This window comes from Niallia sp. CD-39 (assembly GCF_059874745.1).
Genome location: NZ_JCBCPS010000001.1, coordinates 496,389 through 611,731, shown reverse-complemented (window position 1 = coordinate 611,731; position 115,343 = coordinate 496,389). Strand labels below are relative to the sequence as shown.

123 protein-coding genes, 2 riboswitches and 2 other annotated features (1 of these 127 only partly in view) are annotated in these 115,343 nt (G+C 37.1%); of the genes, 101 read left to right on the top strand and 22 right to left on the bottom strand.

Features of this window, described 5'->3' with window-relative positions; translation table 11 throughout:
- Positions 1–118: 118 nt before the first annotated feature.
- Positions 119–964: a DegV family protein gene (locus AC6F34_RS03090; protein ID WP_500768853.1), complete on the top strand. Its 846-nt coding sequence runs from the start codon at positions 119–121 to the stop codon at positions 962–964.
- 92 nt (positions 965–1,056) lie between these two features.
- On the opposite strand, the gene AC6F34_RS03085 is transcribed toward AC6F34_RS03090, so the two are convergent.
- A complete protein-coding gene (locus tag AC6F34_RS03085; protein ID WP_500768851.1) occupies positions 1,057–1,551 on the bottom strand; it encodes a PCYCGC motif-containing (lipo)protein in 495 nt (164 codons plus the stop codon).
- 230 nt (positions 1,552–1,781) lie between these two features.
- Between AC6F34_RS03085 and AC6F34_RS03080 the strand changes: the two genes are divergently transcribed.
- The 5 genes from AC6F34_RS03080 (at position 1,782) to msrB (ending at position 5,118) form a co-directional block, all read left to right on the top strand.
- The gene (locus AC6F34_RS03080) at positions 1,782–2,366 is read left to right on the top strand and encodes an SCO family protein (protein WP_500768849.1); all 585 of its coding nucleotides are present in this window, start codon (positions 1,782–1,784) and stop codon (positions 2,364–2,366) included.
- 288 nt (positions 2,367–2,654) lie between these two features.
- On the top strand, positions 2,655–3,479 hold the full coding sequence (locus tag AC6F34_RS03075) for an SGNH/GDSL hydrolase family protein (protein ID WP_500768847.1): 825 nt from the start codon (positions 2,655–2,657) through the stop codon (positions 3,477–3,479).
- Positions 3,480–3,490: 11 nt separating this feature from the next.
- The gene (locus AC6F34_RS03070; protein ID WP_500768846.1) at positions 3,491–4,075 is read left to right on the top strand and encodes a YpmS family protein; all 585 of its coding nucleotides are present in this window, start codon (positions 3,491–3,493) and stop codon (positions 4,073–4,075) included.
- Positions 4,076–4,198: 123 nt separating this feature from the next.
- Complete coding sequence (gene msrA, locus AC6F34_RS03065) at positions 4,199–4,684, top strand: peptide-methionine (S)-S-oxide reductase MsrA (RefSeq protein ID WP_500770107.1); 486 nt, start codon at positions 4,199–4,201, stop codon at positions 4,682–4,684.
- Complete coding sequence (gene msrB / locus AC6F34_RS03060; RefSeq protein WP_500768844.1) at positions 4,681–5,118, top strand: peptide-methionine (R)-S-oxide reductase MsrB; 438 nt, start codon at positions 4,681–4,683, stop codon at positions 5,116–5,118. Before msrA ends, msrB begins: the two co-directional genes overlap by 4 nt.
- A 90-nt stretch (positions 5,119–5,208) precedes the next feature.
- Here the strand turns inward: msrB and AC6F34_RS03055 are convergent, their stop codons facing one another.
- A complete protein-coding gene (locus AC6F34_RS03055) occupies positions 5,209–5,907 on the bottom strand; it encodes a YjjG family noncanonical pyrimidine nucleotidase (protein ID WP_500768842.1) in 699 nt (232 codons plus the stop codon).
- A gap of 205 nt (positions 5,908–6,112) precedes the next feature.
- Between AC6F34_RS03055 and AC6F34_RS03050 the strand changes: the two genes are divergently transcribed.
- The 23 genes from AC6F34_RS03050 (at position 6,113) to AC6F34_RS02940 (ending at position 27,997) form a co-directional block, all read left to right on the top strand.
- A complete protein-coding gene (locus AC6F34_RS03050) occupies positions 6,113–6,283 on the top strand; it encodes a YjcZ family sporulation protein (RefSeq protein ID WP_500768840.1) in 171 nt (56 codons plus the stop codon).
- A 190-nt stretch (positions 6,284–6,473) separates the two neighbouring features.
- Positions 6,474–7,943 carry an NAD(P)/FAD-dependent oxidoreductase gene (locus AC6F34_RS03045; RefSeq protein WP_500768838.1) on the top strand — a complete coding sequence of 490 codons (1,470 nt, stop codon included), beginning with the start codon at positions 6,474–6,476 and terminating at the stop codon, positions 7,941–7,943.
- Positions 7,944–8,055: 112 nt separating this feature from the next.
- On the top strand, positions 8,056–9,039 hold the full coding sequence (locus AC6F34_RS03040; protein WP_500768836.1) for a S66 family peptidase: 984 nt from the start codon (positions 8,056–8,058) through the stop codon (positions 9,037–9,039).
- Between the two features lie 279 nt (positions 9,040–9,318).
- Positions 9,319–10,680: an aspartate aminotransferase family protein gene (locus AC6F34_RS03035; protein WP_500768834.1), complete on the top strand. Its 1,362-nt coding sequence runs from the start codon at positions 9,319–9,321 to the stop codon at positions 10,678–10,680.
- The gene (locus AC6F34_RS03030; RefSeq protein ID WP_500768832.1) at positions 10,673–11,371 is read left to right on the top strand and encodes a CoA transferase subunit A; all 699 of its coding nucleotides are present in this window, start codon (positions 10,673–10,675) and stop codon (positions 11,369–11,371) included. The genes AC6F34_RS03035 and AC6F34_RS03030 overlap by 8 nt, the downstream gene beginning before the upstream one ends.
- A complete protein-coding gene (locus tag AC6F34_RS03025; RefSeq protein WP_500768830.1) occupies positions 11,356–12,015 on the top strand; it encodes a 3-oxoacid CoA-transferase subunit B in 660 nt (219 codons plus the stop codon). Before AC6F34_RS03030 ends, AC6F34_RS03025 begins: the two co-directional genes overlap by 16 nt.
- 17 nt (positions 12,016–12,032) lie before the next feature.
- Positions 12,033–13,304, top strand: coding sequence for a peptidase (locus AC6F34_RS03020; protein ID WP_500768828.1), 1,272 nt, complete (start codon positions 12,033–12,035; stop codon positions 13,302–13,304).
- Positions 13,305–13,317: 13 nt separating this feature from the next.
- Positions 13,318–14,739, top strand: coding sequence for an aldehyde dehydrogenase family protein (locus tag AC6F34_RS03015; RefSeq protein ID WP_500768826.1), 1,422 nt, complete (start codon positions 13,318–13,320; stop codon positions 14,737–14,739).
- A gap of 124 nt (positions 14,740–14,863) precedes the next feature.
- On the top strand, positions 14,864–15,715 hold the full coding sequence (gene ablB / locus AC6F34_RS03010; protein WP_500768824.1) for a putative beta-lysine N-acetyltransferase: 852 nt from the start codon (positions 14,864–14,866) through the stop codon (positions 15,713–15,715).
- Between the two features lie 61 nt (positions 15,716–15,776).
- Positions 15,777–17,177 carry a sigma-54 interaction domain-containing protein gene (locus AC6F34_RS03005; protein WP_500768822.1) on the top strand — a complete coding sequence of 467 codons (1,401 nt, stop codon included), beginning with the start codon at positions 15,777–15,779 and terminating at the stop codon, positions 17,175–17,177.
- A gap of 167 nt (positions 17,178–17,344) precedes the next feature.
- A complete protein-coding gene (gene kamA, locus AC6F34_RS03000; protein ID WP_500768820.1) occupies positions 17,345–18,760 on the top strand; it encodes a lysine 2,3-aminomutase in 1,416 nt (471 codons plus the stop codon).
- Positions 18,726–19,058 carry a YokU family protein gene (locus AC6F34_RS02995; RefSeq protein WP_500768818.1) on the top strand — a complete coding sequence of 111 codons (333 nt, stop codon included), beginning with the start codon at positions 18,726–18,728 and terminating at the stop codon, positions 19,056–19,058. Before kamA ends, AC6F34_RS02995 begins: the two co-directional genes overlap by 35 nt.
- Positions 19,059–19,172: 114 nt before the next feature.
- Positions 19,173–19,394, top strand: a complete 222-nt coding sequence (locus AC6F34_RS02990) for a YozE family protein (protein ID WP_500768816.1) — start codon at positions 19,173–19,175, stop codon at positions 19,392–19,394.
- Between the two features lie 105 nt (positions 19,395–19,499).
- Positions 19,500–20,195, top strand: coding sequence for a germination protein YodN (gene yodN / locus AC6F34_RS02985; RefSeq protein ID WP_500768814.1), 696 nt, complete (start codon positions 19,500–19,502; stop codon positions 20,193–20,195).
- A 58-nt stretch (positions 20,196–20,253) separates the two neighbouring features.
- A complete protein-coding gene (locus tag AC6F34_RS02980; protein WP_500768812.1) occupies positions 20,254–20,427 on the top strand; it encodes a YozD family protein in 174 nt (57 codons plus the stop codon).
- A 143-nt stretch (positions 20,428–20,570) separates the two neighbouring features.
- Entirely contained in the window at positions 20,571–20,873 is a 303-nt protein-coding gene (locus tag AC6F34_RS02975; protein ID WP_500768810.1) for a YodL domain-containing protein, read from the top strand.
- Between the two features lie 282 nt (positions 20,874–21,155).
- Complete coding sequence (gene deoD, locus AC6F34_RS02970) at positions 21,156–21,860, top strand: purine-nucleoside phosphorylase (RefSeq protein ID WP_500768808.1); 705 nt, start codon at positions 21,156–21,158, stop codon at positions 21,858–21,860.
- A 351-nt stretch (positions 21,861–22,211) separates the two neighbouring features.
- Entirely contained in the window at positions 22,212–23,051 is an 840-nt protein-coding gene (locus AC6F34_RS02965) for a M15 family metallopeptidase (protein WP_500768806.1), read from the top strand.
- A 121-nt stretch (positions 23,052–23,172) separates the two neighbouring features.
- Positions 23,173–24,645, top strand: a complete 1,473-nt coding sequence (locus AC6F34_RS02960; RefSeq protein WP_500768804.1) for a lmo1851 family serine protease — start codon at positions 23,173–23,175, stop codon at positions 24,643–24,645.
- Positions 24,646–24,785: 140 nt separating this feature from the next.
- Positions 24,786–25,679 carry an LCP family protein gene (locus tag AC6F34_RS02955; RefSeq protein ID WP_500768802.1) on the top strand — a complete coding sequence of 298 codons (894 nt, stop codon included), beginning with the start codon at positions 24,786–24,788 and terminating at the stop codon, positions 25,677–25,679.
- Positions 25,680–25,760: 81 nt separating this feature from the next.
- Positions 25,761–26,150, top strand: coding sequence for a hypothetical protein (locus tag AC6F34_RS02950; protein ID WP_500768800.1), 390 nt, complete (start codon positions 25,761–25,763; stop codon positions 26,148–26,150).
- Position 26,151: 1 nt separating this feature from the next.
- A complete protein-coding gene (locus AC6F34_RS02945) occupies positions 26,152–27,081 on the top strand; it encodes a CobW family GTP-binding protein (protein ID WP_500768798.1) in 930 nt (309 codons plus the stop codon).
- A gap of 109 nt (positions 27,082–27,190) precedes the next feature.
- The gene (locus tag AC6F34_RS02940; protein ID WP_500768796.1) at positions 27,191–27,997 is read left to right on the top strand and encodes a hypothetical protein; all 807 of its coding nucleotides are present in this window, start codon (positions 27,191–27,193) and stop codon (positions 27,995–27,997) included.
- Between the two features lie 41 nt (positions 27,998–28,038).
- Here the strand turns inward: AC6F34_RS02940 and AC6F34_RS02935 are convergent, their stop codons facing one another.
- On the bottom strand, positions 28,039–28,284 hold the full coding sequence (locus AC6F34_RS02935) for a DNA alkylation repair protein (RefSeq protein ID WP_500768794.1): 246 nt from the start codon (positions 28,282–28,284) through the stop codon (positions 28,039–28,041).
- A 243-nt stretch (positions 28,285–28,527) separates the two neighbouring features.
- Between AC6F34_RS02935 and AC6F34_RS02930 the strand changes: the two genes are divergently transcribed.
- The 4 genes from AC6F34_RS02930 to AC6F34_RS02915 all read left to right on the top strand — a co-directional run bounded on the left by AC6F34_RS02930 (position 28,528) and on the right by AC6F34_RS02915 (position 32,747).
- Entirely contained in the window at positions 28,528–29,484 is a 957-nt protein-coding gene (locus AC6F34_RS02930; RefSeq protein WP_500768792.1) for a YncE family protein, read from the top strand.
- Positions 29,485–29,488: 4 nt separating this feature from the next.
- Complete coding sequence (locus tag AC6F34_RS02925; RefSeq protein ID WP_500768790.1) at positions 29,489–30,169, top strand: response regulator transcription factor; 681 nt, start codon at positions 29,489–29,491, stop codon at positions 30,167–30,169.
- Positions 30,166–31,569: a sensor histidine kinase gene (locus tag AC6F34_RS02920; RefSeq protein ID WP_500768788.1), complete on the top strand. Its 1,404-nt coding sequence runs from the start codon at positions 30,166–30,168 to the stop codon at positions 31,567–31,569. Before AC6F34_RS02925 ends, AC6F34_RS02920 begins: the two co-directional genes overlap by 4 nt.
- Before the next feature lie 350 nt (positions 31,570–31,919).
- Entirely contained in the window at positions 31,920–32,747 is an 828-nt protein-coding gene (locus tag AC6F34_RS02915; protein WP_500768786.1) for a CAP domain-containing protein, read from the top strand.
- Positions 32,748–33,017: 270 nt separating this feature from the next.
- Here AC6F34_RS02915 and AC6F34_RS02910 read toward each other — a convergent pair whose 3' ends face one another.
- Positions 33,018–33,506: an Hsp20/alpha crystallin family protein gene (locus tag AC6F34_RS02910; RefSeq protein WP_500768784.1), complete on the bottom strand. Its 489-nt coding sequence runs from the start codon at positions 33,504–33,506 to the stop codon at positions 33,018–33,020.
- A gap of 208 nt (positions 33,507–33,714) precedes the next feature.
- Here AC6F34_RS02910 and AC6F34_RS02905 point away from each other — a divergent pair, with 208 nt between their 5' ends.
- On the top strand, positions 33,715–34,494 hold the full coding sequence (locus AC6F34_RS02905; RefSeq protein ID WP_500768782.1) for an SDR family oxidoreductase: 780 nt from the start codon (positions 33,715–33,717) through the stop codon (positions 34,492–34,494).
- A gap of 67 nt (positions 34,495–34,561) precedes the next feature.
- Complete coding sequence (locus tag AC6F34_RS02900; protein ID WP_500768780.1) at positions 34,562–34,708, top strand: DUF2639 domain-containing protein; 147 nt, start codon at positions 34,562–34,564, stop codon at positions 34,706–34,708.
- A gap of 304 nt (positions 34,709–35,012) precedes the next feature.
- On the opposite strand, the gene AC6F34_RS02895 is transcribed toward AC6F34_RS02900, so the two are convergent.
- A complete protein-coding gene (locus AC6F34_RS02895; protein WP_500768778.1) occupies positions 35,013–35,573 on the bottom strand; it encodes a GNAT family N-acetyltransferase in 561 nt (186 codons plus the stop codon).
- 314 nt (positions 35,574–35,887) lie between these two features.
- Positions 35,888–36,667 (bottom strand): undecaprenyl-diphosphate phosphatase, encoded by a 780-nt coding sequence (locus AC6F34_RS02890; RefSeq protein WP_500770105.1) that lies wholly within the window; start codon positions 36,665–36,667, stop codon positions 35,888–35,890.
- Between the two features lie 225 nt (positions 36,668–36,892).
- Here AC6F34_RS02890 and AC6F34_RS02885 point away from each other — a divergent pair, with 225 nt between their 5' ends.
- Entirely contained in the window at positions 36,893–37,216 is a 324-nt protein-coding gene (locus AC6F34_RS02885) for a DUF4870 domain-containing protein (RefSeq protein WP_500768776.1), read from the top strand.
- Positions 37,217–37,548: 332 nt separating this feature from the next.
- Here AC6F34_RS02885 and AC6F34_RS02880 read toward each other — a convergent pair whose 3' ends face one another.
- Positions 37,549–37,689: a hypothetical protein gene (locus tag AC6F34_RS02880; protein WP_500770175.1), complete on the bottom strand. Its 141-nt coding sequence runs from the start codon at positions 37,687–37,689 to the stop codon at positions 37,549–37,551.
- 469 nt (positions 37,690–38,158) lie between these two features.
- Between AC6F34_RS02880 and AC6F34_RS02875 the strand changes: the two genes are divergently transcribed.
- The 3 genes from AC6F34_RS02875 to AC6F34_RS02865 are packed head-to-tail and all read left to right on the top strand — an operon-like array spanning position 38,159 to position 40,040.
- Positions 38,159–38,359: a PLD nuclease N-terminal domain-containing protein gene (locus AC6F34_RS02875; RefSeq protein WP_500768774.1), complete on the top strand. Its 201-nt coding sequence runs from the start codon at positions 38,159–38,161 to the stop codon at positions 38,357–38,359.
- The gene (locus AC6F34_RS02870; RefSeq protein ID WP_500768772.1) at positions 38,359–39,267 is read left to right on the top strand and encodes an ABC transporter ATP-binding protein; all 909 of its coding nucleotides are present in this window, start codon (positions 38,359–38,361) and stop codon (positions 39,265–39,267) included. The genes AC6F34_RS02875 and AC6F34_RS02870 overlap by 1 nt, the downstream gene beginning before the upstream one ends.
- On the top strand, positions 39,264–40,040 hold the full coding sequence (locus AC6F34_RS02865) for an ABC transporter permease (protein ID WP_500768770.1): 777 nt from the start codon (positions 39,264–39,266) through the stop codon (positions 40,038–40,040). Before AC6F34_RS02870 ends, AC6F34_RS02865 begins: the two co-directional genes overlap by 4 nt.
- A 46-nt stretch (positions 40,041–40,086) precedes the next feature.
- On the opposite strand, the gene AC6F34_RS02860 is transcribed toward AC6F34_RS02865, so the two are convergent.
- On the bottom strand, positions 40,087–40,653 hold the full coding sequence (locus AC6F34_RS02860) for a YdcF family protein (RefSeq protein WP_500768768.1): 567 nt from the start codon (positions 40,651–40,653) through the stop codon (positions 40,087–40,089).
- A 152-nt stretch (positions 40,654–40,805) separates the two neighbouring features.
- Here AC6F34_RS02860 and AC6F34_RS02855 point away from each other — a divergent pair, with 152 nt between their 5' ends.
- Positions 40,806–41,582: a hypothetical protein gene (locus AC6F34_RS02855; RefSeq protein WP_500768766.1), complete on the top strand. Its 777-nt coding sequence runs from the start codon at positions 40,806–40,808 to the stop codon at positions 41,580–41,582.
- Between the two features lie 96 nt (positions 41,583–41,678).
- Positions 41,679–42,257, top strand: coding sequence for a TlpA disulfide reductase family protein (locus AC6F34_RS02850; protein WP_500768764.1), 579 nt, complete (start codon positions 41,679–41,681; stop codon positions 42,255–42,257).
- Positions 42,258–42,509: 252 nt separating this feature from the next.
- On the opposite strand, the gene AC6F34_RS02845 is transcribed toward AC6F34_RS02850, so the two are convergent.
- Positions 42,510–43,322, bottom strand: coding sequence for an EcsC family protein (locus AC6F34_RS02845; RefSeq protein ID WP_500768762.1), 813 nt, complete (start codon positions 43,320–43,322; stop codon positions 42,510–42,512).
- A 165-nt stretch (positions 43,323–43,487) separates the two neighbouring features.
- Between AC6F34_RS02845 and AC6F34_RS02840 the strand changes: the two genes are divergently transcribed.
- The 9 genes from AC6F34_RS02840 (at position 43,488) to AC6F34_RS02800 (ending at position 52,664) form a co-directional block, all read left to right on the top strand.
- A complete protein-coding gene (locus AC6F34_RS02840; RefSeq protein WP_500768760.1) occupies positions 43,488–44,789 on the top strand; it encodes an NCS2 family permease in 1,302 nt (433 codons plus the stop codon).
- A gap of 238 nt (positions 44,790–45,027) precedes the next feature.
- Positions 45,028–45,990 (top strand): diaminopimelate epimerase, encoded by a 963-nt coding sequence (gene dapF / locus AC6F34_RS02835; protein ID WP_500768758.1) that lies wholly within the window; start codon positions 45,028–45,030, stop codon positions 45,988–45,990.
- Between the two features lie 114 nt (positions 45,991–46,104).
- The gene (locus AC6F34_RS02830) at positions 46,105–46,602 is read left to right on the top strand and encodes a DinB family protein (RefSeq protein ID WP_500768756.1); all 498 of its coding nucleotides are present in this window, start codon (positions 46,105–46,107) and stop codon (positions 46,600–46,602) included.
- 327 nt (positions 46,603–46,929) lie between these two features.
- Positions 46,930–47,583, top strand: a complete 654-nt coding sequence (locus AC6F34_RS02825; protein ID WP_500768754.1) for a phosphatase PAP2 family protein — start codon at positions 46,930–46,932, stop codon at positions 47,581–47,583.
- Between the two features lie 812 nt (positions 47,584–48,395).
- Positions 48,396–48,478, top strand: a riboswitch (ZMP/ZTP riboswitch).
- A gap of 41 nt (positions 48,479–48,519) precedes the next feature.
- Positions 48,520–49,380: a bifunctional 5,10-methylenetetrahydrofolate dehydrogenase/5,10-methenyltetrahydrofolate cyclohydrolase gene (locus AC6F34_RS02820; RefSeq protein ID WP_500768752.1), complete on the top strand. Its 861-nt coding sequence runs from the start codon at positions 48,520–48,522 to the stop codon at positions 49,378–49,380.
- Positions 49,381–49,581: 201 nt separating this feature from the next.
- The gene (locus tag AC6F34_RS02815; RefSeq protein ID WP_500768750.1) at positions 49,582–49,782 is read left to right on the top strand and encodes a cold-shock protein; all 201 of its coding nucleotides are present in this window, start codon (positions 49,582–49,584) and stop codon (positions 49,780–49,782) included.
- Positions 49,783–50,383: 601 nt separating this feature from the next.
- On the top strand, positions 50,384–51,814 hold the full coding sequence (gene cshA, locus AC6F34_RS02810; RefSeq protein WP_500768748.1) for a degradosome RNA helicase CshA: 1,431 nt from the start codon (positions 50,384–50,386) through the stop codon (positions 51,812–51,814).
- Between the two features lie 87 nt (positions 51,815–51,901).
- Positions 51,902–52,102, top strand: coding sequence for a cold-shock protein (locus AC6F34_RS02805; RefSeq protein WP_500768746.1), 201 nt, complete (start codon positions 51,902–51,904; stop codon positions 52,100–52,102).
- 166 nt (positions 52,103–52,268) lie between these two features.
- Complete coding sequence (locus AC6F34_RS02800; protein WP_500768744.1) at positions 52,269–52,664, top strand: cytosolic protein; 396 nt, start codon at positions 52,269–52,271, stop codon at positions 52,662–52,664.
- 114 nt (positions 52,665–52,778) lie between these two features.
- Here AC6F34_RS02800 and AC6F34_RS02795 read toward each other — a convergent pair whose 3' ends face one another.
- Complete coding sequence (locus tag AC6F34_RS02795; RefSeq protein ID WP_500768742.1) at positions 52,779–53,066, bottom strand: DUF6509 family protein; 288 nt, start codon at positions 53,064–53,066, stop codon at positions 52,779–52,781.
- Between the two features lie 266 nt (positions 53,067–53,332).
- On the opposite strand from AC6F34_RS02795, the gene AC6F34_RS02790 reads away from it, so the two are divergent.
- Complete coding sequence (locus AC6F34_RS02790; protein WP_500768740.1) at positions 53,333–53,542, top strand: cold-shock protein; 210 nt, start codon at positions 53,333–53,335, stop codon at positions 53,540–53,542.
- A 32-nt stretch (positions 53,543–53,574) separates the two neighbouring features.
- On the opposite strand, the gene AC6F34_RS02785 is transcribed toward AC6F34_RS02790, so the two are convergent.
- Positions 53,575–54,639 (bottom strand): DUF3900 domain-containing protein, encoded by a 1,065-nt coding sequence (locus tag AC6F34_RS02785; RefSeq protein WP_500770103.1) that lies wholly within the window; start codon positions 54,637–54,639, stop codon positions 53,575–53,577.
- 161 nt (positions 54,640–54,800) lie between these two features.
- Between AC6F34_RS02785 and AC6F34_RS02780 the strand changes: the two genes are divergently transcribed.
- The 16 genes from AC6F34_RS02780 to AC6F34_RS02705 all read left to right on the top strand — a co-directional run bounded on the left by AC6F34_RS02780 (position 54,801) and on the right by AC6F34_RS02705 (position 71,930).
- Positions 54,801–55,634 carry a hypothetical protein gene (locus AC6F34_RS02780; RefSeq protein ID WP_500768738.1) on the top strand — a complete coding sequence of 278 codons (834 nt, stop codon included), beginning with the start codon at positions 54,801–54,803 and terminating at the stop codon, positions 55,632–55,634.
- Positions 55,635–55,735: 101 nt separating this feature from the next.
- Positions 55,736–56,080 (top strand): metal-sensitive transcriptional regulator, encoded by a 345-nt coding sequence (locus tag AC6F34_RS02775; RefSeq protein ID WP_500768736.1) that lies wholly within the window; start codon positions 55,736–55,738, stop codon positions 56,078–56,080.
- A gap of 13 nt (positions 56,081–56,093) precedes the next feature.
- Positions 56,094–56,300 carry a copper chaperone CopZ gene (gene copZ, locus AC6F34_RS02770; RefSeq protein WP_500768734.1) on the top strand — a complete coding sequence of 69 codons (207 nt, stop codon included), beginning with the start codon at positions 56,094–56,096 and terminating at the stop codon, positions 56,298–56,300.
- A 104-nt stretch (positions 56,301–56,404) separates the two neighbouring features.
- A complete protein-coding gene (locus tag AC6F34_RS02765; RefSeq protein WP_500768732.1) occupies positions 56,405–58,837 on the top strand; it encodes a heavy metal translocating P-type ATPase in 2,433 nt (810 codons plus the stop codon).
- Positions 58,838–58,917: 80 nt separating this feature from the next.
- Positions 58,918–59,099: riboswitch (cobalamin riboswitch) on the top strand.
- 170 nt (positions 59,100–59,269) lie between these two features.
- A complete protein-coding gene (locus AC6F34_RS02760; protein ID WP_500768730.1) occupies positions 59,270–61,495 on the top strand; it encodes a ribonucleoside-diphosphate reductase subunit alpha in 2,226 nt (741 codons plus the stop codon).
- A gap of 24 nt (positions 61,496–61,519) precedes the next feature.
- Positions 61,520–62,551, top strand: a complete 1,032-nt coding sequence (locus AC6F34_RS02755; protein WP_500768728.1) for a ribonucleotide-diphosphate reductase subunit beta — start codon at positions 61,520–61,522, stop codon at positions 62,549–62,551.
- Positions 62,552–62,709: 158 nt separating this feature from the next.
- On the top strand, positions 62,710–63,384 hold the full coding sequence (locus AC6F34_RS02750; protein ID WP_500768726.1) for a response regulator transcription factor: 675 nt from the start codon (positions 62,710–62,712) through the stop codon (positions 63,382–63,384).
- Positions 63,381–64,757, top strand: coding sequence for a sensor histidine kinase (locus AC6F34_RS02745; RefSeq protein WP_500768724.1), 1,377 nt, complete (start codon positions 63,381–63,383; stop codon positions 64,755–64,757). Before AC6F34_RS02750 ends, AC6F34_RS02745 begins: the two co-directional genes overlap by 4 nt.
- A gap of 106 nt (positions 64,758–64,863) precedes the next feature.
- Positions 64,864–65,247, top strand: coding sequence for a hypothetical protein (locus AC6F34_RS02740; protein ID WP_500768722.1), 384 nt, complete (start codon positions 64,864–64,866; stop codon positions 65,245–65,247).
- Positions 65,248–65,451: 204 nt separating this feature from the next.
- Complete coding sequence (locus AC6F34_RS02735; RefSeq protein ID WP_500768720.1) at positions 65,452–65,673, top strand: hypothetical protein; 222 nt, start codon at positions 65,452–65,454, stop codon at positions 65,671–65,673.
- 135 nt (positions 65,674–65,808) lie between these two features.
- Positions 65,809–66,984, top strand: a complete 1,176-nt coding sequence (locus AC6F34_RS02730; protein WP_500768718.1) for an amino acid deaminase/aldolase — start codon at positions 65,809–65,811, stop codon at positions 66,982–66,984.
- The gene (locus AC6F34_RS02725; protein WP_500768716.1) at positions 66,981–68,330 is read left to right on the top strand and encodes a D-arabinono-1,4-lactone oxidase; all 1,350 of its coding nucleotides are present in this window, start codon (positions 66,981–66,983) and stop codon (positions 68,328–68,330) included. The genes AC6F34_RS02730 and AC6F34_RS02725 overlap by 4 nt, the downstream gene beginning before the upstream one ends.
- Before the next feature lie 159 nt (positions 68,331–68,489).
- Positions 68,490–69,305, top strand: coding sequence for an electron transfer flavoprotein subunit beta/FixA family protein (locus AC6F34_RS02720; protein WP_500768714.1), 816 nt, complete (start codon positions 68,490–68,492; stop codon positions 69,303–69,305).
- Positions 69,306–69,332: 27 nt separating this feature from the next.
- Positions 69,333–70,358 (top strand): electron transfer flavoprotein subunit alpha/FixB family protein, encoded by a 1,026-nt coding sequence (locus AC6F34_RS02715; protein ID WP_500768712.1) that lies wholly within the window; start codon positions 69,333–69,335, stop codon positions 70,356–70,358.
- Complete coding sequence (locus AC6F34_RS02710) at positions 70,351–71,646, top strand: FAD-dependent oxidoreductase (RefSeq protein ID WP_500768710.1); 1,296 nt, start codon at positions 70,351–70,353, stop codon at positions 71,644–71,646. The genes AC6F34_RS02715 and AC6F34_RS02710 overlap by 8 nt, the downstream gene beginning before the upstream one ends.
- Positions 71,646–71,930: a ferredoxin family protein gene (locus AC6F34_RS02705; RefSeq protein WP_500768708.1), complete on the top strand. Its 285-nt coding sequence runs from the start codon at positions 71,646–71,648 to the stop codon at positions 71,928–71,930. Before AC6F34_RS02710 ends, AC6F34_RS02705 begins: the two co-directional genes overlap by 1 nt.
- Positions 71,931–72,289: 359 nt before the next feature.
- On the opposite strand, the gene AC6F34_RS02700 is transcribed toward AC6F34_RS02705, so the two are convergent.
- The gene (locus tag AC6F34_RS02700) at positions 72,290–72,448 is read right to left on the bottom strand and encodes a hypothetical protein (protein WP_500768706.1); all 159 of its coding nucleotides are present in this window, start codon (positions 72,446–72,448) and stop codon (positions 72,290–72,292) included.
- Positions 72,449–72,799: 351 nt separating this feature from the next.
- On the opposite strand from AC6F34_RS02700, the gene AC6F34_RS02695 reads away from it, so the two are divergent.
- Genes AC6F34_RS02695 through AC6F34_RS02685 form a run of 3 tightly spaced genes read left to right on the top strand, consistent with a single transcriptional unit; the run spans position 72,800 to position 75,140 of the window.
- Complete coding sequence (locus tag AC6F34_RS02695; RefSeq protein ID WP_500768704.1) at positions 72,800–73,723, top strand: ABC transporter ATP-binding protein; 924 nt, start codon at positions 72,800–72,802, stop codon at positions 73,721–73,723.
- Positions 73,716–74,690 carry a DUF2705 family protein gene (locus tag AC6F34_RS02690; RefSeq protein ID WP_500768702.1) on the top strand — a complete coding sequence of 325 codons (975 nt, stop codon included), beginning with the start codon at positions 73,716–73,718 and terminating at the stop codon, positions 74,688–74,690. Before AC6F34_RS02695 ends, AC6F34_RS02690 begins: the two co-directional genes overlap by 8 nt.
- A gap of 21 nt (positions 74,691–74,711) precedes the next feature.
- Complete coding sequence (locus AC6F34_RS02685) at positions 74,712–75,140, top strand: DUF4064 domain-containing protein (RefSeq protein WP_500768700.1); 429 nt, start codon at positions 74,712–74,714, stop codon at positions 75,138–75,140.
- A gap of 127 nt (positions 75,141–75,267) precedes the next feature.
- Here the strand turns inward: AC6F34_RS02685 and AC6F34_RS02680 are convergent, their stop codons facing one another.
- The gene (locus tag AC6F34_RS02680; protein WP_500768698.1) at positions 75,268–75,546 is read right to left on the bottom strand and encodes a hypothetical protein; all 279 of its coding nucleotides are present in this window, start codon (positions 75,544–75,546) and stop codon (positions 75,268–75,270) included.
- Between the two features lie 181 nt (positions 75,547–75,727).
- On the opposite strand from AC6F34_RS02680, the gene AC6F34_RS02675 reads away from it, so the two are divergent.
- From AC6F34_RS02675 to AC6F34_RS02660, 4 genes are all read left to right on the top strand, one after another.
- Complete coding sequence (locus tag AC6F34_RS02675; RefSeq protein ID WP_500768696.1) at positions 75,728–76,933, top strand: CaiB/BaiF CoA transferase family protein; 1,206 nt, start codon at positions 75,728–75,730, stop codon at positions 76,931–76,933.
- Between the two features lie 90 nt (positions 76,934–77,023).
- Positions 77,024–77,764 carry a 3-oxoacyl-ACP reductase FabG gene (gene fabG, locus AC6F34_RS02670; RefSeq protein ID WP_500768694.1) on the top strand — a complete coding sequence of 247 codons (741 nt, stop codon included), beginning with the start codon at positions 77,024–77,026 and terminating at the stop codon, positions 77,762–77,764.
- A gap of 17 nt (positions 77,765–77,781) precedes the next feature.
- Positions 77,782–78,723, top strand: a complete 942-nt coding sequence (locus AC6F34_RS02665; RefSeq protein ID WP_500768692.1) for an MBL fold metallo-hydrolase — start codon at positions 77,782–77,784, stop codon at positions 78,721–78,723.
- Positions 78,724–79,039: 316 nt separating this feature from the next.
- Positions 79,040–79,162, top strand: coding sequence for a putative holin-like toxin (locus AC6F34_RS02660; protein WP_500770101.1), 123 nt, complete (start codon positions 79,040–79,042; stop codon positions 79,160–79,162).
- Positions 79,163–79,339: 177 nt separating this feature from the next.
- Here AC6F34_RS02660 and bcbE read toward each other — a convergent pair whose 3' ends face one another.
- Complete coding sequence (gene bcbE / locus AC6F34_RS02655; RefSeq protein ID WP_500768690.1) at positions 79,340–80,584, bottom strand: bacillibactin exporter BcbE; 1,245 nt, start codon at positions 80,582–80,584, stop codon at positions 79,340–79,342.
- A 182-nt stretch (positions 80,585–80,766) separates the two neighbouring features.
- On the opposite strand from bcbE, the gene AC6F34_RS02650 reads away from it, so the two are divergent.
- From AC6F34_RS02650 to AC6F34_RS02610, 9 genes are all read left to right on the top strand, one after another.
- Positions 80,767–81,414: an MOSC domain-containing protein gene (locus tag AC6F34_RS02650; RefSeq protein ID WP_500768688.1), complete on the top strand. Its 648-nt coding sequence runs from the start codon at positions 80,767–80,769 to the stop codon at positions 81,412–81,414.
- A 44-nt stretch (positions 81,415–81,458) separates the two neighbouring features.
- Positions 81,459–81,723, top strand: a binding site (T-box leader).
- Positions 81,724–81,761: 38 nt separating this feature from the next.
- Positions 81,762–82,007: a binding site (T-box leader), on the top strand.
- A gap of 61 nt (positions 82,008–82,068) precedes the next feature.
- The gene (trpE, locus tag AC6F34_RS02645) at positions 82,069–83,463 is read left to right on the top strand and encodes an anthranilate synthase component I (protein ID WP_500768686.1); all 1,395 of its coding nucleotides are present in this window, start codon (positions 82,069–82,071) and stop codon (positions 83,461–83,463) included.
- Entirely contained in the window at positions 83,447–84,076 is a 630-nt protein-coding gene (locus AC6F34_RS02640; protein WP_500768684.1) for an anthranilate synthase component II, read from the top strand. The genes trpE and AC6F34_RS02640 overlap by 17 nt, the downstream gene beginning before the upstream one ends.
- Positions 84,030–85,055: an anthranilate phosphoribosyltransferase gene (gene trpD / locus AC6F34_RS02635; RefSeq protein ID WP_500768682.1), complete on the top strand. Its 1,026-nt coding sequence runs from the start codon at positions 84,030–84,032 to the stop codon at positions 85,053–85,055. The genes AC6F34_RS02640 and trpD overlap by 47 nt, the downstream gene beginning before the upstream one ends.
- On the top strand, positions 85,056–85,847 hold the full coding sequence (locus tag AC6F34_RS02630; RefSeq protein WP_500768680.1) for an indole-3-glycerol phosphate synthase TrpC: 792 nt from the start codon (positions 85,056–85,058) through the stop codon (positions 85,845–85,847).
- On the top strand, positions 85,837–86,469 hold the full coding sequence (locus AC6F34_RS02625; protein ID WP_500770099.1) for a phosphoribosylanthranilate isomerase: 633 nt from the start codon (positions 85,837–85,839) through the stop codon (positions 86,467–86,469). Before AC6F34_RS02630 ends, AC6F34_RS02625 begins: the two co-directional genes overlap by 11 nt.
- Positions 86,456–87,658 (top strand): tryptophan synthase subunit beta, encoded by a 1,203-nt coding sequence (gene trpB, locus AC6F34_RS02620; RefSeq protein WP_500768678.1) that lies wholly within the window; start codon positions 86,456–86,458, stop codon positions 87,656–87,658. The genes AC6F34_RS02625 and trpB overlap by 14 nt, the downstream gene beginning before the upstream one ends.
- A gap of 93 nt (positions 87,659–87,751) precedes the next feature.
- Entirely contained in the window at positions 87,752–88,432 is a 681-nt protein-coding gene (gene trpA, locus AC6F34_RS02615) for a tryptophan synthase subunit alpha (RefSeq protein WP_500768676.1), read from the top strand.
- A 155-nt stretch (positions 88,433–88,587) separates the two neighbouring features.
- Positions 88,588–90,165: a catalase gene (locus AC6F34_RS02610; protein ID WP_500768674.1), complete on the top strand. Its 1,578-nt coding sequence runs from the start codon at positions 88,588–88,590 to the stop codon at positions 90,163–90,165.
- A 348-nt stretch (positions 90,166–90,513) separates the two neighbouring features.
- Here the strand turns inward: AC6F34_RS02610 and AC6F34_RS02605 are convergent, their stop codons facing one another.
- On the bottom strand, positions 90,514–90,975 hold the full coding sequence (locus AC6F34_RS02605) for a DinB family protein (protein WP_500768672.1): 462 nt from the start codon (positions 90,973–90,975) through the stop codon (positions 90,514–90,516).
- Between the two features lie 157 nt (positions 90,976–91,132).
- Here AC6F34_RS02605 and AC6F34_RS02600 point away from each other — a divergent pair, with 157 nt between their 5' ends.
- Positions 91,133–93,265, top strand: coding sequence for a peptidoglycan D,D-transpeptidase FtsI family protein (locus tag AC6F34_RS02600; RefSeq protein WP_500768670.1), 2,133 nt, complete (start codon positions 91,133–91,135; stop codon positions 93,263–93,265).
- A gap of 54 nt (positions 93,266–93,319) precedes the next feature.
- On the opposite strand, the gene AC6F34_RS02595 is transcribed toward AC6F34_RS02600, so the two are convergent.
- The 3 genes from AC6F34_RS02595 to fbpA form a co-directional block, all read right to left on the bottom strand.
- Entirely contained in the window at positions 93,320–93,505 is a 186-nt protein-coding gene (locus AC6F34_RS02595; RefSeq protein WP_500768668.1) for a hypothetical protein, read from the bottom strand.
- Between the two features lie 139 nt (positions 93,506–93,644).
- The gene (gene ykzB, locus AC6F34_RS02590) at positions 93,645–93,782 is read right to left on the bottom strand and encodes a protein YkzB (protein ID WP_500768666.1); all 138 of its coding nucleotides are present in this window, start codon (positions 93,780–93,782) and stop codon (positions 93,645–93,647) included.
- Positions 93,783–93,794: 12 nt separating this feature from the next.
- Positions 93,795–93,944 (bottom strand): Fur-regulated basic protein FbpA, encoded by a 150-nt coding sequence (gene fbpA, locus AC6F34_RS02585; RefSeq protein WP_500768664.1) that lies wholly within the window; start codon positions 93,942–93,944, stop codon positions 93,795–93,797.
- A gap of 178 nt (positions 93,945–94,122) precedes the next feature.
- Between fbpA and AC6F34_RS02580 the strand changes: the two genes are divergently transcribed.
- The 6 genes from AC6F34_RS02580 (at position 94,123) to AC6F34_RS02555 (ending at position 99,314) form a co-directional block, all read left to right on the top strand.
- A complete protein-coding gene (locus tag AC6F34_RS02580; RefSeq protein ID WP_500768662.1) occupies positions 94,123–94,443 on the top strand; it encodes a MerR family transcriptional regulator in 321 nt (106 codons plus the stop codon).
- Positions 94,444–94,661: 218 nt separating this feature from the next.
- The gene (locus AC6F34_RS02575; protein ID WP_500768660.1) at positions 94,662–95,426 is read left to right on the top strand and encodes a threonine/serine exporter family protein; all 765 of its coding nucleotides are present in this window, start codon (positions 94,662–94,664) and stop codon (positions 95,424–95,426) included.
- A gap of 15 nt (positions 95,427–95,441) precedes the next feature.
- Entirely contained in the window at positions 95,442–95,888 is a 447-nt protein-coding gene (locus AC6F34_RS02570) for a threonine/serine exporter family protein (protein ID WP_500768658.1), read from the top strand.
- A gap of 10 nt (positions 95,889–95,898) precedes the next feature.
- Positions 95,899–97,626, top strand: coding sequence for an ABC transporter ATP-binding protein (locus tag AC6F34_RS02565; protein WP_500768655.1), 1,728 nt, complete (start codon positions 95,899–95,901; stop codon positions 97,624–97,626).
- Positions 97,627–97,749: 123 nt separating this feature from the next.
- Positions 97,750–98,625 (top strand): carbon-nitrogen hydrolase family protein, encoded by an 876-nt coding sequence (locus tag AC6F34_RS02560; protein ID WP_500770097.1) that lies wholly within the window; start codon positions 97,750–97,752, stop codon positions 98,623–98,625.
- Between the two features lie 5 nt (positions 98,626–98,630).
- Positions 98,631–99,314, top strand: a complete 684-nt coding sequence (locus tag AC6F34_RS02555) for a GNAT family N-acetyltransferase (RefSeq protein ID WP_500768653.1) — start codon at positions 98,631–98,633, stop codon at positions 99,312–99,314.
- Between the two features lie 61 nt (positions 99,315–99,375).
- On the opposite strand, the gene AC6F34_RS02550 is transcribed toward AC6F34_RS02555, so the two are convergent.
- A complete protein-coding gene (locus AC6F34_RS02550; RefSeq protein WP_500768651.1) occupies positions 99,376–99,963 on the bottom strand; it encodes a hypothetical protein in 588 nt (195 codons plus the stop codon).
- A 398-nt stretch (positions 99,964–100,361) separates the two neighbouring features.
- Here AC6F34_RS02550 and AC6F34_RS02545 point away from each other — a divergent pair, with 398 nt between their 5' ends.
- The gene (locus AC6F34_RS02545) at positions 100,362–101,564 is read left to right on the top strand and encodes a coiled-coil domain-containing protein (RefSeq protein WP_500768649.1); all 1,203 of its coding nucleotides are present in this window, start codon (positions 100,362–100,364) and stop codon (positions 101,562–101,564) included.
- Between the two features lie 81 nt (positions 101,565–101,645).
- Here the strand turns inward: AC6F34_RS02545 and AC6F34_RS02540 are convergent, their stop codons facing one another.
- Entirely contained in the window at positions 101,646–101,855 is a 210-nt protein-coding gene (locus AC6F34_RS02540; protein ID WP_500768647.1) for a hypothetical protein, read from the bottom strand.
- A 235-nt stretch (positions 101,856–102,090) separates the two neighbouring features.
- Here AC6F34_RS02540 and AC6F34_RS02535 point away from each other — a divergent pair, with 235 nt between their 5' ends.
- The 7 genes from AC6F34_RS02535 (at position 102,091) to AC6F34_RS02505 (ending at position 112,266) form a co-directional block, all read left to right on the top strand.
- On the top strand, positions 102,091–103,416 hold the full coding sequence (locus tag AC6F34_RS02535) for an FAD-binding oxidoreductase (RefSeq protein WP_500768645.1): 1,326 nt from the start codon (positions 102,091–102,093) through the stop codon (positions 103,414–103,416).
- On the top strand, positions 103,417–104,784 hold the full coding sequence (locus AC6F34_RS02530) for a (Fe-S)-binding protein (protein ID WP_500768643.1): 1,368 nt from the start codon (positions 103,417–103,419) through the stop codon (positions 104,782–104,784).
- The gene (locus AC6F34_RS02525; RefSeq protein ID WP_500768641.1) at positions 104,774–106,231 is read left to right on the top strand and encodes an FAD-linked oxidase C-terminal domain-containing protein; all 1,458 of its coding nucleotides are present in this window, start codon (positions 104,774–104,776) and stop codon (positions 106,229–106,231) included. Before AC6F34_RS02530 ends, AC6F34_RS02525 begins: the two co-directional genes overlap by 11 nt.
- Before the next feature lie 20 nt (positions 106,232–106,251).
- Positions 106,252–108,432 carry a malate synthase G gene (locus tag AC6F34_RS02520; RefSeq protein WP_500768639.1) on the top strand — a complete coding sequence of 727 codons (2,181 nt, stop codon included), beginning with the start codon at positions 106,252–106,254 and terminating at the stop codon, positions 108,430–108,432.
- A gap of 72 nt (positions 108,433–108,504) precedes the next feature.
- The gene (locus tag AC6F34_RS02515; RefSeq protein ID WP_500768637.1) at positions 108,505–109,284 is read left to right on the top strand and encodes a fumarylacetoacetate hydrolase family protein; all 780 of its coding nucleotides are present in this window, start codon (positions 108,505–108,507) and stop codon (positions 109,282–109,284) included.
- A gap of 40 nt (positions 109,285–109,324) precedes the next feature.
- A complete protein-coding gene (locus tag AC6F34_RS02510; RefSeq protein WP_500768635.1) occupies positions 109,325–110,101 on the top strand; it encodes an IclR family transcriptional regulator in 777 nt (258 codons plus the stop codon).
- 392 nt (positions 110,102–110,493) lie between these two features.
- A complete protein-coding gene (locus tag AC6F34_RS02505; protein WP_500768633.1) occupies positions 110,494–112,266 on the top strand; it encodes an L-lactate permease in 1,773 nt (590 codons plus the stop codon).
- A 55-nt stretch (positions 112,267–112,321) separates the two neighbouring features.
- Here the strand turns inward: AC6F34_RS02505 and AC6F34_RS02500 are convergent, their stop codons facing one another.
- Positions 112,322–112,606: a hypothetical protein gene (locus AC6F34_RS02500; RefSeq protein ID WP_500768631.1), complete on the bottom strand. Its 285-nt coding sequence runs from the start codon at positions 112,604–112,606 to the stop codon at positions 112,322–112,324.
- Between the two features lie 140 nt (positions 112,607–112,746).
- Between AC6F34_RS02500 and AC6F34_RS02495 the strand changes: the two genes are divergently transcribed.
- Entirely contained in the window at positions 112,747–113,451 is a 705-nt protein-coding gene (locus AC6F34_RS02495) for a class I SAM-dependent methyltransferase (RefSeq protein WP_500768629.1), read from the top strand.
- A 129-nt stretch (positions 113,452–113,580) separates the two neighbouring features.
- Positions 113,581–114,348, top strand: coding sequence for a 3-hydroxyacyl-CoA dehydrogenase (locus AC6F34_RS02490; RefSeq protein WP_500768627.1), 768 nt, complete (start codon positions 113,581–113,583; stop codon positions 114,346–114,348).
- On the opposite strand, the gene AC6F34_RS02485 is transcribed toward AC6F34_RS02490, so the two are convergent.
- Positions 114,326–114,898, bottom strand: coding sequence for a hypothetical protein (locus AC6F34_RS02485; protein ID WP_500768625.1), 573 nt, complete (start codon positions 114,896–114,898; stop codon positions 114,326–114,328). The genes AC6F34_RS02490 and AC6F34_RS02485 overlap by 23 nt on opposite strands.
- A gap of 188 nt (positions 114,899–115,086) precedes the next feature.
- On the opposite strand from AC6F34_RS02485, the gene AC6F34_RS02480 reads away from it, so the two are divergent.
- Positions 115,087–115,343, top strand: partial view of an acyl-CoA dehydrogenase family protein gene (locus AC6F34_RS02480; RefSeq protein WP_500768623.1) — the 5' portion only. Its footprint extends 883 nt past the window's final position; the window shows 257 of its 1,140 coding nt (coding positions 1–257); its start codon is at positions 115,087–115,089; its stop codon lies beyond the right edge, outside the window.

Genomic DNA, 115,343 nt, shown 5'->3' with positions numbered 1-115,343 from the left:
TGCTTCTTTTTCTGTAAGGAAGTAGGATCATAGGAGAACGAATACATAATATTTCTTTCAATCAAAATAAGAAAACTGTATAATAAATGAGAATTGTATAAGCAGGGACGTGAAAACCGTGAATAAAGTGAAAATTGTAACTGACTCTACTGTTGATTTAAATGAAGACATCGTAAAAGCATTGAATATTGAGATTGTACCTTTATCGATCCATATTGATGGACAAACTTATCTTGATCGCATAGAGATTTCTCCTAGTGAATTTATTGAAAAGATGAAGAAGTCTAGCGAGTTACCTAAAAGCTCACAGCCTTCTGCTGGTTCTTTCATGGAGCTATATGACAACTTAGCAGATGAAGGGTATGATGTGATTTCCATTCATATGACTGGTGGAATGAGCGGAACTGTCCAATCAGCTGAAAGCGCTGCAGAGATGTCTAAAGCAAATGTAACGGTCATTGACTCTAGATTTATATCAAAAGCATTAGCTTTCCAAGTAGTTGAGGCAGCAAAAATGGCACAGGATGGAGCTTCAGTTGAGGAAATTGTTTCTAAAGTCTATGAAATCAGAAGTAAGAGCAATTTGTTTGTAGTTGTTGATACATTAGAGAATTTAGTTAAAGGTGGACGTATTGGTAAAGGTCGTGCGCTTATTGGGTCTTTATTAAATATTAAGCCCATTGCTTCTTTAGAAGGTGGCGTGTATACACCTGTTGCAAAGGTCCGTAGCCATACACAAGTTGTTAAGTATTTGGCAAAGCAATTTGCAGAAGACGCGAAAGATAAGACGATCAAAGGTGTAGGAATTGTCCATGCTGAAGGTTTCGAAATTGCACAAAAGCTTAAGAATGCAATTGAAGAACTAACAGGTTATCAAGATGTGACAATTGAAGAAACAACCCCAATTATTAGTACACATACAGGGACTGGAGCAATCGGGTTTATGTATTATTTAGATAAATAAGTAAAACGAAGAGCCTTGATCAATTAGATCAGGCTCTTTGTTTTAAAGGTTCACAGAGTAGTAGAGGCATATAGTACGTGCAAAATCACATTCTATACTTCTGGCGTAGGCGTTGGGTTTGGATAGCCAGTTTCGTATTTACCGTCAATGTAGGAACGGATTTCTTGTACGGACTTTCCTTCATTGAACAGGTTAATGCTCTCAGCTGCAGTTTCTAAGCAAATTCCACATTTCGTCCCGTGGCTATCCCATGTAATAGAATCTTTTCCGTCTTGATCATAAACAAAGCAGTCGTAAGTATCTCTATGTCCAATCGCATCTCCACATCCACAATAACAAGGGATTTGTTCAAGTAATTCCTGGTATTGCGGTATCGCATGATAAATGATTTGGATATTTGTTTCTTTATCGTTCAGAAAGCTTGGTAACTCGTTAAATGAAGTTAATGTTTCTCGAATATCTCCATTTTCTAAGTATTGTATATGATCATCATGGTTCTCTTCTGTCTTATTTGTACTTGAGCATGCAGACAATACGATAAAAATAGTAAGCATTAGCATAAAAGAGGCTAGTATTTTTTTGTTCATGTCATCACCTTCAAATGTTTATAGTGAACCCATTTCGATTATAGCAGATGGAGTAGAGTGAATCTTATCGATTCAATAAAAAGATGGTTGAAGAAAACCCGTTGTTAGAAATCTGCCATAATTAATCAATAGACTAATCATTAGTTCACAGGTTTGACATATTCTTTTCTTTCTTCTTTCATCAAGGTTTGCTACAATGAGACTCGAAAATAGAAAAGCAGGTGAAGAAAGTGAAAAAATCGATTTCTATCGTTTTTCTTGTTTTAGTTGCACTAGTATTAACTGCATGTGGTTCAGGTAGCCCTTCATTGCCAGGAGCTTCAAACAACTCAGTGAAAGATTTTTCATACATAAATCAAGATGAAGAACAGGTATCATTAGCTGATTATGAGGGTAAAGTATGGTTAGCAACCTTTATATTTACTAACTGTGAAACGGTTTGTCCGCCTATGACAGCGAATATGAGCAAAATTCAATCGATTGCAAATGAAGAAGGAATAGAGAATATAGAATTTGTATCTTTTAGTGTCGATCCTGAATATGATACACCTGAAGCAATGAAGGAATTTGCGACATTATTTGATGTAGATCATTCAAATTGGAACTTCTTAACGGGCTATACTCAAGAAGAAATTGAAGAATACGTGCCTAAGTCATTTAAACTTTTAGTTAGTAAGCCAAAAAATGATGATCAGGTTATTCACGGTACACAATTTGTATTAGTCAACAAAGATGGTAAGATACAAAAATATTATGATGGTGTTTCTAATACACCATTTGAAGAAATCATTGATGATATAAAAACATTGCAATAGGGCTTATACAGATCTATTGGGAATGTAGACAAAGCCGGAAATCGACTTTGTCTATAAGTTTTTAAGAGGGATTTTCAGTTTCAGGAAGTACTCTGGATGCCTTAAGTAATTTTGACTTGGTGCAGTTACGTCATGTACTCAATAAAATGTAATGTAGACTTTTTTTCTACGTAACGACGTATGCTAGCATTTGAAACATTCCGAATAGACCTTATACAGGTCTATTTTTTTCAACATGTTGTAGTCCGTGATATAATGGGTATACATTAGAATAAGTAGGTGATTCGCTTGAAAAAATTCCTCACCATCATACTTATTAGTGCGGTGTTTATACTTTCTAGTTGTGGATATCAAACAGCAACATTATTAGAATTTGAACTACCTTCAAGGCAAATCCAAACAATAGAGAGAGAAATGGTAGGCAATGATTTCTTTCCAGAACCAGTATCGGTTGTTTCTATTGGTGATTCACTCACTAAAGGTGTAGGAGCAACGATACAGGAGGGTGGTTATATTCCTTATGTGAAGGAATTATTAGAAATGGAAAGAGGCGTGCAAACAGCCGAATTTGCTAACTTTGGTGTGACGGGAAATCGCTCAGATCAATTGTTAAAGAGAATAAATTCTGAAGAGGTACAAGATAAGCTTGCAGACTCGGATATTGTGATCTTAACAATTGGTGGTAATGATATTATGAAGGTTGTTCGTGAAAACTTTATTAATATCCAAGTTTCACATTTTGATCATGCTTTAGAAACATATACGATCAATTTAGAAGAGGTTCTATCTCTAATTAAGGAAGCTAATTCAGAAGCAGAGATTGTGTTAGTTGGCCTTTATAATCCGTTTCTTAAATGGTTTTCTGACATTCCTGAAATGAGTATGATTATGGAAGGTTGGAATGCAAAGAGTGAAGAAATCTTAATGGATTACTCAAACACGTATTTTGTCCAAATAAACGACCTTTTTGAAATCGAGGATGAAAATCTGCTATATACTGATTTTTTCCATCCGAATGATCGTGGGTACGAGCTTATGGGGAATCGAATTTATGATGTGCTTAAAACTCAAGTTCTAGATGAAGTATATGAAGCGAGAGGAAGGGACAACTAGGGGGGATTTACATGAAGAAAAACAAATGGAAAGTGTTGTTTTTTGCATTATTAGTGCTGGTTGCACTTATTCCCATCATTCTTTTTACTTTTGTGATGATTCCTTCTGGAGATCGCGAAGAAAGAGGCATTACTACACTCATTACGCAAGATTACGCGCCATTTCATATTGAAACAAATAAGCAGGACGTTAACAATGTGATTAATCATTATTTAGAAAAGGAAGGCCTTACTGGAGCAATTGAATATGAAATTGTTTTAGATGATGCTGTTAATCTTTATGGATATTTGCCAGTCTTTAATCAAAATATTGAAATGAAAATCTCATTTGAGCCTACAGTCTTAGAAAACGGTGATTTAATTTTGCAACAAAAGGGGATTTCTTTAGGCCAATTACAATTACCAACCCCCTTTGTAATGAAGTTTATAAAGGATCGATATAAATTACCAGAATGGGTTGAGATTGTACCATCGGAAGAAAGAATCTATGTTTATTTGACTGAAATGGTCATGAAGAGTGATATAAAAGTGAAAATGAATGAGTTTGATTTAGAAAATGATTCAATTCGATTTTCTTTATTATTGCCAATCCGTTAATGTATGTGTAAGAGTAGAATCCCAAACGGGGTTCTTTTCTATATCGTTTTGAAAGTGGGAGTGATTTCTTTGTCAGAACAAAATGTAAAATTGGCAACATTTGCTGGTGGGTGCTTTTGGTGTATGGTCAAACCATTTGATCAGATGCCTGGAATAGAAAAAGTAGTTTCTGGATATACAGGTGGGACGAAGGAAAATCCGACATATGAAGAAGTTTGTTCAGAAACGACTGGTCATTATGAAGCAGTGCAAATTCATTATAATCCAGTATTATTTCCGTATGAAAAACTGCTTCAATTGTATTGGCAACAAATCGATCCAACAGATCCTGGTGGGCAATTTTATGATCGAGGAAAATCCTATCAAACAGCGATTTTTTATCATGATGAAGAACAGAAGGAATTAGCTGAGCAGTCTAAGAGGAAGCTTGATGAAGGTGGTAAATTCAATAAACCTATTGCTACGGAGATTCTTCCAGCTTCTCCTTTTTACGAGGCAGAGGGGTACCATCAACATTATTATAAGAAAAACCCTGCGCACTATAACGCCTATCATCAAGGATCGGGACGTGCAGCATTTATTCAAACACATTGGAGTGAGAAACAATGAAAAAAGAACAATTAAAAGAAAAGCTAACACCGATGCAATATGAAGTAACACAAAATAATGGAACAGAGCCACCTTTTCGCAATGAATATTGGAATGAAACGAGAGATGGAATCTATGTTGATCTTGTTTCGGGAAAACCATTATTTAGTTCGTTAGATAAATATGATGCTGGCTGTGGCTGGCCAAGCTTTACGAAACCGATTGAAGCTGAAGAAATACTTGAAAAGGACGATTTCAGCCATTTTATGATGAGAACAGAAGTAAGAAGCAAGGCAGCCGATTCCCACTTAGGGCATGTTTTTAATGATGGTCCAGAACCAACGGGTTTGCGCTATTGCATCAATTCTGCTGCATTGCGTTTTATTCCTAAAGATCAGCTTGAAGAGGAAGGATTTGGACTCTACTTGAAGCTGTTTGATACTGATCAAAAGTAGAAGAAGAGTAAATGTAGCCAAAGTCGATTTTCGACTTTGGCTACATGTTTTTTAGGAAGGTTATTACGATCGAAAATTATAGCAGAGTAATTAATTGTCAATCTTCGTATGTAACAAAGGTATAAGCTCACGTAGGTTTGTAATCTCATATGTAGGCTTAATGGTTGTGTTGTTTACTTTGAGATGCGGATTAAACCAGCAAGTATCAATGCCAAAAGCATGCCCTCCTTGAATATCTGAAGACAATGAATCACCGACAATTAATACTTTTTCCTTATTTGTCAGCTTAAGTTCACGAAAAACAAAATCAAAAATACGTTGATCAGGCTTTTGAAATCCAGCTTCTTCGGAAGTGAAGATTCTGCTGACTCTTTGCTTGAAGGTGGTGCTGTTTATTCTCGCATGTTGTACATCTTTAAAGCCATTTGTAATGATTGCAATTTGTACATTATCTAGTGCTTGTATCAGTTCCTCTACTCCATCAATTAAGTGTACCTCCTTACCAAGGAAGCTCAAATATGTCGAATTAAATTGAATAGGGTCGATTTCGAGGGAATGCATGTGAAATAATCTTCTAAATCGCTCTGGCCCTAAGTCTTCAATTTTAATTTCCCCTTTTTCCAACTGTGTCCAAATAGTTTTGCTTATTTCTTTATATGGTTTGTGGTAGGTTGATAATCCTGTAGGGATTTCATAGTGAGTAAATGTATTTTGAAGCGCATTTCGTTCTGAAGTTGCAAAGTCTAATAAAGTATCATCAATATCAAACAAGATCGTTTCGTATTTCATTGTTGCCTCCGCTACTGTATTTATCGATTTCTAGAATGCGATATTCTATCGCCTATATAGAGTTTATATCACAAGACTTAAACTAACAAGGGAAGAGGTAATTCAATTAATCCAAAAAAAATTGGGCTTTTGCACATGCAGGACAAGAACCTACTACATACATTGATATTGAAAATGCCTAAATAACTGAGGAGTGAGGAAGCAAATGAATTATGGTTATGGTTATGGATGTGGAGATCCTTGTTATCCTAGCTATGGATACCCAGTTGGAGGATACCCTGCTGGCGGCGGCTGTGGTATTGGAAGCTTTGCTTTAATCATTGTGTTATTTATTTTACTTATCATAATTGGAGCAAGCTGTCATCGCCCGTGCTAACAAATAAATTGAAAGACCTGGAATTCTATGTTCCAGGTCTTTTATTTTTTTCATCATCCTTATGCATAGAAAGGCGAACGTTTATAATTATTTTGTTAAATTCATTCGTATTTTATTTGACTGTTTGTTATATATTTGTTATATTATCCAATGTTGAGTTTTAAAAACGAATGATTTTGGGGGATTGACAATGAATAATAAATACGATGTAATAGTGGTCGGTGCAGGTCCAGCGGGAATCTTTGCATGCTATGAAATAACGTTAAAAATGCCAAACGCAAAAGTATTATTGTTGGATAAAGGTCACGACATTTTTAGAAGGAATTGTCCAATTCTACAGAAGAAAATAGATAAGTGTCCACCAGCAATTGGGAAGAAAGAGTTTGCAGGATGTTTGCCAGCTTGTTCAATTACAAATGGCTTCGGCGGTGCTGGGGCATATTCTGATGGTAAGTTTAATATTACAAGTGAATTTGGTGGATGGATGACGGATTATTTACCAGACTCACAAGTCATAGATTTAATAAAATATGTAGATGATATCAATTTAAAGCATGGTGCCACAGAGGCGATTACAGACCCGTTAACAAAAGAGGTTCGTGAAATTGAGAAAAAAGCGTATGCCGCTGGATTAAAACTTCTTCGTGCAAACGTAAGGCATCTTGGTACTGAGCAAAACTTACAAATATTAAAGAGCATTTATGACTACCTGCAAGAAAAGATTGAAATGGTTTATAAGACAGAAGTGGATGATCTAATTACAGAAAAAACAAATGATAAATGGCATGTGAAAGGTGTTTCATTAAAAAAAGGAACAGATATTTATGCAGACAGAGTTATCATTGCGCCCGGTCGTGATGGATCGGTATGGTTGAAGAGCTTACTAAGCAAAAGACGTTTGAAAATGATCAATAACCAAGTCGATATCGGTGTTCGTGTGGAAACTTCAAATATTGTGATGGAAGAAATTAATGAGCATTTATATGAAGGAAAATTTACTTTTAATACTTCTGTAGGGACAAAAGTTAGAACATTTTGTAGCAATCCTTCTGGACATGTTGTTGTTGAAAATCATTCTGGAATTATGTTGGCAAATGGGCATGCTTATAAAGATCCTAAACTTGGAAGTAAAAATACAAACTTTGCGTTGTTAGTATCTCATACGTTCTCTGAGCCATTTGATCAGCCAAATGAATTTGCTCATGAAGTTTCACGTTTAGCTAATCAGCTTTCCAATGGAAGCATCATCGTTCAAAAATATGGAGATATTCTAAAAGGAAGACGCTCGACAGAGAAACGTATGAAAGAAGGCTTTTTAGAGCCAACTTTAAAAGAAGCGGTACCTGGTGATCTAGGACTTGTGCTTCCTTACAATACAATGAAGAGCTTAATCGAAATGACAGAAGCGCTAGACAAAGTTAGCCCAGGACTAGCGTCAGAACATACATTGTTTTACGGAGTTGAAGCGAAGTTCTACTCTGCAAGACCAAAGCTTAATGACCGTTTCGAAACAGAAATCAGTGGATTGTATGTCGGTGGAGATGGAGCAGGAATCACAAGAGGATTAGCACAAGCTGGTGCATGTGGAGTATGGATTGCACGAGATATTTGTGAAAAACTTTCACCATTCATTCAAGAAAAAGAACAAGTACAAGTTTGATTATGGAAAAAGTGCTGGAGCATCATGTTCTAGCACTTTTCTTTTAATGATTTATCTAATCTTGTTGTACTCATGGTAAAATTAAAGCGAAAACATTAAAGGATTGGAGCTTATGATGATAGCGAAAAGAGTAATGATTGGAGATGAAATTCGCATTATTGCCCCTTCTAGAAGTATGGCAACAATGAAGGGGGAGCAGGTTGAGATTGCGACCACAACGCTTGAAAAATTAGGATTTAAAGTTACTTTCGGACAATACACAAACGAGCATGATGAATTTTTTAGCACGTCTATTGATAAAAGATTATCAGATTTACATGAAGCAATAAAAGATGACAATGTAAAAATGATTATAGCTGCAGATAGCGGTTACAATAGCAACCAGCTGCTAACAGGCATTGACTATTCATTGCTGAAGAAACACCCAAAAATAATCTGTGGTCATAATGATCTAACTGTTCTATGCAATGCAATCTATCATAAAACGGGGTTAATTACCTATCTTGGACCGAACTTTTCAAAATTCGGTGCAAAAGCTGGATTAGAATATACACTGCAATCTTTCATAGAAGTCATGACTAACGAAGCTCCATTTGAAGTGGAACCTTCGCTATTCTGGAATGAAGACAAATGGTTAGTGGAGCTTGAAAAACGTAAACTTCATAAATCAAATGGCTATACTGTAATACAAGAAGGCAAAGCAAAGGGCACATTAATTGGGGGGAAATTATCTTCATTCCGATCGTTACAGGGAACAGAATACATGCCATCATTAAAAAATTCGATTCTTCTCCTTGAGGAAGATGATGAGTCGCATCCACTTGCATTTGAAAGAGATCTACAATCCTTGCTATTAACAGCAGGTGAAGATCAAATAAAAGGGATCGTTATCGGCCGTTTTCCTAAAGATGCTTATATGACTAATGAGGCATTAACTATGATTATTCAATCAAAATCACAACTTCAAAAGATACCAGTCATTTCAGATGTGAACATTGGGCATGTTCAACCAATCGCCACCTTACCAATTGGTGCGGAATGTTCAATTGATGCGAATGATACTAGCGTAGTAATATCGATTGATCCAACAGTCTAAAACAGTTGATAAGCATTTCAAGACAGTCTGTGAGTTTCATCTATTGTTAATAAGTCCTCTAAAAAATGTAGACAAAGTCAGAAATCGACTTTGTGTACAATCTCAGCCTAATAGCGAAGCTATTAGGCCTTTTTTTTGTTGTATATTTTCAATTACTTTTAGAATATCTTTTCTTAATGAAATGATGAAAGATTCTTACGAGCAAAACATAGATATTTACGGTAGGACAAATTTTTTTGAAAAATGGAAAACTAACTTGCGTTAGATCGTGAGGTGCTAATGATGGAATCTTTTTTAATCAAGCCTTTTTTAAATAAAGACTATCCAATGGTCCAACATGCAAAAGGCGTCTATTTATATGATGTGAAAGGCAGAGAATATTTAGATGGTTGTTCTGGAGCGGTGACTGTAAATATTGGTCACGGAGTAAAGGAAATTAAAGAAGCGATGATGGAGCAGGCAAATCAAGTAAGTTTTGTCTACCGCTCTCAATTTACTTCGTCTGCAGCTGAAGAGCTAGCAAAAAAAATCAAGGAGCTGTTTCCGGGGAAATTAAATTGGTCATTCTTCGTAAACAGTGGCTCAGAAGCAACGGAAACGGCGATGAAAATTGCCATTCAATACTGGCAAGAGCAAGGAATTTTTACGAAAACAAAAGTAATCTCAAGATGGATGAGTTATCACGGCATCACCCTTGGTGCATTATCGATGTCAGGTCATTCAGCTAGAAGAAATCGCTTCACGTCAATTATTGAAGATTTACCCATCATATCTCCACCATATTGCTATCGCTGTCCTTTTAATCTTGAAAATAATGATTGTGGGCTTCTATGTGCATCAGAGCTAGAGCTTGCGATTCGTAGAATAGGCGCAGATCATATTGCAGCTTTTATCGCTGAGCCAATTATTGGGGCTGCTGGTGGTGCAATTACACCACCAGCAGGCTATTACGAAAAAATTAAAGCAATCTGTGAAAAGTATAATATATTATTTATCGCAGATGAAGTGATGACAGGATTTGGTAGAGCAGGAAAAATGCTGGCGTGCGAGCATTGGGGAGTCGAACCTGATATCGTCGCATTGGGAAAAGGAATGGGGGCAGGTTATACTCCGATTGCTTGTACATTAGTTGGTGAACATATTATTGATGTGATAGGTGCTGGATCGAACAGCATTATGAGCGGTCATACTTTAAGTGCAAATCCACAATCATGTGCTGTTGCTTTGGCAGTGATTAACTATTTGCAAGACAAAGACTTGTTAGAGCGTTCGAAAACAAATGCTGTCTATTTGAAAAACAAACTTTTGAAACTGAATAGTCAGTTTCCATTCATTGGAGACATAAGAGGTGTAGGTTTTATGTACGGTATAGAATTTGTCCAGAACAGAGAAACGAAAGAATCCTTTACACGAGATTATAATATTGGGGAAACAATTATTAATCTGGCCTTTCAACAAGGCCTACTCATTTATCCATCAGGTGCTGGAATTGATGGAAGCAGTGGAGATGCAGTGATTATTGCTCCACCAATTACAATTAGTCTACGTGAAATTGATGATCTCATGAAGAGATTAACAGAATCATTGAAACAGCTGTCACTGTATATTGAAGTCAATAAAGGAGATACGAAGTATGCCTAATAGTTCATCCTACCAAAAAGTTGTTGAGGTAGAATCAGTCAAGCGTCACTTTCAAAATGATCAATCTATTATGTTTGGAGGTTTTGGAGGAATAGGGACTCCACCTACACTTATTGATGCTATGCTTGAATGCAACCTGAAAAACCTTACGTTAATCGGCAATGACACAGGCTTCCCCCATATAGGCATTGGTAAAGTCGTATGTGCAAAGCAAGCGAAAAAACTAATTGTATCTCATATTGGCTCAAATCCGATAGCAGGGGAACTGATGACGAGTGGTGAAGTGGAAGTTGAATTTTCACCACAAGGAATCTTGGCTGAAAGAATTCGAGCAGGAGGAGTAGGTATTCCTGCTTTCTTATCAGATATTGCAGTTGACCATCCATTCGTTTCAGCAAATAAACAGATTTGTGTCCTTCAGGATAAAAAATATGTCATTGAAACAGCTTTAACGGCTGATATATCAATTATATTTGCAAAAAAAGCTGATGAGTATGGCAATCTTGTGTTTGATAAAAGCGCAAGAAATACGAATCCATTAGTCGCTATGGCAGGGGAAATCACCATTGTAGAAGCTGAGGAAATCGTAGCTGTTGGTTCTCTAGATCCGGATGAAATCATTACTCCCGGTGTGTTTGTCAATTATATCATTCAATCTAAAGGAGTGAATTGGACATGGGCATGGGAGTAGATAGAAGGAATCAAATGGCGAAGCGCGCAGCCAAAGAAATCGTACAGGGAATGGTAGTGAACTTAGGAATCGGTATCCCATCTCTTGTCCCTAATTTTTTGCAGAATGAGGTGCAAGTTATGTTTCATGCTGAAAATGGTATAACAGGGATGGGGCCAAGTCCAAAAGAGGGTTATGAAGATGAGAATTTGTGCAATGCAGGTGGCTTTCCGGTGACAGTTGTTCCTGGTGCATCATTTTGTGATAGTTCGATTGCCTTTGGCATGATTCGAAGAGGGTATCTCGATATGACAATTTTAGGTGCCTTACAGGTTAGTCAGTCTGGTGATCTTGCGAATTGGATCGTACCAGGAAAAAAGATCCCAGGTATGGGTGGTGCGATGGAACTCGCACAAAAGGCGAAAAAAGTAATTGTTGTCATGAATCAATTAGATAAATCAGGTCAATCCAAAATCGTCAAGAGCTGTAGCCTTCCATTAACTGCATCTGCCTGTGTCGATATGATTATTACAGATTTTGCTGTTTACACAATTCAAGAAGAACAATTAACGGTGGAAGAAATTTTTTCACCTTACACGATAAAGGACATTATTCAATACACAGCATGTAAGGTACATATAAGTCCGAACCAAACAGATAAATAGAAAGGGGAGACCAAGATATGAGTGTAGATAAACAATTGAATGAATGGATATGGTCACAACGAGCGAATGTAGAAAGCCTATTGCAGCGATTAGTGCAGGAAAGAAGTATAAGGGGAGAAGAAAGCAGTGCACAGGCAATTGTCATCGAGAAGTGTAGAGAGCTAGATTTACAATTAGATATTTGGGAAATGAATCATCATGAGATGATAAAACATCCTGCCTACCGATCAGATCGTACCGATTTTTCTGGTACTCCAAACGTTGTTGCCACATTAAAGGGAAGTGGTGGTGGACGGTCAATGATCTTAAATAGCCATATAGATGTCGTTCCGGAAGGGAATCTTGGAGACTGGAAGGATGACCCTTTTAGTGGGAAAATCATCGAAGGAAAGCTATTTGGACGGGGTGCAACAGATATGAAAGGTGGGGCTGTTGCACAGCTTCTTGCGATGGAAGCAGTTCAAGCGTTGGAGGTTAAGTTAAAGGGAGATGTGTTTTTTCAAAGTGTTATAGAAGAAGAAAGCGGTGGGGCAGGTACACTATCAGCAGTGATGAAAGGCTATAAAGCTGATGGTGCGATTATTACAGAACCCACGAATTTAAAGTTTTTTCCAAAACAACAAGGTTCGATGTGGTTCCGAATTGTTGTAAAAGGGAAATCCGCTCATGGTGGGACAAGGTATGAAGGGGTTAGTGCGATTGAAAAGGGATTGCTAGTTGTCGAGGCATTGAAGGAGCTAGAGAAAAAAAGGAATGATCGTCTAACTGAGCCTTTGTTTGATCAAATTCCAATCCCAATTCCAATTAATGTAGGGAAATTTCAAAGTGGATCTTGGCCATCTTCAGTACCTGATGTTGCTGTAATTGAAGGCAGGATGGGCGTTGCACCGGATGAAAAAATGGAGGAGGCGGAACAAGAGTTACTTGATCGTTTACAAGAAATCATGAAGAAGGATGACTGGCTAAAAGAGCATCCTTTAGAAGTGGAATGGTTCGGTGGAAGATGGCAACCGGGTGATTTAACGTTGCCACATCCGCTAATGGAAACACTAACAGATGCGTTTTGTGAAGTGATCGGGAAGGAGCCTCAAATTGAAGCTTCTCCATGGGGGACAGATGGTGGAATTCTGTCGCGTTTTTCTGAAACTCCTGTTATTGTTTTCGGACCCGGAGTCACGGAAGTTGCGCATGATGCGGATGAATACATTGTCATTGATGAGGTCTTAAAGGTAGCAGAGATAATTGCCCGAACTTTGATACAATGGTGTATGACAGAAGCTAAAGCGTAAGGAGAGGTTTGATATGAAACAACATTTATGGATTAATGGCCAGTTTGAAGAAACGACGGATTATGTAGCTTTAAAAAACCCTTTTAATGGGGAAAAAATTGCAGAGGTTGCAAAGGCTGAGCAATCACAAGTTACAAGAGCGATTGATGCCGCAGAACAAGCAGCTTCACAATTAAGATCAATGCCAGCGTATAAAAGAGCAGAGATTTTAGAGAGAGTTGTGACATTATTAGAACAGCAAAAGGAAGAGTGCGCAAAGATTATTGCGAATGAAGCAGCGAAGCCCATTAAAGCAGCACGCATAGAAGTGGATCGGACGATTACAACATATCGATTTGCTGCAATCGAAGCAAGAAAAATTCATGGAGAGACAATTCCGATGGATGCAGCCCCTGGAGGTGAAGGTCGGATTGCTTATACGATTCGAGAACCACTAGGAATTATAGCAGCAATCACTCCATTTAATTTTCCAATGAATCTTGTTGCCCATAAGGTTGGTCCTGCGATTGCAAGTGGCAATACAGTTGTATTGAAGCCAGCATCACAGACGCCGTTATCCGCGTATAAGATTGCGGAAATTTTTCATGAAGCAGGTTTGCCTAATGGAGCCCTAAATGTTGTGAGTGGGAGTGGGAAAACGGTTGGTGATGTATTCACGAACGATGAACGGATTTCGATGATTACATTCACTGGTAGTCCAGCTGTTGGCCAAGAAATAAGAGAAAGAGCTGGATTAAAAAGAGTGACGCTTGAGTTAGGATCAAACTCAGCTGTCGTAGTAGACGAAGGAGTGGAATTGGAAAAAATAATCCCGAGAATTGTTGCTGGTGCATTTATGTTTCAAGGGCAAGTCTGTATTTCTGTACAAAGAATTTTTGTCCATGAAGGGATTTATGAGGCGTTTACAGAAATGTTTATAGAAGAAGCCCAAAAGCTTCGTATCGGAAATCCGTTAAGTGAAGATACTGATCTTTCTGCATTAATTACGATGGATGATGTCAACCGTGTTACAGGTTGGATTCAAGAAGCGGTTGAAAAGGGTTCAAAGCTTGCGCTTGGTGGGAGTGCTGAAGGGCAGGCGCTGCAACCAACAGTTTTATTAAATGTGCCTCTAACAGAGAGAATCTCTTGTGAGGAAGCGTTTGCTCCGGTTGTACACATAAATTCTTTTTCAACTATTGACGAAGTCGTTCAGCAAGTGAATGATTCACAATTTGGCCTTCAAGCAGGTATTTTTACGAATCATATCCAACATGCATTTCAGGCTGCTAAGGAATTACATGTTGGCGGTGTTATGATTAACGATTTCCCGACTTACCGTGCTGACCATATGCCGTATGGAGGAGTGAAAAAGAGTGGGGTTGGCCGTGAGGGAATTAAATATGCAATTGAAGAAATGACAGAGTTAAAGCTGATCAGTATTAACCTAAATTAACGAATATGCCCGGTATCCTTACCGGGCTCAGCCTGTTTACAAATACTCGCATACGTCGTTTTGATTTTTTTTGCATTCTTGGATAATTGAAAATGATCTTTTCCTATAGGAAGGATGATTGAAAATGGTTATGCAATCGTACTCAGTAACACTGAAGAGAAGTCATTACATCGCACAAGTTTATGTAGATCCGTTTAATCAACGAATTCGGATTGATGAAATAACAGGAAGCATTAAAAAGGCGATTAGTGATATTGAAAGATTTGCTCATGAAAAGCAATGTGAGAAACTAATTGTCAAAAGCAGATTTGAAGATTTACATAAATGGCTTTCTGCAGGGTTTATGGTAGAAGCAAGGATTGATGGATATTTCTTAGGATCTGACATGTATTTTGTATGCAAATACTTCAAAGAAGAAAGAAAGCACACGTCAAATTGGATGGTAGAGGATCGCTATATACAAGATATTCAGAAGAAGCAATTGACATCACTGAACCTTCCTCCAAGTAGCTATCAGTTTTATGCGCTTACAGAGGACGATGCTGATGACTTAGCAAGTCTTTATAAAGATGTGTTTGAAGTATATCCAGTCCCTGTCCATCAACCTAATTATGTGCGAGAAACGATGAGAGACGGGACGGTATATTACGGATTCAGATTAGATGGTAAGCTCGTTAGTGCAGCATCTGCTGAAATAAATGAACGCTGGATGAATGCTGAATTGACTGATTGTGCCACATTGCCTGATCATAGGGAGCATAAGCTGATGAGACATGTATTACTGCAATTGGAAGCCGACTTGCTCGATCGTGGCATTTACTGTGCGTATTCCATTGCACGGGCACAATCTTTTGGAATGAATGCTGTGCTTCATCAATTAGGTTATGAGTACCGTGGACGATTAACAAATAACTGTTATATTTTTGACAAGCTTGAGAACATGAATGTTTGGGTTAGAGACTTAACGAGTAGGTAAGCTGATGAATTCTTGGCAGTTGTGCTGATTTTTGGGCAGTTTGGAAAAAAGGGGTGGTTTAATGCAAGTAAACTTCATGACGAATGAAGTATTGCATGCGATTTTAAATGAAATTGATGAAGGGGTACATGTCGTTGATCAATCGGGGACAACGATTGCGTATAACCATATTGCAGCAATGCATGACGGATTATCACCGTATGAAGTTATCGGAAAGCCATTATTACAAGTGTTTCCATCATTAACTGAGAAGACGAGCACATTGCTAAAGGTTATGGAAACGAAAAAGCCGATTATTAACCAGAAGCAATCTTATATGAATATGCACGGAAAACAAATCGAAACAATCAATTCAACGTATCCAATTGAAGTCGAAGGTACGCTAATTGGTACAGTCGAAATTGCAAAAGATTATTCGAAAATAAAAGAGTTATCAGATCAATTATTGGATTTGCGGGAGAAGTTTCAACCAACTCGACAAAGACCAAAGGAAAAGGAAGTCAAAATGTATACGTTTGACAATATTTTAACCGTAGATCCCAAATTTCAAGTTCATATTCTGAATGCAAAGAAATTCTCTTCCTCCCATTCTCCTGTCCTTATTTACGGAGAAAGTGGTTCAGGAAAGGAACTAATCGTCCAGTCGATACATTCGGCATCGCCAAGATCAAAACAGCCTTTTATCGTTCAAAACTGTGCAGCGATTCCAGAGAATTTGCTAGAGTCTTTGTTATTTGGTACGTCAAAAGGCAGCTATACTGGAGCATCAGACCGTCCGGGGTTATTTGAATTAGCGGATGGAGGGACGTTGTTTCTTGATGAGATTCATGCCATGCCTGTTGAGCTCCAAGCAAAGCTTCTTAGAATTTTGGAGGACGGTATTTTGAGAAGGGTCGGCAGTACGACGACTAAAAAAGTCGATGTAAGAGTGGTTGCAGCAATGAATATCGAGCCAAGAGAAGCTGTTCATCAAGGAGTTTTACGAAAGGATTTGTATTTCCGGCTCAATGTATTGTCTTTTTTCGTTCCCCCTTTAAGAGACCGAAAAAGGGACATTATTTATTTAGCAGAACAGTTTATACAATCGTATAATCAAGAATTTCATAAGAACGTCATAGGGATGGATGATGCGGTTGTCTCATTGTTTCTCTCTTATAAGTGGCAAGGAAATGTAAGGGAGCTGAAGCATGCAATCGAATATATGATGAATATGTGTGATGGGGAATGGATTCAATTTGAACATGCTCCACTTTATTTAAGAGATCAAGGAGAAGAAATGAAGGAGAAAGTGCCTATTTCTTTAAAGGGAAAAGTTGAACATCTCGAAAAGCAGACCATCATTGAGGCGTTGGAGGAATCAAATGGCAACATTCAGCATGCTGCAAAAATACTAGTTGTTCCAAGACAAACATTACAATATAAAATCCAAAAATATGATATCGATGCATGCACATATGCATAGAGCCGAATGTTCGTTGCCGAATATTCGGCTTTTAATGATCTAAATGGAACAACAACTATTACGACGATTGACCTCTTACCATAGTGTTGAATAGAGTATAGAGAATGTTCTGATAAATTGGCACGGAACTTGCATCTATAAAAAGCAAGAAATGGGAGGTCATGCAGATGAAATCATTTGTTTATAAACCAACGCGTCATTGGAAAGAAATTGAGCTATGGAAGGATGTTCCTGAGGAAAAATGGAATGATTGGCTCTGGCAATTAACAAATACAATTCGTACATTAGCGGATTTGAAAAAAGTGATCAACTTAACTCCTGAAGAAGAAGAAGGAGTGAAAATTTCAACGAAAACAATTCCTCTAAACATTACACCTTATTATGCATCCTTGATGAATCCAGATGATCCAAGATGTCCGATTCGAATGCAATCTGTTCCAATCTCCAAAGAGATTTATAAAACAAAATACGATTTAGAAGACCCACTACATGAGGACGAGGATTCCCCTGTACCAGGGTTGACCCATCGTTATCCTGACAGAGTACTCTTTCTCGTGACTAACCAATGCTCAATGTATTGTCGCTACTGTACGCGTAGGCGTTTTTCTGGTCAAATTGGGATGGGTGTCCCGAAGAAACAATTAGATGAAGCGATTTCTTATATTCGTCAAACACCAGCTGTGCGAGATGTATTGATTTCTGGTGGAGATGGACTACTAATTAATGACACAATTTTGGAATACATTCTGAAGAACTTACGTGAAATTGATCATGTAGAGATTATACGAATTGGAACGAGAGCACCTGTTGTATTTCCACAGCGAATTACTGAAAACCTGTGCAATATTTTAAAGAAGTACCATCCTGTTTGGTTGAATACTCACTTTAATACTTCAATAGAAATAACAGAAGAATCCAAGCTTGCTTGTGAAATGCTTGCTAACGCAGGTGTGCCTGTTGGCAATCAATCAGTAATTCTGGCGGGAATTAATGACAGCGTGCCAATCATGAAGCGACTAATGCATGATCTTGTGAAAATTCGTGTGCGTCCATATTATATTTACCAATGTGACCTTTCAGAAGGTATCGGCCATTTTAGAGCCCCTGTTACGAAAGGGCTTGAAATTATTGAAGGACTAAGAGGACATACGAGCGGCTATGCAGTACCGACTTTTGTCGTCGATGCTCCCGGAGGTGGTGGGAAAATCGCACTTCAGCCAAACTATTTAATTTCACAGAGCCCTGAGAAAGTTGTGCTTCGAAATTTTGAAGGGGTTATTACTTCTTACCCCGAACCTGAAAACTATGTAGCAGGTCGTGCTGATGGATATTTTCAAGAAGTTTATCCAGAAATGGCTGAGAAAAAATCGGTTGCAGGTATTGCAGGCATAATGAATGATGACCATTTTAATCTTGTTCCTGAAGGGTTAGCAAGGTTAAACCGAAGAGAAACATATGAAACGAATCCTGAGCATCATTCATTAAAAGATAAACGAGACAAACGCGATCAATTGAAAGAAAAAAAATATCAAGCTGAGCAGCAAAAGCATGTCGATACGAAACCAGAAGCAGCTGGAGAATAGGAGGAGAGTTAACTTGAGTAAAACGTGTGAATGGTGTGAAGAAGAAGCGATCATTGAAACAACATCTTCCGTCTATTGGGAGCTGCCAGACGGGACGAAAGCAATCGAAATCACAGACGCCCCAACAATGAAATGTAAAGAATGCAAAATGGAATACCAACTCGAATCATTAACAAAAGAGATTGAAGATCAACTCTTTCTTATTGATACAAAAACATTAGAACCTGTATTAACTTATATTGAATTAATGAAAAAAAAGCGATTATTAAAAAGGAACTATTTTGATTTTAGTTCATAAATCCATTTTTCTAAGAGGGGCGTCCGATAAAAAGGATACCCTTTTTGGTTTGTGTCCTTTATAATGTAAAGTCAAAGCAACATGGACTGTAATAACGGACACGGAGGGATAATGATGAGAAAATCGTTTTATCACTTTTTAATGAAATATCGCCATCCGAATCCACCGGATGCGATCAGCAAGTTTGCGAATGATACGTACTTGGATCATAGCTTTCCAAAAACGTCGCAATCCTATGAAGAGTTAACGAACTATTTAGAGTTGCATACAAATTATTTACCAAGTATGACGGTTTTTGATGATGCTTGGGAGGAATATATTGAAACCGAAAAATAAGATTTTTTCCATATAAGCCCGTCAATTCCGCCTGCGCGAATTGTTCTAATGGTGCATATACTATTGTACAAAACATGCACGACTCACCATTGGAGGTTGGCGAAAATGGAAGAGAAACAAAAAAAACCTAAATATAACATCGGTGATACAGTCGTGATCATCCTTTACGGCACGGTTGGTAAAATTACAGATGTAAAGTGGCTTGACGATATGTATGTTTACGAGGTGAATCGTAGTGAAGGATTGTATTTAGAGTCAAGCCTACAGTCATTATCCGATTATGATGGTGCAGTAGTTGATAAAGAGCATATCGATATCGAATACCAATTCTTTTTTGGTGACCTCGTTCAAGTGAATGGATATGGAAATGATTTATTTAAAGTAATGGGCTTTCGAACCGAAATTTGGCGATATAAGGAAGATGCATGGGAAGATGTGATTTATGAACTGTCTCGTTTGTCTGATGGGGAATGGCTTGAAGCGAATGAGGATGAACTGACGCTGTTAGCAGATGCTGATCAAGCAGACGCATTCATCCAAAAGCTTGGGCTACTTTACAATTTTTCAAATGAAGATAAAAAGAAAGAACGTCTCGAAAAAAGTACATTTCGTAAAGCGGAAAAGGATCTTTTAAAAGAAGTGAAGGACCGTAAAGCAATCATTGACGGCTTGCTTGATATTTATAATGATTATCGAATTTTATATGAGATGTTTGAAGATGAAGAATACAAGCAAGTTCTGCATATTATAGTCAGAAAATTAAGAAATGTTGTTGCTGATGACGGCAAAAAAGCTGTATAACCAAGCATGATTTGTAATATAGCATCATACATTTTGTACAAAGGGGGCGACTTTCATTATGAAGGAAGTAGAAGTCATTATTGATACAGAAGAGATAGCCGATTTTTTCTTTCATGAGTTATCGAAACGAGGGTATGTCCCTACAGAAGGTGAGCTTGAAGAGCTTGCAGACATTACATTTGAATACTTATTACAAAAAAGCATAATTGATGAAGAACTGATTGATGAATAAAGGAAAATGGCGCTCCGTGGGTGGTGCGCTATTTTTGTGAAAAGCTATGAGTGACTAATCGACAAAACTAGAAGGAATTTGCTAAAGGAATCGACAAGCTCTATCTCTAACAATAGTAGTAATAATAATGGGAGGGATGAATTTTGTTAAAGGAAATAACTCGTTTAAAAAATAAGTTGTTTGATGTGACGATTTTTCAAGCTCCTCATTTTAAAGATCAATCAGGTTTCATTCCTGTATATCGAACAGAAGTAGAGGGATTGTCCCAAAAAGATTGTTTAGAGAATGTCTTTCGAATTTTTAATGTGAGCGACCTTATACCAGATGATTTTAAAGGGCATTATATAAGAACAAACGACATTGTTTTAATCGATGAAGGGATAAAGGTTTACTACCAATTAAAACCAGGGGGATGGACGAAGATCAATCGACTAATCATTAGATAGACAGACAAAGAATCAAGTTCATTTCAGGTTTTTGACAGAAGCTCATATACGTAGTTGTTTATTTCATTGACAGGCTATGAACCGTTAGTTCTATTCGGGTATTCAATCAATTCTTCTACATTCAAGAAAACGAGCTTTGAATCAAGCTCGTTTTTGAAAGGGATTAGAAATGTAATGTACTCTAGTTGGTTTTACGATATTCTTTTCTTATTCGTACAATATATGGTATATTGACTATGGATATTTAAAAGTCTGACGTCTAATCAAATGGAGGTAAGAAAATTGAGTATACATATTGGTGCAAAACAAAATGAAATTGCAGAAACGGTGTTGTTACCAGGAGACCCATTAAGAGCAAAGTATATAGCAGAGACATTTTTAGAGGATGTAATTTGTTACAATGAAGTACGTAATATGTTTGGATATACTGGCACGTACAAAGGAGAGCGCATTTCTGTACAAGGGACAGGCATGGGTGTCCCATCCATTTCGATTTATATTAATGAATTAATGCAAAGTTATAATGTGCAAAACCTTATTCGCGTTGGTACATGTGGTGCGATTCAAAAAGATGTGAAGGTGCGTGATGTCATTTTAGCGATGACAGCATCCACAGATTCACAAATGAACAGAATTACATTTGGTGGTGTTGATTATGCACCCGCTGCCAACTTTGATTTATTAAAGCGTGCATATGATGCAGGTGTTGAAAAAGGATTGAACTTAAAAGTAGGGAATGTTCTAACTGCTGATTTGTTCTATAATGACAATGCAGAGCATGAGAAATGGGCACAGTATCAAATTTTAGCGATTGAAATGGAAACTGCGGCACTGTATACGTTAGCGGCAAAATACAATCGTAATGCGTTATCTGTTCTAACAGTGAGTGACCATATTCTTACAGGTGAAGAAACAACATCTGAAGAACGTCAAACTACATTTAACGAAATGATCGAAGTTGCTCTAGACGCAGCAATTAAAAAATAAATAACAATTAATAAAAAATGTAGACAAAGTCGATTTTAAGACTTTGTCTACTGTTTTTTAGCGGGATTTTTTCGAACAGCATACACATGATGCGATAAGAGAATGATTGTACCAATGCGAAAGAAAAGACTGAGAGCAAACTTATTTATTTAGATTGCCACAGTCTAGCAACCAACTTACTGATAGAGGTTTTTTTTTGATACTTTCAGAATAAGTATAGTAGCGCAGCAGCTGAGTATGAGCTTTTGTTCTTAAAAAGTTTTTCAAGAATAGTAAATGAGATCCTTCGCAATCACAGAAAGATAATGATAGAATAGATAAGATGAAACGAGTAGAAGACAGGTGGGCTATATGAAGAAGGCAGTATATACGATAGTATTATCAAGTTTTTTATTGATGGGTTGCAGTGAATTAAATTCCATGATAGATAAAATACCATTTTTATCAAATGAAAATGAAACTGATTTAACAGAACCAGATGAAAACCCGCAAGAAGAAACACCGAATCCTGAAGACGAAAATATAGGCAATGAACCAGAAGATAGCTTAACATTAGAAGCAGCTTATTTTAATGAAATCGAAGTGATCGACGACATCCCATATATCCAAAACCCTTTAAATATAATGGCATTAGTTAATAAAGAATTCTATTTGAATAGTGACTATGCTCCAGAAGACTTGATACGTCCGAATGTTCCATTTTCCTTTGGTGATGAAGACGTTGAAAAGAGTTATATGAGACAAGTTGCTGCAAACGCACTAGAAGAACTATTTGCAGCAGCAGAAGTTCAGAATATCGAGATATTTGCGGTTTCTGGCTATCGATCTTATGAGAGGCAAGCTGTTGTTTACGATGCTGCAGTCAAAAAAGACGGGGAAGAGATTGCCTCACAAGTAGTCGCACTTCCTGGCACAAGTGAGCACCAAACTGGACTAGCTATGGATATTTCGAGTAGAAGTGTCGGACTTGGACTAACTACTGACTTCGAAGAAACACCTGAAGGACAGTGGTTGGCAGATAATGCACATCAATATGGATTTATTCTAAGATACCCAAAAGGAAGAGAAGAAATCACAGGTTATCAGTTTGAACCATGGCATTTTCGATATGTAGGTAAAGAAGCTGCACAAATCCTTTATGAAAATGACTGGACTTTAGAGGAATATTTTGAGGTCGTAGAGAAAGTGTAAAGACGTATTTTTCATGGAAATGTTTGCACAGTGTAATCTTTGTTAAAAGAATCATAAAAAAGATATTCTAACAACAAGGGAAGAAATGATTCTTCACGGTTGAATGAAAGTGGTGGATGACTTGCAAAACGAAGAACAAAATCAACAAAACGAAGTAGAGGAAAAACCAACAGGAACGATTACATTGAAGAAATTCCATTTCTTCATGCTATTGTTTTTTCTTGTCTTTATTTCAGCCGGTGTAACAACCTTTGCACTCGCGTTTGGAGATGAAAAAGTTGTATCTGTTGGTACAACAGAGCGAAGCGAGTTTGATAAATTATATCAAGCATATGATACGTTAAAAGAAAGCTACTTTGAAGAAATCGATGACGGGCAGTTAATCAATGGAGCAATCAATGGTATGTTAGATGCACTTGATGATCCTTATTCTGACTATATGGATGTAGAGGAAGCAAAGAACTTCCATCAAAGCATTGCATCTTCCTTTGAGGGAATTGGTGCTGAAATCATGGAACAAGATGGGTACATTGTCATTGTTTCCCCACTAAAAGGTTCTCCAGCTGAACGAGCAGGATTGAGACCGAATGACAGAGTTCTTTCTGTTGATGGGAAAAGTGTTCGAGGAATGAGCTCAACAGAAGCTGTGATGTTGATTAGGGGCGAAAAAGGGACGAATGTAGAACTATCGATTCAACGTTCTGGTACCGAAGAGCCGATCAATTTATCAATTGAACGAGACACAATTCCAATCGAAACAGTATACGGAGAAATGATTGACGAAGAAGTTGCAAAAGTTCAAATTACTTCGTTTTCAAATAACACAACTCAAGAGCTTTTAGAAACATTAGAAGAGCTCAAGGGAGAAGGAATGAAGGGACTTGTCTTAGATTTAAGACAGAATCCAGGCGGATTATTGGATAAAGCTATCCAAATTTCATCCCTTTTCGTTCCAGATGGCGAGATTCTTTTCCAAGTTGAAGATCGTCAAGGAAACAGAGAGTCATTCCAATCAGGAAGTGAAGAAAACTTAAACTTGCCTCTTGTTGTAGTCATAGATAAGGGAAGTGCAAGTGCTTCAGAAATCCTTGCAGCAGCTGTTAAAGAGTCTGCAGGAGTACCGCTTGTAGGGGAAAAATCATTCGGGAAGGGAACTGTTCAGCGTGCCCAGGACTTCTCTGATGGCTCAAATATGAAATTTACGACTGAAAAATGGTTAACGCCTAATGGGAACTGGATTCATACAGAAGGAATCGACCCAGATTATGATGTATCTTTACCAGAGTATGCATCGCTTCCATTTATAAACCCTGATGTAGAGCTCTCACCATCATCTTCATCATCATTAGTAAAATCTGCACAGACGATGTTAAAGGTTGCAGGGTATGATCCTGGACGTGAAGACGGGTTCTTTGATGAACAAACAGAGGCAGCGGTAAAAGAGTTTCAAAAGGATTCTGGCCTTGAAGAAACTGGTGTGCTAACTGGTCAATCGACGATCAAATTGATGGAACAAATTAGAGAGTTAATTAAAGAAAATGATACGCAAATCAACAAAGCTGTTGAATTAATTAAAGAACAACTGGCTGGATAATAAAACGTTTCACAAAAAGCAGAGATCCCTTGTAGTTTAACGGGCCTCTGCTTTTCTTATGGCATCAAAGTATAGAATGCTTCTAATTATGTAACAATGCTAAGAAGGATGAAATCTCAAACGAATAGGAGTGTACATACATGAAGAGGATTTGCCTACTCTTGGTTTTATTTACATTGATTTTAGCTTCATGTTCACCGTTTCAAATAGAAAATGAAGTACAACCAGATGATGGAAATGATCATCTTCAAGTTGAAGAAACGACTGAAACGAGAAATATACTTCTCGTTGGTGTTGATGCATTAGATGAAGGTGGAAATCGTTCAGACGCGATAATTCTAGCTAGAGTTGAACCTAAAGAAAATGTAATCAAGCTCATCTCATTAATGCGTGATAGTTATGTGGAGGTTCCTGGGTATGAGATGCGTTACAGCAAACTAAACCATGCATATAACCTAGGAGGAATTGATTTATTAAAGGAAACGATTGAGCAAAACTTCTCTTTGCCTGTACATAATAGTGTTATCATTGATTTTCACGGATTTGAATCGATGCTAGATATGATAGCCCCTGATGGAATTGAAGTCGATGTCCCTGCTGCAATGATTGAAGATATGGCACTAGAGCGCACCCCAGGTTTACAGCAATTAAAGGGAAGTGAGTTATTAAAGTACGTGAGATTTAGACATGATGACCGAAGTGATTTCGGACGAGTAAATCGCCAACAAGAAGTATTAATTGCGATCAAAGATCAAGTTGTGCAGAATTTAACATCTATCGATGGACTAGTGAAGTTTCCTGGGCTTGTGAAAGAAGGGCTTCAATATGTAGAGACAGATCTAAAGTTAGATGAAATGGTGATGCTTGGTGTCTCTATGGTGTTTCATCCTGATACAACGGTTGAAACTTTAAGAATTCCAGTTGAAAACAGCTTTGAAAATAAGCATTATGAGCATGCTGGTTCAGTACTTCAATTGGATTTCACTCAAAATGTAGAAGCCATTCATCAGTTCTTAAATACAGAAGAGCAATAATGGCTTTTCCTTTACTTTGTACGTTTCTTTACATACAATATCTTAATATAAAGATAAACAATGTATGTTTGAGGTGATTTCTTGAAGCAAATTGTTCAATTACACGAGGGAACAAAGGAGAAAGTTGCTTTATTAGAGCATCAACTTGAAAAAGTAGGCTTTGCACTTCAGCAAAAATATTCTCAAGTGTTCACCGAATGGGATGAATCAATTATAATCGAAGTTGTTCGAAGCTTAAAAGGAAAGCCATCGACAAGTGAAAAAATCTTACATCCTAATTATGAATCTTATATAGAAGTAGCAATCGAAACTGATTCAGATTACTTTCCACAAATGTATGTACCGATCTGGAAATGTAAAGAAGAACTATTTCATCAAGTGGGGTATGTTACAACTGAATCGATTTCGATGATTGAGCTTAAGATTCAGGAATTAGTAAGAGAGATCTTGGAGGAACGAGAGGATCATTAATATGAGTAAATCAGAAGTTTATATATTGTCTGGATTTTTAGGGAGTGGCAAGACAACTCTGCTAAAACAATTACTGCAAAAGGAAAAGGAGCTAGGGCGAAAAACAGCTGTGATGATGAATGAGTTAGGAAAGGTGTCCATTGACTCTAATGAAGTAAACGAAGAAGACGTTGCCTTAAAGGAGCTATTAGATGGCTGTATTTGTTGTACGATACAAGATAAGCTTGAGTCACAATTACAGGAATTATTAGTAAACGACAAACCTGAAGTCATCTACATTGAATCCACTGGTGCTGCACATCCAGTAGAAGTATTAGATGGAATCGTTTCTCCTTACTTTGCAGAGAAGATTATGTTTAAAGGGATTCTCTCAGTAATTGACAGCAAAATGTGGCTAGCGAGGCAAACATTTAGCCCACAAGTTCAATTATTGGTGATTGAACAAGCTCGACACGCCGATTTATTGATCATTAATAAAATTGATCTAGTCAGTGAAGCAGAACAAAATCAAGTTATGGCGGAAGTTCAAGCCTATAACCCACATGCGATGACGATTTTAACAACAAACGCAAAGGTACCTGCAAAATACTTAGAGAATATTCAAGCACAAGTACACGATAATCATGAAAAAGTACATGTGAAAAACAAAATGAACTTAAGTACATATGTTCATTTATTTACAAAGGCAATCGATCGGGATGCATTTGAAGACTTCTTAAGAGAGATTCCAGACAATGTTTTTCGAATCAAAGGCTATATCAAATTTGGTGAAGCGAACTACCCGACTTCCTTTCAATACTCTTATGGGATGCCAATATTCTTCCCTGAAGATATGAACCATGCCTTAATTATGGTGTTTATCGGTGAAAACATGGAATGGGATGAGATCAAACAGCAACTAAAAAAACTAGAATTAGCAGCTAATCGATGAAACTCGAAATTTTAACAGTAGATGTATGACCTTCCAATTATCGGCAGTATATCAACTTGAAAACGTGAAACACTTCTTAATATCATATAGAAAAGTGGTGTAATCACGTATGAAAAAATGGAAGGTTTTATTCTTTTTTTTACTAGTCCAAAGTGTTTTAAGTGCTAATGTACATGCAGCAAAGATTGAAACGATGCCAGTCGAACTTTTATCATGGGAGAATGTCAACGAGTTGCTTCCTAAATACAGCAAGTTTACTGTTGTGGATCTTGATACCGGTAAGCAATTTAAGGTACAGAGAAGAGCAGGTTCACACCATGCCGATGTTCAGCCGTTAACGAAGGCTGATACAAAAATGATGAAAATGATTTATGATGGAAAATGGAGTTGGAAAAGAAGAGCGATCATCGTTTATACAGATGATCGACTCATTGCAGCTTCAATGCATGGGATGCCACATGGGGCAGGTTCATTAAATAATAACTTTCCTGGGCATTTCTGCATTCATTTTAATGGGAGTACAACCCATCGAACAAATGAAATGGATTTATCGCATAAATTAATGATTTATAAAGCTGCTGGCGTTTTAAAGCAATACTTCGATCACGCAGAAGCGGAGAAGATCGCACATGCTTATATAGCAGGAATCAAACAACATGATGCCACAACGTTACGCTTTGCTTCGACAGGTGAGAAGTTTAGACAATTGTTTCACACTGTTGAAAATGTAAAGTTGAATCAGCTTACCGAATTAAGCACATCTGAACTCGTTGTACAATATGAAGCTGATCTCGATTGGTATTTGAAAGATAAGGGAAGAATTCACACAAGCAATAACATCATACTAATAAGGAACTCCCCCTTTGAACCATGGAAAGTTGATCATGGCCAATTTATAAACAAACATGAACTTTAAAAACACGAAGCTGTAGTGAAAGCTACAGCTTCGTGTTATTTTTAGCTTCTTTTTTCTCCAAACTTAATGAACGTTTTTTCATCCTCAATTAAGCCACATGAAGCACATTGTACTTTATAGCTTGGTCCTTTGTAGCTCAAATGAAAAGGGGTTAGGTCCTCTTCTGCAAATTCCTCTAAAATTTGACCTGATTGAGGATCCAATTTAACAGATTTTGCTTGCTGCTCAATAATATTGAAGCGACTTCGATTTGTTTTACAATTAGGACAACAATAAGGTGAACTCATCGTAATCTCCTTTCGGTTGTGAGAAGTAGATCAAAAAAATTAATTTCATAACTCAATTGAATGAAAGGCAATCCTCTTATGAGTAGAATCCCATCATATTCAATACTTTTTGCAATCTACTATCAAATTATGTAAGAATACATTTGTAAGAAAAGATCGCAATCTTTTTTAATTGTTTTCACACTTTTTACACATTATCTCGATAGTATGAAGGTGAGATTATTGATACAAAGGAGTATAAGAATGTCGATCAAATTTCACTACATAGGTTTTGTCATATGCGCGTGCCTATTATGTGCATGTAATAAAACGATACATGAAACAATTCCTACAGAAAGAGCAATAGTGGGAACAGTAAATATGAAGGATCAGACAGTTTCGTTTGTTGATTTACATCAGCATGAAAACCTCGCAACATGGCATATACAGAAACCAATTAGCGGAGGTTTATTATTGCAAGACGGTGATACATTTATTCTCTATGGAAAGTATTTGGAAGAGGTGCTTGTTTATTCTTTAAGAGAAGGAATTGAAATAGATCAATGGAACTTAGGTGAGGGAATAACAAACAGTATTCAATTAGATAATGCTCTTGTTTTTATAGATGAGGATAATGAAAGTGTACGATTTATAACTCATGGTGGAGAAGAACTAAAAGAGATTTCATTGCCTTCTTCCCCAATAGATATGACATACTATAATGAGAAGGGGTTATTTATCCTTACTCGCGAGGAAATGGTTTTAATTGATACAGAACAAATGAGTATGATTCAGAAATTTCCAATTCATGATGCACCCTCCGGATTAACTTACCTCGAAAAGGAAGATGAAGTCTGGATCGGAGGCCATGGAAGTGGTATACATATTGAAGAACATATACATGGTTATGATTTAAAGTCTGGAGCAACAACAACTAATATTTACGCGCCTACAATGCCAATACGACTTTTACAAACAGAGCAATTTGTACATGTTTTAAGTCACGGATCAAATGAATTGTACCAATTTAATAAAAATGGAGAATTCCATGATTCCATTCAAATAGGGGCCAATCCTTTTCAAATGATTCAATACAATGACGAATTAGTAGTGGCAGGCTATGACAGCAATGACCTCCATTTTCTTTCTATCGACACTTTAGAAGTGAAAGGCAAAGCGAATGTAGGAGAAGGACCGTTTTCAATTTTTATAAGGGAGTAAATCTATGAGCAAATACACTATATTAATCATTGATGATGAAGCAGATATGAGGCTGTTAACTTCAATGTATTTGGAAAACTCAGGTTTTCATTGTCATACCGCATCAAGTGGTGAAGAAGCATACAGCTGGTTAAGAGAGAATGAATGCGATTTAATCATACTCGATATTATGATGCCAAATGAGGATGGATTTGAAGTTTGCGAAAAGATCCGTAAGCATTCAGAAATTCCAATCATTTTTCTTTCTGCGAAAGGCGAAGAGTGGGACAAAGTGAAGGCGCTTCAATTGGGCGGTGATGATTATATCGTGAAGCCATTAAGTCCAGGTGAGTTGATTGCGAGAATTCACGCTGTATTGCGGAGAACAAAGCAGGCAGTCGCAGAGTCAAACGTAATCCGCTTTGCAGACATAACAGTTGATAAAAAAGCAAGGAAAGTAATGGTCGGGGATAAGGCGATTGCTTTAACCTTAAAGGAATTTGAATTACTAATCGTCTTTTTAGAACATAAAAATCAAGCATTATCGCGCGAACAACTCCTTGAACGTATATGGGGTCTTGAATATGAAGGTAGTTTGAGAACTGTAGATACACATATTAAAACATTAAGAATGAAGTTAGGTTCTGCAGATTATATTTCAACAGTCTGGGGTGTAGGATACAAGTTTGAGGTGCCTACAGCATGAGTTTTATGACAAACTCGATAATAAAAAAGCTGTGGCTAGTTGTAACTGCTGCCATCTTGATTACAATTGTATACTCATACATCCTTTCTTATTTATTTTATGAGAAGCTCTATGTTTCTAATATGGAGGATTCTTTATTGGAAGAAGGATATGCCCTTGCTGAAGATTATGAAGGCGGACCATTAACTGACGACCTTATGGAAAAGGTTAAATGGTACAATTCAAAAGCACAGACAGAGGTTTTCCTTGTGAATAATCCTCGTGAATTAAGTATGTGCATACCCTTCGAGATTGACTATCAATCACTAATTGATGGAGACGAACGCCAGCAACTTTTAAAAGGACAGGCGGTCTATAAAGAAGGGTATGAAGAAAGGCTAAATCGGAACATCATGGGTGTCGTCATTCCATTATTAGATGGCAATCATTTAGAGGGAATCATTTATTTATATATGCCCTTGGCTAATATCTCAGAGATTACCCAGGAATTTGCGATTCTATGGATGATAGCTGCCATTCTATTTATGATTATTGCGATGCTAGCAGGAAGTTTTATTATTAAGAAACTTACTCAGCCCATTCAGGATATTAAGGAAGCTGCTGATGCTGTATCAAAAGGTGATTATACCGTTTCAATTGATCATCATGCTAAAGATGAAATTGGCCAATTGGCACATGCCTTTAACCACATGGCCTCTTCAATTCATAAAGAGGATGAGCGCAAGAAAGAGTTTTTGGCAAATGTCTCCCACGAGTTGCGCACCCCTATTAGTTATGTGAAGGGATATAGCGATGCCATTCTATCAAACATCGTCAAAAGCAAGGAGGAGGAAAAGCAGTTTCTTTCCTTAATCTATCGTGAGGCGAGTAGAATGGAACGTTTGGTACGCGACTTATTGGATTTGTCTAAGCTCGAATCAGATGAGCTCGTACTGCGTAAAATGTATTTGCCATTAGCACAATTGCTTGAGGACGCATCACAAAAGTATAAACCGTTGCTCGCGGATAAAGGGCTGGAGTTTGTATTGAACCTTGATCCTGAAGTTATTGTAAATGTTGATGAGGATCGTATGGAACAAATTTTTCATAATATTATGGACAATGCATTACGGTATACTGAACAAGGTGTGATTACGATCAACCTATTCCATAAAAAAGAAGAGTGCTATATAAAGTTTGAAGATACTGGAATTGGTATTCCTGAAGAGGACTTAGCAAAAGTGAAGCAAAGGTTTTATCGTGTAAACAAAGCGAGGACAAGGAAAGATGGTGGAACTGGCCTTGGTTTAGCCATAGCTGAGAAGCTCACCAACCTACACGGTGGCAGACTTAAAATTGAGAGCACTGTAGGGATTGGAACGGTTGTTACAGTCGTGTTACCGATTGAAGCCATGAAATAGATATGTTCGCAAGCTTATTATTATACGCGACATCAATTTGTAACAACTGTAAATATTTGTGCTCTGATAAAAACCTGTCAATCCTAATTTCGTAGGTTATTCGTGGAAAGCAATATAGAGCTTATCCTCTTAAGGGAAAAATAGGAACGGAAACACAATTAATAGCTTTAATTGAAAAACCTATTATTATCAATGTTTTTTATAAAGCGTGCGTAAGTCGTTAAGATGATGATGAATGTTTGGATAAAAGTAACCAAAACCTCCCATGAATATTACAAAAAACCCGTGATATGATGAATGTGCACCAACGAGGCAATAAAAAATACTAATGCACATAGGGAGGATTCATCGTGAATAAAAAAATATTACTATCAGTTGCAGCAACAGCAGCTTTACTAATTTCTACTCCTGGTATGAATAAAGCAGAGGCTGCACAGCCTATTAAAATAGATTCAAAGGTAATCAACCTTACTTCTCCGGAGAAAGCTCAGGAGCAAATCAGTTCTATTTTAAATAAATACCTTAATTCTTATAATCTTGACTTACAAAGCTTGCTTAGCCAAGTACATGAATTAAAGCAGGCCAATATTGTAAAGAAGGAAATGCCAGCTAAACAACCGAACAAAGAAGTAGAAGTTAACAAGCCTCAAGAGCAAGCTGTAGAACAACCAGCTCAACAAGAAGCACCTAAGCCTGAAAAGCAAGAAACACCAGCTGTAAACCAACAGCCAAACCAAAACCAACAGCAAAACCAAGGTTCTACGAATCAAGAGCCTTCAAATGTACAGCAAAATGCATCAGTGAGTGCATTCGAACAACAAGTTTTAGATTTAACGAACGCTGAACGTGCTAAATATGGTGTGGCAGCACTACAACTAGATGTTGAGCTTAGCAAGGTTGCGCGTGAAAAATCTCGTGACATGCAGCAAAAAGGATACTTTGACCATAATAGTCCAACTTACGGTTCTCCATTTGATATGATGAAGCAATTTGGAATCTCGTATTCTACTGCTGGAGAAAATATTGCAATGGGCCAACGTTCTCCACAAGAAGTTGTTACTGCTTGGATGAACAGTGAAGGTCACCGTAAAAACATCTTAAATGCGAACTACACACATCTTGGTGTAGGTCATGTAGAACAAGGGAATTACTGGACACAAATGTTTATTGGAAAATAATTTATGTAACAGCAAATCCCCCGATTCCTTCGGGGGATTTGAGATTGTAGACAAAGTCGATTTCCGACTTTGTCTACATGTTTTTTCAAAGGACTTAAAACCCTCAGACTGTGTTGAAAACGCTTGTCAGACTAGGCGTGCAGTCAAGTGAAGACCCGAGTAGAACACCCGGTTCATGAGGGGACGAACGTGACAAACAACGACGTATGCATGCGTTTGTCAACAGTCTGAAATCCCCCGATTTCTTCGGGGGATTTTATTGTATTTGAATTAAATATCACTGTTTATTTCTATTTCAGAAATCTGCGTATCATGGTTTTTACTCATCCGTATTTCTAGAATATCGTCTTGAATTGCTGCATGTGAGCCTTTTCGCTTCACCATTGAAGGTAGTATGATAGAATGCTGTTCTTCCTCAGACGGTAACCCTTCAATCATAAGTTTTGTTGCTGTATGATACACCCTTACATGATTTAATGAGTGTGCACTTTTTATTGGGATGCGGGCATATACATAATCATGTGTTTCAAAAATTGAGATAGATCCATTGGATGATGAAGGATTTTTTGTTTGGGTGGCATGTGTATGCTGACCAAAAATGTTCCCATCGAATGGCTGATTATTGGCTTCTCCGTTTGCTTGATTTTGAAAAAACTTGCCCATCATTCCTTGCACATAACCAGATACATCATCATGGTTTAAGTTTTTCATTGCTTTCCCCATATCTTTATTCATTGAAAATAAATTCCAAGGAAACATATTCTCACCCTTTCAAAACAAATTGTACACCTTTTTTTTATGTGATCCTTGACGAAGAGCCTATAGGATATCATATGCATATAGGAGAATATTCGTTAAGTACAAAGAAGATTATTCCAATTGGTGGATCTATATTACTTGCATATCAGATCAATCGTGACTAGTATTAGGTTTATAAAAAATAATAATAGGTTGCGGGGTAATCGATTTGAGACAAAAAACAGCTTTAATTACAGGTGGAGCATTAGGAATTGGAAGACAAACTGCTCTACTACTTGCTGAAGCAGGTTTCAATCTAGTTATTAACTACCGTAAGAGCAAAGAAATTGCCGAGGCATTATGTGAAGAAATAACGTTAAAACATGGAACAAAGAACATTGCTTTAGCAGGTGATATTACAAAATATGATGATTGTTTGCGCTTGGTGAAAGAATCAATGGCATCGTTTGAAACGATCGATGTACTCATTCATAATGCGGGTCCATATGTAAATGAACGAAAAAAATTGGTTGATTATGAATGGGATGAATGGCAATACCTTATTAACGGTAATCTAAACGCGGTCTTTTTGCTTTCGAAGTTATTTATTCCGAAAATGCGCGAGCATCGTTTTGGCCGAATCATTACAATAGGCTATGATCGAGTAGAAACTGCTCCTGCATGGATGTACCGATCTGCCTTTGCAGCTGCTAAAACAGGTGTTGCATCACTAACGAAAACACTTGCGTTAGAAGAAGCTGAATTTGGAATTACAGTGAACATGATTTCCCCTGGTGATATTATCGGAACGTGGAAGGAACGCCAAATACAAGAAGCGATACATGAAACAGATCAGGATACTCCAATAGGTCGACCTGGAACGGGGGAAGATGTCGGAAGAGTCATAATGTTCTTGATTGATGATAACTCGAGTTTTATCACAGGAAGTGTCATTCCGGTAACAGGTGGGAAGGATGTACTAGGAAAAGCATTTCGTGAAAAAGAATGATTGGAGTCATGATTTCTTTTTCTCTTCATATAATTAGATGTAAGAATTGTGGAAGGGGAAAAGAAAGATGGCATATCCAGGTTCTAAAGGTTGGTATATTAAGAAGCTTAAGGAAAAAGGTGTAACGAAACACCCAATTGAAATGAGGAAGCTAGAACTATACAAGACGTATGTAGTGCGTAATATTTATAGTCAAATGGTGGACAAACAATAAAAGTAGATTAAAAGGGTATTACTTATAAAGAAAGGGCTAAAAAAGGTAAAAAGCGCAAGAGCATCTTGCGCTTGAGGTTGTAGACAAAGTCGATTTCGACTTTGTCTACATTTTTTTCGTAGTACTTTTTGATAATAAGAGAAACCCTCAGAATGTCTTGAAAACGCTTGTCATACTAGGCGTGCGGTCGAATGAAGACCCGAATAGAACACACGGTTCATGAGGGGACTTTGATGCCAAACAACGACGTATGTGAGCGTTTGTGTCAACAGTCTGAAGCGCAAGAGCATCTTGCGCTTTTTTGTTAAGCTTCAAGTAAGTGTGAAGCTTCTTCAACAATCACGCCTTCACGCTTAACATGAAGGGTATATAAATCTTTTGAAATTTCATATAGGTTATACTCGTATTCACCAGCATTTAGTTGTTCGTAAATCGTTTTTCTCGTTTCATTCGCTAAAATGACATATGGGAGTTTTTCGGCAGCTTTTTGTGAACGAATGTTTTGCTTGCGGATGCGCATAAAAATCGTCTCAATTCCAAGCTCATTAAACGCTTCTTCAAAGAATGCATCCTTGGCAATGCGATTGTAGCCTTTTCCGTGAAAATCTTTGCCTAGCCATGTACCAAGAAAACCTGCATGATCTTGAACATCAAATAGGTTGATGGTGCCGATTGGAGTACCCCATTCATCAAGAATCGTACGTGAAATGACTTCACCACGTTCCTCTGCTTCTAGCGTTTGTTTTGTAATAAACAGTAATTCTTCATAAGATGATGCTTTTTGACGTACAAAAGGGAAGACATCAGGGTGTGCCATTAACTCATATAAAACCTGGCATTCCTGTAAGTCACGTTTCTTGAGCATTGGATTTACCTCCTTAAATATGAGGACAAACCATCTCTAAACGTACAGAAATAGAGATTCTTGGCCCACCCTCGAAATTTTTTGTAAAGTTGCATAAAAAATTTCGGGGTGGGAATCGAACCCACTAGAACCAGTTTTACTGGTGGCGCACCATTTGCCTTCCCTGTCATTTAAAGTAAACGACTATTTTTTTGTATTACATAAAAAGTATGATTACTATCGTATAATACTAAAAAAAAGTTGAAAAGGAAATAGTTTTTTTTCTTATTTTTTTCGCATATTTTTTCCAAAGTTCTACAAAATTTTCAGTCGATTTAAAAGGCTCCTGTCACTTGAAAAATGATGATTGAAATCCCTAGAATCCACACATAAACAGCAAATTCTTTAAGCGAATGTTTCTTAAGATAATTGATCATCCATACAATCGCAATATAGCCAAATATTGCTGAAGAAAGAGTTGCAAGTAGCATTCCGGAAAAGCTAATTGCCTCAACGTGTCCGCTCATCATTTCTTTGAATTGTAATATGATGCCACCTGCAATAACGGGGATAGAAAGTAAGAAGGAAAAATAGGCTGCAGTTTCACGATCTAGCTTTCGCATTAATCCAGCTACAATTGTAAATCCAGACCTTGAGATTGCTGGGAAAATGGCGGCGGCTTGAAAGCTACCGATAAAAAGGGCATCAGAATATCGAATGTCCTCCATTTTCTTTGCTCCTTTTTTAATATAATCAGACATCCATAATATAAATCCAGTAACGATGAATTCCCAGCCGATGGTTACACCTGTTTTTGAAATCGTTTCGAATAAATCGTTAAAGAGCAGGCCGATAATAACAGCAGGGATTGTCCCAATTATTAAAAGCTTGGATCGTTTACCAAAAGGATCTAAAAGAATTTTTGCCAACTCATCCTTATAAACAACAATAACAGCGATTAGCGTACCAAGATGGAGCATTGTGTCTAAGAAAAGTCCTGCTTCGTCAAGGCCAAAAAGGTGCCTGCCAAGAAACAAATGGCCAGTACTAGAAATAGGTAAAAACTCAGTTAGACCTTGAATTATACCGAGAATAAATGCTTCAATTTTTGACATCATCGTTTACTCACCCTTTGTATAAATAGAAAATACTTTGAAATGATTGACCGTTAATGATATAAATAATTTGATTCATAAGGGACAACCTTATCGCACATCTTATTTCATATGTATTAAGGCATGTCCAAATGAAGAACAAGAAATTAAGCGTGAAACTTTTTCTTCCGTATATACGTATGAATAGTAGGAAAAAGGGTAGAAAACAATTGGAGGTGAATCAATATGGACGTAAACCGCGACGAAAAATTAATAGCAACAGCATTATGGTTGATTAGCTTTTGGACTGTATTTATTGGTCCGATTATAATCTGGTTAATTAAAAAAGATGATTCAGCATTCATCGATTATCATGGCCGTGAATATTTAAACTTTTTAATTAGCTATTTTGTCTACGGAATCATTTGCGCAGTTTTAGCAATTATTCTTATTGGATTCTTGCTTGCATGGATTCTTGGAATTGCAGCAATAATTTTCACAATCATTGCGGCAGTAAAAGCCTTCGATGGTCAAGAATACCGCATACCATTTATATTCCGTATTTTATAAAAGAAAATTTTGATCCTACATCGATTAGAATGTAGAAAAAGGGATCTAGGAAAAAACTCCTCGATCCCTTTTGTTCATTTTAATAGTATAATTTTATTAGATGTTACCTTGTTTTGAGCGAATATGGATTACTCTTCGAGTGCATCGGTCTCGTTAGGCTGTTCTCCAATTCCAGAGGCGAACCTTTTCAAGTTCTTCTAGTCATAAGTAAGCATCGCCTGTATAGACAATTTTTTAATTCCCCTTAGGGTTGTCTGTCTCCATCGCATAGCATGTTTTTCTTTTGTGCCTACGAAAATAAAAAATGGGATAAGATACCTGTTCTCCCAACATTAATTTAAAGGTGTTCCACTAAAGATAAATGAAAGAAAAATAGCAGTGTTCAATTTCCGAACTAAATGATCCTTTGGAACAAGTTCTTCTGTACTTAAAGCTTGTAATTGTTCACGTTTATAGATTTGATTTTTAGTCACCAAGTTTCTTCACCTCAAGATTAAGTACATAATAGCTTGATTAGAGTGAAAGGTGAAGATGCAATGCATTTTCTGCGTGCGATACATTGCTACCGAGGTATTCCTTGTCCTCCTGGCAAAGCGTGGCAAGTGAGACTGAAGAATCGAGAGAGCAACGATGTGACTCACGCCATGCCAGAAAAAAGCTTTTGCCGTAAGCGATAATCAACATCTTTCCTTCATTTTTAAACAAAAAGACCGTATGCAAACTAGTTTTATAGTTTGTCTACATCCTAAAGTAGACTATGCCTACTTGTTTTTATAGAGTGATTTAATCAAAAATAGATAAACCCACATACTGTCTTGAAAACGCTTGTCAGCAGGCAGTCTGAAACTTCAATCCTATATCGATTGAAGTTTTTTTATATTTAATGAACGATTTTTAATTTCATTCGTCTCATGGGTAAAGAGGAAAAAAGGAGAGGTTGAAATGGAACAGTTATTGGAAGTGAACTGGGCAATACTTATGCCAATCATAGTCATTCAATTCATATTAATGATTGTCGCACTTATCGATTTAGTGAAAGCATATGAAGTAAGAGGTCAGAAATGGATATGGGCTATTGTCATTATATTCGTAAGTATGTTCGGTCCAATTGTCTATTTTATTTTTGGTAAGGAGAAGCAATGATGCCCATTTTACGTGCAGAAGCAATCAAAAAATCATATGATCGTACAGCAATATTAACAGATCTTCATTTTGAATTACATGAAAATCGAAGCATCGCGCTACTAGGAGCTAACGGTGCAGGGAAGACGACTTTATTAAAGATTATTGCTGGGCTGATTCCGCCAACATCAGGTGATCTTTACATTTTTGGTGAAAAGGAGAAGGACTATCGCAAATTCATTGGTTATCTACCGCAATATCCAGCATTTTTCTCATGGATGAATGCTGAAGAATACTTACAATTTGCTGCGGAGCTATCAAGTGTTTCAGAGTCTCACTTGAAGGAGAGAATTGCTGAGGTGCTGTCTTTAGTTGGGATGTCAGAGCATGCTAAAAAGAAAATTGGACGATATTCTGGTGGAATGAAACAAAGACTTGGGATTGCTCAAGCAATGATTCATAAGCCAAAATTATTGCTTTTAGATGAACCGGTTTCAGCTCTTGATCCTTTTGGAAGAAAAGAAGTTCTCACACTCATACAAAGACTGAAAATGGAAACAACGATTTTGTTTTCTACACATATATTGCATGACGCAGAGGCAATTTGCGACGATTTAATCTTCCTTAAAAAAGGAGAAATTATTGAGAGTGGAAGTTTAACTGAGATACGAAGAAAATATGAAGTGCCTAAGATTGAGTTGGAGTTTGATAAAGAAATTAGCCAATATGAGGACGAATTAAACCATAGCTATTCCTTTACTTCAATTGAGAAGAACGGGCTAATTTATGAGTTCTTTTCTACAAATATTGAGGAAGCAAGACGTCATTTAGTCACCTGTATTTCTGAAAACAATTTACCAATTAGAAGACTTGAAATCAATCAGTCAAATTTAGAAGAAATGTTTGTAAAGGTGGCGAGTGGCAAATGAAGCAATGGTTGACTTTTTTGAAAAAAGAATGTGTTGAAATGACCAGGAACTATCGAATAATCTGGGTACCACTCGTCTTTATCTTAATAGGTATACAACAGCCCATTTCAATGTATTATTTACCAGAGTTACTTGAAAAGATTGGGGACTTACCAGATGGGACAGTTATCGAATTTCCGACCCCGACAGCAGAAGAAATTCTGATTGGTGCACTTGGACAATATGAACTATTAGGTCTAATTACAATTGTCCTTATTTCAATGGGTATGGTAATTAACGAGAAGAAATCAGGGATTGCAAGCATGATTCTTGTTCGTGATGTGTCTTATTTTGCATATATTTTTGCGAAATGGTGTGCATATAGCATATTAACCCTCTTATCATTTTTTATCGGGTATCTTTTAACCTGGTATTACACTGGAGTATTGTTTGCATTCATCCCAATCTCTTCTTTTCTATGGATCGCTTTATTTTATAGTTTATGGCTCATCTTCATATTGACGATTGTTGTATTCTTAAATACATTTTTACGTTCAGCAGGTGTGGCTGCCTTTTTAACAATTGTGTTTGTTTTGCTTCTTTCACTATTAACAAGTTTTACAAATCTAGTGTTAAAGTGGAACCCAGCACTTGTCGTTCAATATGTAAATGATTCGCTTGTCAGCGGGGAGCTACAAAATGACTTAGTTTTTACAGGTACATTCACAGTGTTATTAATCGTCATCCTATTAATCTGTAGTAAATGGACATTTCGAAAATCTGAATTCATGTAGAAGAAAGTTCTTAAAAGCAAGTCCTCAGAGCGGACGTATTTGCTCTTTATCGTCCGAAAAGGAATGTTTTTGTAATAGCTAAGTATTCACGTATCGTTGATTGGAAAACAACAACTTTAGGAGTGGGAGCTGCAAGTGCTTCTGCTTCTATATTTAATTTGTCGGCTAAATAAAGGGCACGATATAAATGGAAGTCATTGCTTACGATAACAGCTTTATTAACACCATAAGCCTCTTTTGTGAAAGATAGATTTTCATAAGTAGATGTTGATTGATCTTCCAGCAATATACGTGATTCCTCAATTCCTGCTTCTTTCATGGCGTGCTTAATTGCAGTAGCTTCTGAAATATATTCTCCAGGACCCTGGCCACCTGAAGCGATAACGGTTGTTTGTGGGTTTTGTTTTGCATATTCAATTGCCGTATTAATTCGATATTGTAATGATAAGGAAGGGGTTTCTCCGTTCACTTTAGCTCCTAGAACGATTAAGTAGGGTATATCGTCATCCGGAATCTGTTTTGCAGTTTCTACCATTTTTCCATGTAGCCATAGGGAATATGAGGAAGCTAGAACTAAACCAAGCAGACATGTGTATATTAATATTTTCTTCATCGATTTTTCTCCTTAAACATTCATGAATCTCTTAATTAATTAATAGACTAAAGGTGAGGGTATTATATATGTAGTTTACTAGATGATTCGTTGAAAAACTCTTAAGATTTCATGAAGATTTACAATAAACGGGATTGCTAGGTGATGGACAGATGAATATTCAACAATATTATGGGGAAAATGCTCAAATCTCTTTGAATGCCGCCCTGCTTGCTCTTTTGCCACCTTTCTTCTTTTGCTTCTATATTCCTTTTGCAAATATACAGAGAGAATTTGTATTCTTAATGATTCCCTTTTTTGTCTATAGCATCATCTCTTTTAGTATTTATTGTATCAATAGATTTAGAGAGAAGAATGTTGATACAACATTTAAAAAGAAGAAGAAGGATTTTTTTCAAACAACTGAATGGTGTTGTACATTTTTACCTTCACCGAGTCTATTTATGCAGTTTTATACAATTCAAGGAGAATTTTTAGGTGAAGTAAAGGACATTAGACGTGAACGCTATCGCTGGTTGCTTCCATATTTTCTTACAAAAGTCATGAGACATCGTTATCTATTTCATGCGGGGAATCATCTGTATCACTTTACTATCACAGAACAATACGTAGATCTTAATTATAATCAAAGCAGGAAAAGGCTTTTTATAAGGAGAAAAAAAGCGTTGAATGAGATAGAATTGTATGATGAACAAACGGGGAAGAGCTTATTGATCGAAAGATCTTATCTCAAATTAGATGTAAATTTTTACTTTGATTCTACTCGAGTTAGTGCAACAATAACAAAAGGCTGGTTACCCATCCAAGCGAAGGATACGATTCTTGATCCGAATACACCGATTATTCAATTACTTACTGATCTATCGGATGAAGAGAAACTACTCCTTATCACTGGGCTAACTCTATGTTTGCGAGAATATGATCATTAAAAATGTAACTAAATTGTGAATGATAGTATTCCTGGATAGTACAATGCCTGCACGTAGTGTATGATGAAGGTAGATAGTTAGATCGAGGTGTTTACTATGAAAAAATGGGTCATCATTATTGGTTCAATTCTACTGTTACTTCTTGTAGTTGATGTGTTTTTACTAGACGGTAAAGGAGTATTGCGCAGTGATTCCTACAACCGAATTGATCAGATTGACAAGATTGAAATTGGCGTAGAAGAAGGAGCACTTGCCCCTGATTTTGAATTAGTGGATTTAAATGGAGACAGTGTAAAACTAAGTGATTATAGAGGCAAAACCGTTCTGTTAAACTTCTGGGCAAGCTGGTGTAAGCCATGTGACGAAGAAATGCCACATATGGAAAAAATGTACCAAAAACACAAGGGTGAAGGCTTCGAAGTTCTTGCAGTGAATTTAAAAAACTATGAACGGTACGCACCAGAAAGAGAAGAATTTTTAGAAAGACATCAGCTCTCGTTTACAATTCCTGTTGACGATACAGGTGATGTTGGAAATACATATAGAATTGTTTCTTTACCAACTAGTTATTTTATTGATATAGATGGTGTCATTCGTCATAAAATTATTGGTCAATTAAGTGAAGAGTACATTGAGAATGAAATTAATAAATTCCCAAAGAAAACGGATAGTTAAATAAAATCTAAAAAGTTGTTACGCATACAAAGGTATTCTACAGTTATCGAACGCTTGTATCTATCATCGTTTTCATTCGAATCGTCATGAACTAAGATGTATACTTTCGACTGCACGCCTAGTGTGTCAAGGATTTTTTGATTTTTTCTATTAGTATTAATTCCTCTAAGTACTATGTAGACAAAGCAGTAACAGCTTTGTCTACATTGCATTTTCGGGGACGATATGTAACGTGGGTGATGCTTTTTTCTTTTATTCTTCGAGTGCTGCTTCTAGTTCTTTTAATTGCTCCTTTAACCGTCTTTTCCGATAAAGCATCATTGCGGTTTCTGCCATTTCGTTTACTGAAGAGCGATTGATGTAAGCACCGAAGACGCTTCCTGCGATTGGGATAATTTGAAAAAGTTTTTTCCAACCGAACTGGTCTCGATATGTAAATGCAACCTCACGCCAACCTTCGATTTCTGAAACAATTTCTCTCTTTGCAACATCTTTATCTTCCTTAAATTGAGCAATTTGTTTAAGAATCGATTGTTTTCCTACAATATCAGCTGAAGCAAATTGCAATACTTTAACTACAAAAATTCTTTCCGATTCTTCATGTGGATCGTATCCATAGCTGATTGCAATATCTTGAATCGTTTTCAATTGAATGCTTAAAAGAAGTGGGATATCGATCGAAAGCGTAAAAAGTCCACCAAAGCCAGTAGATGCTCCTTGCACCGTTGCTAAATTTCTTCTTGATTTCCGTATGCGACCAACAGCTTCATCCATTTCAATTATAGAGAGGTTCTTTACTTCTTCAATCGATTGGATATTATGCTTTGCATAAACAGTTTTTACTGAAGTGATATTACTTAAATAGCGACCACCGGATTGCAAATACTTTCCTAATTCATCAAGGAGGATACCGATTTTATCGTGGATAAACTTTGGTGTCAATTTATCTAATAGTTTAAATGGTAGTCGACCAATTTTTTCCCAAAACCAGAGATCCGATTGCGCTTGTTCCCACTTAATACATCGATCAATTTCCGCTTGTATTGTGTCGATTTGATCTTTCATTATCATTGTCCTCTCTTATCCAGATTCTTTCTATACGTAAATCAAATGTAAAAGTTTCAAATTGGATATTGGCAACTTCCTTCTATTTTGATAGTATACATTAATGTGGCTCAACTTAGCATTGAGCGGGTAGGGAGAGGGCAAAATTAAATAGTAGGTTATTACATGAAACATTGGTTGCAACACTATTTTCAATTAAGTCAGCATAATACCAATTTGAAGAAAGAGGCTATGGCTGGTTTAGTAGGATATTTTACGATCGTCTATATTGTTGCCGTAAATTCACTGATTCTTTCTGAAGCGGGCATACCATTAAACGGAGCCATTTTTGCGACAATAATAACATCAGTTGTCGGATGTCTGATGATTGGCTTCTGGGCGAAGGTTCCGATTTTATTAGTACCTGGAATGGGGATTAATGCTTTATTTACGTATACAATTGTCCATTCAATGGGATTGTCATGGCAAGAGGGACTAGCAGTCGTTTTTGTCTCTGGAATCATTTTCACCGTAATCGCGTTTTCCGGTATGGCCGAAAAGCTTAGAGTGTGGATTCCAAATTCTCTAAAGGAAGGGATAGCAGTTGGACTTGGATTCTTCCTCATACTAATTGGATTAGAAAAAGGGGCCATTGTAGTAACGGGTGAGAATTCATTGATTCAACTTGGGGACTTCTCAAACCCAGTGATGACTGCTACAATCTTCACCTTCATATTGGCAATTGTATTATTTCTTAAAGAGGTTCCTGGAAACTTTTTATGGACAATTCTATTTGGTACGATCATTGCGTTTTTATTAGGAACTGTTCAATGGAGTGATGTTCAGCAAAGTGATCCGGCATCAATTATGGACTTTACAGCTGTTTTTGGGGCATTATCTTTTGGAAGCTTATGGACAATTCCTTTTTGGATAGCGGTGTTCTCATTAACGATGGTACTAGTGTTTGAAAACATTGGGTTGGTCAATGGTCACCTTTCTTTTATTAATAGAGAGGATCGATTTAACTCTTCGTTAAAAGCGAATGCAGTATCTGCGCTTTCTTCTGGTTTGTTTGGAACAAGCCCTACGGTTTCTACTGTTGAAAGTTCTTCAGTAATGGTTGCGGGAGGGCGAACAGGGTTAGCTTCAATTGTAACTGGGGTTCTTTTCCTGTGTACGATTTTTGTTATTCCTTTCATACAAATTATTCCAGGAAGTGCGATTGCACCAATCTTACTAATCATCGGTTGCTTAATGATTCAAAACATTAAAAACATCGAGTTCAAGGATTTGAGTGAAAGCTTACCGGCCTTATTTATGATTGTGATGATTCCCTTTACGTATAGTATCGCGGACGGAATTGCCATTGGATTTATTTTATATCCATTGTTAAAACTAGCTGCTGGAAAGCAAAAGGACGTTTCCCCAGCACTATGGGTGATCTCAATTTTATTTCTAATCCATTTTCTAGTTCAAGTCATTGATTAATGAGATGTGACCGGAGGCTGATAGATGCCTTCGGTTTTTTATATTTATGAAGCTACCATTTTTTGTGCGAATTTACGATAAGAGTGTTAGGGGTGTATTCCTCTCAACCTATGACTTCTTAAAAATGTTATTAGATTGAGGCTGTGATTGAAGATTATGTTTTGTTTAAAACGAAAGGATAGCAACTTTGGCTGGAATCATGTATCATTTTGTTAACAATCTGTTTGGAGGTTAGGCAATGAGACTCTCATTATTAAAAGTTCATGGATCAGGTAATGACTTTTTTATTATAGATGAAATGGAGCACGATTTTTTATTAACTGACCGTGACCGTGCAAGCTTAGCAATTCTTATCTGCGATCGAAGTTCTAGCTTAGGAGCAGACGGGATTTTATTTGTTAGCAAAAGCGAAGTTGCAGATGCGAAAATGCGCGTATTTAACTCGGATGGGTCAGAAGCTTCTATGTGCGGGAATGGTTTGCGTACGGTTGCACGATATTATTGTGAAAAGGTAAAAAGCGAAGAAGCTGTCATTGAAACGATGAAGGCAAACCTTCGTGTTCAAAAAGCGGAAGAAATTTACCCGGATATGCCTACGTATCAAGTAGAAATATCACCGATTTCGTTCCAACCAGCTGATTTGCCTTTTATGACAAAAGAAGAGAAGCTAGTGAATCAGCCTATACGAGAACTTTCAGATACATTGTTATTTACGACGATGGCAGTTCCGAATCCGCATTTAATTACAATTGTTGAAAGTGAAGATATTCAATCAAACGAGCAGCATGTGATTAGCTCTTATGTAAATGGAGAAAACCCGTTATTTCCAGATGGCGTAAATGTTAGTTTTGTAAAGCAAATGAAAGAGCAAACAATTTATGTCCGTACTTATGAGCGGGGAGTCGGTTATACAAATGCGTGCGGAACAGCTATGTCCGCATCAAGCTATGTAACATGCTTGCTTGGCTTAAATGAAAAAGAACGGCCAATAGATGTATACAATAACGGCGGCAAGGTCCAATGTATCGTACACGATTCCTATATTGAGTTAATAGGAAATGCTACTTTTACTTATCGTGCTGTGATCGAGTGGAGCAATAATGATTTCGAAGTGTTAGAGAAACAGCTGGTCACGGATGAAGAAGAAAACTATGAAAATCTTCAGAAGCATGCAAAAGAAATGGTAGCGAGGTTCGTTTAGAAAGTAAGTTCATAATGTTAAATCAGATGCATCCTATGTGAATTTTAACAAAAGGATGCATCTTTTTGTTATGCTAATTTTAGAAAAAAATGACTGCTTATGAGGGGGAAGAGAATGAAAGCGTATTTTACATACAATTGGCTAATTAGAGATGAGTGGTATGAATGGTGTGAGCTGCTTGAGGAGGAAGAATTGGTAAAAAAGAGAACAGGAGGTGTTGGTAGTATACTTGCAACTCTTCTTCACGTCGTTGACGTTGAATGGAGCTGGATTCGTCGATTACAAGGAAAAGACGACCCACAAGAAGATTTTCATAAGTATATGAGCATTCAACAAATCAAAGGATTAGATGATAGGTATAGAGAGGAGGTTCGGGATTTTGTTCATAAATGGAAAGATGAGATGGAAGATCACCTTTATGAAGTGAAACTACCGAATGGTTCTGTTGACATAGATACATGGGGTGAAGTCATGCGACATATTGTTGTTCACGAAATTCATCATATTGGGCAACTTTCAGTATGGGCGAGAGAAATTGGAATTGAGCCGGTGTCTGCGAACTTTATTGGACGTGGCATAAGAGGGAAGTCAGGGAAAGGAATATTTTCATGATTAAGCTCCTTCTAACTTTCATTCTAATCGTTTTGTGGAGTTCAGTCTTAATTGTAGCGTTAACGATGCAACGCTCGTTAGTGAGGTTAGACAATAATGAAACCATTCCTAAGACAAAAATAAATACTTTAAAAATGAGTGTAAAAAAAATCCTTCCTCTCACAGTAATTGCTACAATTTTTTCAATAATCGTAGCACTTGTTTAATCTAGTTTATATCACACGATGAATTTTTGTGATGAAACGGATTTGTCTGCTCTTCTTCAGGGTATACTTCAAAGAATTCGTGCAAACCTTTACGATTACAACTTGAAGAGGATGTTTTTTAATGAAGAAAGAAGAAAGAGCTTTTAAGATTGTATCAGTAGATAGTGCAATTATTGTGCTTTTCTTGCTTGTGTTTTACGTGTTTGCAAAAACAATAAACCGTGACCAATTGATTTTGTTTGATGCAGTAACGATTGACTATGTGCAATCGTTTGTTTCCCCAACATTAACAACCATTATTGAGTGGATCACTTTTTTTGGATCAGTACTTTGGCTTTTTTTGGCGGTGGTTATTGGATCCGTTATTTTATGGATTAAGAAAAAATACGAGTTGGCGATTTTCCTTGCTTTTTCATCTGCTTTAGGGGGCATCTTTAATTATGTTCTTAAGTGGATTTTTAAACGGGAACGACCTGATATCGAGCCAATAATAAATGCAGGTGGCTATAGTTTTCCAAGTGGACATTCAATGGGGTCGATGATATTTTACGGAGCTATTTTGTTCATCATCCTTCGACTCATCGAAAAACGGATCTATAAACAGCTCTCAGTGATGTTATTGACTTTTATTATCCTCCTTATCGGCTTAAGTCGTATCTATTTAGGTGTACATTATCCGAGTGATGTCATTGCTGGCTTTTCAGCAGGAATAATTTGGTTGGTTGTATGTATTATAGGCTATAGATATTTGGTGGGAAGAAGGGGGAGAAACTAAGAAATCATAAATTAACAGCAAATTCAACCTCTAGTTTGGAAGATAGGGTAGACTTTCTATCATTTCAAGAAGAGATGAATCTAAGGACATTGATCTAATAGAATTATATGCCGCTAAAAAGCAAATTTGAGGATGAAATACATCTCATACTTTTGTGAAAGGTGTATAGTATTGACAATTCATTAAAAATGTTGTAAGATGATATCTTATTGTATTTGAGTTACGCGGTGAAGGCTGTTATCCATTGTGCTAACGGCTTTTTATTTGCATAAGGTGACTCTTTTAAAAGACAGTCATTTAGATGAAATAAGTTACGAATGAAATATGTGGACCAACAATAGATGTTGATTTCCTTCTTAATTATGATTGGAACCATGATTAGAAAAACGAACGGTGTGAGAACACTTTGTTTTTCAGCTCTTCATCAATTAACCCAATGGAATGCTCCTCCAACAGTTATTTTGAAACTGTCCTCAAAAAATTAAATTCAACAAAGAGTTACTTTTAACAGATTAAGCAATCCTGATTCGATCTGGCGCAGCCACGGAGCTGCAGAGATGAAAGAGAGGTAGGGCTTTCGTTGTTTTAGGTAATAAATAGTAATTAATCAACTCAAATATAAAAGGGCAGGGAATGCATTGGTGCATTCCCTGCCTTCTATTTATACTTTCATAAAGGATTTCAATTGTTGTTTTACCTTAAAAAACTCATTTCATGAATAAATGTGTATTTTTTATAACAAAATAGCAATATCCGAACATTAGATAGTTTAATTATTGAAGCATATGTGTTTTGTGGTATAATTTAATTGAATAAATCGCAGTGACTGACGACGATGCGGAACTGACCGCTGGGGAGCTGCGTCTATGTATAGCCGGTCGTCTGGGCAGGGAAAGTATATCTCTTTCTCTTTTCATATTAACTGGAGGGAAATACATGGAAACAAAACAAATTTTAGACGGCAATGTAGTAGCAGCAAAAGTAAAGGACCGCTTAAAAGGGAGAATTGCTGCCTTAAAGGAGCAAGGAATTCAACCATGTTTAGCAACGATTCTAGTTGGGGAAGATCCTTCTTCAGAAACGTATGTACGAATGAAAGGCAACGCTTGTGAAAATCTTGGTATTGCCTCGATGAGAATCCATATGGACAAAGACATTACAACAGATACGTTGCTAGCAAAAATTGCTGAATTAAACGAAAACCCAAATGTACATGGAATTTTACTTCAACATCCAGTCCCATCTCATATTGATGAAAGAAGAGCATTCGAGGCGATAGCAATAGAGAAGGATGTGGATGGAGTGACGAGCTTAGGCTACGGGCAAACTGCATTTGGTTTCGGGTTGTTTCCTTCATGTACACCTGCTGCGATTATGGAGATTATGGACCATTACAACATTTCTGCAGAAGGGAAGCATGCTGTAGTTATTGGAAGAAGTCCTATCTTAGGTAAACCGGTTTCTGCATTGCTTTTAAATCGTAATGCAACGGTAACGACTTGTCATTCCTATACGAAGGATCTACCAAAGTACTTAAAAGACGCAGATATTGTCATTGCTGCTGTAGGTAAGCCAAGCTTTGTTCAAGGTGAATGGCTAAAAGATGGCGTCATTCTTTTAGACGCTGGATACAATAAAGGCAATATTGGCGATGCTGACTACAACAGCTGTTTTGAAAAATCGGCTGCAATTACTCCAGTTCCAGGTGGGGTAGGACCAGTCACAATTTCAATGCTATTGAAGCATACCGTTTTGGCAGCCGAAAAGTATGGACAAAAAAAAGTAGCAGTGTCGTAAATAAATAATTTGACTAATGCTACTGAATCAAGTAATATAAACGTAACGCTGTAAAGTACGTTATATATTTTTTGGATAAGTAGTCGTAACTGCAATGAGATGTAGGCGATCTTTAATCCTCATTTCATAAGTTGCGACTTTTTTATTGTTAAGTTATATAATTATCGTTATAGTGTAACACATTTTTGGAGGTATAAACACATGAATACAGGTAAAGTAAAATGGTTTAATGCAGAAAAAGGATTCGGATTCATCGAAACAGCAGAAGGACAAGACGTATTCGTACACTTCTCTGCAATTCAATCTGAAGGTTTCAAAACTTTAGAAGAAGGTCAAGAAGTTACTTTTGAAATCGTTGAAGGTAACCGTGGACCACAAGCTTCTAACGTTTCTAAAGCGTAAGTAAAGCTATTAGAGGTGATGCATACCATACATGCATCACCTTTTTTAAAGCAATTAAGTCAGTAAATCTCTATAAGGGTGTCAATCATAATTCTAGTAAAAACTAGCGGGCATAAAACTGCGTAAGGTTCGAAAACTAGAAATGAAAAAAATGCACACTACATGTGGTCATTCGTCTCGGTTACAAGCATTGATTCATCGTACCTATCCGTCTTTATGTAGAAAAAAGTTGAACGAAGGTGCATCTCACCAAGAAAAGAAGATGAAACATAATACGGCCTTAGTTAGCCTCACATGATGATTCATTCCCCCATCAGTTGGTTATTGCTTGAATGTCAAGGGTCGTTCTTATCGTTCGTAGGCAAGCGTTGAAGAAAGCTTACTGTCTATGAGAAGAGAATAGATTTTATTCCTTTTAAATGAAAATTAATTCATAATTGATGAATTGCTTCATAAAAATCTTCTTCATTCTTCAAATTGAACTCCACATGTATGAAAATGATTATCCACAAAGTACTTAGATACATCCTTTTCCTATAATAGAGAAGTATATAACAGTAGAGAAAAGTAATTTTGTAAAGTTTCAAGGAGGAAATTAGTTTTGACAACATTTTCAGATTTTGGTTTAAGTAAAGAGTTAACTACAGCATTATCAAATATGGGCTTTGAAGAGCCTACACCTATTCAAGCACAAGCAATACCGATTGCATTAACAGGTAAGGATATGATTGGTCAAGCACAGACTGGTACTGGAAAGACAACTGCTTTTGGCGTACCTATGCTTGAGAAAATTGACGTAAATGGTGGCTTACAAGGGCTTGTAATTGCTCCAACACGTGAGCTTGCAGTTCAAGTTGCAGAAGAATTGAACCGCATCGGACAAGTTAAAGGAATTCGTACATTGCCAATTTACGGAGGTCAGGATATTACCCGTCAAATTCGTGCATTGAAAAAAAGACCACAAATTATTGCGGCAACTCCAGGTCGTTTAATTGATCATATCGAAAGAAGAACAATTCGCTTGGGTGATATTCAAACAGCGATTCTTGATGAAGCAGATGAAATGTTAAACATGGGCTTTATTGAAGACATTGAGCGCATTTTAAGTGAGATCAAAGGTCAAAGACAAACGCTTCTTTTCTCAGCAACAATGCCGAAACGAATTCAATCATTAGCTGAAAAGTTCATGCAAGAACCTGCACTAGTTAAAGTAAAAGCGAAAGAAATGACAGTGCGTAATATTGAACAGCATTATATGGAAGTTCATGAAAAGCAAAAGTTTGATGTTCTTTGCAGCCTTCTTGATATTCAATCACCAGAGCTTGCGATTGTGTTTGGTCGTACGAAGAAGCGTGTTGATGAAGTTGTTGAAGGATTAATGAAGCGTGGCTATTCTGCTGAAGGTATCCATGGCGATATTCCTCAAGCAAAAAGAGACCAGGTAATCCGTCGATTCAAAGAGCAATCAATTGATATTATGGTAGCAACAGATGTTGCGGCACGTGGATTGGATATTTCGGGGGTAACACATGTGTATAACTTCGATATTCCGCAAGATCCTGAAAGCTATGTACACCGAATTGGTCGTACTGGTCGAGCTGGTAAACAAGGAATCGCGGTTACATTTGTCTCGCCAAGAGAACTTGATCATTTAAAAGTAATTGAGTCAGTAACAAAGAGCAAAATGGTGAAAAAAGCTGTCCCTTCATTTAAAGATGTATTAGAAGGTAATAAGCAAGCGACGATTCAAAAATTATTGAATGTAATTGAAAACAACGAGCATGCTGACTTTAAAATGATCGCGGAAAATCTAATCGATGAAGCGGATTCGGTAACATTATTAGCTGCAGCTCTGAAGTTGTTAACAAAAGATCCTGATGTAACACCAGTAAAACTTTCTGCAATTGAGCCATTAAGATCTAAAAAGACAAAGTCATTCTCGAGAGATCGCAAGCGTTACAACGACCGTTCAAGAGGACAAAATCGTGATCGCCGTGATCGTAGAGAAAGAACTCGAAAAAAATCGAATTAATCCCTTATAATTTTTAGCTTTTTTACCCATATTAGTAAATGCAGAATAAAATTCTGTTATTTAGTGATAGTAGGAGGAAAAAAGGAAATGCAAACAGGTAGAGTCAAATGGTTTAACGCTGAAAAAGGCTTCGGTTTTATCGAAGTTGACAATGGAGACGATGTATTCGTACATTTTTCTGCCATTCAATCTGATGGATTCAAAACATTAGAAGAAGGCCAAGAAGTCCAATTTGACATAGAAGACGGCCAACGTGGCCCCCAAGCTGTTAATGTAACGAAACAGTAGGAGGGAAAAAGTGTGTAAGCGAGCTTAAAAAAATTAAGCACGCTTACCCTTTTTTTGTTGTACTGGTAATTCTCTATGTGAAGAATAGGAAAGTGTATAAAGTGACAACATGATACATAAATGTTATGTTTTTAATGAATGATTTTATAACTGGAGTGAATAAATAATGAAGCAATTTACAGTGGATTTTCATAAAGAGGATCAAGTGAGTCAGATGGTTGTGAATAAATTAGCAGAGGATGATTTTGAGCGTTTGACAGCAGGTGGAACAAGACAGTTATTTGAACTTGATACTAATATTGGTTATTTTGTGTTTTTTGATGCTGAAGATAATAATAACAATGAATCTTATATGATTTTGCATTATGAAGGAGAGAGCGAAGAACCGAATGGCTGTTATTCATTTGGTTTAAAGGACTTCTATCAGTTTACTGCCCTTTATTTAAATGATCTTCAGTTTATCGAGGCTGGTGTAGATGACGAAGAAGCTTACACGCCAATTCATCATCTAGCACACTTAATGCATCACATCATTGAAGATGGCAATAAAGTAACTGTTTAAAATGAAATAGCCAGACGTATGCCTGGCTATGAGATTGTAGACAAAGTCGATTTCTGGCTTTGTCTACATGTTTATAGAGGACTTTGTTTGGCAACGGTCTGAGCATTAACCGAGCTATTCAGCGTTTTTACAGTTCTCTAAGCAAAAGGCTTGGACAATCTCAATCTCATCATCTTCAAGTTCGAAGTCGAGGTGGTCGCCGTTAACATTTTGAAAGTGGTGATTTAAGATTTTGCCCTGATCTTGATTAACACTAAACAGAACACGCAATGTTACTCCGTTCTCATCGAACAATTCATCTTCCTCATCAACCTCTATATCTAGAAAAAATTCAAACCTCTGCCCAATAAGAATTCCGGTAGGGTCTTTAATTTCTTCAATTGTGTAGCTTACAATTTCCATCTGTGTCGCTTCATCCTTTCGAGCAAATTAATAATTGCTTTCTTCGTTCACTTTATTATACCTATAATCTTTGAAAAAAGAAGGGGCAGCAACAAAATGGATATACTTTTGACCAAACAGGAAAAATGTGTTATACTAATAATAGTAAAAATAGAGATTATCCAATGAGAAAACACTTGTTATGTGGCGTTGATGAATGCATCCCTAAATAACGAGTGGTTTTTATTTATGAACCGTTGGTATAATTCTCCAGGAGGTGCCTGTATATGGCAATGGGTTTTGGCCGTAAAAATACGGAAGAAATTAAGACTGAAGAAGTGAAGGTTTGGGAATGTAGTGCAGACGACTGTAATTGTTGGGTTAGAGATAACTTCAAAAGCAGCGAAACACCTAAATGCCCAATTTGCAGCAGTGACATGAAAGAAACGACTCGTGAACTTCAAGTTGTAAACAATAATAGCATATTCTCTAGATAGAACGATAAGAGTTCCCATTGAAATGGGGACTCTTATTCCTTTTCATTTAATCTCTGAATTACTTCTGCTAGCTCATCAGGCTTATAAAACTCAATAGGGCTAACATCTTTATCAAACTCAATCGATTCCGCTTCAATCAATAGCACATATTTTCCTCTTAATTTTCCTATATGAACTGTTTCGCCAAAATCAGCTAATGGTGCTTTCAAAGTTGCTTTTCCTAAAGTTATTTTCATTTGCGCCTCAGGAGAATGCTCGATGATTTGAGAAGTAGCCTCCATTACCTGCTCAGTTGAGAACCGTTCTTGAATTTCTCGTTTTTCACTAGCTTCCCATATTTCAAGCGAATCTTCGAATTGTTTCCATTCAGTCTCGTTTTCACCAAACTCTTCTTGTGCGTGCTCTTGAACGATTTGTATTACTTGAGATTTCATCACCTCGGGCAACGTATCTTCATACTCTACATATTTCAGAAAATCTTCAAAATACCTTGAATGTGAAGATTGATGGATTTTAAGTGCTTCATGCTCAACAATGCCTTCTTCTGGCATATAAGGATACTGTATCGATTTCATATTCTTTGTCGTAATAGCCATTTCGACATTTTTAATAAATTGTTTTTCATCAGAAATGGTTGCTACCTTCTGTTCAAAATCACATTTCATAATGAAAAGAAACATTTCATCGAAATATTTATCAAGTTTAGCGGTAGCTACAATAAAGGCCCCACCACGTACGGATGTAGCTTCAATATATTCTTGAACAATTTGATCGCTGCATTCATGAAACGCATTAAGTGAATCTGCATTTCTTGTCTTATTAAATAAGTTGTAATTCCTATTAGATCCAAGATCATAATTTTCTTCGATCACAAATTGCCCTATCTTTGTAGGAGCATTTGAAGACTTCGGATGCCTATCGACCTTCCTTTTTGTAATACGCATAAACTCTCCGTCTAAAAATTCCTTTAAAGGATTCGTTTCATAGCTTTCACGGTCGAGTGTGTTAAACTTCTTTATTGATTTTGAAGCACTTTGATTTTCATTTTCACTTGACTCAATTACATAAAACGAAAGGTATTCTATTAAAAAATCGATGGTGCTCACCTACATTTCTACTTTTAACTCTTATCAAGTATAAAGAATGTAGAAAGTAACCGTCAATATGTCCGTCCTTTTTGTATGGGATCTGCTTGTTTGAAGTAAAATAAACAGAGCTTAATCTAGATATTACTCTTATAATTATTGGAAGTGAGCGAATGGGCAATACCATTGCTTATGCAATGATCGCAATCATCAGTTTAGGAATTTTTTACTTTGTATATAAGAAGACTGACTTTAGACATAGTTTAGCGGTCTATTTTTTTTCAACTGGACTTGCATTTATTATGGAGTACTTTGTATTAATCATTGGAAATGGATATGCCTATTACCCCAATGTATTTGCAGATCACTGGTATGATAACACTGTTGGGTCAAGCATGTCGCAAGCTTTGTTTATACCGAGTGTTCTGGTTTTCATAGCGGCTTTCCGTGTTCGAATGCGTTATTGTTTGATAATTCTTACGCTCATTTTTTGCATCGAGGAGCTGTTCGTATACGCTGGACTATATGAGCATCATTGGTGGAATAGCTTTATTACAGTATTCGTCATATTTATCTCTATATTCGTTATTAAGAAATGGAGAGAATTAGTTGAACGAAAAATTTATATTGTTCGATTTATAACTATGTATATGGCGACGACTGTAATTTTCCAAGGTATTACAATAAACCTACAAGCCTTCTTTAATACACATACTTATTATCTAAATTTATTTACAGATGTAACTAGAAGTAGCATAGTTGTCAATACAGCTTATTGGATGATGTATTCTCTTTTGTTATCAATCGTTTTACTAGATTTTTTTAATAAAAAGCAACTAATCCTTTTGGTTTTTTTAGATGTTTTCATAAATCTTTCTCTTGTTCATGCCGGTATTCTTGTTTTTAACAAAGTATGGTATATTTTGGCATCACCGATGATTCTACTATTAGGCTTGATAGTTCTGAAAAAACTCGAACGATATATGTTTTCACATTTTGCGAAGTGAATTTTTTGTGAAAAGTACGAAAGAATCTGACGACATGTAACATTTATCACTTTACATACTGTATGGGGGTATATTATTATGGTGTGGAAGGAGGCTTGTAAATGAACTTGGATACCGAAAAAGATGTTAGTTCCTTTGAAGATGAGCATTGTGCCGTTCATTCTGATCGAAAAAGTCATCATTCAGATAAAGTAAAAAAGAACCTTGTGACAAGATTAAATCGTATTGAAGGTCAAATACGTGGCATTAAGGGACTTATAGAAAAAGATACGTATTGTGATGATGTCATTACTCAAATATCAGCGACACAATCCGCTTTAAATAGCGTTGCTAAATTACTTTTAGAAGGTCACTTGAAGGGATGCGTCGTCGATCGATTAAACGAAGGTGATGATGAAGTTTTAGATGAATTTCTCGTGACCGTGCAAAAGTTAATGAAAAAATAGGGAGTTGAGAGAGATGGAACAAGTAACATTAAAGGTAAATGGAATGTCATGTGGTCATTGTGTAAAAGCAGTGGAAGGAAGCGTTGGAGATTTAAGTGGAGTAGTAGAAGTAAAGGTACATTTAGAAACGGGTTCAGTTGATGTCCAATTTGACAGTAGCAAAGTTACGGTAGCAGAGATTAAAGAAACAATTGATGACCAAGGATATGATGTGGAGTAACGGGGGTGTGGAAACACATTCCTCTCATTTCTTTATTTATATGTTAAAATAGGGTGGTAGGGTATGGTATATTTATTATTATTGTTGAAATAGAGGTGAATAGATTGACATCAAAAGGGTTGGAACAACTACATGTACAAATTAGTGGAATGACATGTGCGGCATGTTCATCAAGAATTGAAAAGAGCTTAAACAAACTAGATGGCGTAAACGAAGCGAATGTCAATTTGGCATTGGAGAAGGCTACGATTTCATATGATAAGGAAAAATTATCTGAAAAAGACCTGGAAGAACGAATTGTGAAACTAGGATACGAAGTTGTTTTTGAAAGAAAAGACTTTGCGATAAGTGGAATGACATGCGCAGCATGCTCATCAAGAATTGAAAAAGTGTTGAATAAGATGCCAGGAATTAAGAATGCCTCAATCAATCTTGCGCTAGAAACTGGGACAATAGAATATAACCAAGAGGAAGTTTCCATTCATGATATTACGAAGAAAATTGATCAACTTGGTTATAAAGCGAAAGAAAAATCTGATAATCAGCTAGAGGAAGTCGATCATCGACAGAAAGAACTTAAAAGGCAGAAACAAAAATTTATATTCTCTGCAATCTTCTCTATTCCATTATTATGGACAATGGTTGGTCATTTTGAATTTACATCATCTTTATACGTCCCTGATGTGCTGATGAACCCATGGGTACAAATGCTACTGGCTACACCTGTTCAGTTTATAATTGGCTGGCAATTTTATGTTGGTGCATATAAAGCGTTGCGAAATGCGAGTGCGAATATGGATGTGCTAGTTGCCCTCGGAACTTCTGCAGCCTATTTTTACAGTGTATTTTTAGCGGTTCAATCCAGTGGTGTACATGTGCACGATGGGCATATGGTTGATTTGTATTTTGAAACGAGCGCTATTATTATTACACTAATCATATTAGGAAAGTTGTTTGAGGCTCGAGCTAAAGGTCGTTCTTCAGATGCGATTAAGAAGCTAATGGGGTTACAAGCAAAAAAAGCAACCGTTTTAAGAGCGGGTGAAGAATTGATCATTCCGCTAGAAGAAGTGGTAGTCGGCGATCTTATATCAATAAGACCCGGAGAAAAGATCCCAGTAGATGGAATTATTGTTGAGGGATATACAGCAATTGATGAATCGATGTTGACAGGAGAAAGTACTCCTGTTGATAAGAAGAATGGTGACTCAGTAATCGGAGCAACAATCAATAAAAATGGATTTATAAAAGTAGAAGCGACAAAAGTTGGAAAAGAAACGGCCATTGCACAAATCATTAAGATTGTGGAAGATGCTCAGGGAAGTAAAGCTCCAATACAGAGGCTTGCTGATAAAATATCAGGTATTTTTGTTCCAATAGTTGTGGTGATAGCTTTATTAACTTTTATCATATGGATCAGCTTTGTAACCCCAGGTGACATTGCACCAGCACTAGAAAGCATGATTGCGGTGCTTGTGATTGCCTGCCCCTGTGCACTTGGACTTGCAACACCAACATCGATTATGGCTGGCTCAGGACGTGCTGCTGAATACGGTGTGCTCTATAAAGGCGGAGAGCATTTAGAACTAACACATAAAATTGATACAGTCATACTTGATAAAACAGGAACTGTTACGAATGGCAAACCAGTTTTGACAGACCAATTTGTTTTTGGAAAGTGGTCAGTAGAGCAATTCCTCCAAATGGTTGCCTCTGTTGAACAGCAATCAGAACACCCGCTAGCACAAGCAATCGTCATCGGTGCTAAAGAACAAGGAATTACCTTAGTGTCAGTTGAGGATTTTCAAGCGATTCCAGGTTACGGAGTCCGGGCAACAGTGAAAGGAAGCGACGTTCTTGTTGGTACAAGAAAGTTAATGATTGAGAACGGCCTTGAAGTGAAGTTATTCGAAGAGCAGATGGAAGTGCTAGAGAACAAGGGGAAAACAGCAATGTTTGCTAGTGTGGATGGAGAAATAACCGGAATTGTTGCAGTTGCGGATACTGTGAAAGAAACATCTAAGAGTGCAATTAAACGTTTGAAGGAACTTGGTTTAGATGTATATATGATCACTGGAGACAATGAGCGTACAGCAAGAGCGATTTCAGAAGAAGTGGGCATCGATCATTCGATTGCAGAAGTTCTGCCAGAAGAAAAAGCTTTACATGTGAAAAAACTTCAAGAACAAGGAAAGTTTGTAGCGATGGTAGGAGATGGAATCAATGATGCGCCAGCACTTGCAGTTGCGGATATCGGGATGGCGATCGGTACCGGAACAGATGTAGCGATGGAAGCTGCAGATATTACATTGATGCGTGGTGATCTAAACAGCATTGCTGATGCAATCATTCTAAGTAAAAAAACGATTCGGAATATTAAACAGAACTTGTTCTGGGCGTTCGGATATAATACAATGGGAATTCCGATTGCTGCTGCAGGATTTTTAGCTCCATGGGTAGCTGGTGCAGCAATGGCATTTAGCTCAGTTTCAGTCGTTTTAAATGCTCTTCGTTTACAAAAAGTAAAACTTAAGTAGAAGCTAGTTATTGTATTCTTTTTTTGGATATGCTAGAATTACATCAATATATTGTGTTATTAGACAATATGGTAAACTATATATGGAATGGTTGTTATTGGTGCCTAAAGAGGCTTAATAGGGAATTCGGTGAGAAACCGAAGCTGTCCCCGCAACTGTAAATGCTGATGAAAAGAGCAAACCACTGTGATAAGAATCACGGGAAGGGCTTTTAGTAAGGTGAAGCATGAGCCAGGAGACCTGCCAAAACAACCAAAAGTTTCGATTCTTCGGGGGGTAAGAAGTTGAAGCGATAGATGAGGAATAAGAATGGTAATTGATGCTGTTCTACATGATTCTGTCGTTTTAAACCGCTCATTTAGGGGCGTTTTTTTTATGCAGTAAAATCCCCTCTTAAGAATGAAATGAACATTTTGGGAGGAATAGTGCGCTATGACATCGATCATTCAAGGGAAATTTTCTCGATTTGAAGTATTACAAAAAAAGTTTCCACATCTATCATTAGATGGGTTGGAAGAAAGGTTTTCATTCTTTCAAGGTACGGAAGTGGAAAAGGAGCAGCAAATCATATTAGAGTGTCTTTCGAACATTTCGATCGATGAACCAGATTGGACATTTGTAGCTTCCGATATTTATTTGCAGTCGATTTACAAGGAGGCAGCAGCAAATCGTGGCTATCATGTATCAGAAAAATATGGCGACTTATACGAATTAATTGTCCAGTTAACAGATTTGCAAATCTATCAAAAAGGTTTACTAGAATCATATTCTAAGTCTGAGATTGATGAAATTGGAACTTGGATTGCTCCAGAAAGAGATGGTCTATTTACTTATTTAGGTGCAAAAATGCTTGTGGATCGCTATGTAGCAAAGGATAAAAGCAAGCGTATATTTGAACTACCACAAGAGCGTTTCATGATTATTGCGATGCTATTAATGAAAAATGAACAGAAAGAAAATCGCTTAAAATACATAAAAGAGTCGTATTGGGCGATGAGTAATTTATATATGACCGTAGCTACACCGACGCTGTCTAACGCAGGTAAAAATTGGGGTCAATTATCGAGCTGCTTTATTGAAACGGTCGATGATAGTTTAGAGTCTATTTATGACAGCAATACGGATGTTGCTACATTATCTAAAAACGGTGGCGGAATCGGTGTGTACTTAGGAAAGATCCGCAGCAGAGGTAGTGACATCAAAGGCTTCAAGGGTGCCTCATCTGGTGTTTTACCTTGGATGAAGCAACTGAACAACACAGCAGTTAGTGTTGACCAGCTTGGGCAAAGACAAGGGGCTATTAGCGTTTATTTAGACGTATGGCATAAAGATATATTCTCCTTCTTAGATGCGAAGCTTAATAATGGTGATGAACGGATGCGTACACATGACTTGTTCACTGGAATTAGTGTACCTGATCTGTTTATGGAGAAAATTGAAGAAAGAGGAGAATGGTATTTATTTGATCCTCATGAAGTTCGTAAAGTAATGGGCTATTCTCTTGAAGACTTTTATGACGAGGAAATCGGCAGTGGTAGCTTCCGTGCGCGCTATGAAGAATGCGTCAATCACCCTGATTTATCAAAAGAGCGTGTGCAAGCGATCGATATCATGAAAGGGATCATGAAGAGTCAATTAGAAACAGGTACGCCGTTTATGTTTTATCGTGATGAAACGAATCGCATGAATGCAAACAGCCATGCGGGAATGATTTATTGTACGAATTTATGTACAGAAATTGTCCAAAACCAAAGCGTGACACATCGCGAGGAAATGTACACGAAGGATGGAAAGATTGTTATCGAAAAAACACCTGGTGATTTTGTTGTATGCAATTTATCATCAATTAATCTTGCTTCAACGATTAAAGCAGATGTGCTTGAAAGATTGATTACGATTCAAGTAAGAATGCTTGATAACGTAATTGACTTAAATACAATTCCTGTTCCACAAGGGATGATTACGAATCAAAAGTACCGTGCAATAGGACTTGGTACGTTTGGTTGGCACCATCTATTGGCGACTCAGCATATCGTTTGGGAAAGTGAAGAAGCGATTGAGTATGCGGACAAGCTTTACGAAAAGATTGCATACTACACGATTAAAAGTTCAATGGAGCTAGCGCGAGAGAAACAAGCCTATTCAGTATTTGAAGGCTCTGATTGGCATACAGGAGAGTATTTCAGTAAAAGAGGTTATTTAATTAACGAAAGCAGCGAGCTAGACTGGGAAGGGCTTTCGAAAGAGGTACAAGAAAATGGAATCCGGAACAGCTATTTAATGGCTGTTGCTCCCAATGCATCGACAGCATTAATTGCTGGTAGTACACCAAGTATTGATCCTATCTTTAATAAGCAGTATTCAGAGGAAAAGAAAGATTATCGTATTCCTGTAACAGCTCCGGATCTCTCTCCAGAGACAACTTGGTTTTATAAGTCTGCTTATCATATTGATCAAACATATAGTATTCTACAAAATGCAAAAAGACAGAAACATGTCGATCAAGGTATCTCCTTTAACCTATATGTGAGAAATGATATTAAAGCGAAGCAATTGCTAGATATGCATATGCTATGCTGGAGCAGTAGATTTAAGACGACTTATTATGTACGTTCTACTTCATCGGAAATAGAAGATTGTGAGTCTTGCTCAAGCTAACAGAAGAAATGTGGAGGGGTACTAATGAAGAAAAGAAAACTAATGGACGTCGATGCACCCAATCGTTCGACGGGGATTATAAATGGAGAATGCTCAAACATTTTAAATTGGGATGATGTACGATTTTCTTGGGCGTATCCAAAATACAAAAAGATGCTATCAAACTTCTGGACTCCATTTGAGATCAACATGTCTCAAGATATAAAGCAGTTCCCACAGTTACCTGAGCATGAGAAGGAAGCTTTCTTAAAGATTATCGGGTTGCTTGCACTATTGGATAGTATCCAAACAGACTATGCAGGTAAAGTAGCTGACTATTTAACAGACTCTAGTCTTTCTGCATTGATGATTATACTTGCACAGCAGGAAGTCATTCATAATCACTCTTACTCGTATATTTTATCTAGCCTTGTACCGAAGCACCAACAGGATGAAGTTTTTGAGTACTGGAGAAGTGAGGAGACGTTAAGAGAGCGCAACGAATTCGTGACGAGTGGATACGTCGATTTTGCTGAGAACCCTACAAAGGAAAATCTATTAAAATCAATTGTGTATGATGTTGTTCTAGAAGGGCTGTTCTTCTATTCAGGTTTCGCTTTCTTCTACTATTTAGCGCGTAACCAAAAAATGGTCTCAACATCTACGATGATTAATTACATCAATCGTGATGAGCAAATTCATGTTGATTTGTTTGTGAAGATATTCAAGGAGATTCTAACAGAAAATCCAGAGCTTGAAACAGATGAGCTAAAAGTATTTGTCAGAGATACATTTAAAAAAGCTGCTGAGCTTGAGATTGAATGGGCAAAAACTGTGATTGGTAATAATATAAATGGAATCGTGCTTACTGATTTAGAGGCATATATTAAGTTCTATGCGAATGTAAGAAGCAACCAGCTTGGATTTGATCGACCATTCCCAGAGTACCGTACAAATCCACTTAGATGGATCGTCGCATATGAGCAAGTCGACCATGGTAAATCAGACTTCTTTGAACAGAAATCGAGACAATATGTCAAAGTCAATGTAGTTGATAATGGATTTGATGAACTATAATCGTATACAATAACCTTGAAGTGTATGAAAGGTTTAGCATGTAGACAAAGTCAAAATAGACTTTGTCTACATGTCTTTTTAGGGTAATCTTTCAATACAATAGTTGCCACTGGGCTGTATAAAAAGTTCAGGTTATATTTTTTTGTTGAGGTGGTCTTATGAAGAAGGTATTAATTGTAGATGATGATTCAGAAGTTCGCTCTATCCTAAAGACAATTTTGATTAAAGAAGGATTTTATGTCAAAGAAGCTATAGATGGAAATGAAGCTTTATCTCTGTTGGATAACGAGAGGTTCATTGCAGCGATCGTTGATGTGATGATGCCAAGAATGGATGGTTATGAACTAACAAGAAGAATTCGTAAAGTAGAAGATTTGCCAATCATTTTATTAACGGCGAAAGGCCAATTAGAAGACAAGGAAGAAGGGTATTTATCTGGAACAGATGATTATATAGTCAAACCATTTGAACCGAAGGAGCTCTTATTTCGTTTGCATGCACTATTGCGCAGGTCACAAAAGAATGCAGAAATGGATATTCAGTTAGCGGAGCTTTCAATAAATAAAAAGACTTATGAAGTGAGAATCAACTCCAAAACGTATATTCTCCCACTAAAGGAATTTGAACTTCTCTATGTCCTCGCATCGAGGCCAAAACATGTATTCACACGTAGTGATTTAATAGAGAAAATATGGGGTTTTGATTTTGATGGTGATGAAAGAACAGTAGATGTCCATATTAAGAGACTGCGGAACCGGTTTGAGACAGTTGCACATGTATTTATAATTAGAACAATTCGTGGTGTTGGTTATTCACTAGAGGTTATTGAATGAAAACATTGTATTCAAAACTATCGTTAACTACTGTGGTGATCATGATTCTTTCTAGTGCTGTTTCATTCTTAGCATCGAATACATATTATCAGTTCAAATTAAAAGAAAGAAATGATGAGAAGTTGACTAGCATTATTATGCAAATTGCTTCCTTTATTGAAAATGAACAAGTTGATGGCTTCTCGTATTTAGAGCATATTTCTAAACTTGGTTACCAACTTATTCTAATCAATGAGAATGACGAAATGATTGAATTTGGTGCATCATTTAGGGAGAAATCGATTGAAGATGGAGTAGTAGAAGCAATCCTTTCTGGGGATAGGTTTCATGGTATTGCTCATTTCCCCCATAAAACATTTGTAACGGGCTTTTTTGCGAATGAACTTATGAATAGTGTCGGCACGAAGGTAGAGGTTGACGGGAAGAATTATGCAATGTTTTTACGACCTGATCTAAGGCTCTTGTTTTCAGAAATGCACTGGATGGGTGCTTTTATGATTATTGGTATTATCCTTCTTAGTATAATCTTTGTGTTAATTAGCACAAGATTATTGGTTCGGCCAATTGTGGCTTTAAATAAGGCAACAAGGCAAGTTGCTAATGGGAATTTTGGAATAAGCTTAAATATTCGTTCGACAGATGAAATTGGTCAGTTATCAGAAAGCTTTACTAAGATGACGAAAAAACTAGAACAGACGGATGAAAAAAGGAATGAATTTATTGCTAATATTTCTCATGATATTCAGTCACCTTTATCCAATATTAAGGGACATTTAAAGATTGTGAGGGAAAGAAGCATACCGAATGAAGTGGACACTCATATTCAGCATTCATTAACTGAAGTAGAGCGATTATCAACTCTTACCAAACAATTGCTTTTTTTATTGACAGTTGATAGTAAAAAGGAGATCTTACATCAGGAAACGATTCAAATTGATGAACAAATTAAAAGAGTAATTAAGCAATATGAATGGCATTTTGAAGAAAAAGAGCTTATGGTGACTTATGATTTATCTCCTGTTTCAATGAAGGGGGATGCTGTGCTCATGCATTCTCTTTGGGAGAATTTACTGATCAATGCCATAAAATATAATGTTCAGTATGGAGAGATTGAGATTACAGTAGTTCAGAAGGGTAATTCAATTGAAGTTCGATTTAAAGATACAGGTATAGGGATGAACAAGGAGGAGGTAAAGAAGATTTACGAACGATTTTATCGTGCCGATTTATCACGCTCACGCCAGATTGAAGGGTTTGGTTTAGGATTATCTATCGTTCATTCCATTATAGAACTGCATGGTGGTCAAATCGAAGTAGAAAGCAAAGAACAAGAGGGTACCGTATTCATCGTTTATCTTCCTATTCAAACATGATTTGTAAACCTTAATTCATATTGTGTTCATATTATAACTTTATAGTAATGACGTATTCACTGTGGCAATAGAATATTGATAGCTGTTAAGTTAGGAGTGAACAAATATGAATTATAGTAAATTATTAGTAAGAGTTTCAGCTATTTTTGCATTTATCGGGGCTTTTCTAGGCTCTCATATGGCAGGATCTGGAGATTATACGTTTAGACCGATCCATGCTCATAGCCTCGTAGTTGGGTGGTTAACACTCTTTGCGTGGGCTGTATATTATAAACTATTTAAACCTGTTGATGGACTATTGACCAAGCTACATGTATATTCAGCTATAATTGGAACGATCGGATTAACAGCTGGCATGTACGTGTATTACTTCAAGCCTTCGTTTTTACCAGATTTCCTACCAACGATATTCTACGTGACAGGTGGGTCTATCTTATTATTTAGTTTTTTTATCTTTTTATTGATTACGTTTAAAAAACATGAAGAATAGGGAAGTAATAGCCTATGGAGCATTAGTCCATAGGCTCTATTTATTTTTACATCCTTTTTTGCAAGTCAATGGCATAACCCTGTATGTCAAGATGGATATCGCGAAAAAAGTGAATATTTTTTGAACAAAATAATTGTCTATTGACATTTCTCACATTATAATAATTATAAGAAACAAATTTGTAAAAAAAGGACGTGCGTCTGAATGATTAGAATGGCAATTTCAGCATTCGGTGGGTTTTTATTGTTGATCATTGAAGCGTATATTGTAATGTTTATTAAAGGAACGACTACAGTTGACTTTGGTGGAATGGCAGCATTTATTTCACTATGGGCTGTGAACTTCTTCTTCCTTTTTACACTAACAACTCATATTACATTTTGGATGGAAGAACGAGGAAATGTACCGGAAAAAGGTTCTTACTAAAGAATAATTTGATCAGAGATACTCGGAAGAGAGTGTCTTTTTTTTGTACGAAAATATTTACTGAATATTCTAATTTGTATATGTATAAGTAGATTATAATAGTTTTAATAAATTCAAATCAAAGCGGGTGAAGGAATGAATGTTGTTGACATAGCGAAATCACTGGAATTGCCAGCATTAATCTTAGATCTTGATGCGTTTGATGCGAACTGTGTTGAATTGGCAAAAAAGGCAAATGGTAAAACATTGCGGGTTGCTTCAAAATCAATTCGTTCTGTCGATGTGTTGAAACGAATCTTTGAGGCTAGCAGAGTTTTTCAAGGAATAATGTGCTTTACAGCAAGAGAAGCTTTATTCTTATCTGAAAAAGGATTTGATGATCTATTAATCGGTTATCCTACGACGGATCAAGCTGCACTTCAAAAGATTGCGAGATTAAATGCTGAAGGAAAAAAAATTATGGTGATGATTGATGATGAAAGCCATATAAGGATGTTGGAAAAAACGGCAAATATAAGTGGTGGACGACATTATGCTTGTATTGATATTGATATGAGCACAACTTTTTTTCATTTTCATTTCGGAGTTCATCGCTCACCTATTAAATCAATTGCTCAAGTTGTTCAATTAGCACAAGTAATCAGTACGATAGAAGGGATTGAAGTCAAAGCAATTATGGGCTATGAAGCACAAATCGCTGGAGTTGGCGATCACGATCCTGCCCATAAATTAAAGAGTAAAATCATTTCTTATTTAAAGGGAAAGTCGATACCACAAATTAATGAAAAAAGAAAGAAAGTACTAGAAGCATTAAATAATCGTGGAATCTACCCAGAAGTCGTTAATGGAGGAGGTACTGGAAGCATTCATACAACGTCAGAAGAGATTGCTGTCACAGAGGTTACAGTAGGCTCAGGTCTATATGCACCCCATTTATTTGATCTTTACAAAGATTTTCAATACAGCCCATCTTTATATTTTGCCCTTCCTATCGTGAGGAAGCCAATTGAGTCTCTTTATACTTGTTTAGGAGGAGGATATATAGCTTCAGGTGCTGCTGGGAATGATCGATTACCAAAACCAGTTTATCCAGAAGGCGCAAAATTAACAAGATTAGAAGCTGCGGGGGAAGTACAAACCCCAATTCATATTGAAAATGTCCAACTTGAGATTGGCGATCCTATTCTGTTTCGTGCAGCAAAGGCTGGTGAAATTTGTGAGAGGTTTGATACAATTCAAGCTTTTTCAAGCAAAGAAAATAAAATGTATTCATTGGTAACGTATCGAGGGGAAGGGGGCTGTTTTTTATGACAAAAATGAAGCAGATGAAAAACTGGTCTGAGACGACTAAATTTGTTCCTAAAGATGTGCATTTTCCAAAATCTGTTGAAGAAGTGCAACAACTTGTTCGAAAGGCGATGTTCGAAAATAATAAAATTCGAGTAGTAGGGGCTGGTCATTCATTTACAAGATTGATTGAAACAGAGGACTTGTTGATTTCACTCGATCATTTATCTGGGGTGATTGAGATAAATGAGGATGACGAGACTGCACTCATCTATGGTGGAACAAGGTTGTATGAAGTTGGAGAAGCTCTAGCGAAATATGGATTTAGTCAGGAGAACTTAGGCGATATTAATGTGCAGAGCATTGCAGGAGCCATATCGACAGGAACACATGGTACTGGCTTACAATTTGGAAATATTTCAAGCCAAGTCGTCGCATTATCAATAGTGAATGGTCTAGGAGAACTTGTTGAAGTTAATCTTGAAGAAAATGCTAATCTCCTTCATGGTATTTTAGTCTCTTTGGGATTATGCGGAATTATTGTGAAGGCGAGAATAAGAATAATAAAGGCACCAACTTATGAGTATGTGAGTGACAAAATTCAGTTCAGTCAATTAGTAGAACAACTGCCTCAATTAATCGAAAACAATCGTCATTTTGAATGTTTCCTCTTCCCCTTCTCAGATCTAGTCCAAATTAAGAAGATGAATACAACATTAGAACATCCGCAAAACTTAAAATGGCACAGATTAAATTCTTTAGTTATCGAAAACTATTTATATCAACTTATTTCAGAAGGATGCAGAGTTTTTCCAGCATTATGTAAGCATGCGAGTAAACTTTCTGCAATTGCGATTAGTAAAACGAAGATTCGTGCTAAAAGCCATGATTTATTTGCAACACCGAGAAAAGTTAAATTTGTTGAAATGGAATACTCCATTCCAATTGTGCATTTTCAAGATGTGTTGAAAACGATCCATCAAACAATTAAGCAAAAGAACTATAGAGTTCATTTTCCAATTGAATGTCGAACTGTAAAGCAAGACGAACTATGGTTAAGTCCATCTTATAAAAGAGACAGTGCTTATATTGCTTTTCATATGTATAAAGGAATGCCATATGAACAATATTTTGCTGACATGGAAGGAGTTATGCAGCAATTTGGCGGTAGACCGCATTGGGGGAAAATGCACAGCGCAAATTCACAATATCTTCATAATCAGTACCCTAAGCTACCGAATTTCTTAAAAGTAAGAGAGAGTTTCGATCCGAATCAACTGTTCATTAATCGCTATTTACAAACACTTTATGACTTTCAAAGAAATGAGATTGCAGAGGATGCAAGGATTTCTGGAGAAAATCAAATTTAAATGTGATTTATATCATAGAGAAGAATGAAAATTCTTATTACGATAAAGACATGGTAATTAACTTCACAGTGATGTCATCTTAAACACACCTCAGAACGGCTTCTTTGCTCCTTAACTTGTTCATTATTTCACATATTTTTCATGAAAGGAAGGTGCGCCATGCATATTGTTGTATGTGTAAAACAAGTGCCTGACACGAAGATCATCAAGATTAACCCTAAGACGAATACGTTGGATCGCCGGAGTGCTCCGGCAATTTTAAACCCTTATGATGCACACGCAGTACAAGAAGCGGTAAAAATTAAAGAAATGATTGGCAATGCTACAATCTCTGTATTATCAATGGGACCGCCACAGGCAACGGCTGTTATCAAGAAAAGTATTGAAATTGGTGCTGACAGGGGGTATCTCATTTCAGACAGAGCTTTTGCTGGAGCGGACACTTTAGCGACAAGTTATGCGTTATCAAAAGCATTAGAGAGAATCTCTGAGGAATTACCGGTAGATTTAATCATATGTGGCAAGCATGCTATTGATGGGGATACAGGACAGGTAGGACCGGGAATTGCTAGGAGATTAGATATTCCGCCAATCACGAATGTAATCCAAGTAGAAAAAGTAAACATGGAAGAAAAAAAAGTTGTATTCAAGAGAAAGTTAACGTCAGGCCATGAATTTATTCAGGCGCAATATCCTTGCTTATTTACAGTCGAAAAAGAAATCAATGTAATTAAATACGCACCATTGACTAACATGATAGCAGCTGCAAGATATGAGCCAGTCATATGGGCTGTAGATGATTTGAGAGATGTTGATCGCAAGCAATTAGGGTTGAAGGGATCACCGACAATTGTTGGGAAGATGTTCACACCACCTAAGCCAGAAGGCGGGAAGAAGATAGAAGGATCAGCAGATGAACAAGTGCAGCAATTAATTGATCTTTTAGTAGAAAAGAAAGACTTGTTTGTTGGTTAATAGCTGTAAAGAAGGGGGTTACTAGTGATGGAAGAACATCAAGGAGTATGGGTGTTTATTGAGCAAAATGAGCAGGTGATCGAAGGTGTATCAAAAGAGCTTCTTGGAGAAGGGAGAAAGCTCGCAGAAAAGCTGAATGTTTCACTTGCAGGTGTACTGATTGGTCATAACATAAAGGATTTAGCTAACGAGGTTATCGCATATGGAGCTGACGAAGTATACGTTGTCGATCATGAAGTGATGAAGGAATATCGTACAGAATCGTATATGCGAGCAGTCAATCATCTGGCACAAAAATATAAGCCTGAGATCTTTTTATATGGCGCAACTCCAAACGGCAAGGATCTTGCTAGTGCAGTTGCAACGGATTTGAGCACTGGATTAACAGCCGATACGACAATGCTTGACATCGATCTCGATAAACGTTTATTGGAAGCTAGTCGTCCAGCATTTGGTGGGAATATAATGGCTACAATTTTATGTAAAAAACAGCGGCCGCAAATGGCGACTGTTCGTCCAAAAGTGATGAAAGCATTAGAGCGAGATGATCAACGCGCAGGAAGGGTTATTGAAGAGCCAATCGAAATATACGAAGAAGAAATGCGTACAGTCGTGCTTGAGATTGTGAAGGATGTAACAAAAAAAGCAAGTTTAGCAGATGCGCATATTGTTGTAGCTGGTGGCAAGGGTATGGGGGATTTACAAGGATTTCAACTTATTCATGATCTAGCGGATGCTGTCGGTGGAACTGTCGGAGGAACAAGGGATGCAGTTGAAGCAGGTTGGTTGCCGCATGAGCTACAAATTGGGCAGACCGGTGAAACGGTTACACCTAAAATATATTTTGCCATTGCGATTTCTGGTGCAATCCAGCATGTCGTTGGCATGAAGAATGCGGAGTTTATTATCGCCATCAATTCGGATGAGCATGCACCAATTTTTGATGTAGCAACATATGGAATTGTTGGAGATGCAAAAGTAATTATTCCTAAGCTAATAGAACAGTTTCAGGCGATGAAACAAGCTAAAGGCGGTGAAGTATCCTATGTCTGAAAAATTTGATGTCATCGTAGTTGGAGCTGGACCAGCGGGTACTGCATGTGCATATGTATGTGCAAAGAATGGTTTGAAAGTTTTACAGATTGAAAGAGGAGAATACCCGGGTAGTAAAAATGTGATGGGTGGGATTTTATATCGTAAACAGACGGAGGATATCATCCCTGAATTCTGGAAGGAAGCACCCTTAGAACGGCCAATTGTTGAACAAAGGTTTTGGATGATGGATGAGCGTTCTGCCGTTACGTTTGGATACAAAGGGCTTGAGTGGGCAGAGGAGCCATTTAATAACTTTACTGTACTTCGTGCACATTTTGATCAATGGTTTGCAAAAAAAGCTATCGAGCAAGGTGTTTTACTCATTAATGAAACAGTTGTCACAGAATGTATTGTTGAAAATGGGAAGGTAGTGGGCATTAAAACGGATCGCCCGAATGGGGATGTGTATGCGAATGTAGTTGTATTAGCAGATGGTGTAAATTCACTTTTGGCTAAAAAACTTGGATTTCATAACGAGTTGAGACCAGATGAAGTGGCATTGTCAGTTATGGAAGTGATCAATATGCCGAAAGAGAAAATTAATGATCGCTTCAATCTTGAAGAAGGTCACGGCACAACGATTGAAATATTCGGCGATTCAACGAAGGGAAACCTAGGTACAGCATTCATTTATACAAACAAAGAAAGTATAAACATTGGTGTAGGAACGACACTCTCAAGCATGATGAAAGCAAAGCTTAAGCCATACGAACTATTAGACTATTTAAAGGCTCATCCAATGGTAAAGCCTCTGCTAGCAGGTGGAGAGGCAGCAGAATACTTAGCTCATCTAATTCCAGAAGGTGGTTATCATTCTGTACCAAAACTAGCTGGTAATGGCGTTTTGCTTGTTGGAGATGCAGCACAATTCGTTAACGCAATACATCGAGAAGGCTCAAACATGGCAATGGCAAGCGGGAAGATGGCAGCTGAAACAGTAATTAATGCCCATCAAACAGGAGATTTCTCAGAGGCAAACTTAAGTAGTTATAAAAAAGCAATTTCAGATAGCTTTATAATGAAAGATCTCGAGAAATATAAGGATGCAGCGCATACATTTGAAGAATACCCACAATATTTCAAACAATATGTTCCTATGATGAACAAGGCAATGAACAAATTCTTTACTGTTGATGGGACACCAAAGCGTGAAAAGCAAAAGCAAATAATGAAAAGTGTTACTTCTGAAATGGGCACCTTCACAGTGATGAAAGATCTATATCGCGCATGGAAGGCGGTGAAATAATGGCAACGACTAATTTAGAAGAAAAGCAATACTTGCTTCGATTCAAGGCGGATCATCAATCACATTTAACGGTATTAAATAATGATGTTTGTATGACGCAGTGTCCTGATAAATTATGTACACTATTTTGTCCAGCTGAAGTGTATAAATGGGAGGGCGATCGAATGCAGGTCGGTTACGAAGGTTGTCATGAATGTGGAAGCTGTCGTATCGGCTGTCCACACCAAAACATTAAGTGGGAATACCCGAAGGGCGGTCATGGCATTATTTTTAGACTAGCATAATGGAAATACGATGATGTAGAATACACCCTCACTATATGGAAAATCCCACTAGTTAAATAATTGGTGGGATTTTCCTTTTGTGAGATAAGGACGCATTTGATAGCGGTGATTTGATGAGGCGAAGTTTTTTGTAGATCTACGTCTTTATTCCCAGGCAGACGAATACAAAATCCAATTCTTCGAATAGAAAGTAAAGTGGCTTATTTCAGTGTGTAATAAAGCGTTAATCTAAAAGGATCATGAAAGTTACAATTGGTTCTTATAGAAAGTCATGGGCAATCATTCTAGTAATGTTTGTTATACAGAGCAGAAAGTAAATAGTTTTTACAAGTTGCTACACGTCAGTTCTTGCTATTGAGTCAACTAGCCATGGCGACTATTGTAGTTTTGCTATCGGCGATCGTTTTCAAAGCATCTAAAGACTCTTTCATGATGATGTCTTCGGCGGTGACATCCGCAAAAACCAAAGAAGCCACATCCACAACCTCTTCTATGATCTCGATGATGATCTTCCTCAATGCATGTGAAGCTTCTTACTTTATCATGTCTATCATGCTTATTACATCTGTGATGATGTCTATTTCCTGTGCTGTTTTCTAGAACAAAATCTCTATTGTCACCGTTATTAAAGTCATTACTATTTCTGTTATCCCAATCATGATGGAATCCCATATTTTATCCACCTCCTCTTTCATAACTTCCTACATCTTATGAAGGTGTTGTACAAGCTGTAAAGGTATCTGCACCAGTTACTTCGACTATTTTTCTTCTATTAAAATGAAAAAATGTAAAAAAAACGAAACCTTAATCAGGACCATAACGTAAATAGCTTATTCAATTACGTTCAAAACATAAAGGAGGTTTCACATTTGTCGATTCCAGCGATGCAGTTAAAAGATGTCAAAAAAACTATTGGCAAAAAAGAAATAATAAAAGGGCTATCTTTCGACATAGAATCAGGTGAAGTATTTGGATTTTTAGGGCCAAATGGAGCAGGGAAAACGACAACGATCCGAATGATGGTCGGGTTAATGGGGTTATCAAGTGGTGATGTACTTATTCAAGGAAAAAGTATTAAAACAGATTACAAGCAGGCAATTCGAGAAGTTGGTGCTATTGTAGAAAACCCAGAAATGTATCCGTTTATGAGCGGCATGAGAAATTTAAAGCATTTCGCAAGAATGATACCCAATTTAACGGAGGAACGGATTAAGGAAGTAATTCAATTAGTAGGATTAGAAAAAGCAATCAACGAAAAGGTAGGTCGATATTCTCTAGGTATGAGGCAAAGATTAGGGATTGCACAAGCACTTTTACATCGACCATCTATCTTAATTCTCGATGAGCCAACAAATGGGCTTGACCCAGCGGGAATTAGAGAAATCCGTCAATATATAAGAAGGATTGCTAAGGAAGGAAATGTATCCGTTATCGTTTCGAGTCATCTTTTATCTGAGATTGAATTAATGTGTGACCGGATAGGTATCATTAAAAATGGTGAGTTAATCGCCATTGAAAATGTCGGCTCTCAATCTGGCAAAAGTGATGGTGCTCTTGAGGTTCAATTATTAGTAGAGCCATTAGATCAGGCTTCAAAGCTTCTAGAGGAAATGAATGTGTCTTACACAATTGATGATGAGAGTCTATTGCGTTTAAATGTCCAAAGAGAGGATATTCCGTCGGTTTTAAAGATGCTTTTGAACCAAGGTGTAAATGTTTATGAGGTACAAACACGTAAAGCAACATTAGAGGACCAATTCTTTGACTTGATAGGAGAGAATACAATTGAGTAATTTTTTTCAACTTGTAAAAAATGAAAATATCAAACTATATTTATTAAAATCGACATGGGCAATGTACATATTATTATTTGTCATCGTTCTTGGTGGTGCTCTGATAATAAAAGCTTTTGATGACACCTATACAGTTCCAAAAAACACTGACAATTGGGAAACAGAGCTTCAAGAGAGAAACGCTGCATTAATAAGTGAAAATGAATCGTTTCAAAATAGTGAAGATATGTCATGGATGATTGAAGTAAATGAAGCGGAAATAGAAAAGAACAACTTTCATCTTGAAAACGACATTCAACCAGTTAATTATGATGGCTGGGCATATTTATTTGAAAATACAGGGTTAACTTCAATTATCAGTTTATTTACGATAATCGTTGGTGCTAGTATCATTGCCAATGAGTTTAAATGGGGGACAATTAAACTCCTTTTAATTCGTCCGGTCACTCGTACGAAGATTCTAGTTTCAAAATACACAACTGTCCTATTGTTTGCACTTACGATGCTTATATTCCTTATTGTTTCAAATCTGATTGTTGGCGGACTGCTTTTTGGACTGAGTGGATTCAATCCTACTCTAGTCATTGATACAACCGAAGGCTTAAAAGAGTCAACATATCTCGTGGAAATCTTAAAGCAATTTGGCTTCTCAAGTGTAAACTTAATCATGATGGCAACATTTGCTTTTATGATTTCAAGTATTTTTAGAAGCAGCAGTATGGCAGTTGGACTTGCAATCTTCTTAATGTTTTCAGGCAATATGATAATCTATGCGCTCGCTCAATACGATTGGTCTAAATTCATCTTGTTTGCTAATACAAACTTAATGCAATATTTTAACGGACAAGGGCCGATTATCAGTAGCATGACGCTAAGCTTTTCGATTATAATGCTGCTTGTGTATTATGTGATTTTCCTAATCATTTCGTGGATTTTCTTTACAAAGCGTGATGTAGCTGGACACTAATCTTAATTGGAGGTAGTTTGAATGATTAAGAGAACTGGAGAAGTAGTACTTGGTATTTTTGGGATCTTAGGCTATTCATTTTTAGGTTTAATTGCGCTGTTTATTATGTGGGTACAAAGCAATGCGGATACTTTTCGCACATTGATGTATGAAGAGTTAAATGACCCAACATTAGATCCAGAATTATTGGATGCATATTTAAATAGCATACAAGCTGTTTCAGGTGGAGCTTGGTTATTGCTCTCGATTCTAGCGGTTGTAATTGGGATTGTTGCAATGATATTTTTAAAGGGGAACAAGAAGCCTAAAGCAGCTGGTTGGTTGTTTATTGGTACAGCCGTATTTACAATTGTATTTACTGCTGGTGGAGGGATTTTCGGAGGTATCTTTTATATCATCGCTGGGATTTTAGCATTAGTAAGAAAACCGAAACCATTAATTGAATCATAGCGTATTGGAGAGGAGAAATCCTCTCTTTTTTATGGATAGATGTAAATAGTTTTTCGATGATGTACTTTTTTACTATATGTAGATGTATTCACAAATAGGGATAAAAAGAAGGGTAAGGCAGAGGGGGTTAGATGGTAGTATTATGATAGTGTGTTTCAATTTTTTTTGCGTGTTCATATACTTTATGGAAGCATTCAAATGATTCTGATCGATAAAGACATTCTCTCCAACTGAATAAACCGGTATGATTCGAAGGGTAAACGCTTACATTCCATAAGTAAAATTGTGAAGTAGGCTCTTTAGGAGAACCTTCTATGGCAATTAATAGGTGAGAGTAATGTTGTTCCTTATCTATTTGGATCAATGACTTTTGATAAAATTCTTTATAGTTCTGTATATTCATCATACTATTTTCCTCCTTCAATATTTATCCTTATCTCTACTTTTATTATATGTGATAAACGCAAGATTTTAACGGCGTAATTGTTAAATATTTTTGAAAAATAGAAATTTTCCCAAATAAAACCTTGTTTTGTTGATTTATTTGAATATTTAGAATATATTTGTCCTAAAAAGGAGGTTGTATCATGCTATCAGGAGTAAAAGTATTGGATTTTTCTACTTTACTACCAGGCCCATTTGCATCATTGCTATTAGCTGATATGGGAGCAGATATTTTAAGAGTAGAATCTCCACAAAGAATCGACTTAACGAAATATATTGAGCCAATGCAAGGTAAGATTTCAGCTACATACAAATATCTTCACCGTTCTAAACGTTCGCTTGTCTTAGATTTGAAAAAAGCAGAAGCAAAGGAAATCATCTATGACTTAGTGTTAGACTATGATATCATCTTGGAACAATTTAGGCCTGGTGTAATGGATAAGCTTGGAATTGGCTATGAAGAATTAGTTAAGAGGAATAAGAAAATCATTTATTGTGCCATTACTGGCTATGGTCAGACTGGTCCATATAAACATCGAGCAGGTCATGACTTGAATTATTTAGCACTCTCGGGAATAGCTGACTATTCAAGAAGAAAAGGAGAAGCACCAGTACCTGGAGGCGTTCAGTTTGCGGACATTGGTGGTGGATCATTGCCAGCTGTCATTTCCATATTAGCGGCGCTCTACCACCGCGAAAGAACAGGTGAGGGACAAAAAATTGACATTAGCATGACAGACTTAGCTTTTTCATTTCATGCATTGTTCGGGTCAAGTTCATTAGCAAGTGGCAAGGATCTAGAACCAGAATCCGTATTGCTAAATGGTGGGAGCTTCTATGATTATTATGAAACAAAAGATGGGAGGTACCTATCTGTTGGTAGCTTAGAACCACCTTTTCGAGAAGCACTGTGCCAACTTTTAGAGGATTCTAGCCTACTACAATTATTAAATAGTCATGATCCATTTGAACAGCAAGAAGGAAAACAGTTATTACAACATAAATTTAAACAAAAAACGTTAAACCAGTGGCTAGAGTTAATCGAAAAAATTGATGCATGCATTGAGCCGGTCCTTACATTTCAGGAAGCATTAGAACATCCACATTTGAAAGAACGCAACCTTCTTACTTCAATTTCAAATGATGACAATGAAGGAGAGCATTTACAGCAAATTGCTTTTCCAATCAAGTTCTCTTCCTATTCACCTGTATACAAATACACGGGAAAGGATTCGGGCACAGATTCAGAATTGATTTTGCAAGAATTAGGTTATCCCAGCAATAAAATAAAATCATTTATTAAGAGTGGGGTCATAGGGATTCAGCATGATACTGATTTGAAGGTATAAGCTTGCTGAAAATTGAATGAGAAATCATTCAGTTTTTCATGTACAATAGAGTTGAACATTCGGAATATTTATACTAAAGGATGATGACTAATGAGATTACAAAACAAAGTTGCAATAATTACCGGAGGAGCGAATGGAATTGGTTTTGAAGCAGCAAAGAGGTTTCTAAGTGAAGGTGCAAAAGTGGTGATTGCGGACTTTAATGAGGATGTAGGAAGCAACAAACAAATGGAATTAAACGAGCAATTTGAGCACATTACATTTATTAAAACAGATGTATCAGACAGAACCAGTGTGGATCAAATGGTAAAAAAGACGGTTTCCTTATATGGCGGGATAGACATTTTAGTAAATAATGCTGGGATAACCCGTGATAAAACATTAAAGAAAATGTCAGTTGAAGAGTTTCAACAAGTGATTGACGTCAACTTAACGGGTGTGTTTCATTGTGCACAAGCAGTCGTGCCTTATATGTTAGAGAAAGGGAAAGGAAAAATTGTAAACAGTTCGTCTATAGCAGCAATTGGAGGCAATATTGGACAGTCTAATTATGCAGCTGCCAAAGCTGGTGTAATCGGATTAACAAAAACATGGGCAAAGGAATTTGGTAAAAAGGGCATAAATGTAAATGCGGTTGCTCCAGGTTTTATTGAAACAGACATGGTAAAATCTATTCCTGACATGCTTGTTATGCAAATTAAAATGATCACATCAAGTCCGCGTTTAGGAAAACCAGTAGATGTAGCCAATGCGTATTTATATCTTGCTTCAGAGGAATCAGATTTTGTAAACGGACATGTATTAAATGTAGATGGAGGCATGATGAAATAGTGAAAGGGGATGGTTAGATGTTAGAAGAAATTGGTATAAAAAAAGTAAGAATACCGCTTCCGTTTCGCCTTAATCATGTGAATTGCTTTATTGGTGAAGGTGAGCATGGCTTTACAGCTATTGATACTGGATTGAATAACAAACAAACGAGGGATATGTGGAATGAAATTACTTCAGAAGTGCAAATCAACCAAATTATAATAAGTCATTATCATCCAGATCACTTCGGCTATGCTGGCAGTCTCCAAAAACAGACAAATGCAAAAGTATCAATGACAGAAATAGATGCGATTGCTGGTACAACTTATTGGGAAAAACAGTCGATGGAAAAAGTGAGACATCATTATTCTACATGTGGATTGCCAGAAGAATATGTTGTTGAGCTTACTTCGGATGAAGGAGGATTTCTACCTCAAGTAAAGCCTTATCCAATCATTCAAAACTTTTTAACCGAAGGAGACGTTTTTCAATTTGGGAAAAATGTATATGAAGTCATCACAACACCAGGGCATTCAGATGGTCTGATTACTTTTTATAATAAGGATAAAGGGGTATTGTTATCAACGGATCATTTGCTTCCTAACATTACACCAAACATCTCATATTGGTTTAGAGGTAATGACAACCCATTGCAGTCGTTCTTTCAATCTCTAGAAAAAATTCGTAAATTGGACGTTCAATATGTGATTCCTTCTCATGGTGAACCATTTGAAAACGCTAACAAAAGAATTAAAGAAATCATTGACCATCATGAGGAGAGACTTGCGAATTTAACAGCATTTCTCAACAGAAATGCAACGATTTTTGAAGTGAAGACGCACCTATTTCCAAAGATTAAATCTGCACATGAAAACCGTTTTGCGATAGGGGAAACAATGGCACATCTACAATACTTACATGCTAATGGTACGGTTCAAAAGAAACTAGTTGATGGTACGTGGTACTTTTCAAACAGCTAGAGTAAATAGAGAAAGAATTCGAAAAAAAACTACTTCAAGTCGAAGTAGCATCAAAAAGAGACCATGAATGATTTGAATCAAGAAACAATATATAGTGTTTCTTGATGTTGTGAACACTATATATTGTTAGGGTGATTGTAACATATGAAGAGAGTTCTAGCAATTTCTAAATTAAATGATTGAAAACACATGCTTGTTGAAAGGAATCCTACCTTTACATTGAAACTAGGCAGGATTTCTTATTTTTAAGCAAACAAGAACGCTTGTTCTCGTTTGGTGCTATTTATGTTATACTAGAGTGGCAATAGTTGTTAAGATGGGTAGTCGGCTAGCCCCAGAGGAAGGGGGTGATGCCATGTCAATTTTTGAAACACTGATGATCATGATTTCCTTCTCGACCTTAATCATCGCAGTGCTAGGTTTTAAGAATAAAAAATAGACCTTCCTTTTGCGAGTGGGAGAGGTCTTATCTAATCAGTGCCGAACCTAATATACGACAGCTATTGCAAGGGTCGTAGGTGCTGCAACACCTGCGATTCCTTTAAAGCATTCATTTATAATTATATCAACTACATAATACCATATTGTCTTTTCAATGTCGATGTCCCACCATCCTTCATTCGTTCTTTTTTGGCTTGATTGCGAACAATGTAACAAACATTGAAACAAAGCATAGCCCTCCTAATAGGTAAAAAAGAAGATCGTCTTCTCGTTTCATTAAAACTGCAACAACTGGAGGACCAGCAGCTACTCCGATAAACCTCATTGAACTATAGATTGAAGTGATTGTACCACACTCTTGTTTGTCGATTCCTTCTGTTATTAATGCATCAAGACAAGGCAATGCCGCACCAATACCAATTCCTGTTATAAGAAACAAAATAATTAAATACATAAGTTTTTCAGAGATTCCTAAAAGACTAATGGAAGTAGCTGCGAATAAACAGCCGATTGCGATAATCCATTTCATTAACACTTTGTTTTCTTTAATCGATTTACCTGTAATAAAGGACGATAAGCAGAGAGCGCCAAGTGGAATTGCGAGAAACAGCCCTTTTTTGACGCTTTTGATATCATACGATTTTTCTAAAATATCGGAAAGGTAAAAGAGGACTCCGAATAACGCAAACATAAGTATAGCACCAATAAAAAATACAGAATAAAGCCACAAGGCATTATTTTTAAAAATATCCTTTATTTTATGAGCAAATTGTTTAAAGGGTAGTGGTTTTTCCCTTTTAGCGGGTGATTTGACTAAGAACAACATGAGTAGCATAGAGATAAAGCAAAAAACAGGAAATGAGAAGAAAGGTAAGAACCAAATGACTCCTGCCAATGCCGCACCTAGTATCGGGCTCAATACTTTCCCGAATGTATTTGACGTTTCGATGAGTCCAAGGGAACTACTCACTTCATCGTCTGATTTAAACATATCACCAACGAGTGGCATAACAATAGGGGAAGCCCCTGCCGCCCCAACACCTTGCAATGCCCGTCCTAACAGTATGATTGTATAAGGATCTTTCAATTTCCAAGCTGCCCACCCTGATATAATTCCACCAATTCCTGAAATGATTAAGCTTGGAATAATTACCTTTTTACGTCCTAGATGGTCAGATAAAAACCCTGCAAGTGGAATGAGGAAAATTGCTACAATTGAATAAACGGTTATGATCATACTTGTTTGAAAGGAGGATATATTGATCTCCTTTTCCATAACAGGTAAAACCGGGATGAGCATTGAGTTACCCAATGTCATGACTAGCGGAATAGAAGAGATTGAGAGAATCGCCCATTTTTGGTTATGGGAGGACTTTTTCTTCTTTTTCTTGTTTTTTTCGATGCTTTCAATATAATCCATACACATAACCCTCGCCTTTTTATCAAAGCTGACTATTTCGCTAAGCTCGTCACATAGATTATTTTTGAGCTTATTGTTAATATGGGCAATAGTGTATTGGATTAATTTGCATTTTTATGGAAAGTGTATAAATTCAATAGTAAAATTGATGGATGTAGACAATTGAATTGGAGTTGTGAACAATGCAGGGGAGATTAATTAGTTTAAGTGTTGGGAAACCGAAACAATATAAGTGGAATGAACGAACTGAAAAATCTGGAATTGGAAAAGAAAAGGTTAAGGAAGTTTTTTTATCCTATGATGGATTTGAAAATGATGGAGTAGCGAATACAAGCTTTCATGGAGGAAAAGAGCGTGCTGTGTGCTTATATCCATTTGAACATTACCTAAGTTGGAATAGGGAATTCAATCATGAGTTTGAACCTCCATCATTCGGAGAAAACATCTGTGTTGACGGACTAGTTGAAGAAAAAGTGTATATCGGAGATGTTTTTACTTTTGGTAAAACCGTGCTCCAAGTAACTCAAGGTCGTGTACCATGTGCTACGATATCAAAATTCAATCAAGTTCCAATCTTACCAAGGATAGTTGAAACAGGATATACAGGCTATTTCTTTCGAGTAGTGGAGGAGGGAGCTGTAGCAAGCACGGATCAACTTGTTTTAATCGAGCGCGAGCAGACGAAGTTCTCTGTACTCGATGTTAATCATCTTATCATGCATCAGCATAAGAACGAAGGTTCATTGATTGAGCTAACTGAGTTAGAATGTCTGGCTGAGGATATGAAAAATCGAGCAAAAAACAAATTAATTAAATTTTCAGGAAAATGATTGACATGATCGAGTATAGCGAATATGATAGTAAGCAATAAAATAGCTACGTGATGATGAAGAGTAGTAGCAATTGGAAGAATGAAAGAGAGCTGATGGTTGGTGAGAATCAGTATTCAAGAATTGTGAATGGACTTCTGAACGTCTAAACCGAACACGATTTAATAAGTAGGCTTTAGCGTATTTTCTCAACGTTATATGAGAACCCAATTAAAAATAAGCGTAATTATTTTAGATTGGAGTGAGCGAATGAATGACATTGATGTGATTCATTAATAAAGGTGGTACCACGGGTCTCTCGTCCTTTTTCTAGGAGAGGCCCTTTTTTGCGTTTATATTTTCATAACAATAAATCGATGATCAAGAGTAGTACATTGTAGGATCTCGTTAAAGAGAGCTGATGGTTGGTGAGAATCAGTGCGAGACCGCAATCGAATGGACTTGAGAGACATACTTTGAAATGAGTAGGAGTATGCGTTATTCCGACGTTACCCGGAACAAGTATCGAAATCAGGTTTGATTTCCGTACTCTAATGAGAGAGCTTAATTGCTCTAAATTGAGGTGGTACCACGGTGTCGCAATCGTCCTCTACACAGACATTTGTCATGTGTAGAGGTTTTTTATTGCACTTCATTTTTAAGGAGGTATGACGTATGAAGACAAAAATTATTCATCCATCCGTAATTGCGTTCAATGGTGATCAACTTACTCCAGTATTAATTTTTCAGCGGCTGAAGGGAAAGAAGAAGTTTATATTTGAAAGTTCGTTAAAGCATCAAAAGTCAGGGAGATATTCTTTCATTGGTGCAAATCCGACCATTGAAGTAAAAGGTGGAAATCAAGAAGCGATCATGGAACAAGGCGGTCAATCCTACATTCGGAATGAGCATCCTTTGACAATCATTCAAGAAGTATTTGGCCATGTTCAAATTAAGCCACTAGACGAGATTCCATTATGCGGAGGCGCGATAGGCTATGTTGGGTACGACAGCATACGCTTGTTTGAGAAGATCGGTGAAGAGCTTGACGACAACCTTACTATGCCGGATGTTCATTTGATGATTTTTGAAGAAATCATTGTTTTTGACCATTTGAAGGAAGAAGTGTTTGTTATTGGAACACCAATCTTCTCAACTTTAGATGAAGTAAACGAACATTTAGAGTGTATAAAAGCTGAAATAGTAAATGGTGAAATAGATGCGATTGAAGAATTCAAGTTCTCTGAATTCAAAAGTGAACAAACAAAGCAACAATTTATAAAAAAGGTCGAAACAGCTAAGTGGCATATTGAGAATGGAGATATTTTTCAAGTCGTACTTTCTCAGCGCTTATCAGCAGATTTTTCCGGAGATCCTTTTCAATTTTATCGCCGTCTTCGCGGACAAAATCCATCCCCATATCTGTATTATTTAGATTTTGAAGAATATCAAATTGCCGGTGCTTCTCCAGAAAGCTTAATCAAGGTTAGCTCTGAAAATATCACAGTTAATCCAATTGCTGGTACAAAAAAACGAGGCAAAGATGAACATGAGGACCGGTTGATTGAAACAGCTTTAAAACAGGACGTAAAAGAAAAAGCTGAACATCGCATGCTTGTTGACTTAGGAAGAAACGATGTTGGAAAGGTAAGCAGATTTGGAACGGTTACTGTAGATCGTTATATGGAGGTAGAGCGTTACAAATATGTTATGCACCTGGTTTCAGAGGTAAGCGGAACGCTTCTCGAACAATACACGCCGCTAGATGCATTACTTGCATGTATCCCTGCTGGAACTGTAACTGGAGCACCCAAAATTCGCGCAATGCAAATCATCAATGAGTTAGAAAAAGTGAAAAGGGGTGTTTATGCCGGTGCAATCGGATATTTATCGTTTTCCAAAAATCTAGATTTTGCTTTAGCGATTCGAACGATGGTGATTTCCGGAGGCAAAGCATATATTCAAGCTGGTGCTGGGATTGTCTACGATTCTGTTCCGATTCTTGAATATGAAGAAACGATTCATAAATTAAAGCTATTTATAGGAGAAGATAATGATTTTATTAATTGATAATTTCGATTCTTTTACGTATAACCTATTTCAATACATCGGTGAACTTGGCGTAGAAGTTGTAGTTAAAAGAAATGATTCGATTGTTTTAGAAGAAATTCACTCTTTACAGCCAGAAGGAATCATTTTATCTCCTGGTCCAGGTCATCCGCGAGACGCAGGCATCACAACTCAACTAATTAAAAGGTTCTATACAGACATTCCGATTTTAGGTGTATGTCTTGGTTACCAAGCGATTGGATATGCATTTGGCAGCATGATCCGGCAAGCAAAGAGCATCATGCATGGGAAGGAATCACAGATTCAACATGATGGAAGTGGCTTGTTTTCTTATATGCAAAATCCAATGGTTGTCATGCGCTACCACTCACTTGCCATTGATGAACATACATTGCCGGCATCCATAAGAGTAGTTGCAACATCGTTAGATGATCATGAAATTATGGCCATTCAACATGTGCATTATCCAGTCTTTGGCGTTCAGTTTCATCCCGAATCGATAGGAACGCCTGATGGAAAATCTATGGTTGCATCATTCTTGCAGATTGTGAAGGAGGTAAAAAAAGATGAAAGAAGTACTTCGGATGTTAAGCAATCATCAATCATTAAGTGAAAAAGAAACGATGGACTTATTTACAAGAGTATTCAATAACGAGTTTCTGGATGAAGAAGTATCAATGCTTTTATCACTGTTACATGAGAAAGGAGAAGTGGCAGATGAGGTAGTAGGCATCGTTAGAGCGATAATGCTTCATTCAAAACCTCTTCATATTAAAGGTGATGGTGTAATCGATAACTGTGGAACAGGGGGAGATCGTTCAAACAGTTTTAATATTAGTACGACAGCATCCTTCGTTTTAGCAGCGTCTGGTCTAAAGGTAGCGAAGCATGGTAATCGAAGTATTTCAAGTAAGACAGGGAGTGCTGATGTCCTTGAGTATTTAGGAATACCGCTTGAACTTTCATTAACAGCAAATAAGCAGTTACTTGAGGAGGTTGGAATTTCCTTTTTATATGCACCTCACCTGCACCCTTATTTAAAACAGATTATGAATGTGCGAAAGAATCTCGCTCGTCCAACAGTATTTAACTTCATAGGGCCGCTCATAAATCCAGTCATACTCGATTATCAATTTGTCGGGATTTATGACAAAAGTTTTCATTCTATCTATGCAAAAGTACTTTCAAATCTTGGGCGTAAAAAAGCGATTGTCGTACATGGCTGCGGTGGTTTAGATGAAGCATCCTTACAAGGGAGCAACGATTTGATAAGCGTGGAGAGGAAGGAAATAACCGAATATTCCTTTTCACCAATTGAAGTTGGGTTGGAACATGTATCAAATGAAGAACTAAAAGGAGGAGACGCAAAAGTAAATGCAAAGATTCTCCTTGATGTTCTTAATGGAGAGAGTGGAGTTTACCGAAATGCAGTGCTGTTGAATGCTGGTATTGGGCTTTATACAGGAAACAAGGCAAAAAGCATTGAGGACGGAATTGCAAAAGCAGCGTTATTAATTGATGAAGGGGAAGCATTGGCTGTATTAACGAAGCTTGTAGGGAGCGCAAATCGTTTAAAGAAAGAGGTGATGTAAATGTCTGTATTCTTACAAAAAATATTGAATGAAAAAGTAAAGGAAATTCAATTTTTGCCTGTCCGTGTTCAAACCACTTACCCAACCTTAGGACCTTCATTTATTGAAAAGCTCAACGCATCTAAGCATCCATTGATTATTGCAGAGTTAAAAAAAGCATCACCTTCGAAGGGGAGATTAAAGGAAGATCTCAATATTAGCTTTTATGCGAAGGAGTATGAACGACTTGGAGCAGGAGCTGTCTCCGTTCTAACAGACCAAACGTTCTTTCGTGGAAGCTTTCAGGATTTAATTGAAACGAGAAATTCCATTACAACACCGATATTATGCAAGGATTTTATGCTTTCGGAAAAGCAAATTGATTGTGCTAAATTACATGGGGCAACCATCGTGCTGTTGATTGTTGCAGCACTGCCATTTGATCGGTTAAAGACTTTATATAAATATGCGATCGAACAAGGGTTAGACGTCATCGTAGAAGTGCATTCTTCCGAAGAAGCAGACTGTGCAATTGCTATAGGCGCAAACATTATAGGTATTAATAACCGTAATTTGCATTCATTCGATGTGAATATAAGAACAACGGTTTTACTAAGTGAAAAAGTGAAGGCATCAGGTGCATTTCTTATAAGTGAGAGTGGCATTCGTTCAAAGGAAGAATTAAAGATTGTTCTAGAAGCGGGCTGTGATGCTGTTTTAGTCGGTGAAGCTTTTATGCTATCAAAAGATTTAGAGAGTACATTTGCTGAATTTCAAAAGCTGTGTTTGGAGTTTATGAATGATGAAAGTTAAAATATGCGGAATCCGGAACGTTGAGGATGCTCATTTTGCGATCGAACATGGTGCTGATGCGATAGGTTTTGTATTTGCAAAAAGCAAACGGCAAATTGATGTGCACGAAGCAAAACGAATAATTGAAACACTGCCTAAAGAAGTGATGAAAGTCGGTGTATTTGTGAATGAAGCATATGAAACAGTCCATAACATCGCAGAACAAACAGGGATTACAACCATTCAATTGCATGGAAATGAATCATCTGAATATGTTAGCCGTTGCACTCTTCCTGTCATTAAAGCCGGTAGAATCATGAAAAGTGAAGATGTGCACAGGTTGGAGCAATATCCTGCACCTTATATTTTATTAGATAGCCCTTTCGGTCAATATGCTGGGGGAAATGGTACAACGTTTGATTGGAAAAATGCGATGAAGCGAAAAAATAGAGCGAAGAAAGTGATATTGGCGGGTGGTTTAACGATTGATAATGTTGCGGAAGCCATTTCACTTGTCCGACCATACATGGTCGATGTCAGCAGTGGAGTAGAAAGTGAAGGGAAAAAAAGCCAGCAGAAAATGGCAGCATTTTTAACTAAGGTTAAGCAACTAGGAAGGTGGATGCAAATTGAAAACATATAAGCAACCTAATAAACTTGGTCACTTTGGCAAATACGGAGGAAGATATATTCCTGAAACGTTAATGACTCCCGTAATCGAGCTGGAAAAAGCATTGATCGCTGCACAATCTGATGAACAGTTTTCGAGTGAGTTACGTCAACTTTTGAAATCGTATGTTGGTAGACCGACTCAGCTTACGTATGCAAAGAATCTTACTGAACATGCAGGAGGTGCAAAAATTTACTTGAAACGGGAAGATTTAAACCATACTGGTGCACATAAGATTAATAATTGTTTAGCGCAGGCGCTATTAGCAAAACGAATGGGAAAAAAGCGAATCGTAGCTGAAACTGGTGCAGGACAGCACGGGGTTGCCACAGCGACTGCATGTGCATTACTAGGTTTAGACTGTATTGTCTTTATGGGAGAAGAGGATATAAAAAGACAGGAGTTAAACGTTTTTAGGATGGAGATTCTTGGTGCGAAAGTGCAAAGCGTGACGACTGGAAGCAAAACGCTTAAGGACGCAGTGAACGAGGCTCTTCGTTACTGGGTCACTCATGTAGATGATACGTACTATATATTAGGATCCGTAATGGGCCCGCATCCTTATCCCTATATGGTCCGGGAATTTCAAAAGGTAATTGGCGAGGAAACGAAAGCACAATTTTATGAGTACGAAGGTCGGCTCCCAGAAGCAATCATTGCCGCTATTGGTGGTGGTAGTAATGCGATGGGAATCTTTTATCCATTTATTGAGGAGGATGAGGTGAAGCTGTTTGGTGTTGAAGCAGCAGGTAGTGGTCTTGATACCAACTTTCACGCAGCTTCACTGACAAAGGGAAGTCCAGGAAGTCTCCATGGTGCGTATATGTATGTTTTACAAGATGGTGATGGTCAAATTCGGGAAGCTCATTCGATTTCAGCAGGGCTTGATTATCCAGGTGTTGGCCCTGAGCATAGTTACTTGAAAGACAGTGGACGCGTAAAGTATGAAGCGATTACGGACGATGAGGCATTAGAGGCGTTTTTACTTTTAGCAAGGCTAGAAGGCATTATTCCAGCTCTAGAAAGCTCACATGCAATTGCCTATGCATTAAAAATTTCGCATCTATTTTCTCGTAATGAAGGCATCATTATATGTTTGTCTGGAAGAGGAGATAAAGATGTTGCAGCAATTAAAGATCGGATAAAGGGGGAGGTTTCATGAATGCATTACGTGTAGCACTTGAACAATTGTCTATGAAGCATAGAAAAGCATTTATTCCCTATATTATGGGGGGGGGACGGAGGCTTTGATGAAATGCTAAATCGAATGCAGTTTTTGCAAAATATAAATGCAACGGCAATTGAAATTGGCATCCCATTTTCAGATCCAGTCGCAGATGGGCCAATCATCCAACAAGCAGGTAAGCGTGCATTATATGAGAATATTGGTCTAAAGGAGATTCTGGCTTTTTTAGAAGAGAATATAAATCAATTTTCGATTCCACTCATCATCATGACGTATTTAAATCCAATATTAGCATACGGAATTGGTCCATTTTTTTCTCAATGTAAGAAAGCAAATGTATCGGCTGTTATTATCCCGGATTTGCCATTAGAGGAGCAAGCATTTATAGAAGAGGCTGCATACGACAACCAGATTGAGATTATTCCACTTGTGGCATTAACGAGCCCTGAGGAGAGAATGATCAAATTAACTAAAAACAACCCGGCATTTGTATATGCGGTATCAATCAATGGAGTAACAGGTAGTCAAACAATTGATAAGAATAACATACTTAGTCACCTTAGCCAATTAAAGCAAATATCAACTTCACCTGTATTAGTTGGCTTCGGTATACGAACTGTAGATGATGTAATGGAAGTATCACAATATAGTGATGGGGTAGTAGTTGGAAGCAGGATCATTGAATTGTTTGAAGAACACAAACTGGGGGGAATTAGCATATTGAGTGAAGCAATCCAACGTTATCCGTAAAATAAAGTTGACTAGAAATATATAGCTTCATGATTAAAACATGCTATCATCCTTTTGCCATAGCTGCATGGCTTATAAAAAATTCTAAAAAAATCCATATAATCTTCCTGTTTGTGGGAAATATAATATTATCTCATTAAGGAGGGATAGTGTTTATGGAAGAAAAGAATTATGAAGCTGAAGAAAAACTTACGAATCGACAAGGACATCCTATCACTAATAATCAGAATATCCGCACGGTAGGGAATCGAGGACCAGCAACACTAGAAAATTATGATTTTATTGAAAAGATTAGTCACTTTGATCGAGAGCGAGTGCCTGAGCGGGTTGTTCATGCTAGAGGAGCAGGGGCGCACGGCTATTTTGAAACGTATGGTACTGCTGGAGAGGATCCTGTTTCTAAATACACGAGAGCAAAGTTGTTTCAGGAAAAAGGCAAGAGGACACCTGTTTTTGTGCGTTTTTCATCTGTTATTCATGGTGGTCATTCACCGGAAACACTTCGAGATCCAAGAGGTTTTGCTGTGAAGTTTTATACAGAAGATGGCAATTGGGACTTAGTTGGAAACAACCTTAAAGTGTTTTTTATCCGCGATGCAATGAAGTTTCCTGACATGGTGCATGCGTTTAAGCCTGATCCAATAACAAATATACAGGATGCAGAAAGATTCTTTGATTTTTGTTCGAATTCACCTGAATCATTTCATATGGTCACGTTTTTATACTCTCCGTGGGGAATTCCTGCTAACTACCGAATGATGCAAGGCTCTGGCGTGAATACATATAAATGGGTCAACCAAGAGGGAGAAGCGGTTCTTGTTAAATACCATTGGGAACCGAAGCAAGGAATTAAAAATCTTACACAAAAAGAAGCGGAGGAAATCCAAGCTAAAAACTTTAATCATGCAACTCAGGATTTATATGACGCAATTGAACGAGAAGATTATCCGGAGTGGGAATTACTTGTTCAGGTGATGAGTGATGATGAACACCCAGAGCTTGATTTCGATCCTTTAGATGATACGAAGCTATGGCCTGAGGAACTCTTCCCATGGTTGCCTGTCGGAAAAATGGTTTTAAATCGAAATCCCGAAGATTACTTTATGGAGGTTGAACAAGCAGCCTTTGGTACTGGAGTATTAGTTGACGGACTTGATTTTTCAGATGATAAAATGCTCCAAGGGCGCACTTTTTCATATTCAGATACACAACGTTACCGTGTTGGCTCCAATTATCTGCAATTGCCGATTAATGCACCTAAGAAAAATGTAGCGACAAATCAATCAGGTGGGCAAATGCAATATAAAGTTGATCGTGCTCCCGGGCAGAATCCACATATTAATTATGAGCCATCGTTCTTAGGTGGCTTACAGGAGACTACACAGTCTGGGAAAGAGTATACGCCTAAAATAGAAGGGAATCTTGTACGACAATCGATTGATCGACAAAACAATACGAAGCAAGCAGGTGAAACATTCCGTCAGTTTAAAGATTGGGAAAAGGATGACTTGATAACAAACTTAGTAAGTGACCTATCCGATTGTGATCACCGTATCCAAGAACGAATGATTTCTTTAGCAGAAGAAGCGGATGAAGAATATGGAAGAAGGCTTCGTGAGGGCATTGAATCAGTCAATGCACAAGGAACGAGCAAACATGCATTAGGAAATGACAACGGAGATTTGTCAGTTGAAGAGGCAACAGAAAAAGGGCATGACGCAGATCCATATTAACAAACAAAAAGTGGCTAATGCCACTTTTTGTTCAGGTTGTAGACAAACGTATGCATACGTCGTTGTTCGGCATCAAAGCCCCCTCATGAACCGGTTGTTCTATTGGGGTCTTGACTTGACTGCACGCCTAGTCTGACAAGCGCTTTCAATATAGTCTGATGGCTTGGGTTATTATTAAAAAGTCTTCTGAAAAAACATGTAGACAAAGTCGGAATTCGACTTTGTCTATACTCACAAAAAAAAGTCAATGTCTCGTGAAGGAAAAACCTGTTGAAGACAGATCCATGCAGGAACGACTTCGGAAAGAGTGTACCTTAATCTAAGATGCTTATTGACATCTTTTTTATATTATCCTTTATGTACATATAATGGTAAATCAGAATGGCCGATCATGCGAATATATACAAATAGATTGCCTTTATGATTAATTTCATGTTCATAGGCCATTTGGAACATTTGCTTACCCGTTAAATCACTTCCAAATATATGTGCCACTGCAATCGTGCGATCAAGTTCATCAGCACTAAATGACGCAATCAATTTCTCTGTTGCTTCTGTATAAAATAATGCTGCTTCATATAATGAAACTGGAGCCGAATCGGGCTGTTGAGAAAATACAGCAATATCACCATGTTTGATCGTATTTGCAAATTGATAAAATGATTTTATGATATGCATTCCAAGATCAAATAATGTTTTAGATGTTGCTGTTGGTTTGAAAGAATAATTCTCTTCTGATACCTTCTTTAATAATTCATTTGTAACGACGCGGTGTGATTGAAATTGAGCCAATAATTGTTCGTTGTTCATTCGTTAGTAACTCCTTTCTAAAGTACCCCTATAGTCTAAACAATCTTTCATCTATTTACAAATAACCTGCATTTGGAGATTACTATCAATATTTGTACAAAAATAGTGTATAATCAAATTATTACTAAATTTATGAGAGATTTTGGGGGAGAGCCTGTTGGGAAGAGAGAAGAAAAAAAGAAAAAGCCATCTTCCAGTTAGAATCAATCTACTATTTCTATTCGTATTTTTACTATTCACAATCCTGATCATACGATTAGGATTTGTTCAAATTGTCAACGGTGAAACATATTTGAAAGAAGTGGAACGCACAGAAGATACAATCGTCACTTCTCCAGTTCCACGAGGGAAGATTTACGACCGCCATCATAATTTAATTGTAGATAATGAGGCAAAAAACGCAGTAGTCTATACGAATTATAATGAAACGATAAAGAATATGCTCAAAACAGCAGAAACTTTGTCTTTGTTCATGGATCAACCAATCGATAAAGTAAGAGAGCGTGAAATGAAAGACTACTGGATTATCAAATTTCCAGACGAAGCGAAAGAAAAATACTCAGATAGCGAATATGATGAAATTATGGAGAGTGATCTCTCAACCTCTGAAAAAAACAGAAAGATCTATCAATTGCAACTAGATCGAATCACAACGGATGATTTAAATCAACTAACAGACAAGGATCTTCATGTGCTAGCTATTTATCGCGAGTTCATTAGTGGTTACGCAAATACGAAGCAATTCGTAAAAAATGAAGAAGTCACTCTTGAAGAGGTAGCTGCCATTAGTGAGAATCTTCATTTATTACCAGGTGTTGACACAGTAATGGATTGGGAACGTGTTTATCATTATGGTAATACACTTCGTTCTGTCCTTGGGCAAGTGTCAAGTTCAAATGAAGGTTTACCAGCAGATAAAGTAGATTACTATTTAGCAAGGGATTATAGTCGAAATGATCGTGTAGGAAAGAGTTACTTAGAATTGCAGTATGAAGACGTTCTGCATGGACAAAAAGCGAAGGATAAATTAGTAACACAAAAAGGAAAATTAATCGGAACAGAGCGAGTTTTTGAAGGAAAGAGTGGAAGTGACCTCGTTCTATCCATAGATATGGAACTTCAGCAAGAGGTAGAGAAAATTCTTGAAGAAGAAATTTGGAGAACGAAGAATACTCATGGTCGTTCAAGACTACTTGATCGTGCGTTTGTCGTTTTGATGGATCCGCATACAGGGGAAATCTTAACAATGGCTGGTAAACTTCTTGGTAGAGACGCAGAAACGGGCAATCAAGTATTGCAAGATTACGCGCTCGGAGCGATTTCATCTTCTTATAATGTTGGCTCAGCGGTTAAGGGTGCGACGATTTTAACAGGCTTTCGAACAGGAGCAATCAATCCAAATACCGTATTTTATGATGCTCCAATGACTATTGCGGGTACACCAACTAAAAGCTCTTGGTTTGGTGTTGGTGGCAATATGGGAATACTTGAAGCTCTTAGAAGGTCATCTAACGTGTATATGTTTAAAACAGCAGTTGAAATTGCAAATGCAACCTATATTCAAGGTCGACCGATGCCACTTCCGAATAGGCGAGCATTTGAGGATTTGAGAGACGGTTTTTCAGAATTCGGATTAGGTGTACGTACAGGAATAGACTTGCCGAATGAATCAAGCGGATTAACTGGTGGAGACAGATTGCCAGGTTTTCTACTCGATTTATCGATTGGACAATATGATACGTATACACCATTACAACTGGCTCAATATGTTTCAACAATTGCAAATGGTGGGTACCGAGTACAACCAACATTAGTAAAAGAAATTCGAGAACCATCTTTTGAAGAAGAATTAGGACCTGTTGTACAAGAAATGGGATCAAAGGTTTTAAATAAGATTGACGTTACAGACGCACAACTTGGCATTGTAAAGGAAGGATTCCGTCAAGTAATGCAATCGCCAGGTGGAACAGCTGTTGGCAGATTTGGAGATGCACTTTACTCTCCTGCTGGGAAAACAGGAACAGCGCAGGCTTTTTATGACGGCTCTACACGAGAACCAGGTGATCCATTAATTGCAGTCATGAATTTAAGCTTAGTTGCGTATGCGCCGCACGACAACCCTGAAGTAGCGATGGCAGTAGTTGTGCCTTGGGCTTACGAGGGGAATAATGGACCGACTCCAAACAATGATATCGGTAGAAGAGTACTTGATAAGTATTTTGAGTTAAAAACAAAAAATACTACTGATGCTACAGGCGAAGAAGAATCTGAAGATACAGAAGAAGATTAAGTGTAATGAAATAAAAAAGATCATCGAAAGAGGGATTTTTCGATGATCTTTTGTTTAGGAAGTTTCTCTTTTCTTCCACTTGATTTGTTTTATTTTATTGTAAGCTTTTTCTATCTTATGAAAACGTTCAGTTTTCATATTTTCTTCTTTTAAGAGTTTACGATAAAAAAAGAATTGAATAAGTTCTTCTAATATGATGAAAAAGACAAGAATTCCTCCGATCACCCATAGTAGCTGCATGGTATAACCTCCAATCCTGCAATCTCCTTGTTTTCACTATATGAAATGCTGACAAAATTATGCATTTTCATATTAGACGCTGACTTTTTGCAGAATGTTTCAGTAGAGGTATACCCTTATTCGCTTACATAGTAAACTTTTAACTATTTTGCACTTTTCGTAAAAGCTCCTCAGCTTTATTGCCAGAGAGTGATGCTAATTTTTCCCACATTCTATCTCTTAATAAATCAAGCTCAACTATCTTTCGAGCAAGCTCTAAGTCCTCTCCTTTTCTCATCGTAAAGACCTCCTATTTAACCCCAACATGTTTTTTTGACAAGCTTTCAAGCTCAGATAGGGTTAGATGGATCAATTGTTCTTCTTTAAATACACCAGCTTTGATCAACAAGCTAATTAAATATGTCTTCTTTTTCTCAACTGCTTTTCGTAAATATTGCATTTTTGTCCCTCACCCTTTGTTTTTTTCTATCTTAAACAATTACAAGCTTACTTTCAGTAATTTTGGAAGATTATATAACACACATTTTATTAATGTTATATTTTCTAACATTAGAGGTGAAATTTTCTGACAATGATGTATAATTAGGATAAAACCTGTAAGTTGGGGTGGTTTGCATATGGACAGTGAATATTCATATAAAGATCGAAAGGTAATTACAATCGGTGTTGTTAGCGAATTAACAGGTCTAAGTGAGCGGCAAATTAGATACTATGAAGAAAGAAAATTAATTTTTCCTGAAAGAACTGAGAGGGGCAATAGAAAATATTCCTTTTCGGATGTAGAAAGGTTAGTCGAAATAGCAAATAAGCGGGAAGAAGGAGTAAGGACTGATGAGATCCGGCAAGAGCTAAAGAAGAAGAAGAAGGCTGATGATAGAGAGATGAGAAATAAAATGATTCAAGGTCAACTAAATGCACGTTTTAATTATAAAAAATGAATGAAACAAGTATTCCGACATGAAGGCATTTAAGAAAACATGTAGACAAGGTCGTTTTTGACTTTGTCTATATGTTTTTTAGGTATAGTTAACAAAAAAAACAGTCAAAATTTAATCGTAAATGATGTTAGTAAAATTTTGTCTAAATCCTCTTTATTTATCCAACTATTTCAGCTAATATGAATGGACGAGTAGACTAAGGAAAGGTAGGGGTGAGCATGTCGAATCAAAGTGAGCGATATTCATATGAAGTCATTCAACTTTGTCTAAAAGCAGGCGGGATTATGTTGCAATGTGGTGCGGAAACATACCGTGTGGAGGATACGATGACGAGGATTGCAGAAGCATTAGGATTGGACAACTCACATAGTTATGTAACTCCAACGGGGATTGTATTCTCAGTAGATGGAATGCAGCCTGCAAAATTGATTCGGATTTCAGAAAGGACAACTGATTTATATAAAGTTACATTAGTTAACGATGTTTCTAGGAAAATCGTTGCAAAGGTATTGACGATAGATGAAGCATATGACGAGTTAATGTTGATTGAGCAACAAGACTATACCTTTCCTGTTTATCAACAAATTTTCGCTGGAGCGCTTGCAAGTGGATGTTTTTTGCTCATGTTTCTCGGTCAATGGGGGGATGTTTTTCCGGCAATTGTTACGAGTGCAATTGGATTTAGCTCGTTTCTAGCGTTAGAAAGAATCGTTGAAACGAAATTCTTCTCTGAGTTTTTATCATCACTTCTGATTGGATTAGTCGCATATAACTTTGTGCAATTAGGAGTTGGAGCAGAACTTGATAAAATCATCATTGCGTCAGTGATGCCGCTAGTGCCGGGGTTGCTCATTACAAATGCTGTTCGTGACCTCATAGCTGGACATCTCGTTTCTGGATTATCCAAAGGGGCAGAGGCGTTTTTAACAGCTTCAGCAATTGGAGCTGGAGTTGCTGTCGTTTTTGCTTTATTCTCAATTTAAGAAGGAGGAGGGCAAATGATTGTCCATTTAATTGCAAGTTTTATGGCATCCTGTGCATTTGGAATTATCTTTAATGCTCCAAAAAAAGCGATTCCTAAATGTGGTTTAGTTGGAATGTTTGGCTGGGCAATTTATAGAATTCTTGTTGAGCAGGGATTTGACACTGTAGTGGCTACTTTGGTCGCATCGTTCTTTATTGCATTAATGAGTCAATTGTTTGCGCGATGGTTTAAAAAGCCAATTATCATCTTTAGTGTTGCAGGAATCATCCCATTAGTTCCTGGAGGCCTAGCATATGATGCAATGAGAAATTTTGTTGGCAATGATTACAATGTAGCGATTCAACTAGCAGCAAAAGCATTAATGATTTCTGGTGCAATTGCAGTTGGGATTGTCATATCGGAAGTGTTAAATCAAGTAGTACGAAAAATAAAATGGTCAAATCGCAGAGAGACTAGATAAGGAGAACAGAATGATTGCTCGCTTTTTTACATATTATAGACCACATAAAAAGCTGTTTTATTTAGATTTTAGCTGTGCCATATTAGTAGCTATATTAGAATTAGCGTTCCCGATTGCCGTACAATTGTTTATTGATGATCTTCTACCGAGTGGAAACTGGTCGACGATTGTTTCGGTGAGTGCCGGGTTGCTTGCTCTGTATTTTTTTAGCATGTTTATGCAATTTGTTGTGAATTACTGGGGTCATATGTTAGGCATAAATATTGAAACTGACATGAGGCAGCAGTTGTTTGAACATGTCCAAAGACAATCTTTTCGCTTTTTTGACAATACAAAAACTGGACATATTATGAGTCGTGTAACGAATGATTTAATGGATATAGGTGAACTAGCTCATCACGGCCCAGAAGATGTATTTATCACAATTATGACGTTTGTCGGAGCTTTTTGGATTATGATGACAATCAACGTGAAACTTGCGATTGCGGCAATCTTTGTACTTCCGTTTTTAGTATGGTTAATCGTTTATTGTAATATGAAAATGAATAAAGCGTGGAAGAATATGTATGGTGAAATAGCGAATGTAAATGCACGTGTTGAAGATAGTGTTTCTGGCGTTCGAGTTGTACAATCTTTTACAAATGAAAACTACGAAATGAATCGTTTCAAAAAAGACAATCGTACATTTAGAAAAGCTAAATTAGCAGCTTATAAGATTATGAGCTTCTCATCTTCAGGTGTGTATATGATGACACGCTTAGTTACACTGATCGTTTTAGTCTATGGAGCATGGTTAAGTTTTTCAGGAGAATTAACTCATGGTGAATTAGTAGGTTTCATTTTATATGTAAATGTGTTATTAAAGCCGATTGATAAGATTAGTGTATTAATGGAGCTTTATCCTAAAGGAATGGCTGGATTTAAACGATTCACAGACTTGCTTGATTCGGAGCCAGAGGTTAAAGACTATCCTAATGCAACAGCAGTGAAACATTTAAATGGAGATATTCAATTCAATAATGTCGATTTTCGCTATGAAAATCACAAAAATGTGCTAAATGATTTGAATTTATCGATCAATGCTGGAGAAACTATCGCTTTTGTTGGACCTTCAGGAGCAGGGAAGACTACGATTTGTTCGTTAATCCCAAGGTTTTATGAAGTGAATGCAGGGAATATTACAATTGATGGAATTGATATTCGGGAAATGACCAAGGAATCCCTTCGTTCACAAATTGGGATCGTTCAGCAAGATGTGTTCTTATTTACAGGTACGATTAAAGAGAATATTGCCTATGGCGACTTAAAAGCAACAGATGAAGAAATATTTGCTGCAGCGAAACGGGCACACCTTGAGGAGTTTATTCACGGTCTTCCTCTTGGTTATGAAACTCAGATTGGAGAACGTGGCTTAAAGCTGTCAGGTGGACAGAAGCAAAGATTGGCAATTGCTAGGATGTTCTTGAAAAACCCGCCAATTTTAATTTTGGATGAAGCAACTTCCGCACTTGATACACAAACGGAATACATTATTCAAGAAGCGCTCAATGAATTGTCGCAAAACAGAACGACATTGGTCATCGCTCACCGCTTAGCAACAATCCGTAACGCTGACCGTATTATGGTTGTAACGGAAAATGGAATTGCTGAAGAGGGGACTCATGATGAATTGATGAGGAAAAACGGTGTATTTGCAAATTTACACAAAATCCAAGGCAATAAAGTAACTGTAGAATAAATACCCATCTGTTTGATTTGATTATTTTTGAAAAACTATTGTAAGTTATGAGCAAATGCTTGATAATCAACGGAGAAAGAGTATTGACTCTTCATGCTTACTTTTTTATTGGAGGGATGAATGATGAAAATGCGTGTATCTGCTGTTCAGTATCATTTACACACAATTCGTTCTTTTGAGGACTTTGCCAAGCAATGTGAACATTATATTAAAACTGCACAAGAGTATGAATCAGAATTTGTGTTGTTTCCAGAGTTTTTCACGACACAACTCCTTTCTATAGGAAGTGAACAAGGGCTAAGTCTAACAATTAATGAGTTACCAGGTTTCACAGAACAATATAAAGCGTTGTTTACAAAGTTTGCGCTTGATACGAAGATGCATATTATTGGTGGAACCCATGTTATTAACCGTGATGGAAGGCTATATAATGTTGCTCATCTGTTTTATCCTGATGGGCGAGTAGAAGAACAGGCGAAGCTTCATATCACACCAACTGAGGTTAATGAATGGAATATGACACCAGGTGAATATTTTCATATATTTGATACAGACAAAGGAAAAATTGCGATTCTTACTTGTTATGATATTGAGTTCCCTGAGATTGTTCGAATGGCGAAAGCGAAGGGAGCAGATGTAATTTTCTGTCCGTCATGTACGGATGATCGTCATGGCTTCCATCGTGTACGCTATACGTCACATGCTAGAGCAATTGAAAACCAAGTGTATGTTGTTGTCACTGGTACTGTTGGTTCATTGCCAACAGTTGACTTCATGAGGGCTAACTTCGGCCAGGCAGCAATCATCACACCGAATGATATCCCGTTTCCACCGCAAGGAATTATGTCAGAGGGAGAATTGAACAATGACATGATTGTAACAGCAGATTTAGACTTATCACTCTTGTATAAAGTAAGAGAAAGTGGGTCTGTCACAACATGGAGAGATCGTCGTGTTGACTTATATACGGACTGGGAAAAAGAAAACATTGATGGGTGAAGAAAATGACTTATCATAGTGAATTTTATGTATATGACCAACAGAAGCCAATATCGATTGTTGTGCGAAATTATAACCGCTCGGATTTTGATGAATTGATTGCGATTCAATCTGAATGCTTTCCATCCCCATTTCCAGAAGAACTATGGTGGAATAAGGAACAGTTGGAAAGCCATATAAACACATTTCCAGATGGTGCATTATGCGTTGAAGTAAACGGTAAGCTAGCTGGTTCTTTAACTGGACTAATTACTGCATTTGATCCTGCTTCTCCAGATCACACATGGGAAGAAGTGACAGATGATGGTTATATCCGTACACATGATCAGGATGGAAATACATTATATATAGTAGATATTAGCATTAGACCAATGTTTCGAAGCTTTGGTCTTGGAAAGATTTTAATGCAAGCAATGTACCATGTCGTTATTGAAAAAGGACTGGAGCGACTTTTGGGTGGTGCCCGAATGCCAGGGTATTGCAATTATGCTTCTGAAAAATCAGCTGAAGAGTATGTTGAGGCAGTTTTAAATGGTGAATTGAGAGACCCGGTCATTTCATTTTTACTACGATGTGGCAGAACACCGCTTACTGTCGTTAAAAATTATTTAGAAGATGAAGAGTCGTTAAACTATGGTCTGTTAATGGAGTGGAAAAATCCATTCAAACATAGCCAAGTTAAAATGTAGTAAAAATAGCAAAACCCCCGCACATTACAATCGGGGGTTTTATTTGTATATTTTCTTGAGATTATTTTATAATCGTTCCATCTTCATAGACTCTGTAATTTTTAAATTCATTGTTGTCATCTATAAAATATAGTGAAATTTGAGTAGTCTCTTTACTGTTTTCAGGGAAAGTGAAGAACAAAATATAAGATAATTTACCGTTAACGAGTGCATCAACATCGACATCGTCTAATTTCGAAACAAATGCATAGTCCTCGTCATTTTTAAAGTCATATCTCCATAAAGGCAAATTATACATAGCATCGCGCAACACTTGATCGGGCTCTCCGAACAGTCCTTTGATTTGAGATTGTGTCATGTTTATAACTAGTTTACTTTGAAGCTCTGATAATGAAGATGTGACTGGTTGCTGTTCTTCCGATGTGATTTCCTTCTCCGCTACAATCTCTAGTTCTTGATTTGAGCTATCAGCTATTATTCCAGTGTCAAAGAATTCAAAATTATTTTCAAACTGAAGTGTCTTTTTAATTAGTGCTTTTTCAGATATGGAAGTGCTATTATGATCTGCTTGGATTGGTTGTGTAAAATTCATTGGCATCGCGATTATGAACAATGCGATTGCGCTTATGGAATGTTTTAACATGGACATCTTTTATCCCCCTCAAAGATTCTATACTTATTAGACGGATTTACATGTCAAAAGGTTTCATTTTTGTTACAAAAAGATTACAAAAATTACTCGTGTAACAGCTTGATTATCTATTCTATTCCCAATAAGGTAGATTTTAAACCAAAAAAAGAAGATTTCATGATTGCGAGATAGGTAAATCATCTTATGCTTCTCGTCGAATCAATTGTTACTGTAAATAGGACTTCCTATCGAACAATGTCGTAATTAGTAATATATTTGTAATATAACTCTAACAAGCCTGTCAAAAAGCGATGCTATAATCCCATTGTACTCACTTTTAGACTACGTCAAATTACATATTTCAACAAACGTAAATATATATAGAAAGTTATACATAATGAAAGCAGGGGAATAAATTGAAGAAAAAGTTATTCGTGTTAAACACAGCATTTGTTATTGGATTAAGTGCACTATCTGTACCAACTGCGAGCGCAAACACAGTTCAGTCTATTCAACAGGAACGCAGTGAATTAAAAGTTACTCTAAATGCAGCGGAAAAAGAACTTGCGACTGTTTTAGAAGAACTTGCAACGATTGAAGCTCAAGTAAAAAGAGTAGATGAGGCAATTGCAGATAATAAAAAGCAATTCGTGCAAACAGAAAACGATCTAGTAGCTACTGAAGAACAAGTTGCTAAGTTAGAAGCTGAGATTGCAATCATTCAAGAAAGAATCGATGCACGCAGTGAAATTTTAAAAGAACGTGCAGTTTCACTACAAACAAACGGTGGTAGTACGATGAACTATGTTGAGGTCATCTTAGCTTCAAAAAGCTTCTCAGATTTCATTGATCGTGTAACAGCTGTTTCGAAAATCGTGGAAGCTGACCAAGATATTATTCTTCAACATGCTGAAGATAAAGAACTTGTAGAAACACATAAACAAGAAGTGGATCAAAAGCTTGAAGAATTAACAAACATGAAAACAGAGCTAGAAGGAATGAAAGCTCAATTAGAAGAACAACAAAAAAATAATGCTTCATTAAGAAACGAACTAAAAGAAAAAGAAAAAGCAGCAGCGTCAAAACGTAATGAATTAAAAGTAGAAGATGATCGTTTAGCAGCAATGCAAAGACAAATTCAACAAAGTATTGTGAGTCAATCATCTAGTTCTGCTACAAGTAATGCTGTACACTCATCTAATACCCCAGCAACTAGTAATGTTAAACCTTCTGGCAACATTAGTACTGTTATAAATGCGGGATACCGCTACATTGGGAATTCTGTCTATGTATTTGGTGGCGGAAGAAATGCTTATGATATAGCAAATGGAAGATTTGACTGTTCAGGCTTTGTTTCTTGGGCATTCTCACAAGCAGGAATTAGTGTACCAGCATCTACCGATGGACTAAAGAATACAGGCACACGTATTCCAACAAATCAAATGCAGCCTGGAGATCTTGTTTTCTTTGATACGTATAAAAGAGATGGACATGTAGGCATATACCTTGGTGGAGGAAAATTCATCGGTTCTCAAAGCAGTAAAGGTGTTGCAATTGAAAACATGACAAGTGGCTACTGGGCAGATAAATTTAACGGTCGTGTTATGAGGGTAAGATAATAGAAGTTTCATAGCAAAAAACAAAAAGAATCGAGGTAACATCCTCGATTCTTTTTTCGTCGATATCCTAAAAAAGTCAGATTAATTAGTGGATACCTTATTAGAATAGTGCAGCATGCTTCCGAAAAGTACAAAAACAACCGATCCACCAACGGACCACCGAGCCAAGTAAAATAAACTTACAATGCCCTCATTGTATAATAAATGATCATATGATGATAACGCTGGTAAAAATAATCCAATGCAAAGTCCAACGTAGGCTCCAAGTAATCCCAATTTTAAAAAATTCAAGTTTATTCACAACTCCTTTAAGTTATTAACTACCATCTTTACATAAAATTACATGATAATGGAGTTGAAGTAAATATTATTATCTGAACATTAAAAAAATAGTTGAATTGTAAGCGTCGCCATGATTAAATAGTGTTAACAATATTATGTAATTTGTTGCCACATAGATGGTAAAATTTTTTTGAGACAGTTAAGAAACATTGTTTGTTATTACAAAACAATAGGAGGGGAGACATTGATTACAAATGCGACAATTATTGATTCTCTTCATAAACACTTTCCACAAGAACAGATTATAGAAGGGAAATTTGACATTTGGGGAAATGGTGGGGAAGTGACCGTATACCCTAAAACAGAAGAGGAAATTGTTAAGACATTGTCTATAGCAGATGAAAACACGTGCTCTGTGAACATTAGTGGAAATGGAACAAAAAAGGGCTGGGGTGGAAGTATTGAAAAAGCTAAGATCGAGCTTTCTTTAAAAGAGTACAAAGGAATTGTAGAGCATGAAGCTGGCAATATGACAATTACAGTCAAAGCAGGAACACCTTTTCATGAAATTCAGTCATACTTAAAAAGCTATCATCAAAGATTGCCGCTTGACCCTTTTCAACCACATGTATCAACCATTGGTGGAATTGTGGCCGCCAATGACTCAGGGCCAAAAAGGCTTAGAGATGGTGGTGTCAGAGATTCACTTATTGGGATGAGAGTTGTATATCCGAATGGTGAGATCATCCGTACTGGTGGAAAAGTCGTAAAAAATGTAGCTGGCTATGACATGAATAAGCTATTTATCGGCTCAATGGGAACGTTAGGTGTACTATCTGAATTAACGTTTAAATTAAGACCAATTCCGAAGAAAAAAGCAATTCAGTTAATCAGCTTTAAAACATTTGATCTCCAAAAAATGAAACAATTAGCGATTCAATTGCTTGATGACGTAATTGAGCCTGTTTGTTTAGACGTATTAAACCCAGATATGACAGAACAGATGATAGGTATTCGTAAATACGCTATTCTGCTTTCTTTTGAAGATGTAGAAACTGCAGTCGATTATCAATTACAAACAATACATGGTCTGACCAGTGGAATAAAAGGAATTGAAGTCGCTGAGTTCCTCCAGGAAGATGCAGATGTTGCATGGGAGAGATTTTACTCTAAGATGCCACTAGCAGGTATTGATACAAGAAATGAACATACGGTAGCGCTTAAAGTAGGGTTAGTTAACTTGGACTGGTTAACATTGATGAATCAAACTCAGCGGCTAGCTGAGGAATATGGAGTTTCATCATTTGTTCATGGGGGATTAGGTCATGGTTTAGGCTCATTCATCCTAACTGGTGAGGATGACCAATTAATTAGAGTGATCGACAAGCTACAAGCTTTGACGAAAGAGTTAGCTGGCTATGCGATTGTGAGACACGCTCCTTTTTCACTTAGAAGCAAATTGGGTGTTTGGGGTCAAACGACTCCGCTACAAGCTATTTCACAACGGATTAAACATCAAGTCGACCAACAAAACATCATGAATAAGAATCGTTTTGTAGGAGGAATTTGAATGAACAAAACGTTATTGAAAGACGAGCAAAGTGCTGCATGTACCCAACCAGTCGGAAATTATTTATGGAGCGATCCTCCAGATGAATCAAAATGGGCAGATTGCGTCCATTGTGGAATGTGTTTAGAGTCATGCCCTACATATGAAGAAACAGGACAAGAGCAGCATTCTCCGCGAGGGAGAGTTTACTTGATAAAAGCTGTTGCAGAAGGGAAAATGGAAGTTAATACGCAATTCTCCGATCCTGTCTTTGCCTGTTTAGACTGCAGAGCATGTACGACCGCATGTCCAGCAGACGTCGATGTAGGCGGACTAATCGAAGAAGCTCGTGGACAAATTCGGCAAGCGATGCCGTTAAAGGGATGGAAAAAAACAGTTAGTAAAGCGTTTTTGCATCATTTATTTCCACATCAGCCAAGATTGCAAGCATTAGGTGGAGCGCTAAAGCTTTATCAGAAAAGTGGTCTTCAAACCTTTGTGCGTAAAAGCAAACTAATCAATATCATGCCGAACCATTTAGTGAATATGGAAGCGGTTATGCCCGAAGTCAACACTGGAGTTAAAAAAAGATACCGCAATGATGAAGTCATCCCGGCTAAAGGAGAAGTAAGAGGAGAGGTAGCCTTACTTACAGGATGTATTATGGATGTCATGTTTAGTGATGTTAATGAAGCTACAATCAATGTCCTCACAAAAAATGGCCATGATGTTGTGATTCCTAAAAATCAAACATGTTGCGGGGCACTCCATGTGCATGCAGGAGACCGTGATAAAGGGCGGGAGCTTGCAAAGAAAAACATCGAAGCATTTTCTCAGTACGATAAAATCGTTGTTAATGCTGCGGGATGTGGATGTATGATGAAGGAGTATGAAGAGCTCTTTAAAGAGGAGCCTGAATGGAAAGAAAAAGCAGAAGCGCTAGGAGAAAAGGTAGAGGATGTTTCAAAATATTTATATGATACTGGAATCATTCCACCACAGGCGTCAATCCATTCGAAAATTACTTATCACGATGCTTGCCATTTAGCACATGGTCAAAGTGTTCGCCATGAACCAAGAGCATTATTGAACAGCATCCCAGGTATTCAACTCGTGGAAATGAACAATGCCGATCGCTGTTGTGGGAGCGCTGGAATTTATAATATTACAAACCCAGAAATGGCAGAGGCTGTATTAGATAAAAAGATGGAGAACATTCCAGATGAAGTGGAAATGATCTCAATGGGTAACCCTGGCTGTATGCTACAAATGGCAATGGGTGTACAAAAATATGGCCGTAATGAACAAATTGTTCATACTATCCAGCTTTTAGACTGGGCATATAAGAAAGAGTCTACAGGCAACGGTGGTGCAGAAATTGAGAAATAAACGCTTAAATACAAACGATCCCCATATTCATAATCTAGCAAACTTATTAAATGGAAAAAATGCGATTCTCTATGAAAAAGAAGATTTAGTTGCGTATGATTGTGATGGATTTACATTGCATGCTTCCCTTCCAAAAGCTGTCGTATTTCCTAGTAATACTGAAGAAGTAGCTAGTGTCGTCAAATACTGTCACAAGGCGAGGCTTCCATTCTTAGCAAGAGGAGCTGGAACAGGCTTGAGTGGTGGAGCTATTCCGATTAATGGAGAAGTCATTATTAGCTTAGTCCGTATGAAAAAGTTGCTAAAAGTAGATTTAGAGAATCGCAGGGCGGTAGTGGAACCGGGATTTGTAAACTTGAAGCTAACACAGTCCGTTTCAAACAGAGGATATTATTATGCTCCAGATCCATCTAGTCAATATTGTTGTACAATAGGAGGAAATGTAGCTGAAAATGCCGGTGGAGCCCATTGTTTGAAATATGGAGTAACGACAAATCATATTCTAGGGCTGGAAGTCGTCCTTCCAAATGGAGATGTCGTAGAATTTAGTAGCAATGGCGTACTTGATGAACCAGGCTATGACCTTTTAGGATTGCTAACTGGGTCAGAAGGAACATTGGGAATTGTTACTAAAATTACTGTTCGTCTCTTGAAAAATCCAGAATCAAAACAGACTGTACTTGCTTACTTTGATCGAATAGAAGATGGCAGTAGGGCAGTATCCGATATAGTGTCTGCGGGAATTGTACCTGCTGCATTAGAGATGATGGATAAAATTGCGATTGAAGGTGTTGAATCAGCAGCCTTTCCAGTTGGACATCCAAGAGACATTGAAGCCGTACTCTTAATTGAGGTAGATGGAATTGCAGCTGGAATTGATGAACAAATTGAAGATATTTTACAAGTTTGTAGAAAGAATCATGTTCGTGAAGTCCGTGCTGCAAAAGATGAATCAGAAAGAGCTAGATGGTGGGCCAATCGTAAAACAGGCTTTGGAGCGATGGGGACAATTTCGCCAGATTATCTCGTGCAAGATGGAGTCATTCCAAGAAGTCAATTACCTGCCGTATTAAAGAGCATTGGTGAAATAAGCAAGAAATATGAGCTCCGAATTGCCAATATATTTCATGCAGGAGATGGAAACCTCCATCCACTTGTCCTTTTTGATGCAAGAATTCCTGGAGAAACAGATAAAGCATTGAAAGCGGGTAGCGAATGTTTAAAGGTTTGTGCTGATGTAGGTGGGACGATTACAGGTGAGCACGGAGTTGGAATTGAAAAGAAAGAGGAAATGAGATTTGTATTTACAGAGGATGAATTAATCGCACAGACAAATATTCGTGAAGTATTTAATCCTCTCAATTTATTAAATGGAGGAAAACTTTTTCCATCACCTAGTAAATGTGCAGATATTAAATCGTATGAAAAACAATTAGCTGCAAATTAATTTATCGGAGGTATGAACAAATGGCAAATTATGTGAATATTGGGAAACTACAAGTTGCTGAGGAACTCTATGAATTTATAAATAAAGAAGCTCTTCCAGGAACAGAAGTAGCACAAGCGGATTTTTGGGCAAGATTTGAGAAATTAATACAAGAATTAACACCGGAAAATAAAGAACTATTACAGCATCGTGACAAACTTCAAGCTGCCATTGATCAGTGGCATACTGAGAATAGCGATTTTGATTTTCAATCATACAAAACATTCTTAACAGAAATTGGCTATTTAGAAGAGGAATGTGCAGATTTTTCAGTAGAGACCGAAAATGTGGATGAAGACATTTCACGACAACCTGGACCACAGCTTGTCGTTCCTGTGAACAATGCACGTTATGCAATTAATGCTGCAAATGCAAGATGGGGTAGCCTTTATGATGCGTTATATGGAACAGATGCTATTAGTGAAGAGGATGGTGCAACAAGAGAAGGAGGTTATAACCCAATACGTGGCAATAAGGTAATTGCGTACGGGCGTGACTTTTTAGATAAAGCAGCACCACTAGCTGAAGGTTCTCATCATGAAGTCATTAAGTACGAAGTGAACTCTCAGGCATTAAAAGTAGAGCTTGAGAATGGATCGGTTACGACATTGAAAGAGGAAGATAAGTTTGTAGGCTATAATGGCACATCTGATCAGCCATCTGCAATTCTATGTAAAAACAATAAGCTTCATTTTGAAATTCAAATTGATCATCATCATGTTATTGGTAAAGACGATCGTGCAGGCGTGAAAGATATTTTATTAGAATCGGCAATCACGACGATCATGGATTGCGAAGACTCCGTTACAGCGGTAGATGCTGAAGATAAAGTACTTGTGTATCAAAACTGGTTAGGGTTAATGAAAGGTGATTTATCTTCTTCCTTTAAAAAAGGGGAAAAGACAATCGCTCGCGAAATGAGCCCAGATCGAACATACTTTAGTCCAAAAGGTTCGGAGATTTCTCTTTCTGGGCGTTCCCTCATGTTCGTGAGAAATGTTGGGCATTTAATGACAAACAGTGCGGTGCTTGATGCAAATGGGGAAGAAGTGTTTGAAGGGATTCTTGATGGAGTCATAACAAGTTTAATCGCGAAGCATACGCTTTTAGGGAATGGCCCTTATCAAAACTCGAAAAAAGGATCCGTCTATATCGTTAAGCCAAAAATGCACGGAAGCAAAGAAGTGGCATTTGCAAATAAATTATTTGCAAAAATTGAAGACGCTCTTGAATTAAAGCGCAATACGTTAAAGATTGGGGTTATGGACGAAGAAAGGCGTACTTCGTTGAATTTGAAGAATTGCATCAAAGAAGTAAAAGAAAGAGTCGTATTTATTAACACTGGATTTTTAGATCGTACAGGAGATGAAATGCATACGTCAATGGTAGCAGGTCCGATGATCCGTAAAAATGATATGAAATCCACAGCGTGGTTGACTGGCTATGAAAAATCAAATGTTTTGACAGGTTTAGCGACAGGTTTACAAGGAAAAGCGCAAATAGGTAAAGGAATGTGGGCAATGCCAGATTTAATGGCAGAAATGCTGCAACAGAAAACGGGACATCTTAAAGCAGGTGCAAATACGGCATGGGTACCTTCACCAACTGCAGCTACGCTTCATGCTCTTCATTATCATGAAATTGATGTTTTGTCTTTACAGGAAGAGTTAAAGCAAGATGTAGTAGATTTGAAGGACGATATTTTACAAATTCCAATTGCGGGAGAAAAGAAATGGTCAGCCGAAGAAATACAAGCTGAGCTGGATAATAATGCTCAAGGGATTTTAGGTTATGTTGTTAGATGGGTTGAGCAAGGAATAGGCTGTTCAAAAGTACCAGACATTCATAATGTTGCATTGATGGAAGACCGTGCAACATTAAGAATCTCTTCACAGCACGTAGCCAATTGGTTATACCATGGGGTATGTACTAAAGAACAAGTAACTGAGACACTACAAAGAATGGCGAAGGTTGTTGATGAACAAAATGCAGGAGATGTTGCATATCAAGCAATGGCGCCGAACTTTGATGAATCAATTGCATTCCAAGCAGCTTGTGAACTTGTGTTTGAAGGTGTAAATCAACCAAATGGTTATACAGAGCCAATATTACACAGAAGAAGAATTGAAGCAAAAGAGAAACTTTCTGTAAAAAATAGTTAATTCAGTGGAGGAAGCAGGAGGTTATTCTCTCCTGCTTTTATAAATGACAATCATAGAGGAGTGGAGATAAAAATGAAATTTTTACAAGTAGAGTACAACGGAGAGAAGTTGCAAGGTGTGTTAGATGGTAAAATAGTTAAAGAAATAACAGGAGATTACTTAACAGATCAATGGAATTATAGTGGGGTTGAACTACCAATTGAAGAGTGCAAACTACTTTCACCAATTCAGCCAAATCAAGTTATTGGAATTGGAGCAAATTTTGTAGCAGGTGAAGCTGATTTGCCAGATGAGCTACCTGCCATCCCGGTGTTTTTCTTCAAACCAACTTCATCAGTAATCGGTACAGATGAAGAAATTTTCATTCCAGAAGGAATTGAAGATGTGAAATTTGAAGCAGAGCTTGCTGTTGTCATTGGCAAGGAGGCGAAAGATCTAACTGAGGAAGAAGTTATGAATCATATTTTTGGATATACGGTTGGCAATGATGTAACAGCTCCACAGTTCTTCCGCAGTGATGGGCATTGGATGGTTGGGAAGTCATTTGATACATTCACACCACTGGGGCCAGTGATTGAAACTGAGTTAGATCTTACACAGGTTCGTATTAAGGCAAATGTAGATGGAGTAGAAAAACAAAATAGTTCAACGAACTTAATGATTTTTTCTGTTCAAAAAATGATTGCCTATCTCTCTACAGTTATGACATTAAAGCCAGGTGATGTCATTTTAACTGGTAGTCCAGTAGGGGCGGAAATGATTGGGGATGAAACGATTATTACATGTAGTATTGATGAAATTGGTTCATTACAAAATAAAGTAGTTGCAAAGAGTGTTTCACTAAGAAAATAGCAGTATAATCGTGCAATAGATACACTGATGAGGTGAAAATGTGGAAAGAGAGAACATGGTGAAGTCTGTGAGCAGGGCGTTAGATATTATCGAAATTATTAGTACAAAAAAAAGTGGATTAGGGGTTACAGAGATCGCCAATCAAATGGATATAAACAAAAGCTCTGTTTACAGAATCCTATCGACACTTTGCAAATACGGATACATCGAACAGCTTGAAGAATCGGGGAAATATAAATTGGGGTATCGTTTCTTAGATATTAGCTCAAAATTATTAGACTCGATTGACCTGCGAACAGAGGCAAAGCCGTTTTTACAAAAATTAGAATCAGAAATTAATGAAGTTATCCACTTAGTCGTTTACGATCAAGGCGAGGTTGTCTATATAGAGAAGCTTGATGGAAACCAAGCCTTGCGCATGCATTCTAAGGTAGGAAAACGAGCACCAATGCATTGTACATCTGTTGGAAAAGCAATTCTTTCACAGCTTCCGCAATCGACTGTAGAAGACATTGTGGAAAGAAAAGGATTGCCTGCACATACGAGTAAAACAATTATCACGAAAGAAGAGTTATTATTCGAGTTACAAAATGTGAAGAAATTAGGGTATGCATTAGATTTAGAAGAGAATGAATACGGGATTACATGTATTGCCGCCCCTATATTTGATCATTTAGGCAGGGTAATGGCAGCGGTGAGCATCTCTGGTCCGACGATGAGAATGACAGACCAAAGATTGGATGAATTAAAGCATAGGATGATTCGAACAGGTCAAGAAATTTCCAATCGTTTAGGGTTTAAAACAGCAATCTTATAGTCAAATATGAAGCGTACATTCTAGGTAAATGGAATGTACGCTTTTTGGTGAGGTAATAATAGTAGTTCTTGAAGGTTAATTGATATTTTTTTGAAGTACGACTTTATAAGATAATCAGTTTTAGTGTAAGTCGGCAAATCTTGAATCAGCACCTTTGTGTGCAATGCATGCTCTTTTTGAGTATTCTCAGATACATAAAATGTTTTATTTGTTTGTAAAGAAATACTCGTTGATACTTTTCAGAATATTATTGAAATTTAGATAATAAATTGTATAATGTAAATAAGACATGTTGTTATACAACTAATTTGTTTTTGTTATATAACAATGTTTCATATTTGCAACAAAATGAAAATGATGTTTCCTAATAAGAAACGAAAGGGAGGTTGTTTATGGGTACAGGTGTTTTAGCACTTTTATCTTTATTGCCAATTATTGTCGTTGCAATTTTTTTAGTAGGACTACGTTGGCCAGCTAGCAAAGCAATGCCAATTTCATACCTCGTAGCAATTGCTTTGGCATTATGGGTTTGGCAAGTACCGTTTAATCAAGTTGCAGCCGCTTCAGTAAACGGACTAGTTGTTGCCGCAACGCTATTATTTATTATCTTTGGATCGATTTTACTTTTAAACACATTACAACAGAGTGGTGGAATGAATACAATCCGTCAAGGGTTTATTGATATTTCACCTGATAGAAGAGTACAGGTTATTATAGTGGCTTGGTTGTTTGGTTCTTTTATTGAAGGTGCATCAGGATTTGGGACTCCTGCAGCAGTAGCTGTTCCTTTAATGGTTGGTCTTGGTTTTCCTGCAATGGCAGCAGTAATTGCTGGAATGGTTATTCAGAGTACACCGGTTACATTCGGAGCTGTTGGGACACCTGTTCTTGTAGGGGTGCAAAATGGACTTAGTGGTGGAAATATAACTGGAAATTTACAAGAAATAATTGTGCAAATTGGTGCACAGGCCTCCATTGTTCACATGATAACAGGGACTTTAGTGCCATTGTTTGTAGTCGGACTTATGACAAGGTTTTTTGGAAAGAATAAATCATTTAGTGAAGGAATAAGGGTTTGGAAGTTTGCATTATTCGCTGCGTTTTCAATGACCATTCCTTATGTATTAGTAGCAAATTTCCTTGGACCTGAATTTCCATCAATGTTTGGTGGCTTAATTGGATTAGCAATAGTAGTTTTTGCTGCGAAAAAAGGATTTCTTATGCCTAAAGAAGAAATATGGGATTTTGAAGAAAAAACAAAATGGGATCCTTCTTGGACAGGAAAAATAGAAGTTAATACTTCATTAAGTGTTACAAAACAGATGGGGATGTTTAGAGCTTGGACTCCATACATTTTAATAGGAACATTCCTAGTCATTACAAGGTTAGAAGTACTTCCATTGAAAGCGTGGACGAAAAGTGTAATACTCAAATATGAAAACTTGTTTGGCACCGCGATCACACCTTCTTTTGAACCGTTATTTTCTCCAGGATCAGTCTTTATACTTGTTTCAATCTTAACATTCTTTATCCACGGTATGAGTGGAAGCGCATACAAACAAGCGTGGAAGGATTCATTTAAAACGACGATTGCCGCTTCGACAGCACTAATTTTTACCGTTCCAATGGTTCAAGTATTTATTAACACAAGTGGTGGGGCTGCTGGATTTGAGCAAATGCCTATCGCATTAGCAAATGGTGCAGCGGCAATTGCTGGTGAATTCTGGCCATTCTTTGCTACCTTTATCGGTGGTATAGGAGCTTTTATTGCTGGTAGTAATACTGTTAGTAATATGATGTTTTCTCTGTTCCAATATGATGTAGGGAATCAGATAGGAGTCGCCCCAACTTGGATTGTCGCCCTGCAGGCAGTTGGTGGAGCAGCTGGTAATATGATTTGTGTTCATAACGTAGTTGCAGCTTCTGCAGTTGTAGGACTCGTAGGGAGAGAAGGAGAAGTCATAAGAAAAACACTACTTCCATTCTTTTACTATGCATTAACGGCTGGAGCTATTGGGTATTCCATTGTATGGTATTCTGAAAAAGGACTTTTCAATATTGGTTCGATTGTAACTGTTGGCGTCGCTGTAATTGCTGTATATATTATAGCTACAAATCAAAAAAGATCCCAGTTTTATATGAACAATAAGGGAATTTCTAAATAAATTCAAAATGTAGACAAAGTCAAAGTTCGACTTTGTCTACATTTATTTTTACCACTTACCAGAAGAAAGGGAGGAAAATGAGCGCTGCAATTGCACCAATTGCGAATCCGGCACCGAATCCCCAACCACAACCACATCCCCAACCACAGCCACAGCCTCGTCCACTAAAACCACCATACCCATAGCCACTGTATTTATTATTACGGAGAGGACGCAAATAAACTTTTTGATTTGAAACACGATCAATGATTCCACGAAATACTTGACCATCTTCCATTTTTATCTCTACTGCTCTGCCAATACCTTCTTGGCAATCACGATAGTAACGTTGTCTAGACATTTTATCACCACCATTTCATTAGTTTTCTAGTTAGTATATGTACGAGCTTTCATTAGGAATAGGTAAAAGCTATAGGCTAGTAGATTAACTTTCTAAAAGTTTGTTCATAAGATAAATTAAAAACAGATTACGGAGGAATTATGAATCATAAATATGAAAATGCATTAGCTGAAGCGGAGATCGCCTTCGCTCATCCAGGAGGAAAACGGGTAACAAAGATGATACTTGAAGAGCTTGATTCAGGACAGTCATTACGCATATTAGAAGTTGGATGTGGACTTGGTGCAACAAGCATCCTCATTGCAAACTATGATGATGTGGAAGTGATAGGTATTGATCACAATCAGGTGATGATTTCTAAAGCAAAAAGAAATGCGGCTAGTGCAGGAGTCGCTGTCACATTTGATATAGGAGAAATAGAAAGCCTCCCTTATGATGAGGGGTACTATGATGTGGTCATTGCTGAATCCGTTTTAGCTTTTACGAGTATTGAAAAGAGCTTAGCTGAAATCAATCGGGTGTTAAAAAAAGGAGGAACATTATTTTTAAATGAAATGGTCTGTGAAGGAGAATTATTAGATGAAGAACAAATTGAAATAAAAACTTTCTATTCCATTCCAAAAATACTAAACGAACAGCAGTGGCTGCATGAATTAAAACAATCATTTACTACAAGTGAAATCTTAACTGGGCATTCGATATTTGATGAGTGGGATAAGTTGGATAAGACTGAAATGAACTTAGAGTATTCACCGAATTTTGGTAATTTATTAATGGATCATCAGTTATTAAATAGTAAATACGGTGATGTTTTAGGATATCGTTTAATTAAGGCTATCAAATAGAAAATGGCTCCCATATGTTTATGTGGGAGCATTCAGCAAGGAAATGAAGCATTATTCATTTTTAAAAAGGAGTTTTGCCTATGAATCTTGAATAAAGTTTATAGAGTGAACGAAAGGGAGGAGAAATGAGTGAAGATCGATGAAGTTGTAGCAGTTGTTACTGGAGGTGCTTCTGGCTTAGGGGAGGCAACAGCAAGAAAAATTGTGAGCAGTGGAGGGAAGGTAGCCATTTTCGACCTTTCTGAAGACAAAGCTCGAGCGCTCGTTCAGGAGATTGGAGAAAGCGCTTCCTTTTTTAATGTAGATGTAACAAGTGAAGAACAATTTAAGAAAGCCCTTAAGGAAACCTCTGAAAAGTATGGAAAGATTAATGCATTGGTGAATTGCGCAGGCATTGCAATTGCAACGAAAGTACATAGTAAAAGAGGAACACATACATTAGAAGCATTTGGTAAGGTACTAGAAGTTAATTTAATCGGGACTTTTAATGCTATTCGATTGACGAGCGAATATATGATGAAAAATGAAGGCTTGGATGACGGGGAAAAAGGAATAATTATAAATACCGCATCTATTGCAGCATTTGAAGGGCAAGTTGGCCAAGCTGCCTATAGTGCTTCAAAGGGCGGTGTGATGAGCATGACTTTGCCAATTGCTCGTGAATTTGCATCCTATGGGATTCGGGTAATGACGATTGCTCCAGGACTATTTGAAACGCCGATGTTTGATAGCTTACCAGCAGAAGCAAAATCTTCATTAGGGAAAATGGTTCCATTTCCAACGAGATTGGGCTACCCTTCAGAGTATGCAAAGCTAGCAGCTAGCATTATTGAAAATCCAATGCTGAACGGAGAAACTATTCGCATAGATGGAGCTATTCGAATGCAGCCGAAGTAAGTATGCCATCAGCATCCGAACTTGGACGAACACTTACTAAGTACTCATTCAAGTTTCCAGTATAAACTTCCTGTAATTTAGGATGACATTGAAGGTCATATGGTGTAATAAATGATATTGGTTTTTCCATTTGAAGGACATTTCCTTCTTGTAGTACTTTTGATACGAATTGAGAGCAGAAAAAAGCGTTCTTTCGATTCCACTCTAATTGAATAGCAAGCGCAAATAGGCCTAGAAAATTATAACGATAAAAATCTTGTTTTTCTTGGATGCATTCTATGAATCTTTTCATCTGTTCGTACTGTTCATTCGTAACTTGAAGTTCATAAACACCACATCTTGCTTTTAAGAATAATTTATTGTTGATGTTTTCTTTTATAAAGCCACCGATTAGTGGATTATAGTATTTCTTTCGTCCAAAGCTATAAAGCTCACCTAACTGCTCATCAAATGCAATGGATGCATGGTTAAAAGGCTTCCGTGTATATACTTTTATGCATCTTGTAAATAATGTCCCTGTATCTGTAAGCAATAAATAAACTTTTCTCATTGTAGATGTTCCTTTCAGTTCGGTGAGATTAATTAATTGAATGATATCAAAATAAATAACCTCAAGTGAATGAACTAGAGCTTTAATTTTTACTAAGACTAAAGTTGTATATGTATCTATACTAATTTATACGATAACAAAAGGTAAAAAGTTTCATATATTACAATTTTAATGGAGTGATCATAAGAATGAAACCATTATATTTAACAGAAGAACATGATATTTTTAGAAAGTCGTTTCGGAAATTTCTAGAAAATGAAGCTTATCCACATTATGATCAATGGGAAAATGACCGTCTTATCCCTAGAGAGTTCTGGACTAAAATGGGTGAACAAGGTTTTTTATGTCCGGATGTTGATGAAAAGTTTGGTGGAAGCAATACAGATTGGGGCTATTCTGTCGTCATTAATGAAGAATTAGAAAGAGTTGGATCGGGTTTAATTGG

What these genes read in the sequence shown, in the direction of transcription:
- AC6F34_RS03085 (WP_500768851.1), bottom strand. Translation starts at nt 1,551, where the DNA reads ATGAACAAAAAAATACTAGCCTCTTTTATGCTAATGCTTACTATTTTT.
- AC6F34_RS03070 (WP_500768846.1), top strand. Translation starts at nt 3,491, where the DNA reads ATGAAGAAAAACAAATGGAAAGTGTTGTTTTTTGCATTATTAGTGCTG.
- msrA (WP_500770107.1), top strand. Translation starts at nt 4,199, where the DNA reads ATGGTCAAACCATTTGATCAGATGCCTGGAATAGAAAAAGTAGTTTCT.
- msrB (WP_500768844.1), top strand. Translation starts at nt 4,681, where the DNA reads ATGAAAAAAGAACAATTAAAAGAAAAGCTAACACCGATGCAATATGAA.
- AC6F34_RS03055 (WP_500768842.1), bottom strand. Translation starts at nt 5,907, where the DNA reads ATGAAATACGAAACGATCTTGTTTGATATTGATGATACTTTATTAGAC.
- AC6F34_RS03050 (WP_500768840.1), top strand. Translation starts at nt 6,113, where the DNA reads ATGAATTATGGTTATGGTTATGGATGTGGAGATCCTTGTTATCCTAGC.
- AC6F34_RS03045 (WP_500768838.1), top strand. Translation starts at nt 6,474, where the DNA reads ATGAATAATAAATACGATGTAATAGTGGTCGGTGCAGGTCCAGCGGGA.
- AC6F34_RS03040 (WP_500768836.1), top strand. Translation starts at nt 8,056, where the DNA reads ATGATGATAGCGAAAAGAGTAATGATTGGAGATGAAATTCGCATTATT.
- AC6F34_RS03035 (WP_500768834.1), top strand. Translation starts at nt 9,319, where the DNA reads ATGATGGAATCTTTTTTAATCAAGCCTTTTTTAAATAAAGACTATCCA.
- AC6F34_RS03030 (WP_500768832.1), top strand. Translation starts at nt 10,673, where the DNA reads ATGCCTAATAGTTCATCCTACCAAAAAGTTGTTGAGGTAGAATCAGTC.
- AC6F34_RS03025 (WP_500768830.1), top strand. Translation starts at nt 11,356, where the DNA reads ATGGGCATGGGAGTAGATAGAAGGAATCAAATGGCGAAGCGCGCAGCC.
- AC6F34_RS03020 (WP_500768828.1), top strand. Translation starts at nt 12,033, where the DNA reads ATGAGTGTAGATAAACAATTGAATGAATGGATATGGTCACAACGAGCG.
- AC6F34_RS03015 (WP_500768826.1), top strand. Translation starts at nt 13,318, where the DNA reads ATGAAACAACATTTATGGATTAATGGCCAGTTTGAAGAAACGACGGAT.
- ablB (WP_500768824.1), top strand. Translation starts at nt 14,864, where the DNA reads ATGGTTATGCAATCGTACTCAGTAACACTGAAGAGAAGTCATTACATC.
- AC6F34_RS03005 (WP_500768822.1), top strand. Translation starts at nt 15,777, where the DNA reads ATGCAAGTAAACTTCATGACGAATGAAGTATTGCATGCGATTTTAAAT.
- kamA (WP_500768820.1), top strand. Translation starts at nt 17,345, where the DNA reads ATGAAATCATTTGTTTATAAACCAACGCGTCATTGGAAAGAAATTGAG.
- AC6F34_RS02995 (WP_500768818.1), top strand. Translation starts at nt 18,726, where the DNA reads ATGTCGATACGAAACCAGAAGCAGCTGGAGAATAGGAGGAGAGTTAAC.
- AC6F34_RS02990 (WP_500768816.1), top strand. Translation starts at nt 19,173, where the DNA reads ATGAGAAAATCGTTTTATCACTTTTTAATGAAATATCGCCATCCGAAT.
- yodN (WP_500768814.1), top strand. Translation starts at nt 19,500, where the DNA reads ATGGAAGAGAAACAAAAAAAACCTAAATATAACATCGGTGATACAGTC.
- AC6F34_RS02980 (WP_500768812.1), top strand. Translation starts at nt 20,254, where the DNA reads ATGAAGGAAGTAGAAGTCATTATTGATACAGAAGAGATAGCCGATTTT.
- AC6F34_RS02965 (WP_500768806.1), top strand. Translation starts at nt 22,212, where the DNA reads ATGAAGAAGGCAGTATATACGATAGTATTATCAAGTTTTTTATTGATG.
- AC6F34_RS02955 (WP_500768802.1), top strand. Translation starts at nt 24,786, where the DNA reads ATGAAGAGGATTTGCCTACTCTTGGTTTTATTTACATTGATTTTAGCT.
- AC6F34_RS02945 (WP_500768798.1), top strand. Translation starts at nt 26,152, where the DNA reads ATGAGTAAATCAGAAGTTTATATATTGTCTGGATTTTTAGGGAGTGGC.
- AC6F34_RS02940 (WP_500768796.1), top strand. Translation starts at nt 27,191, where the DNA reads ATGAAAAAATGGAAGGTTTTATTCTTTTTTTTACTAGTCCAAAGTGTT.
- AC6F34_RS02935 (WP_500768794.1), bottom strand. Translation starts at nt 28,284, where the DNA reads ATGAGTTCACCTTATTGTTGTCCTAATTGTAAAACAAATCGAAGTCGC.
- AC6F34_RS02930 (WP_500768792.1), top strand. Translation starts at nt 28,528, where the DNA reads ATGTCGATCAAATTTCACTACATAGGTTTTGTCATATGCGCGTGCCTA.
- AC6F34_RS02925 (WP_500768790.1), top strand. Translation starts at nt 29,489, where the DNA reads ATGAGCAAATACACTATATTAATCATTGATGATGAAGCAGATATGAGG.
- AC6F34_RS02920 (WP_500768788.1), top strand. Translation starts at nt 30,166, where the DNA reads ATGAGTTTTATGACAAACTCGATAATAAAAAAGCTGTGGCTAGTTGTA.
- AC6F34_RS02910 (WP_500768784.1), bottom strand. Translation starts at nt 33,506, where the DNA reads ATGTTTCCTTGGAATTTATTTTCAATGAATAAAGATATGGGGAAAGCA.
- AC6F34_RS02900 (WP_500768780.1), top strand. Translation starts at nt 34,562, where the DNA reads ATGGCATATCCAGGTTCTAAAGGTTGGTATATTAAGAAGCTTAAGGAA.
- AC6F34_RS02895 (WP_500768778.1), bottom strand. Translation starts at nt 35,573, where the DNA reads ATGCTCAAGAAACGTGACTTACAGGAATGCCAGGTTTTATATGAGTTA.
- AC6F34_RS02890 (WP_500770105.1), bottom strand. Translation starts at nt 36,667, where the DNA reads ATGTCAAAAATTGAAGCATTTATTCTCGGTATAATTCAAGGTCTAACT.
- AC6F34_RS02885 (WP_500768776.1), top strand. Translation starts at nt 36,893, where the DNA reads ATGGACGTAAACCGCGACGAAAAATTAATAGCAACAGCATTATGGTTG.
- AC6F34_RS02875 (WP_500768774.1), top strand. Translation starts at nt 38,159, where the DNA reads ATGGAACAGTTATTGGAAGTGAACTGGGCAATACTTATGCCAATCATA.
- AC6F34_RS02870 (WP_500768772.1), top strand. Translation starts at nt 38,359, where the DNA reads ATGCCCATTTTACGTGCAGAAGCAATCAAAAAATCATATGATCGTACA.
- AC6F34_RS02865 (WP_500768770.1), top strand. Translation starts at nt 39,264, where the DNA reads ATGAAGCAATGGTTGACTTTTTTGAAAAAAGAATGTGTTGAAATGACC.
- AC6F34_RS02860 (WP_500768768.1), bottom strand. Translation starts at nt 40,653, where the DNA reads ATGAAGAAAATATTAATATACACATGTCTGCTTGGTTTAGTTCTAGCT.
- AC6F34_RS02855 (WP_500768766.1), top strand. Translation starts at nt 40,806, where the DNA reads ATGAATATTCAACAATATTATGGGGAAAATGCTCAAATCTCTTTGAAT.
- AC6F34_RS02850 (WP_500768764.1), top strand. Translation starts at nt 41,679, where the DNA reads ATGAAAAAATGGGTCATCATTATTGGTTCAATTCTACTGTTACTTCTT.
- AC6F34_RS02845 (WP_500768762.1), bottom strand. Translation starts at nt 43,322, where the DNA reads ATGAAAGATCAAATCGACACAATACAAGCGGAAATTGATCGATGTATT.
- AC6F34_RS02840 (WP_500768760.1), top strand. Translation starts at nt 43,488, where the DNA reads ATGAAACATTGGTTGCAACACTATTTTCAATTAAGTCAGCATAATACC.
- dapF (WP_500768758.1), top strand. Translation starts at nt 45,028, where the DNA reads ATGAGACTCTCATTATTAAAAGTTCATGGATCAGGTAATGACTTTTTT.
- AC6F34_RS02830 (WP_500768756.1), top strand. Translation starts at nt 46,105, where the DNA reads ATGAAAGCGTATTTTACATACAATTGGCTAATTAGAGATGAGTGGTAT.
- AC6F34_RS02825 (WP_500768754.1), top strand. Translation starts at nt 46,930, where the DNA reads ATGAAGAAAGAAGAAAGAGCTTTTAAGATTGTATCAGTAGATAGTGCA.
- AC6F34_RS02820 (WP_500768752.1), top strand. Translation starts at nt 48,520, where the DNA reads ATGGAAACAAAACAAATTTTAGACGGCAATGTAGTAGCAGCAAAAGTA.
- AC6F34_RS02815 (WP_500768750.1), top strand. Translation starts at nt 49,582, where the DNA reads ATGAATACAGGTAAAGTAAAATGGTTTAATGCAGAAAAAGGATTCGGA.
- AC6F34_RS02805 (WP_500768746.1), top strand. Translation starts at nt 51,902, where the DNA reads ATGCAAACAGGTAGAGTCAAATGGTTTAACGCTGAAAAAGGCTTCGGT.
- AC6F34_RS02800 (WP_500768744.1), top strand. Translation starts at nt 52,269, where the DNA reads ATGAAGCAATTTACAGTGGATTTTCATAAAGAGGATCAAGTGAGTCAG.
- AC6F34_RS02795 (WP_500768742.1), bottom strand. Translation starts at nt 53,066, where the DNA reads ATGGAAATTGTAAGCTACACAATTGAAGAAATTAAAGACCCTACCGGA.
- AC6F34_RS02790 (WP_500768740.1), top strand. Translation starts at nt 53,333, where the DNA reads ATGGCAATGGGTTTTGGCCGTAAAAATACGGAAGAAATTAAGACTGAA.
- AC6F34_RS02780 (WP_500768738.1), top strand. Translation starts at nt 54,801, where the DNA reads ATGGGCAATACCATTGCTTATGCAATGATCGCAATCATCAGTTTAGGA.
- AC6F34_RS02775 (WP_500768736.1), top strand. Translation starts at nt 55,736, where the DNA reads ATGAACTTGGATACCGAAAAAGATGTTAGTTCCTTTGAAGATGAGCAT.
- copZ (WP_500768734.1), top strand. Translation starts at nt 56,094, where the DNA reads ATGGAACAAGTAACATTAAAGGTAAATGGAATGTCATGTGGTCATTGT.
- AC6F34_RS02760 (WP_500768730.1), top strand. Translation starts at nt 59,270, where the DNA reads ATGACATCGATCATTCAAGGGAAATTTTCTCGATTTGAAGTATTACAA.
- AC6F34_RS02755 (WP_500768728.1), top strand. Translation starts at nt 61,520, where the DNA reads ATGAAGAAAAGAAAACTAATGGACGTCGATGCACCCAATCGTTCGACG.
- AC6F34_RS02750 (WP_500768726.1), top strand. Translation starts at nt 62,710, where the DNA reads ATGAAGAAGGTATTAATTGTAGATGATGATTCAGAAGTTCGCTCTATC.
- AC6F34_RS02745 (WP_500768724.1), top strand. Translation starts at nt 63,381, where the DNA reads ATGAAAACATTGTATTCAAAACTATCGTTAACTACTGTGGTGATCATG.
- AC6F34_RS02740 (WP_500768722.1), top strand. Translation starts at nt 64,864, where the DNA reads ATGAATTATAGTAAATTATTAGTAAGAGTTTCAGCTATTTTTGCATTT.
- AC6F34_RS02735 (WP_500768720.1), top strand. Translation starts at nt 65,452, where the DNA reads ATGATTAGAATGGCAATTTCAGCATTCGGTGGGTTTTTATTGTTGATC.
- AC6F34_RS02730 (WP_500768718.1), top strand. Translation starts at nt 65,809, where the DNA reads ATGAATGTTGTTGACATAGCGAAATCACTGGAATTGCCAGCATTAATC.
- AC6F34_RS02725 (WP_500768716.1), top strand. Translation starts at nt 66,981, where the DNA reads ATGACAAAAATGAAGCAGATGAAAAACTGGTCTGAGACGACTAAATTT.
- AC6F34_RS02720 (WP_500768714.1), top strand. Translation starts at nt 68,490, where the DNA reads ATGCATATTGTTGTATGTGTAAAACAAGTGCCTGACACGAAGATCATC.
- AC6F34_RS02715 (WP_500768712.1), top strand. Translation starts at nt 69,333, where the DNA reads ATGGAAGAACATCAAGGAGTATGGGTGTTTATTGAGCAAAATGAGCAG.
- AC6F34_RS02710 (WP_500768710.1), top strand. Translation starts at nt 70,351, where the DNA reads ATGTCTGAAAAATTTGATGTCATCGTAGTTGGAGCTGGACCAGCGGGT.
- AC6F34_RS02705 (WP_500768708.1), top strand. Translation starts at nt 71,646, where the DNA reads ATGGCAACGACTAATTTAGAAGAAAAGCAATACTTGCTTCGATTCAAG.
- AC6F34_RS02685 (WP_500768700.1), top strand. Translation starts at nt 74,712, where the DNA reads ATGATTAAGAGAACTGGAGAAGTAGTACTTGGTATTTTTGGGATCTTA.
- AC6F34_RS02680 (WP_500768698.1), bottom strand. Translation starts at nt 75,546, where the DNA reads ATGATGAATATACAGAACTATAAAGAATTTTATCAAAAGTCATTGATC.
- AC6F34_RS02675 (WP_500768696.1), top strand. Translation starts at nt 75,728, where the DNA reads ATGCTATCAGGAGTAAAAGTATTGGATTTTTCTACTTTACTACCAGGC.
- fabG (WP_500768694.1), top strand. Translation starts at nt 77,024, where the DNA reads ATGAGATTACAAAACAAAGTTGCAATAATTACCGGAGGAGCGAATGGA.
- AC6F34_RS02665 (WP_500768692.1), top strand. Translation starts at nt 77,782, where the DNA reads ATGTTAGAAGAAATTGGTATAAAAAAAGTAAGAATACCGCTTCCGTTT.
- AC6F34_RS02660 (WP_500770101.1), top strand. Translation starts at nt 79,040, where the DNA reads ATGGGTAGTCGGCTAGCCCCAGAGGAAGGGGGTGATGCCATGTCAATT.
- bcbE (WP_500768690.1), bottom strand. Translation starts at nt 80,584, where the DNA reads ATGGATTATATTGAAAGCATCGAAAAAAACAAGAAAAAGAAGAAAAAG.
- AC6F34_RS02650 (WP_500768688.1), top strand. Translation starts at nt 80,767, where the DNA reads ATGCAGGGGAGATTAATTAGTTTAAGTGTTGGGAAACCGAAACAATAT.
- trpE (WP_500768686.1), top strand. Translation starts at nt 82,069, where the DNA reads ATGAAGACAAAAATTATTCATCCATCCGTAATTGCGTTCAATGGTGAT.
- AC6F34_RS02640 (WP_500768684.1), top strand. Translation starts at nt 83,447, where the DNA reads ATGATTTTATTAATTGATAATTTCGATTCTTTTACGTATAACCTATTT.
- trpD (WP_500768682.1), top strand. Translation starts at nt 84,030, where the DNA reads ATGAAAGAAGTACTTCGGATGTTAAGCAATCATCAATCATTAAGTGAA.
- AC6F34_RS02630 (WP_500768680.1), top strand. Translation starts at nt 85,056, where the DNA reads ATGTCTGTATTCTTACAAAAAATATTGAATGAAAAAGTAAAGGAAATT.
- AC6F34_RS02625 (WP_500770099.1), top strand. Translation starts at nt 85,837, where the DNA reads ATGAAAGTTAAAATATGCGGAATCCGGAACGTTGAGGATGCTCATTTT.
- trpA (WP_500768676.1), top strand. Translation starts at nt 87,752, where the DNA reads ATGCTAAATCGAATGCAGTTTTTGCAAAATATAAATGCAACGGCAATT.
- AC6F34_RS02610 (WP_500768674.1), top strand. Translation starts at nt 88,588, where the DNA reads ATGGAAGAAAAGAATTATGAAGCTGAAGAAAAACTTACGAATCGACAA.
- AC6F34_RS02605 (WP_500768672.1), bottom strand. Translation starts at nt 90,975, where the DNA reads ATGAACAACGAACAATTATTGGCTCAATTTCAATCACACCGCGTCGTT.
- AC6F34_RS02595 (WP_500768668.1), bottom strand. Translation starts at nt 93,505, where the DNA reads ATGCAGCTACTATGGGTGATCGGAGGAATTCTTGTCTTTTTCATCATA.
- ykzB (WP_500768666.1), bottom strand. Translation starts at nt 93,782, where the DNA reads ATGAGAAAAGGAGAGGACTTAGAGCTTGCTCGAAAGATAGTTGAGCTT.
- fbpA (WP_500768664.1), bottom strand. Translation starts at nt 93,944, where the DNA reads ATGCAATATTTACGAAAAGCAGTTGAGAAAAAGAAGACATATTTAATT.
- AC6F34_RS02580 (WP_500768662.1), top strand. Translation starts at nt 94,123, where the DNA reads ATGGACAGTGAATATTCATATAAAGATCGAAAGGTAATTACAATCGGT.
- AC6F34_RS02575 (WP_500768660.1), top strand. Translation starts at nt 94,662, where the DNA reads ATGTCGAATCAAAGTGAGCGATATTCATATGAAGTCATTCAACTTTGT.
- AC6F34_RS02570 (WP_500768658.1), top strand. Translation starts at nt 95,442, where the DNA reads ATGATTGTCCATTTAATTGCAAGTTTTATGGCATCCTGTGCATTTGGA.
- AC6F34_RS02565 (WP_500768655.1), top strand. Translation starts at nt 95,899, where the DNA reads ATGATTGCTCGCTTTTTTACATATTATAGACCACATAAAAAGCTGTTT.
- AC6F34_RS02560 (WP_500770097.1), top strand. Translation starts at nt 97,750, where the DNA reads ATGAAAATGCGTGTATCTGCTGTTCAGTATCATTTACACACAATTCGT.
- AC6F34_RS02555 (WP_500768653.1), top strand. Translation starts at nt 98,631, where the DNA reads ATGACTTATCATAGTGAATTTTATGTATATGACCAACAGAAGCCAATA.
- AC6F34_RS02550 (WP_500768651.1), bottom strand. Translation starts at nt 99,963, where the DNA reads ATGTCCATGTTAAAACATTCCATAAGCGCAATCGCATTGTTCATAATC.
- AC6F34_RS02530 (WP_500768643.1), top strand. Translation starts at nt 103,417, where the DNA reads ATGAACAAAACGTTATTGAAAGACGAGCAAAGTGCTGCATGTACCCAA.
- AC6F34_RS02520 (WP_500768639.1), top strand. Translation starts at nt 106,252, where the DNA reads ATGGCAAATTATGTGAATATTGGGAAACTACAAGTTGCTGAGGAACTC.
- AC6F34_RS02515 (WP_500768637.1), top strand. Translation starts at nt 108,505, where the DNA reads ATGAAATTTTTACAAGTAGAGTACAACGGAGAGAAGTTGCAAGGTGTG.
- AC6F34_RS02505 (WP_500768633.1), top strand. Translation starts at nt 110,494, where the DNA reads ATGGGTACAGGTGTTTTAGCACTTTTATCTTTATTGCCAATTATTGTC.
- AC6F34_RS02500 (WP_500768631.1), bottom strand. Translation starts at nt 112,606, where the DNA reads ATGTCTAGACAACGTTACTATCGTGATTGCCAAGAAGGTATTGGCAGA.
- AC6F34_RS02495 (WP_500768629.1), top strand. Translation starts at nt 112,747, where the DNA reads ATGAATCATAAATATGAAAATGCATTAGCTGAAGCGGAGATCGCCTTC.
- AC6F34_RS02485 (WP_500768625.1), bottom strand. Translation starts at nt 114,898, where the DNA reads ATGAGAAAAGTTTATTTATTGCTTACAGATACAGGGACATTATTTACA.